The 114,052-nt window shown below is 48.4% G+C and carries 128 protein-coding genes, 3 tRNA genes and 1 pseudogene (2 of these 132 only partly in view); 49 read left to right on the top strand and 83 right to left on the bottom strand.

Annotated features, from left to right (window positions below; translation table 11 throughout):
- Window positions 1-948, bottom strand: partial view of a flippase gene (locus FGU46_RS09710; RefSeq protein WP_286474629.1) — the 5' portion only. 501 nt of this gene lie to the left of the window's left edge; only the first 948 of its 1,449 coding nucleotides appear in the window; the start codon lies at window positions 946-948; the stop codon falls past the left edge of the window.
- A gap of 224 nt (window positions 949-1,172) precedes the next feature.
- Here FGU46_RS09710 and FGU46_RS09705 point away from each other — a divergent pair, with 224 nt between their 5' ends.
- The 9 genes from FGU46_RS09705 (at window position 1,173) to FGU46_RS09665 (ending at window position 10,532) form a co-directional block, all read left to right on the top strand.
- Window positions 1,173-1,847: a (Fe-S)-binding protein gene (locus tag FGU46_RS09705; protein WP_286474626.1), complete on the top strand. Its 675-nt coding sequence runs from the start codon at window positions 1,173-1,175 to the stop codon at window positions 1,845-1,847.
- A 25-nt stretch (window positions 1,848-1,872) separates the two neighbouring features.
- Window positions 1,873-3,081 (top strand): LUD domain-containing protein, encoded by a 1,209-nt coding sequence (locus tag FGU46_RS09700; RefSeq protein WP_286474625.1) that lies wholly within the window; start codon window positions 1,873-1,875, stop codon window positions 3,079-3,081.
- Between the two features lie 130 nt (window positions 3,082-3,211).
- Window positions 3,212-4,228 (top strand): heparan-alpha-glucosaminide N-acetyltransferase domain-containing protein, encoded by a 1,017-nt coding sequence (locus FGU46_RS09695; RefSeq protein WP_286474621.1) that lies wholly within the window; start codon window positions 3,212-3,214, stop codon window positions 4,226-4,228.
- A gap of 111 nt (window positions 4,229-4,339) precedes the next feature.
- Complete coding sequence (locus FGU46_RS09690; protein ID WP_286474620.1) at window positions 4,340-6,592, top strand: Ig-like domain-containing protein; 2,253 nt, start codon at window positions 4,340-4,342, stop codon at window positions 6,590-6,592.
- 130 nt (window positions 6,593-6,722) lie between these two features.
- Window positions 6,723-6,794, top strand: a tRNA-Gln gene (locus tag FGU46_RS09685).
- A gap of 134 nt (window positions 6,795-6,928) precedes the next feature.
- Complete coding sequence (locus FGU46_RS09680) at window positions 6,929-9,076, top strand: Ig-like domain-containing protein (RefSeq protein ID WP_286474618.1); 2,148 nt, start codon at window positions 6,929-6,931, stop codon at window positions 9,074-9,076.
- A gap of 97 nt (window positions 9,077-9,173) precedes the next feature.
- Window positions 9,174-9,335, top strand: a complete 162-nt coding sequence (locus tag FGU46_RS09675) for a hypothetical protein (protein ID WP_286474615.1) — start codon at window positions 9,174-9,176, stop codon at window positions 9,333-9,335.
- Window positions 9,336-9,448: 113 nt separating this feature from the next.
- Window positions 9,449-9,727, top strand: a complete 279-nt coding sequence (locus tag FGU46_RS09670) for an antibiotic biosynthesis monooxygenase (RefSeq protein ID WP_286474613.1) — start codon at window positions 9,449-9,451, stop codon at window positions 9,725-9,727.
- Between the two features lie 178 nt (window positions 9,728-9,905).
- Window positions 9,906-10,532, top strand: a complete 627-nt coding sequence (locus FGU46_RS09665) for a hypothetical protein (RefSeq protein WP_286474611.1) — start codon at window positions 9,906-9,908, stop codon at window positions 10,530-10,532.
- Window positions 10,533-10,576: 44 nt separating this feature from the next.
- Here the strand turns inward: FGU46_RS09665 and FGU46_RS09660 are convergent, their stop codons facing one another.
- Window positions 10,577-11,191, bottom strand: a complete 615-nt coding sequence (locus FGU46_RS09660) for a class I SAM-dependent methyltransferase (protein ID WP_286474608.1) — start codon at window positions 11,189-11,191, stop codon at window positions 10,577-10,579.
- Window positions 11,192-11,309: 118 nt separating this feature from the next.
- Here FGU46_RS09660 and FGU46_RS09655 point away from each other — a divergent pair, with 118 nt between their 5' ends.
- The gene (locus FGU46_RS09655; protein WP_286474605.1) at window positions 11,310-11,765 is read left to right on the top strand and encodes a hypothetical protein; all 456 of its coding nucleotides are present in this window, start codon (window positions 11,310-11,312) and stop codon (window positions 11,763-11,765) included.
- Between the two features lie 3 nt (window positions 11,766-11,768).
- Window positions 11,769-12,242, top strand: coding sequence for a metal-dependent hydrolase (locus FGU46_RS09650; protein WP_286474602.1), 474 nt, complete (start codon window positions 11,769-11,771; stop codon window positions 12,240-12,242).
- 481 nt (window positions 12,243-12,723) lie between these two features.
- Here FGU46_RS09650 and FGU46_RS09645 read toward each other — a convergent pair whose 3' ends face one another.
- Entirely contained in the window at window positions 12,724-13,215 is a 492-nt protein-coding gene (locus tag FGU46_RS09645) for a hypothetical protein (protein WP_286474601.1), read from the bottom strand.
- A gap of 17 nt (window positions 13,216-13,232) precedes the next feature.
- Window positions 13,233-13,856 (bottom strand): energy-coupling factor ABC transporter permease, encoded by a 624-nt coding sequence (locus FGU46_RS09640; RefSeq protein WP_286474599.1) that lies wholly within the window; start codon window positions 13,854-13,856, stop codon window positions 13,233-13,235.
- Between the two features lie 365 nt (window positions 13,857-14,221).
- Here FGU46_RS09640 and FGU46_RS09635 point away from each other — a divergent pair, with 365 nt between their 5' ends.
- From FGU46_RS09635 to FGU46_RS09565, 15 genes are all read left to right on the top strand, one after another.
- Window positions 14,222-16,903: an FmdE family protein gene (locus FGU46_RS09635; protein ID WP_286474598.1), complete on the top strand. Its 2,682-nt coding sequence runs from the start codon at window positions 14,222-14,224 to the stop codon at window positions 16,901-16,903.
- A 56-nt stretch (window positions 16,904-16,959) separates the two neighbouring features.
- On the top strand, window positions 16,960-17,367 hold the full coding sequence (locus tag FGU46_RS09630) for a hypothetical protein (protein ID WP_286474596.1): 408 nt from the start codon (window positions 16,960-16,962) through the stop codon (window positions 17,365-17,367).
- A gap of 46 nt (window positions 17,368-17,413) precedes the next feature.
- Window positions 17,414-18,220: a nicotianamine synthase family protein gene (locus FGU46_RS09625; protein WP_286474594.1), complete on the top strand. Its 807-nt coding sequence runs from the start codon at window positions 17,414-17,416 to the stop codon at window positions 18,218-18,220.
- 161 nt (window positions 18,221-18,381) lie between these two features.
- Entirely contained in the window at window positions 18,382-19,020 is a 639-nt protein-coding gene (locus FGU46_RS09620) for a DUF2162 family putative transporter (RefSeq protein ID WP_286474591.1), read from the top strand.
- 40 nt (window positions 19,021-19,060) lie between these two features.
- Window positions 19,061-19,732, top strand: a complete 672-nt coding sequence (locus tag FGU46_RS09615; protein ID WP_286474589.1) for a MotA/TolQ/ExbB proton channel family protein — start codon at window positions 19,061-19,063, stop codon at window positions 19,730-19,732.
- A complete protein-coding gene (locus FGU46_RS09610) occupies window positions 19,701-20,033 on the top strand; it encodes a DUF2149 domain-containing protein (RefSeq protein WP_286474586.1) in 333 nt (110 codons plus the stop codon). Before FGU46_RS09615 ends, FGU46_RS09610 begins: the two co-directional genes overlap by 32 nt.
- 299 nt (window positions 20,034-20,332) lie before the next feature.
- On the top strand, window positions 20,333-20,743 hold the full coding sequence (locus FGU46_RS09605; RefSeq protein ID WP_286474581.1) for an HVO_A0114 family putative DNA-binding protein: 411 nt from the start codon (window positions 20,333-20,335) through the stop codon (window positions 20,741-20,743).
- Window positions 20,744-21,405: 662 nt separating this feature from the next.
- Window positions 21,406-23,985, top strand: a complete 2,580-nt coding sequence (locus tag FGU46_RS09600) for a DUF1616 domain-containing protein (RefSeq protein WP_286474579.1) — start codon at window positions 21,406-21,408, stop codon at window positions 23,983-23,985.
- Window positions 23,986-24,115: 130 nt separating this feature from the next.
- On the top strand, window positions 24,116-24,649 hold the full coding sequence (locus FGU46_RS09595) for a hypothetical protein (RefSeq protein ID WP_286474577.1): 534 nt from the start codon (window positions 24,116-24,118) through the stop codon (window positions 24,647-24,649).
- Between the two features lie 267 nt (window positions 24,650-24,916).
- On the top strand, window positions 24,917-25,405 hold the full coding sequence (locus FGU46_RS09590; RefSeq protein ID WP_286474576.1) for a hypothetical protein: 489 nt from the start codon (window positions 24,917-24,919) through the stop codon (window positions 25,403-25,405).
- A 131-nt stretch (window positions 25,406-25,536) separates the two neighbouring features.
- Window positions 25,537-26,454, top strand: a complete 918-nt coding sequence (locus FGU46_RS09585; protein WP_286474574.1) for a hypothetical protein — start codon at window positions 25,537-25,539, stop codon at window positions 26,452-26,454.
- A 503-nt stretch (window positions 26,455-26,957) separates the two neighbouring features.
- Entirely contained in the window at window positions 26,958-28,241 is a 1,284-nt protein-coding gene (locus FGU46_RS09580) for a flippase (RefSeq protein WP_286474571.1), read from the top strand.
- 6 nt (window positions 28,242-28,247) lie between these two features.
- Window positions 28,248-29,402, top strand: coding sequence for a UDP-galactopyranose mutase (gene glf / locus FGU46_RS09575; RefSeq protein WP_286474570.1), 1,155 nt, complete (start codon window positions 28,248-28,250; stop codon window positions 29,400-29,402).
- A complete protein-coding gene (locus FGU46_RS09570; protein ID WP_286474568.1) occupies window positions 29,395-30,399 on the top strand; it encodes a glycosyltransferase family 2 protein in 1,005 nt (334 codons plus the stop codon). Before glf ends, FGU46_RS09570 begins: the two co-directional genes overlap by 8 nt.
- Window positions 30,400-30,578: 179 nt before the next feature.
- The gene (locus tag FGU46_RS09565; RefSeq protein WP_286474566.1) at window positions 30,579-30,767 is read left to right on the top strand and encodes a hypothetical protein; all 189 of its coding nucleotides are present in this window, start codon (window positions 30,579-30,581) and stop codon (window positions 30,765-30,767) included.
- 57 nt (window positions 30,768-30,824) lie between these two features.
- On the opposite strand, the gene FGU46_RS09560 is transcribed toward FGU46_RS09565, so the two are convergent.
- The gene (locus FGU46_RS09560; protein WP_286474565.1) at window positions 30,825-33,059 is read right to left on the bottom strand and encodes a DUF2206 domain-containing protein; all 2,235 of its coding nucleotides are present in this window, start codon (window positions 33,057-33,059) and stop codon (window positions 30,825-30,827) included.
- Window positions 33,060-33,241: 182 nt separating this feature from the next.
- On the opposite strand from FGU46_RS09560, the gene FGU46_RS09555 reads away from it, so the two are divergent.
- Window positions 33,242-34,600, top strand: a complete 1,359-nt coding sequence (locus FGU46_RS09555) for a condensation domain-containing protein (protein WP_286474562.1) — start codon at window positions 33,242-33,244, stop codon at window positions 34,598-34,600.
- A gap of 96 nt (window positions 34,601-34,696) precedes the next feature.
- Window positions 34,697-36,082, top strand: coding sequence for a DUF1616 domain-containing protein (locus FGU46_RS09550; protein ID WP_286474560.1), 1,386 nt, complete (start codon window positions 34,697-34,699; stop codon window positions 36,080-36,082).
- A gap of 425 nt (window positions 36,083-36,507) precedes the next feature.
- Here the strand turns inward: FGU46_RS09550 and FGU46_RS09545 are convergent, their stop codons facing one another.
- The 6 genes from FGU46_RS09545 to FGU46_RS09520 form a co-directional block, all read right to left on the bottom strand.
- Window positions 36,508-38,889 carry a DUF7507 domain-containing protein gene (locus tag FGU46_RS09545; RefSeq protein WP_286474558.1) on the bottom strand — a complete coding sequence of 794 codons (2,382 nt, stop codon included), beginning with the start codon at window positions 38,887-38,889 and terminating at the stop codon, window positions 36,508-36,510.
- A gap of 207 nt (window positions 38,890-39,096) precedes the next feature.
- Window positions 39,097-40,212, bottom strand: coding sequence for a response regulator (locus FGU46_RS09540; protein WP_286474556.1), 1,116 nt, complete (start codon window positions 40,210-40,212; stop codon window positions 39,097-39,099).
- Window positions 40,213-40,335: 123 nt separating this feature from the next.
- A complete protein-coding gene (gene cobM, locus FGU46_RS09535) occupies window positions 40,336-41,145 on the bottom strand; it encodes a precorrin-4 C(11)-methyltransferase (RefSeq protein WP_286474553.1) in 810 nt (269 codons plus the stop codon).
- Window positions 41,146-41,149: 4 nt separating this feature from the next.
- Complete coding sequence (locus FGU46_RS09530) at window positions 41,150-42,028, bottom strand: DUF166 domain-containing protein (RefSeq protein WP_286478454.1); 879 nt, start codon at window positions 42,026-42,028, stop codon at window positions 41,150-41,152.
- 13 nt (window positions 42,029-42,041) lie between these two features.
- On the bottom strand, window positions 42,042-42,344 hold the full coding sequence (locus FGU46_RS09525; protein ID WP_286474551.1) for a TIGR04076 family protein: 303 nt from the start codon (window positions 42,342-42,344) through the stop codon (window positions 42,042-42,044).
- 12 nt (window positions 42,345-42,356) lie between these two features.
- Window positions 42,357-43,379 carry an adenylosuccinate synthetase gene (locus tag FGU46_RS09520; RefSeq protein ID WP_286474549.1) on the bottom strand — a complete coding sequence of 341 codons (1,023 nt, stop codon included), beginning with the start codon at window positions 43,377-43,379 and terminating at the stop codon, window positions 42,357-42,359.
- 1,038 nt (window positions 43,380-44,417) lie between these two features.
- Here FGU46_RS09520 and FGU46_RS09515 point away from each other — a divergent pair.
- Window positions 44,418-45,179: a peptidoglycan-binding protein gene (locus FGU46_RS09515; RefSeq protein ID WP_286474547.1), complete on the top strand. Its 762-nt coding sequence runs from the start codon at window positions 44,418-44,420 to the stop codon at window positions 45,177-45,179.
- A 385-nt stretch (window positions 45,180-45,564) separates the two neighbouring features.
- On the opposite strand, the gene FGU46_RS09510 is transcribed toward FGU46_RS09515, so the two are convergent.
- From FGU46_RS09510 to FGU46_RS09235, 56 genes and pseudogenes are all read right to left on the bottom strand, one after another.
- Window positions 45,565-45,756: a hypothetical protein gene (locus FGU46_RS09510; protein WP_286474544.1), complete on the bottom strand. Its 192-nt coding sequence runs from the start codon at window positions 45,754-45,756 to the stop codon at window positions 45,565-45,567.
- 195 nt (window positions 45,757-45,951) lie between these two features.
- Window positions 45,952-47,181 carry an LL-diaminopimelate aminotransferase gene (locus FGU46_RS09505; RefSeq protein ID WP_286474537.1) on the bottom strand — a complete coding sequence of 410 codons (1,230 nt, stop codon included), beginning with the start codon at window positions 47,179-47,181 and terminating at the stop codon, window positions 45,952-45,954.
- Window positions 47,182-47,228: 47 nt separating this feature from the next.
- Window positions 47,229-48,911 carry a glutamate--tRNA ligase gene (locus FGU46_RS09500; protein WP_286474535.1) on the bottom strand — a complete coding sequence of 561 codons (1,683 nt, stop codon included), beginning with the start codon at window positions 48,909-48,911 and terminating at the stop codon, window positions 47,229-47,231.
- Between the two features lie 119 nt (window positions 48,912-49,030).
- Complete coding sequence (gene idsA, locus FGU46_RS09495) at window positions 49,031-50,017, bottom strand: short chain isoprenyl diphosphate synthase IdsA (RefSeq protein ID WP_286474532.1); 987 nt, start codon at window positions 50,015-50,017, stop codon at window positions 49,031-49,033.
- Window positions 50,017-51,366, bottom strand: a complete 1,350-nt coding sequence (locus FGU46_RS09490) for an RNase J family beta-CASP ribonuclease (protein ID WP_286474529.1) — start codon at window positions 51,364-51,366, stop codon at window positions 50,017-50,019. The genes idsA and FGU46_RS09490 overlap by 1 nt, the downstream gene beginning before the upstream one ends.
- A complete protein-coding gene (gene fni, locus FGU46_RS09485; protein ID WP_286474526.1) occupies window positions 51,363-52,418 on the bottom strand; it encodes a type 2 isopentenyl-diphosphate Delta-isomerase in 1,056 nt (351 codons plus the stop codon). The genes FGU46_RS09490 and fni overlap by 4 nt, the downstream gene beginning before the upstream one ends.
- 12 nt (window positions 52,419-52,430) lie before the next feature.
- Window positions 52,431-53,231 carry an isopentenyl phosphate kinase gene (locus FGU46_RS09480; protein WP_286474523.1) on the bottom strand — a complete coding sequence of 267 codons (801 nt, stop codon included), beginning with the start codon at window positions 53,229-53,231 and terminating at the stop codon, window positions 52,431-52,433.
- 6 nt (window positions 53,232-53,237) lie between these two features.
- Window positions 53,238-54,191 carry a mevalonate kinase gene (mvk, locus tag FGU46_RS09475; protein WP_286474521.1) on the bottom strand — a complete coding sequence of 318 codons (954 nt, stop codon included), beginning with the start codon at window positions 54,189-54,191 and terminating at the stop codon, window positions 53,238-53,240.
- A gap of 15 nt (window positions 54,192-54,206) precedes the next feature.
- Window positions 54,207-55,052: an AmmeMemoRadiSam system protein B gene (amrB, locus tag FGU46_RS09470; protein ID WP_286474518.1), complete on the bottom strand. Its 846-nt coding sequence runs from the start codon at window positions 55,050-55,052 to the stop codon at window positions 54,207-54,209.
- A gap of 29 nt (window positions 55,053-55,081) precedes the next feature.
- Window positions 55,082-55,678, bottom strand: coding sequence for a 30S ribosomal protein S2 (rpsB, locus tag FGU46_RS09465; RefSeq protein ID WP_286474515.1), 597 nt, complete (start codon window positions 55,676-55,678; stop codon window positions 55,082-55,084).
- Between the two features lie 36 nt (window positions 55,679-55,714).
- Entirely contained in the window at window positions 55,715-55,903 is a 189-nt protein-coding gene (locus tag FGU46_RS09460) for a 4Fe-4S dicluster domain-containing protein (RefSeq protein ID WP_286474512.1), read from the bottom strand.
- A 34-nt stretch (window positions 55,904-55,937) separates the two neighbouring features.
- Entirely contained in the window at window positions 55,938-57,194 is a 1,257-nt protein-coding gene (gene eno / locus FGU46_RS09455) for a phosphopyruvate hydratase (RefSeq protein WP_286474510.1), read from the bottom strand.
- Between the two features lie 62 nt (window positions 57,195-57,256).
- A complete protein-coding gene (locus FGU46_RS09450; RefSeq protein ID WP_286478452.1) occupies window positions 57,257-57,439 on the bottom strand; it encodes a DNA-directed RNA polymerase subunit K in 183 nt (60 codons plus the stop codon).
- Window positions 57,440-57,499: 60 nt separating this feature from the next.
- Window positions 57,500-57,623: transfer RNA gene (locus FGU46_RS09445), tRNA-Pro, on the bottom strand.
- Window positions 57,623-57,790, bottom strand: a complete 168-nt coding sequence (locus FGU46_RS09440; protein ID WP_286474507.1) for a DNA-directed RNA polymerase subunit N — start codon at window positions 57,788-57,790, stop codon at window positions 57,623-57,625. The genes FGU46_RS09445 and FGU46_RS09440 overlap by 1 nt, the downstream gene beginning before the upstream one ends.
- 41 nt (window positions 57,791-57,831) lie before the next feature.
- Window positions 57,832-58,233 (bottom strand): 30S ribosomal protein S9, encoded by a 402-nt coding sequence (locus tag FGU46_RS09435; protein ID WP_286474504.1) that lies wholly within the window; start codon window positions 58,231-58,233, stop codon window positions 57,832-57,834.
- Window positions 58,234-58,251: 18 nt separating this feature from the next.
- Window positions 58,252-58,674: a 50S ribosomal protein L13 gene (locus FGU46_RS09430; protein ID WP_286474503.1), complete on the bottom strand. Its 423-nt coding sequence runs from the start codon at window positions 58,672-58,674 to the stop codon at window positions 58,252-58,254.
- Between the two features lie 15 nt (window positions 58,675-58,689).
- Complete coding sequence (locus FGU46_RS09425) at window positions 58,690-59,043, bottom strand: 50S ribosomal protein L18e (RefSeq protein ID WP_286474502.1); 354 nt, start codon at window positions 59,041-59,043, stop codon at window positions 58,690-58,692.
- A gap of 18 nt (window positions 59,044-59,061) precedes the next feature.
- Window positions 59,062-59,847, bottom strand: coding sequence for a DNA-directed RNA polymerase subunit D (locus tag FGU46_RS09420; RefSeq protein WP_286474499.1), 786 nt, complete (start codon window positions 59,845-59,847; stop codon window positions 59,062-59,064).
- A gap of 23 nt (window positions 59,848-59,870) precedes the next feature.
- Window positions 59,871-60,275, bottom strand: a complete 405-nt coding sequence (locus FGU46_RS09415) for a 30S ribosomal protein S11 (protein ID WP_286474496.1) — start codon at window positions 60,273-60,275, stop codon at window positions 59,871-59,873.
- 13 nt (window positions 60,276-60,288) lie between these two features.
- Window positions 60,289-60,819, bottom strand: a complete 531-nt coding sequence (locus tag FGU46_RS09410) for a 30S ribosomal protein S4 (RefSeq protein WP_286474492.1) — start codon at window positions 60,817-60,819, stop codon at window positions 60,289-60,291.
- A gap of 15 nt (window positions 60,820-60,834) precedes the next feature.
- Window positions 60,835-61,290, bottom strand: coding sequence for a 30S ribosomal protein S13 (locus FGU46_RS09405; protein WP_286474490.1), 456 nt, complete (start codon window positions 61,288-61,290; stop codon window positions 60,835-60,837).
- 171 nt (window positions 61,291-61,461) lie between these two features.
- Window positions 61,462-61,547 (bottom strand) — tRNA-Ser (locus FGU46_RS09400).
- A gap of 65 nt (window positions 61,548-61,612) precedes the next feature.
- On the bottom strand, window positions 61,613-62,572 hold the full coding sequence (locus tag FGU46_RS09395; RefSeq protein WP_286474488.1) for an RNA-guided pseudouridylation complex pseudouridine synthase subunit Cbf5: 960 nt from the start codon (window positions 62,570-62,572) through the stop codon (window positions 61,613-61,615).
- 30 nt (window positions 62,573-62,602) lie between these two features.
- Window positions 62,603-62,830, bottom strand: a complete 228-nt coding sequence (locus FGU46_RS09390; protein WP_286478450.1) for a 50S ribosomal protein L14e — start codon at window positions 62,828-62,830, stop codon at window positions 62,603-62,605.
- Window positions 62,830-63,348, bottom strand: a complete 519-nt coding sequence (gene cmk, locus FGU46_RS09385) for a (d)CMP kinase (RefSeq protein WP_286474486.1) — start codon at window positions 63,346-63,348, stop codon at window positions 62,830-62,832. The genes FGU46_RS09390 and cmk overlap by 1 nt, the downstream gene beginning before the upstream one ends.
- Window positions 63,345-63,620 (bottom strand): 50S ribosomal protein L34e, encoded by a 276-nt coding sequence (locus FGU46_RS09380; RefSeq protein WP_286474484.1) that lies wholly within the window; start codon window positions 63,618-63,620, stop codon window positions 63,345-63,347. Before FGU46_RS09380 ends, cmk begins: the two co-directional genes overlap by 4 nt.
- 126 nt (window positions 63,621-63,746) lie before the next feature.
- Window positions 63,747-64,319, bottom strand: a complete 573-nt coding sequence (locus FGU46_RS09375) for a DUF106 domain-containing protein (protein WP_286474481.1) — start codon at window positions 64,317-64,319, stop codon at window positions 63,747-63,749.
- 47 nt (window positions 64,320-64,366) lie between these two features.
- Complete coding sequence (locus FGU46_RS09370) at window positions 64,367-64,927, bottom strand: adenylate kinase (protein ID WP_286474479.1); 561 nt, start codon at window positions 64,925-64,927, stop codon at window positions 64,367-64,369.
- Window positions 64,928-64,930: 3 nt separating this feature from the next.
- A complete protein-coding gene (secY, locus tag FGU46_RS09365; protein ID WP_415926576.1) occupies window positions 64,931-66,283 on the bottom strand; it encodes a preprotein translocase subunit SecY in 1,353 nt (450 codons plus the stop codon).
- Window positions 66,284-66,309: 26 nt separating this feature from the next.
- Window positions 66,310-66,750, bottom strand: a complete 441-nt coding sequence (locus tag FGU46_RS09360) for an uL15m family ribosomal protein (RefSeq protein WP_286474474.1) — start codon at window positions 66,748-66,750, stop codon at window positions 66,310-66,312.
- A gap of 34 nt (window positions 66,751-66,784) precedes the next feature.
- Window positions 66,785-67,240, bottom strand: a complete 456-nt coding sequence (locus FGU46_RS09355) for a 50S ribosomal protein L30 (protein WP_286474471.1) — start codon at window positions 67,238-67,240, stop codon at window positions 66,785-66,787.
- Between the two features lies 1 nt (window position 67,241).
- Window positions 67,242-67,994, bottom strand: a complete 753-nt coding sequence (rpsE, locus tag FGU46_RS09350; protein WP_286474468.1) for a 30S ribosomal protein S5 — start codon at window positions 67,992-67,994, stop codon at window positions 67,242-67,244.
- A complete protein-coding gene (locus tag FGU46_RS09345; RefSeq protein WP_286474465.1) occupies window positions 67,991-68,575 on the bottom strand; it encodes a 50S ribosomal protein L18 in 585 nt (194 codons plus the stop codon). Before FGU46_RS09345 ends, rpsE begins: the two co-directional genes overlap by 4 nt.
- 13 nt (window positions 68,576-68,588) lie before the next feature.
- Window positions 68,589-69,035: a 50S ribosomal protein L19e gene (locus FGU46_RS09340; RefSeq protein WP_286474463.1), complete on the bottom strand. Its 447-nt coding sequence runs from the start codon at window positions 69,033-69,035 to the stop codon at window positions 68,589-68,591.
- 203 nt (window positions 69,036-69,238) lie between these two features.
- Window positions 69,239-69,565 carry a 50S ribosomal protein L32e gene (locus FGU46_RS09335; RefSeq protein WP_286474461.1) on the bottom strand — a complete coding sequence of 109 codons (327 nt, stop codon included), beginning with the start codon at window positions 69,563-69,565 and terminating at the stop codon, window positions 69,239-69,241.
- Between the two features lie 6 nt (window positions 69,566-69,571).
- Window positions 69,572-70,105 carry a 50S ribosomal protein L6 gene (locus FGU46_RS09330; protein WP_286474459.1) on the bottom strand — a complete coding sequence of 178 codons (534 nt, stop codon included), beginning with the start codon at window positions 70,103-70,105 and terminating at the stop codon, window positions 69,572-69,574.
- A gap of 9 nt (window positions 70,106-70,114) precedes the next feature.
- On the bottom strand, window positions 70,115-70,507 hold the full coding sequence (locus FGU46_RS09325; RefSeq protein WP_286474457.1) for a 30S ribosomal protein S8: 393 nt from the start codon (window positions 70,505-70,507) through the stop codon (window positions 70,115-70,117).
- 9 nt (window positions 70,508-70,516) lie between these two features.
- Window positions 70,517-70,660: a 30S ribosomal protein S14 gene (locus FGU46_RS09320; RefSeq protein WP_081701977.1), complete on the bottom strand. Its 144-nt coding sequence runs from the start codon at window positions 70,658-70,660 to the stop codon at window positions 70,517-70,519.
- Window positions 70,661-70,669: 9 nt separating this feature from the next.
- Entirely contained in the window at window positions 70,670-71,176 is a 507-nt protein-coding gene (locus FGU46_RS09315) for a 50S ribosomal protein L5 (protein ID WP_286474446.1), read from the bottom strand.
- A complete protein-coding gene (locus tag FGU46_RS09310; protein WP_286474444.1) occupies window positions 71,177-71,905 on the bottom strand; it encodes a 30S ribosomal protein S4e in 729 nt (242 codons plus the stop codon). It lies immediately after the preceding gene.
- A 2-nt stretch (window positions 71,906-71,907) separates the two neighbouring features.
- Window positions 71,908-72,261 (bottom strand): 50S ribosomal protein L24, encoded by a 354-nt coding sequence (gene rplX / locus FGU46_RS09305; protein WP_286474442.1) that lies wholly within the window; start codon window positions 72,259-72,261, stop codon window positions 71,908-71,910.
- 11 nt (window positions 72,262-72,272) lie between these two features.
- On the bottom strand, window positions 72,273-72,671 hold the full coding sequence (locus FGU46_RS09300; protein ID WP_286474440.1) for a 50S ribosomal protein L14: 399 nt from the start codon (window positions 72,669-72,671) through the stop codon (window positions 72,273-72,275).
- The gene (locus tag FGU46_RS09295) at window positions 72,671-72,991 is read right to left on the bottom strand and encodes a 30S ribosomal protein S17 (RefSeq protein WP_286474438.1); all 321 of its coding nucleotides are present in this window, start codon (window positions 72,989-72,991) and stop codon (window positions 72,671-72,673) included. The genes FGU46_RS09300 and FGU46_RS09295 overlap by 1 nt, the downstream gene beginning before the upstream one ends.
- A gap of 5 nt (window positions 72,992-72,996) precedes the next feature.
- Window positions 72,997-73,281 (bottom strand): ribonuclease P protein component 1, encoded by a 285-nt coding sequence (gene rnp1, locus FGU46_RS09290; RefSeq protein ID WP_286474436.1) that lies wholly within the window; start codon window positions 73,279-73,281, stop codon window positions 72,997-72,999.
- Between the two features lie 66 nt (window positions 73,282-73,347).
- Complete coding sequence (yciH, locus tag FGU46_RS09285; protein WP_286474434.1) at window positions 73,348-73,653, bottom strand: stress response translation initiation inhibitor YciH; 306 nt, start codon at window positions 73,651-73,653, stop codon at window positions 73,348-73,350.
- Window positions 73,654-73,860: a 50S ribosomal protein L29 gene (gene rpmC / locus FGU46_RS09280; RefSeq protein WP_286474431.1), complete on the bottom strand. Its 207-nt coding sequence runs from the start codon at window positions 73,858-73,860 to the stop codon at window positions 73,654-73,656. It abuts the gene before it with no gap.
- 449 nt (window positions 73,861-74,309) lie between these two features.
- Window positions 74,310-75,077: pseudogene (locus tag FGU46_RS09275) on the bottom strand (30S ribosomal protein S3); the annotation flags it as partial.
- Complete coding sequence (locus FGU46_RS09270) at window positions 75,074-75,550, bottom strand: 50S ribosomal protein L22 (protein WP_286474428.1); 477 nt, start codon at window positions 75,548-75,550, stop codon at window positions 75,074-75,076. The pseudogene FGU46_RS09275 and the gene FGU46_RS09270, both read right to left, overlap by 4 nt.
- Window positions 75,551-75,562: 12 nt before the next feature.
- Complete coding sequence (gene rpsS / locus FGU46_RS09265; protein WP_286474427.1) at window positions 75,563-75,973, bottom strand: 30S ribosomal protein S19; 411 nt, start codon at window positions 75,971-75,973, stop codon at window positions 75,563-75,565.
- Between the two features lie 63 nt (window positions 75,974-76,036).
- Window positions 76,037-76,762, bottom strand: coding sequence for a 50S ribosomal protein L2 (locus tag FGU46_RS09260; protein ID WP_286474425.1), 726 nt, complete (start codon window positions 76,760-76,762; stop codon window positions 76,037-76,039).
- 13 nt (window positions 76,763-76,775) lie between these two features.
- Window positions 76,776-77,036, bottom strand: a complete 261-nt coding sequence (locus FGU46_RS09255; protein ID WP_286474423.1) for a 50S ribosomal protein L23 — start codon at window positions 77,034-77,036, stop codon at window positions 76,776-76,778.
- An 8-nt stretch (window positions 77,037-77,044) separates the two neighbouring features.
- Window positions 77,045-77,833, bottom strand: a complete 789-nt coding sequence (gene rpl4p, locus FGU46_RS09250; protein WP_286474421.1) for a 50S ribosomal protein L4 — start codon at window positions 77,831-77,833, stop codon at window positions 77,045-77,047.
- Between the two features lie 29 nt (window positions 77,834-77,862).
- Window positions 77,863-78,873: a 50S ribosomal protein L3 gene (gene rpl3p, locus FGU46_RS09245; RefSeq protein ID WP_286474420.1), complete on the bottom strand. Its 1,011-nt coding sequence runs from the start codon at window positions 78,871-78,873 to the stop codon at window positions 77,863-77,865.
- Between the two features lie 127 nt (window positions 78,874-79,000).
- Complete coding sequence (locus FGU46_RS09240) at window positions 79,001-79,816, bottom strand: putative RNA uridine N3 methyltransferase (protein WP_286474417.1); 816 nt, start codon at window positions 79,814-79,816, stop codon at window positions 79,001-79,003.
- A gap of 132 nt (window positions 79,817-79,948) precedes the next feature.
- Window positions 79,949-80,563 carry an METTL5 family protein gene (locus FGU46_RS09235; protein ID WP_286474415.1) on the bottom strand — a complete coding sequence of 205 codons (615 nt, stop codon included), beginning with the start codon at window positions 80,561-80,563 and terminating at the stop codon, window positions 79,949-79,951.
- Window positions 80,564-80,722: 159 nt separating this feature from the next.
- Here FGU46_RS09235 and FGU46_RS09230 point away from each other — a divergent pair, with 159 nt between their 5' ends.
- Entirely contained in the window at window positions 80,723-82,207 is a 1,485-nt protein-coding gene (locus tag FGU46_RS09230) for an acetyl-CoA carboxylase biotin carboxylase subunit (RefSeq protein ID WP_286474413.1), read from the top strand.
- Window positions 82,208-82,225: 18 nt separating this feature from the next.
- The gene (locus FGU46_RS09225) at window positions 82,226-83,197 is read left to right on the top strand and encodes a biotin--[acetyl-CoA-carboxylase] ligase (RefSeq protein ID WP_286474410.1); all 972 of its coding nucleotides are present in this window, start codon (window positions 82,226-82,228) and stop codon (window positions 83,195-83,197) included.
- A gap of 55 nt (window positions 83,198-83,252) precedes the next feature.
- On the opposite strand, the gene FGU46_RS09220 is transcribed toward FGU46_RS09225, so the two are convergent.
- The 5 genes from FGU46_RS09220 to FGU46_RS09200 form a co-directional block, all read right to left on the bottom strand.
- On the bottom strand, window positions 83,253-83,816 hold the full coding sequence (locus FGU46_RS09220; protein WP_286474409.1) for a PadR family transcriptional regulator: 564 nt from the start codon (window positions 83,814-83,816) through the stop codon (window positions 83,253-83,255).
- A 210-nt stretch (window positions 83,817-84,026) separates the two neighbouring features.
- The gene (gene rtcA, locus FGU46_RS09215; RefSeq protein ID WP_286474407.1) at window positions 84,027-85,028 is read right to left on the bottom strand and encodes an RNA 3'-terminal phosphate cyclase; all 1,002 of its coding nucleotides are present in this window, start codon (window positions 85,026-85,028) and stop codon (window positions 84,027-84,029) included.
- 47 nt (window positions 85,029-85,075) lie between these two features.
- Entirely contained in the window at window positions 85,076-86,227 is a 1,152-nt protein-coding gene (locus FGU46_RS09210; RefSeq protein WP_286474405.1) for a TIGR03576 family pyridoxal phosphate-dependent enzyme, read from the bottom strand.
- A 23-nt stretch (window positions 86,228-86,250) separates the two neighbouring features.
- On the bottom strand, window positions 86,251-86,757 hold the full coding sequence (locus tag FGU46_RS09205) for a TIGR00288 family NYN domain-containing protein (protein ID WP_286474403.1): 507 nt from the start codon (window positions 86,755-86,757) through the stop codon (window positions 86,251-86,253).
- Window positions 86,758-87,098: 341 nt separating this feature from the next.
- Window positions 87,099-87,431 carry a hypothetical protein gene (locus tag FGU46_RS09200; RefSeq protein ID WP_286474400.1) on the bottom strand — a complete coding sequence of 111 codons (333 nt, stop codon included), beginning with the start codon at window positions 87,429-87,431 and terminating at the stop codon, window positions 87,099-87,101.
- 167 nt (window positions 87,432-87,598) lie between these two features.
- On the opposite strand from FGU46_RS09200, the gene FGU46_RS09195 reads away from it, so the two are divergent.
- Window positions 87,599-88,267 (top strand): cyclase family protein, encoded by a 669-nt coding sequence (locus tag FGU46_RS09195; protein ID WP_286474398.1) that lies wholly within the window; start codon window positions 87,599-87,601, stop codon window positions 88,265-88,267.
- A 1-nt stretch (window position 88,268) separates the two neighbouring features.
- Here the strand turns inward: FGU46_RS09195 and FGU46_RS09190 are convergent, their stop codons facing one another.
- From FGU46_RS09190 to FGU46_RS09180, 3 genes are all read right to left on the bottom strand, one after another.
- Complete coding sequence (locus FGU46_RS09190) at window positions 88,269-89,027, bottom strand: hypothetical protein (RefSeq protein ID WP_286474396.1); 759 nt, start codon at window positions 89,025-89,027, stop codon at window positions 88,269-88,271.
- 106 nt (window positions 89,028-89,133) lie between these two features.
- On the bottom strand, window positions 89,134-89,262 hold the full coding sequence (locus tag FGU46_RS09185) for a hypothetical protein (RefSeq protein ID WP_286474394.1): 129 nt from the start codon (window positions 89,260-89,262) through the stop codon (window positions 89,134-89,136).
- Between the two features lie 176 nt (window positions 89,263-89,438).
- Complete coding sequence (locus tag FGU46_RS09180; RefSeq protein ID WP_286474391.1) at window positions 89,439-90,872, bottom strand: DUF11 domain-containing protein; 1,434 nt, start codon at window positions 90,870-90,872, stop codon at window positions 89,439-89,441.
- A gap of 1,096 nt (window positions 90,873-91,968) precedes the next feature.
- Here FGU46_RS09180 and FGU46_RS09175 point away from each other — a divergent pair.
- The gene (locus FGU46_RS09175; protein ID WP_286474389.1) at window positions 91,969-92,355 is read left to right on the top strand and encodes a hypothetical protein; all 387 of its coding nucleotides are present in this window, start codon (window positions 91,969-91,971) and stop codon (window positions 92,353-92,355) included.
- 157 nt (window positions 92,356-92,512) lie between these two features.
- On the opposite strand, the gene FGU46_RS09170 is transcribed toward FGU46_RS09175, so the two are convergent.
- Complete coding sequence (locus FGU46_RS09170) at window positions 92,513-93,043, bottom strand: hypothetical protein (protein ID WP_286474388.1); 531 nt, start codon at window positions 93,041-93,043, stop codon at window positions 92,513-92,515.
- Window positions 93,044-93,560: 517 nt separating this feature from the next.
- Between FGU46_RS09170 and FGU46_RS09165 the strand changes: the two genes are divergently transcribed.
- On the top strand, window positions 93,561-94,184 hold the full coding sequence (locus tag FGU46_RS09165; RefSeq protein ID WP_286474385.1) for a TetR/AcrR family transcriptional regulator: 624 nt from the start codon (window positions 93,561-93,563) through the stop codon (window positions 94,182-94,184).
- A gap of 24 nt (window positions 94,185-94,208) precedes the next feature.
- On the top strand, window positions 94,209-95,024 hold the full coding sequence (locus FGU46_RS09160; protein ID WP_286474383.1) for a CPBP family intramembrane glutamic endopeptidase: 816 nt from the start codon (window positions 94,209-94,211) through the stop codon (window positions 95,022-95,024).
- A 337-nt stretch (window positions 95,025-95,361) separates the two neighbouring features.
- On the opposite strand, the gene FGU46_RS09155 is transcribed toward FGU46_RS09160, so the two are convergent.
- The 4 genes from FGU46_RS09155 to FGU46_RS09140 form a co-directional block, all read right to left on the bottom strand.
- Window positions 95,362-95,574, bottom strand: coding sequence for a hypothetical protein (locus FGU46_RS09155; protein ID WP_286474382.1), 213 nt, complete (start codon window positions 95,572-95,574; stop codon window positions 95,362-95,364).
- A gap of 325 nt (window positions 95,575-95,899) precedes the next feature.
- Window positions 95,900-96,127: a hypothetical protein gene (locus tag FGU46_RS09150; protein ID WP_286474380.1), complete on the bottom strand. Its 228-nt coding sequence runs from the start codon at window positions 96,125-96,127 to the stop codon at window positions 95,900-95,902.
- 47 nt (window positions 96,128-96,174) lie between these two features.
- Window positions 96,175-96,801 carry a class I SAM-dependent methyltransferase gene (locus tag FGU46_RS09145; protein ID WP_286474378.1) on the bottom strand — a complete coding sequence of 209 codons (627 nt, stop codon included), beginning with the start codon at window positions 96,799-96,801 and terminating at the stop codon, window positions 96,175-96,177.
- Between the two features lie 170 nt (window positions 96,802-96,971).
- Window positions 96,972-97,676, bottom strand: a complete 705-nt coding sequence (locus FGU46_RS09140) for a DUF169 domain-containing protein (protein ID WP_286474376.1) — start codon at window positions 97,674-97,676, stop codon at window positions 96,972-96,974.
- 276 nt (window positions 97,677-97,952) lie between these two features.
- Here FGU46_RS09140 and FGU46_RS09135 point away from each other — a divergent pair, with 276 nt between their 5' ends.
- The 12 genes from FGU46_RS09135 to FGU46_RS09080 all read left to right on the top strand — a co-directional run bounded on the left by FGU46_RS09135 (window position 97,953) and on the right by FGU46_RS09080 (window position 110,287).
- On the top strand, window positions 97,953-98,303 hold the full coding sequence (locus tag FGU46_RS09135) for a VOC family protein (RefSeq protein ID WP_286474374.1): 351 nt from the start codon (window positions 97,953-97,955) through the stop codon (window positions 98,301-98,303).
- Window positions 98,304-98,519: 216 nt separating this feature from the next.
- Window positions 98,520-99,005, top strand: a complete 486-nt coding sequence (locus tag FGU46_RS09130) for a serine protease family protein (RefSeq protein ID WP_286474372.1) — start codon at window positions 98,520-98,522, stop codon at window positions 99,003-99,005.
- Between the two features lie 15 nt (window positions 99,006-99,020).
- Complete coding sequence (locus FGU46_RS09125) at window positions 99,021-99,728, top strand: phosphoribosyltransferase (protein ID WP_286474370.1); 708 nt, start codon at window positions 99,021-99,023, stop codon at window positions 99,726-99,728.
- Window positions 99,729-99,976: 248 nt separating this feature from the next.
- A complete protein-coding gene (locus tag FGU46_RS09120) occupies window positions 99,977-100,234 on the top strand; it encodes a hypothetical protein (RefSeq protein ID WP_286474368.1) in 258 nt (85 codons plus the stop codon).
- Between the two features lie 129 nt (window positions 100,235-100,363).
- Window positions 100,364-102,295 carry a cation:proton antiporter gene (locus FGU46_RS09115; RefSeq protein WP_286474366.1) on the top strand — a complete coding sequence of 644 codons (1,932 nt, stop codon included), beginning with the start codon at window positions 100,364-100,366 and terminating at the stop codon, window positions 102,293-102,295.
- A 165-nt stretch (window positions 102,296-102,460) separates the two neighbouring features.
- Window positions 102,461-103,591, top strand: a complete 1,131-nt coding sequence (locus FGU46_RS09110) for a hypothetical protein (RefSeq protein WP_286474363.1) — start codon at window positions 102,461-102,463, stop codon at window positions 103,589-103,591.
- Window positions 103,592-103,603: 12 nt separating this feature from the next.
- Window positions 103,604-104,407 carry a trehalose-phosphatase gene (gene otsB / locus FGU46_RS09105; RefSeq protein ID WP_286474361.1) on the top strand — a complete coding sequence of 268 codons (804 nt, stop codon included), beginning with the start codon at window positions 103,604-103,606 and terminating at the stop codon, window positions 104,405-104,407.
- A gap of 101 nt (window positions 104,408-104,508) precedes the next feature.
- Window positions 104,509-105,660 (top strand): NDP-sugar synthase, encoded by a 1,152-nt coding sequence (locus FGU46_RS09100; RefSeq protein ID WP_286474358.1) that lies wholly within the window; start codon window positions 104,509-104,511, stop codon window positions 105,658-105,660.
- A 192-nt stretch (window positions 105,661-105,852) separates the two neighbouring features.
- A complete protein-coding gene (locus FGU46_RS09095; RefSeq protein ID WP_286474354.1) occupies window positions 105,853-107,169 on the top strand; it encodes a phosphomannomutase in 1,317 nt (438 codons plus the stop codon).
- Between the two features lie 36 nt (window positions 107,170-107,205).
- A complete protein-coding gene (locus FGU46_RS09090; protein ID WP_286478448.1) occupies window positions 107,206-108,702 on the top strand; it encodes an alpha,alpha-trehalose-phosphate synthase (UDP-forming) in 1,497 nt (498 codons plus the stop codon).
- A gap of 91 nt (window positions 108,703-108,793) precedes the next feature.
- A complete protein-coding gene (locus tag FGU46_RS09085) occupies window positions 108,794-109,093 on the top strand; it encodes a carboxymuconolactone decarboxylase family protein (RefSeq protein ID WP_286474351.1) in 300 nt (99 codons plus the stop codon).
- Window positions 109,094-109,267: 174 nt separating this feature from the next.
- Window positions 109,268-110,287, top strand: a complete 1,020-nt coding sequence (locus FGU46_RS09080; protein WP_286474349.1) for a UPF0104 family protein — start codon at window positions 109,268-109,270, stop codon at window positions 110,285-110,287.
- Window positions 110,288-110,292: 5 nt separating this feature from the next.
- On the opposite strand, the gene FGU46_RS09075 is transcribed toward FGU46_RS09080, so the two are convergent.
- Together FGU46_RS09075 and FGU46_RS09070 are read right to left on the bottom strand one after the other, a co-directional pair.
- A complete protein-coding gene (locus FGU46_RS09075) occupies window positions 110,293-111,054 on the bottom strand; it encodes a DUF6282 family protein (protein WP_286474348.1) in 762 nt (253 codons plus the stop codon).
- Between the two features lie 4 nt (window positions 111,055-111,058).
- The gene (locus FGU46_RS09070) at window positions 111,059-111,604 is read right to left on the bottom strand and encodes a FumA C-terminus/TtdB family hydratase beta subunit (RefSeq protein ID WP_286474345.1); all 546 of its coding nucleotides are present in this window, start codon (window positions 111,602-111,604) and stop codon (window positions 111,059-111,061) included.
- Between the two features lie 123 nt (window positions 111,605-111,727).
- Between FGU46_RS09070 and FGU46_RS09065 the strand changes: the two genes are divergently transcribed.
- Complete coding sequence (locus FGU46_RS09065) at window positions 111,728-113,548, top strand: DUF2070 family protein (protein ID WP_286474341.1); 1,821 nt, start codon at window positions 111,728-111,730, stop codon at window positions 113,546-113,548.
- A 62-nt stretch (window positions 113,549-113,610) separates the two neighbouring features.
- Here the strand turns inward: FGU46_RS09065 and FGU46_RS09060 are convergent, their stop codons facing one another.
- The gene (locus FGU46_RS09060; protein WP_286474338.1) at window positions 113,611-113,892 is read right to left on the bottom strand and encodes an EMC6-like membrane protein; all 282 of its coding nucleotides are present in this window, start codon (window positions 113,890-113,892) and stop codon (window positions 113,611-113,613) included.
- Window positions 113,893-113,955: 63 nt separating this feature from the next.
- On the opposite strand from FGU46_RS09060, the gene rqcH reads away from it, so the two are divergent.
- A protein-coding gene (gene rqcH / locus FGU46_RS09055) for a ribosome rescue protein RqcH (RefSeq protein WP_286474335.1) crosses the window boundary here: on the top strand, window positions 113,956-114,052 show its start. Its footprint extends 1,868 nt past the window's final position; the window shows 97 of its 1,965 coding nt (coding positions 1-97); the start codon lies at window positions 113,956-113,958; its stop codon lies beyond the right edge, outside the window.

Here is a 114,052-nt window from a genome sequence, read left to right as displayed (position 1 = left end):
CAGTGAAATTATTTGTTTAGCAAGAAGGGTGGTACCAAAGCCCAGTGGAATTCCCAGGATAAGCATGTACTTGAAGTATCTCTCATAAATCAGCATCAGTGAATCATGGGAGGACTCATAAAGACGGGACATCACAGGGAATATGGACATATTAACCGCGTTGGGAATGAATAAAGTTATCAAAATGAGACGATAAGCCGCACTGTACCAACCAACCACCAGGTTTCCCTGAATCAAGGAGAGAATAATGGAATCCACGTAGGTATACAATGAGCCACTGAGTCCTGTGAATCCAAAGGGCCATGCTTCTTTTAGGGTTGGCTTCCAGAAGCTGAAATCCACTTCTATTTTGGGAATGTTAAACTTCCAAAGATAAACCAGAAATAGGTAGAGGAAGTTCAGGCTGTTGGCGATAATATACAATGCTGCAAAGTAAAGGATATCCAGAGCATAATATATCCCCACTAATGTTCCGGATAACATTACCACACTGGTAAGTATGGAAGATAGGGATACATACTCCATTTTTTCTTCAGCCTGCATAAGCGCGCTGAATATTAGGCTGAAGGAGTTTACGATGACGGATAAATAAACCAAATACACTACGTTTTTCACCAGTTCCGGATATCCCGCCAGGTTAACAAATATGGATAACAGTCCCCATACCAGGAAAGTTAAGATTATTTTCATCAGGACGGTGTTAGATATGAATTTACTGGTCCTGGACCTATCCCGGGCAAGCTCTCTGATCATCAAGGTGCTGAGACCCATATCCACTAAAATTCCAAAAATTCCAGTCAGGGAAATGGCCAGGGAAAGTATTCCAAAACCTTCAGCTCCCAGATACCGGGCCATGTACAGGATGTAGAAAAATACTAAAATGTAGGACAATATCTGTGAAACAAACAGCGCTGTACTATTCTTGGCTATCGTCTGTAATTGACCCATATAAACCTCGTCTAATCAGAAATTTATTGATATTAATGATTTATCAGTATTCGTTTATAAACCAACCCTCCATTGGCAAGTCTCCAGGGAGTACAGATGAATAGGGAGTAATTGCGGTGTAATTGAAGGCCATCCAATCACCATAAAAAATCAGTTTTATTTTTGGTTATTAAGGAGTTCCTCCCTACTTAAGATTATAAAAACTAATCAGGTGAACCACAATCATGATCTACTTCCAGGGCTGCACTGCCCGAGAAAAGCTTACAAGAATTTCAAAATCCACCCAGGAATTGCTGGACCAGGCCGGAGTGGAATACACGGTACTGGATGATGAGGAGTGCTGTGGCTCGGTGCTCTTAAGGACCGGCTTCACCGAGGATGCCCGGGAGGCCATGCAGAAAACCTATGACAAGCTGCAGGGAGAGAGGGTGGTGGTCAGCTGCGCCGGCTGCTACCGCACCTTCCGGGAGGACTACCCCCTAATGGTGGGAAAGGTGGATGTGATACACATCTCCCAACTCCTGGAGGAGTTACTATCCGAGGGTAAGCTCCAACTGGACCGGGAAGAAGTGAAGGTCACCTACCATGACCCCTGCCATCTGGGCCGGCATCTGGAAGAGTATGAAAGCCCCCGCCGGGTCCTGGAAAGGAGGGGAGAATTGGTGGAGATGGATAAGAACCGGGAGGAAGCCCGGTGCTGCGGCTCCGGAGGGGGAGTTAAATCCGCCTACCCCGAGTTATCTCAGAGTATGGCGGAGCGCCGGGTGGAGGAGGCCCGGAAGACCGGGGCGGAGTTACTGGTCACCTGCTGCCCCTTCTGTGTCCTGAACCTGGAGTCGGTGGGGAAGATCAAGGTCCGGGATCTAGTCGAGTTCCTGTTAGGGGAGGAAGGGTCATGAAAAAGTCCATAGAAGAGGGGGATTCATGAAGAAATCCCACCTCAACATCATGAACCGGTCCTTCACCGTGCTAGACGAGAGGAGGGCTAGGCTGCTAAAGGACCCGGAGACCCTGAAGCTGAAAAAAAGGGTGCAGGACATCCGGGAGTACGCAGTGGACCACTTGGAGGAACTCCTGGAGGAGGCGGCCTCTAACCTGGAGGAGAACGGGGTAGAAGTGATCATGGCCCCTGCTGGTCTGCAGGCACGGGAGGCTATCCAGGACCAGCTGGAGGGAGAAGTGGTAGTGGCCAAGTCCAAATCCAACACCGCCGGGGAGATCCTCCTCACCGAGTACCTGGAGGAGGAGGGAGTGGAGGTCCTGGAGACTGACCTGGGGGATCGTATCGTGCAGATGCACCAGGAAAGCCGGCCCTCCCATCCCATCGGACCCGCCGCCCACCTGGACCTGGAGATGATCGCCGAGATCGTGTCCAGTTACCTCGGAAAAGAGGTGGAAAGCCAGCCCCGCAGCATCCTGGAGGCGGTGAAGGAGGACATCCTGACTAGGCTACCGGATATCCGGGTGGGCATCACCGGGGCTAACTCGGTGGCTGCCCAGGACGGGGCCCTACTCATGGTGCACAATGAGGGTAACATCAGTATGCTGTCCCTCTTGGATGTGCACATCATCTTGGTGGGGATCGATAAGGTGGTGGCCACCCTGGAGGATGCGGTGTCGGTGGTGAAGCTGGAGACCATCTACGCCACTGGTAAGAAGACCCCCGCCTATATGAACGTGGTATCCTCCCCCTCCAAGACCGCTGATATCGAGCAGGAATTGTTGAAGGATATGTATGGGGCTAGAAGAGTGGTGGTGGTCTTTCTGGACAACGGCCGCCGGAAGGTCCTGGAGGAAGGGGGGGAGAGTTTGACGTGCATTGGTTGCGGTAGTTGCATCGTTAACTGTCCCGTGTACAGGGTCTCCGGCCCGGATTTCGGTTACCGCCGGCATCTGGGCGGCCGGGGGGTGGTGCTGAGCCGCTACCTCGAAGATGACCAGACCTGCACTGACTCGGGCCTTTTCAAATGCACCCTCTGCGGTAACTGCACCCGGGAGTGTCCCCTGGAGATACCCACCAACCAGATCCTGGAGTTACTGCGCCGGGAGTGCGTGGAAGGCGGTCTCCAGAAGGAGGAGCACCAGGTGATCCGGGACAATATAAAGAAGAGGGGATCAGCCTACCGGGATTAATAAATTTTTTTTTTAATAGGGATTTATCAACCCCAGCCCGCCATATAATAAATAGTGGAGTTATCCATGATACTTTAATAGAAATTGCAGGGGGCCAATCATCAAGCTGAGAACCCGGGGTAAAATGGTGTTGAATAGAAAATCCACCACCACTAGACTGTCCTCTGTGGACATTCTCCGGGGACTGGCGGTTCTTTTTATGGTGGAGGCCCACATCGCCATCATCATACCCTTCTTCTCGGACCTGGCCGTTACCTTTGCTGCTCCTGCTTTTTTGTTGGTGGCGGGGTTGAGCTTCCAGCTCTTTTTAAGGAACCGGGAGAGCCGGGGCTCCAGCACCCGGGATATCTTCCGGGAGGTTTTCTGGAGGGCCATGACCCTGTTTTTTTTAACCAGCCTCATCACCTGGACCGCTAACCTGGTGGGATGGGGTGGCAGTGTGTTTTCCAACATCTTCTTCATCATCAGCACCGGCTTCCTGGTGGGGTTCCTCTTGCGCCGGAGCTTCCGGGGGCAGATCCTGGCCGTTATCCTGATCCTGGTCCTGGATCTGGTGATCCGTGCCTACCAGGTACAGGCCCTGGCCTTTTTGGCCGGGGATGTTCAGGGCTTGCAGGTGAGTATCCTGCCCTACCTGTGCTTTTTCTTCTTCGGCCAGATCGCCAGTAAGGCCTATAAACAGGACAATTTCAACCGGTACGATAACCAGGTTCTCCTGTTCTATGGGCTGCTGTTTTTCATGCTGAACCTGGCGGTGTACCTGGCCTTCCCCTACCCCCTGGTGGGCGAGTTACGGGGTTACACTCCCCTGCTCTTGATGGTGGCCAGTCTACTCCTCCTCTTGGCGCTGGTGCTGGTGCGGGTGGTGGAACTGGATGGTGGACTGCGAAGGTGGCTGCGGCCCCTGGAGAATTTGGGCAGAATATCCTTCACCAGCTACTATTTAACCTACATCAGCTTCCTGGTCCTGGGCAGCTTCCAGTTCTCTTCGGCGGTAGCTGTCAATCTGCTCCTTTTTATGGGAACCAGCCTGGGACTGGTGGTGCTGGAGAGGCTGTGGAGACCCTACTACCGCTATGGCTTGGAATGGGCTTACCGTAAGATATCTGCCACTGCCCTGGCTTACACCCGGAACCGGTGGCCATGATGGCTGTTTTTGATGTTATAATAATAAATTGACTGGCAGTGGGAATATTGAAATTTAAATAGAAATTTATTTTTATGGGTAAATACCATGTAAATAGTGGGGGGAATTTGTTTGATTTTCATAAATAAGAAGCACGTAATATTAGGATTAGTTATTCTCTTGGCTCTCATCTTCTGTGGATCAGCCACCGCCGCTACGATAAACGTCAGTCCCGGGACAGACACCATAAAAACTGCCCTGGCCAGTGCCCAGAATGGGGATACCCTGAATCTATCCGCAGGGACCTATAATGATTACAACCTGGTGGTGAATAAGAACCTGGTCATCCAAGGACCAGAAGTAAGTGGTGATCCCACCGCAATTATCGACGGCCAGGACAAGGGCAGGGTATTCCAGATCATGGCTGGAACTACGGTGACCCTGAAAAATTTACAGATCATTAATGGCCAAGCACCCAGTGGCACCTACGGTGGAGCAGTGCATACCAAAGGCGAAACCACCATCCAGAAGTGCAAATTCACTGGCAACAAAGCCCTGTGGGGTGGAGCCATCTATAATGACTTCGGTGGTGTGCTCGGCATCACTGACTGCATCTTCACCAATAACCAGGCCACCACCTACGGTGGGGCTATAAAAAATGAGGGCACGTACTGTACCATCACCGGTTCCACCTTTAGCGGCAACAAAGGAACCGAAGGCGGAGCCCTTAATGACCTAAATTATTGGGAGATCATTAACTGCATCTTCACTGGCAACATAGGAACCAGGGGAGGAGCAATAGCTAACTATGGAACCACAATCTTCACCGATTGCACCTTTACTGGCAACACCGCCAGTGAGTATGGTGGAGTGCTGTGTAACTATGGTAGCACCACATTCAATCGATGCACCATGACCAGTAACACGGCCACTGTGAATGGAGGGGTTGTTTACAACTGGGGTGGTTCGGTAAGTGTCAACAAATGCACCGTCTCCAACAACAACGCTCAGTTTGGCGAATTCATCTACAGCGGAAGCAGTAATGGCGTGACGGCCAACTTTAACCGCATCCTAAATTATGGTAACCAAGTCATCTACAGTGAATCAGGTACGGTAGATGCCACTAAAAACTGGTGGGGTAACAACAATCCCAGTCTATCCAGTATAATCGGAGGTAGCGTGACATACAATCCCTGGATAGTTTTAAAGATCAGCTCCCCATCGACAGTGGCCCCCGGGGAAACAGCCACCATCACCGCCGACTTGAATCATGATAACAATGGGAATCTCCTCAGCGGAGGATATCTGCCAGACAACCTGGGAGTGACCTTTACTGGAACCGTCAGCCCCCTCAGCGACACCACCCAAAATGGGGTAGCAACCACCACCTTCACCGCTGGCTCGGCTGGTACCAGCAGCGTCAGTGCCACCGTGGATGGGCAAACGGTATCTGCCACCATCAACATCGGGACCCTGCCCCTGGCGGTCAGCAGTGTGGATCCTGCTAACAATACCGTGAACGTGGCTCTTAATAAGGTTATACAGGTCACCTTCAACCAGGACATAAAATCCGGGAACAACCAGATCGAGCTAAAAAACACCAAAACCGGGATAATGGAGCCGTTCAGCACCAGCATCAATGGTGCCACCCTCTCCATAATCCCCACCAACCTTCTAGCCTCCGGCACCCTCTACCAGGTGCTCCTCCACTCCGGGACCGTCACCGATCTTTCCGGGAATCCGGTGAGTGCCTACGTAAGCCAGTTCACCACCATGCCCCCATTAACGGTGTCCAGCACTGACCCGGCCCACAAGGCCACCAACGTAGCCTTGAACAAGATTATACAGGTCACCTTCAACCAGGATATTCAGGCTGGTAGTAACTGGATCGAGTTACTCAACACCAAAACCGGGAAGGGTGAGGCCATCACCACCAGCATTAGTGGTAAAGTACTGACCCTGACTCCCACCAAGCTCCTGTCCAACGCAGTCCCCTACCTGGTGGTTATCCATACCGGGGCGGTGAAGGATCTGTCCGGGAATCTGGTCAGCGCCTACCTCAGCCAGTTCACCACCATGCCGGTACTGGCGGTTAGTTCCTCGGACCCGGCCAACAAGGCGGTGAACGTACCCCTGAACAAAGTGATACAGATCACCTTCAACCAGGACCTACAAGCCGGAACCGACTGGATCGAACTACTCAACACCAAAACCAACCAATTCGAAGCCATCACCACCAGCATCAACGGAAAAACATTAACCATAACCCCCACCAGCACCCTGAACACCGCCACCACCTACTACATCCTCATCCACACCGGAGCGGTGAAGGACCTCTACGGTAACCCGGTAAGTGCCACTGTACTCAGATTCACCACGGTTTAATGGTTTTTACATCCTGGGGGAGATGCTAAAATGCTGGGGATGAAAAGGGGGTCTTAAGACCCCTACCCACTCTCTTTTTTTCTTGGATACCGAAAAGCTATAATACCATGAATTAGTGATACAATTTTTTAGTCCCTTGGGGTAGTGGTAATCCTGTAAGGCTCTGGACCTTTCGACGGCGGTTCGACTCCGCCAGGGACTATTTGGATTTATGATTTTTCCGAAGAATTTTCCTATTATAGCTTGATATTATTATTTTTCGATTGAGTAATAGAAATATTGATATTAATTACTAACAATATTTTCTATTAACAATTTTATAGGGGAGTTTAGAAAATGTACAAGAAATTACTTTTGGGATTATTTTTTTGTCTAGCCATACTGGGAACCGCGTCGGCGACGGACTGGGATGTTTATCCGGGTGACTCCATACAGGATACCATAGACTCCGCATCCGCCAATGACAAAATAATCGTCCACGATTCTGGGGGGGTGCCCTACACTTACCAGGGGAGTATTAATATCTATAAAAAGGTTAACTTAACCTCCTCCGGTAATGTGACCATCAACGCCACCTCCACCCTGAACCCTGCCGTGAAGGTACTCTCCAGTGGCGGTGGGTCCACCCTCCAGGGATTCAGAATCACCGGTGCCACCAATAACTACGGCATCGAACTGGACCTGTACCACGCAGCCGGTGGAACCACCTACATCCTGAACAACTTCCTCTTCAACAACAAAGGCGGGATCAACCTCATCGATGCCGACGGCACCGTGATCATGGATAACACCATCAGTTACCGAAGCGGAGACGGGTATGGAATTAGAATGACGAACTCCAGCTCCAACAAGATCTACGCCAACACCATCTACGGGAATGATACCGATGGTGGTATTCTGCTGCAGAGTGGTCAGAATAACCTCCTTGAAAATAACCAGCTGGTGGGAATCTCCAGTGATAGAGGTTCCGGTATATCTATCCAGGACCAGTGGAACACCATGCTGCAGAACAACATCACCAACTTCTACAATGGTATCAGCTTTGAAGCCATTGCATCTGATGGTAATCCCAACCTGATTGATGGATCAGCCCTCAATAACTACATTTCAAACTGTAATTTTGGGATTCGTGTCACTGATGCTTTCAATATCATAATCATGGGTAACCGAGTAACTGGATGCGAAAACAACGCCATTTACATTCCCTGGTCAACCAATACCACCATTGCCTACAACATTTTAACCTACAGTGGTAGTAGTGCCCTCAACATCCAGAGCGACAACATCACCATCCTGGGCAACACCATCGCCAACAACCAGCGGGGCCTAGCTATAGACGGTCACAACTGCAACGTCTACAACAACAACTTCCTGTACAACCTGGATCAGGCTTTAGTGGTGTACAATGACAGTAACTTCAACCAGCCCCAGCCCACGGGAGGAAACTACTGGAGCAACTACCTGGGAGTGGATGCTAATAATGACGGATTCGGAGACACCCCCTACACCTTCACCGGGGATTATGCTACTGATTCAGATTACCTGCCCCTCATGAAACCCTTCTGGTTAGTTTACAGAGTGGAACCCATTAACCAGGCCACCAACGTGGTCCTCAACCAAATAATTCAAATCACCTACAACCAGGAAATAAGCCCGGGAACCAACTGGATCGAACTGGTCAACACCAAAACCGGGAAAACAGAAACAGTGAACATTAAAATCAGCGGTAACACCCTCAACCTAACCCCCACCAAACTACTATCACCCTCCACCCTCTACCTGGTGCTCATCCACACCGGGGCCGTCAATGGTCAGGCTGGAACCCCCTGCCCATCCCTGGTCAGTAAATTCACCACCGTAGCCCCACTATCGGTATCCACCCTGGACCCGGCCAACAACGCCGTTAACGTAGCCCTCAACAAGAAGATCACCCTCACCTTCAACCGGGAGATAAAAGCCGGCTCCATGTGGATCGAACTAATCAACACCAAAACCGGGAAAACGGAAGGCTTCACCAGCAGCATCAGTGGTAAAGTACTGACCCTGACACCCACCAAGCTCCTGGCCACCTCCACCATCTACCAGGTACTCCTCCACACCGGAGCAGTCACCGACCTGGCCGGCAGCCCCACTGCCTCCAAGGTCACTAAATTCACCACCGTACCGCCACTGGCGGTATCCACCATCGACCCTGCCAACAACGCGGTAAGGGTGGCCCTCAACAAGAAGATCACCCTCACCTTCAACCGGTCCATTAAAGCCGGCTCCATGTGGATCGAACTAATCAACACCAAAACCGGGAAACCAGTAGCCTTCACCACCAGCATCTACCGGAACACCCTCACCCTAACCCCCACCATCACCCTGAACACCGCCACCACCTACCAGGTGCTCCTCCACACCGGAGCAGTCACCGACCTGGCCGGCAGCCCCAACCAGGCCTACGTTTCCAAATTCACCACGATGTCCCTGATCCTCCTTTAATACCTCCCCCCTTTTTCCTTTTTTTGGGGAATATATAAGTTAAAGAGTGTTAAAGGTACCTACTTTTTTTGGAATACTACTCGATAAGGGGTGGAAAATGGGAAACACTATCTTCCTCCAGGACGCGTCAATAGACCCTGTGGGATCTGAAAGTAGTGGAGGTAATCAGAAAAATGAGAAACCCACCAGCCTAAGGAACCTGTCCTCTACTCCTGATCCAGAGACCATCCCACACCAGGTGCACCGATTAGCCCATTAGGACTGTTGAAACTGGAAACCAGGCCAGATCAGAGTAAAATACCGGTAGTTAATTTTTGCGAAAATGTATAGGATACAAATAACATAATATGAAGCATATGGGGGGTGTGAATAATGGTTTATGTGCTTGGACGGTTAAAACTCGAGAGTTATGATAAGTGGAAGCCTCTTTTTGATGAAAGATCAGCTATACGCAAAGAAAGTGGCTCTAAAGAGGCCCATCTTTTCCGTAACTCCGATGACCAGAATGAAGCTGTGATTGTATTTGAATGGGATAGTAGGGAAAACGCACAGAACTATATGGAATCTGATGAGATGTTAAAAAGTCTACACGACATCGGAGCCGAAATAATAAGTATAACCTACCTTGATGAACAAGAAAAATCAATTTAAAAGAAGATCCATAACATTCCTACTAAAATCTGGGTTCTCCTATCCACCAAATAAATAAATGGTGGCCCACCCTATCCTCCCCTAATTTCTTACAGTCTCTTCCTAAATAATATGCTAGAAAAAGAATTTTTTTTGTCTTCAGTTTTAGAGGAATAATAACAAAAATATGTGAGTTAAATTGAAGAAACTGTCCCTGGGATTGATTGCCGTATTAGTTTTAGTAGTTGGTACATCAGGATGCCTTTTTGATGGTTCTGATGATGAGATATCGGCCAGTGTGGTTTATGAGGAAAGCTATCCGGTTATAATCAACTACGATACTTCAAAACAGGAGGATACTCCCATAATTCCCATTAAGGGGAAAGTTCTGGTGCTTGATCTAGAATATTTATTGGAGTCAGATCCATCAGATAATATAACTGCAGTTGATCCGGAAAAAGTAGATCCCAGCTCTTTTTCGAGTTCAGAAAGTTTGTTTTATAGTTCTACCGGTACTTCGCTTAAAGACGAATATCCCAGTACCTTCCTGGACCCTAATAAATTCCCCTGTAACATCACTATCACCTTCTTCGTTCCAGTTAAAGTTCAAAAAGTGTATATGGGTAACTGGGGAGAAAATATCAGAGGCTATCGGCTGATCACTGATGTAGTAGTTTTATACTGGCCTGAAAAAGAGATAGCAGGTTGGCATAGAGTTCATGGTTTAGCTCCCAGAAACTTGGAACTCTTTATCAGTATACCTCCCACCGAGATTTACGGTGATAGTCAGGTAGATGAATGGATCCTATCCCTCCCCGTAACATGATTAAGGTATGGGGGTTTTTTGCTCTAAACCGAAGTTAATCCTACTTACCTTTGGAATACTACCAGATAATGAGATTTAACTCCACCTTCCAGGTCTTCCCCCACCTCGGTATCCAGCTGGACCATCTTAAAGCCGTGCCTGGTGAACATCTCCTGCAGTTCTTCCGGACTCCGCTTGTACTTCAGGGGAGGGCCATAACCGGTGTCCATCTTTTTGTAGTCCATCACCGCTACTCTACCACCAGGTTTTATGATCCTTTTAAGCTCCGATATGGCTTCGTCGGTGTTTTCTTGGGCTACGAAATGGTGGAAAACATTGATCAAAAGGCACACATCCACCATGTCATCTGTTAGGGGGATATCTCCGGCTATATCCCCCTGGATGGGTATGATGTTGGTTATCCCCTTGGCTTTTACATGGTTTTCCAGGTCCTCAATGGAAGGCTCGAAACTATCCAGGGCATAGATGACGGCATCATCATCCAGCAACTCATGGGCCAGGAGGGCCACATGCCCATCACCACAACCGGCATCCATGAACACTTCATCTCCCTTGAGGTTTAGCCTTGAAAGTACCTCAAGAGCGTCTATAAAAGATTCCGATGATCGGCCCCGGATGCGGTGGCCATTAGAGGGAACTGATCCAGTCTTATCTGACATTTTTCTTACTCCTAAAGTAATCGTTTATTCTGTCGATATGGTATATTTTAATCATTTGCACCGAATAAAAGAATAGCATCCGCAGCAGACTTTAAACTTTTCAAAGGCCAAGATAGCCATGAACCTCACAACCAGAATACTCATCGGAATACTAATCCTAACCCTAATAGTAACCCTGTGCACCTACTACGCCTCTGAGTATGAGAACCACCTGGAGCATCCCAGCTACCGGGCCATCTTAAGTGACTATCCCCAGGGTGAGGTGGTCCGGGTCTACGGCACCGTGGTTAGAAACTATCCGGGTGGATATGAGATCCAGCAGATCTACCAGGACCAGCTGGTGAGTGTGCAGATCGTTACCGGGTCTCCGGTGGCTCTGGGGGATAGGGTGGACCTGTTGGGGGTGCTGGGGCCGGATAATACGGTGAGTAATATCCAGAAGATCTACGTCAACCAGATGTGGAAGTACTACTTCCTGATCCTGCGTTCCTTCCTGGTTTTACTCTTTCTGATCTTCATCTTCCACCGCTACTGGTCCTTCGATTCTAAAAGATTCGTGTTCAGGAGGCGCTAGAGTATGCCGGACTGGGTGGTGCACGTGGCCGTGGCCTGGACCCTGTGCCGGTTGTTGAGGTTCAAGTACCCCCAGTTTGACACATCCAATACGATCCTGGTGATGGTGGGGGCGTTGATGCCGGATGTGGTTAAGGTGGTGATGTTGTTCAACCTCTTGGGCCATGACTGGTGGAACTACATCTACGCATTGCACCAGCCCCTGGGTTCCTTCCTGGTGGCGGGTTTGGCCTCGTTATTTTTCGAAAACGAGAAAAAGACTTTTCTGTTTTTCGGTCTGGGAATCTTAACCCACTTTGCACTGGATCTGCTCCTCTTGCAAGTGAGTGGGGGTATCTACCTGCTGTATCCCTTGAGCTGGATGGCCTTCCACCTGGATGTGGTGGCCAACGATGACTACCTGATCACCCTGGTGGCGTTGATTACGGCCCTGGTGGTTTATATGGTGGGTCGGTGGCTTGAGGGGAAGGATACTTGAGTTGATTATATTCTAAGGGTACCAGCAGCTGGTGATGATTATTAAATAGCCCATTTTTTTAGGGGGATCATCGGTCTAAGACAAATCAGGTCCCCATTCCCGGTTCAGTAATAAAAATTTGAATATATTTAAGAAAAAAGTAATACTAAATTAGAAAAAAGTATTTATAGGGGTAGTTACAAGTTCTAGATGTCAACCACGTGACATAAATCCCCGTAGGGAAACTCCTCCAGGAGTCGATCCCCACTATCTAAGTACAGGGCATCTAAAAGATAATTAAAGTTACAGCTCAAACTTGTGCCTCTAGAAAGGTGCCCTGTCTACTGGTTATCCATTAACCCTCCTTTCTGGAAGTAGGGCTCAACGCCATTTTAAAACCCTACTTCCAGGTTAGGCCCATGTTGATTTCTGTAAAATAGGGAAAATGTCTCTTTCTTTTAAAATAGTATGTTTAAAAAAAAATTTATAAAAAAATAGTTTTTTAGCTTAGTTTTCTTTTCATGAGGTAAGCTCCCAGACCCAGTCCAGTTAAGGCCCCCATGAGAATGCCCATGAGGAAGGGGGTTAAAAAACCGTAGCTGGTTTCGGTGCTGGTGGAGTTCAAACGATTCAGGCCCTTCCGGATGGTCTCTGAATCCGGGTTACATATGATGATCCGGTCTGAAACCTCGGGATGGCAAGCCAGAAACTGGTTAACGGTTTCCAGGTAGGCTACGGCTAATACTTTTTTTTGAGGATTGGTGAGCAGGTGTTCCAGTTCGTGCTGCACATCCTCAGTGGATTGGAAGCTGTACACGGTCACGTTCATACCCATAGCATCAACCACCCCTTTAGCAGTTGATCCTGTGGAGTTATCGGCGATGACAATTGAAGTGGCCGAATCCGGGGTGACATGTATTCCATGTGCACTGACCGGGGCCATCAACCCCAGTATAACCAGCAAGAGCAGGGTGGTGGATTTATTCTTCATCATGTTCTTTTTCTCTCCGTCTAGATTTTATGCAGGGTTAACAGTTCGGGTTTGACTTTGCCCAGGAAAGAGATGATCAGCACGTTGGCCAGTCCTTCCAGGATGGCTACCAACAGATAGAAGGGTACCATGGTGGCCAGGAGCACATCCAGGGTGGCGATTCTGGCCAGATACAGCATGAGGACCTGGACCAGGGTGGCCATCATTATGCCCAGGAAGGTTCCGGTGAAAATGCTAAACCGCAAGTTCAGGTCCCGGGTTATCCGGTAGAAGAGGTAGGTGGACAGACTGATGACAACTCCCATGGCCAGGGTGTTGGCACCCAGGGTGGTTAGTCCTCCCATTCCCATTAAGAAGTACTGGATGACCAGGCACAGGAGGGCCACTATGATACCACTCAGGGGGCCTAATAGAATGGCCACCAGGGGTATCAGGAAGAAGTGAATGGGAACTCCCAGGGGTGAGGGTATGGAGATGGAGGAGGTGGCCACCGTGGCCGCGGCGAAGATGGAGGTGTACACCACATTTTTTTCCCGGTGTTCTATCCGGGAAAGTTTGAACAGGTACAGGGCTATGAAGATAAGGGTGATGATCCAGTAGATAAGGGCGTGGGAGAGTGGTATTAATCCGTCTGGTAAATGCAAGATAATGACCTCTTTTATTAGTATTTAAGTTCTTAAGTAGCCATAATTTATTCTATATTCTTCAACTAGTCATAACCGGCTTCTTCAACTATCCATACCGGCCAGGTTATTACTCCGGGTTGTGGGGTAGGTTTCCAATCTAACTAGAAATCGAGTTTTCCAGATATAACCTTTACTATTTTATCCCCAAAGAGTATTACTCAATTGTGGGGAATCCCGGCCCAGGGTATTAATTTTCCAGTTAGTATTACGCGACGGCCTGGATACCACCTCCCCTGTAATAACACAAATGTTATATATAGTATTACTACACAGTGGGGTTCGACTTCTAAAAAGTCACAAAAATTTAAAGGAGGTGAAAAAGGATGAAAAAACAAGGAATAATACTAGTTCTAGTCGCGGTGATGGCGGTCCTGCTCTGTGGAGCAGTATCCGCCGCGGATTCATCTACCACAGAGGTGGATGTACTAGGTGAAGGTAATGCTTCTGAACCAGCTGTGGATCCCACCCTGTGGGTAACGGTTAACTACGAATACCCGGATGATGTTATTAATCCCGGCATTGAGATCAAAGACTCTAACAATGCCAGTATGGACTTTGATAAGGTAGCATATTCCAACACCCTCTACAAGTTGAACTTCACCTATCCTGGCGTTACCAACGGTATGCTCTTTAAGGTGACCGTCAGCGCCCCCGGCTACACCACCCAGTCTCAGAACGTGGCGGTTAATCAGGCCGGCTCTGATCCAGAGTTTTATGGAAACGCAGCCTTTAACATGAAGGCCACCAGCAACTACCAGCTGGGCCGGGAAGTCACCAAGAAGGCAGACCAAATCTTGAACTTCGCCACCGCCGACGATGTGCTGTGCATCACCACGGCGGGATTGGCTTACCGGAATGGTACCACCACCGAAGATTGTTTAGAAGGGATATTGAATGGATCCCATGGTGAGATCAGCTATGGGCAGGGTAACCTGTTAACCTTCCAATCCATACGAACCGACCCGGTGGATTTTGCCTTCATAACCAGACGAGGAAGTGTGTTAACGTCAGTGTTCTTTAAGAACGGTTCACTGACCCCCGCTTATCAGGGCACCTTCTCGGCCATCGACCAGACCCTGTGGGATAAGACCATCAAACCCACCTTTGGTGATAAGGCCTTCGGCTATGTGAGTCTGGCCAATGCCTGGAAGGAAGGATTATCCACCGACATACTCCGACAGGCCGCCTACCATGGGCACGTGTGTCTGGGAACCATCAGTGGACAGGCCATGGTAAGTCTGCTTTTGAAATACTACCCACCAGGGGTGTATGGCAATACCGGAGAACTGGAAGCCACCAGCTACCGGGCCATCGGTGTCCCCGGAAACTCAGATGACGATGCCTACGTCTATTCACTGGATTTAACCACCGGGAAACGTTCCTACGTGGGATACTCCACCGCTGAGGACAACATGGTGGGCTTCATCCGCTGGAGTGACACCAGTAAGCAGGGCACCCTCATCATCATGAGGTTCAACGAAGACGCCGTGCTCCAGTTGTACAAAAAGGAAACCGGCCTAGCCGCCTATACCGGTATCGCCGGGGAGCTGCGCTTCAACTCCTGGTTAATAGACAAACTGGAAAACGACCCCGACTCTTTAGTGGAGATACTGTACGTATTCGACAATATAACCGCAGAGGTGCACAACAACCTCACCGGAGGAGTGGAATCCAAGGTAGTGGTTACCGATGCCCGGGGACTGGACATGGATTACATACTGGGCCTGGGACTTCCTAACGTTGCCAGCCAGAGAGTGGCCACCAACTACGAATCTGGAAACCTAACCGCGGACCAGATCAAACAGATCGGAATAGACGCCGCCAACCTGGCCATTGCCCTGTTTGCAGCCGAGGGTGTTAATCTGGAGAAGGATGACCCTATCCTCACCGTCTTCACCACGGCTGGTTACGTACGGGTCCAGGGACAGGTAATGGACATGACCATGGATGGAATATATGAAATCCTGGGATCCCGACTCTCCAGAGCCACTCTACTACCAGTGCACAATGCCCGCTACAATCCCCTGTACTTCCAGTTCAGCTACGAAAATCCCAACGGAACCGTGACCAGTAAAACCATCTACTACGATCCAGAAACCGGAGCATTAACTAGTAAAAATCAATCGGCCTGTATCATAGACCAGGTGATACTCTACGATCCACCCTATGATGCACTGATGGCCTGGTTATGGCACAACCACGTCTGTGGAGGCAGCTCACCAGGATACCTGATTACCAACTACATCTACCAGAACTTCCCCCTCGGAGAAGACGAAAGTTACGCCTTAATCGGTAATTCCATCAGCTGCCGAGACGACATCTACTCCTATCTATTGGGGATTTCCCCCGGAGCAGGAACCTACTTCAGCCAGAGAATGACCAGTGCTACCACCGGCAGCGATATCCTAATCTTGAGTGTCTACGACAGCAAAACCAACACCAGAAGAGTAACCATCATAAACTGGAAAAACCCCACCTTCCAGGGGACTTACAACTCTTATGAAGAATACATAAAGTTGTACTGGGGTGACTATTCCTCACCCAACCTGAAATCTGCACCAGTAATTTCCATAACTGCAGATACCTGGGTAACCGAGGAAGAGTGGGCTAAGATCATAGCCGGTGGAGATGGATCACTTAACGCCCTGGAATACATTAAGGGCCTACCAGTACGTACCCAGCAGGACCTATTAAAAATCCAGGGAGGTTCCCAGACAGGTGGTTCAAGCAACCAGGGAACTGAATCCAACGGATCTGCTAATGGATCTTCTGATGGATCCGGTAGCCTCTCCAGTGGATCAGTAGGTGATTCTGGAGTAGCAGTCAGTGCTGCTATCACCGTAGGCGAAGCCGGTGAAACGGGAAAAGCCTACGAGGTAACCCAACCCGGCTCTGACGCTTCTGGTGACTCACCCTGGGGCACCGCTGCTGCGGTGGGAGTAATGGCTGTTCTAGCATTAGGTGCCTTTGGATTCCTCTTCAAAAGCGGATTCCTGGGAAGATAAAACAATTTCCCCCTTTTTTCTTTTTTTAAGGATATAAAAATTGAGGCGTATAGAACATGAACAGAAAAATAATCATTCTAATACTGGCCCTAGTATCGGTTCTAATCTCTGCCGGTGGGGTAAGTGCCCATCCGGGGCATGGTGAACCTATAGAGGTTCCATCCGAACCAGCAGAACCAACTGAACCAGACACGGGAACCACTGACACCTCCACCTCGGACACCACTACCTCCAGTACTACCACCTCGACGGGTAGCGGATCTACCGGGACAGCTTCAGCTCCCACTGAGACCGCTACATCCTCCAGTGCTGATACTGGAACTGAGAATTCTGGTGAAGTGGACATATATCCTGGAGATTCTGAAGATATCAATTCCTCCTGGCCCATGGCGGCCCTGTTTGGTGTGGCTGCAGTTCTAGGTGCGGTGGGCGTGTACTACAGGGGGGACCGGTTCGGTCTTTAAATAAAATTTTTGCCTAGTGGGTTATCCCCCTTGGGTGATGAATACAATGCAATGGATAAAGGAGGCCCTGAATAAGATGAGTAAACTACACCTGGAAAAGATATTGGAACTGGCCCAGTCGCTGCAGGACTACTCCGCCGAAAAAATTACAGATACGCCCCTAGAAGAGCTTCTACCATTTCTCCAGATCCTGGAAGAGACAGCCCGGGATGAAAAGATGGATGCTGAACCAGCTGTTTCTAAGAAGAGCCCCGGCGCATCACCGGTTATCCGTGATTTTCACCGTCAATTAACAGTTAAGATGGAAATGGAGCAGGCCCAGAAGATCCTTGCTGCCAGCAAACCCTGGCCCTGGTTACGAAACTATTACTTCTACAAAGACTACCACAGTCTCATAACCAGGGAGCAGGAAATGGCCGGATTCGCCCCCTATGAGCGCCTGGCCTATATAGGGGGAGGTGCCCTGCCCCTGTCGTTGATACTCTACCAGCAGCTTTTTGGGATCCGGGGAGTTAGTATCGAGAAGGACCCGGAACTGGCGGCCATATCCCGGAAGGTTCTGCAAAAGTTGGATCTTAGTTCCCATATCCATGTCATCCCGGGGGATGAAACCCTCCTGGCGGAGATTGAATTTGAGGGCTTCATAGTGGATGCTCAGGCCCAGCCTAGAAAGCGGGTCTTCACCCACCTGCACGCCTCTGCCCCGGCCGAGGCCAAAATAGTCTGCCGCGCCTACGCGGGCCTTCTAAACTCGCAGTTAAGCCCGGAGGATGTCTCCGGCTTCCAAGCCATGGACCAGTGCCTCTTCTCGGGGAAGGTTAATCTAAGCTCGGTTCTGGTGCGGAAGGTGTGAGCTGGGAAAGTTTTGTTGGTTATTACCGGTTTTAAAATAATCCGGATGAATAGTATTAAATTTCTATAAGGTATTACAAAATCCTTTATTTTCACCCCAGAAGTAATAATACAAATTAAATAGAAAGTATTATAAAGTGACTGGTTGAAATTGTGTATTACATGACGGAATTACTGTGGATGCTCCCGGTGCTACTGATATTGGGAGTCCAAATCGGCCTGATGATGGGATTCACCGGCCTGTCCCGGAAAAAAGCCGCAGCAGTGATCCTGGGCCTGGGAGGCGGATTACTCCCAGTAACCTACCTGGCCAGTGGTGTGGTAGACCAACTTTCGGGATTCATCCAGGATTACAGCTCGGCTCTGGGGATCATCCTGGCCACCATCCTCCTGTACACCGGATTCCGCACCCTGAGGGACAGGAAAACCAGCACCACCAGCCTGTGCAGTGTGGCGGCCATCCTCCTGGCCTCACCCCTCCTGGTGACATCGGCCCTGGTGATGGGTGGGTACGGGGTCCTGTTTCTCATGGTGGTCCTGACCACCTGTTACCTCGGCAGCTCCCGCCTGAACCAGCACCCCCCGGTTCTGCTGGGTAACTTCACGTTGGTGGCTGGTTTCTACTTTCTAGCCTCGGCCCTGGTAATTCCCAATATCAACACCCTTTCCAGCCAGCAAATGAGTCCCCTGGTCATCCCTGATTTCTGGATGTTGGTATATGCCCTCTTAACCCTGGTCATACTGTTGGCAGCCGGATTTTACTTAACCCGTCGTTATAGTCCCCTGTTGAGGGTGAATTGAAATTTCTAGATGTGAATGATTCTTATTAGGTGATACTATTATGGTAGCGATTCCAGGCAGTGAAATGTTAGGTTCGGCTCTGCACGTCATAGCCCAGAGCCTATTGATACCGGTGATTGTGGGCCTCTTGGCCTTTATGTTCTACGCCATTGTAAGCTTGGGGGGACTGATCTCCGAATACACCGGCCGCATAAGAGTCCCCACCGACCAGATCGAGGAAATAATCAGTGCAATCTCCAACCCCGGTACTCCCGAAAAAATAGTGGAAGTCATGGAAAACAACCAGAACCTTCCCCCCCGTTACCGGGAGATCATCACCAGGATCGCCAGCCACCCGGAACTGGGCCGCAAATCCCGGGAGGCCCTGGCCCGGAAACTAATCGAAGAGGAAGAAGCCCGGGCCGCTAAGAGCCTGGAGAAAACGGATATGGTCACCCGTCTGGGCCCCACCCTGGGGTTGATGGGGACGTTGATACCCATGGGGCCGGGTCTGGCTGCCCTGGGATCCGGGGATATTGGCTCCCTGGCCCAGGCCATCATCATCGCCTTCGACACCACGGTGGTGGGACTGGCCGCCGGTGGGGTGGCCTACTTCATATCCAAAATCCGGAGAAGATGGTACGAGGAGTACCTGTCCAACCTGGATGCCCTCTGCGAATCAGTACTGGAGGTGATGGATCATGGTCAGACGCAGACGCCCTATGCTTTCTAGAGAGGAGGAGGATCCCATGGCTGGATCGGCCAACCTGGTGGATGCCATGCTGGTCCTGTCGGTGGGCTTTCTCATCTTCCTGGTCATGTCCTGGAACATGCAAAACGTGATCTTCGCCGACATGACCCCTGAGGAACGGCAAGAGACCATGAAGGCCATGAAACAGGTGGCCGAAGTGGAGATGGGTAAACAATTGAATGATACTCCCCAGACGGAGTCCGGATCCGGGGAGGGCTTCGTGGAGAAGGGAACGGTTTATCAGGACCCCACCACCGGGAAGCTGATCATGGTGGAGGGATGACTAGTAGTAATAAAAAATAGAAGATTTTAACCACCCCGGTAATAATACGAATCAAATAGAAAGTATTATATAGGGAGGAGGACCCCAAATAAAATCTGGACGAGGAAAAACATACCCAACTTCTTCCTTTGCCATCATTGTTCCCCCTTCCCATCCCCTGGGGAAACAGTGGATAAAAAAAAGAGGAACATAGCACACCTCTTCCATTTCTTACGGAGCATCCAGGTGTTGCTCCGTGAGAAATCTGATTCTGGAATAATACTTGACTTGATCTTGAAACCCATTATAGGAGTATTTATATGAGGCTGAGACTGGTCCGCCACCTGACCACCAGCGAAGTTCTCCATAACCTGGAGAAGCGCTACGGCTCCCTGGATGATCTTAAAAACCGCCTAAGGAAGGACCCCGAAAACTTCCTGTACCAGATGGACCTGGAAACCTGGCAACAACACCTCAAACATCCCCCCCGAGTGGTGGAGGAAAAAGAAACCATCCACCTCCAGGACCTCCAACTTTGGGACCTGAAACTACTGCAGATCATCAAAAAAGAAAACCCCCACTCCATAGGTGAACTATCCACATTAGTGGGCCAGGACACTGAAAGCCAGGTACACCGATTAGCAAAGGAAGGCCTACTAAAACTAGTAGCAGGACCAGAAGGTACCCAAAAACCAGTGGTAGCTTTCAACATAATAGAGATAGAAATTTAAAACCACTAAGGAATCCGGTACTCCCCTACGGATTCATTATATGGGGGGGGGAAGTTAAATTTATTTTTTTTAATTCGTTGAATTGGAGTTAAATATGTCTCATATACTTCCTAAATCACCTAAGTAAACCAAATAGTTCTATTATAATACTAAAAGATTATAGTAACTAATAGTTTAATTATATCATCCTAAAAAAATATTAATCTAAAATCTCCTATCGATAACGTCCAAATACATGCATAAGTGCAGATAAATCGTCAAATTAAGCCGAAAATCTCTGTTTCGTGAAAACCAGTAAACTGTCTCTTTTTAAACAATTTTAGAATTAATTCATCTAGTCCAATTGGTTCATAGGTTCCAAGTATCTTTAGGGCATTCTTCCTTCGTCATCGCTTTCTTCCAATTTAAACGACTTCCTCGAGAACTGCTGGTTTTTATCAATTCAATATTAGCCCTGACCGGGTCTAATCCATAGTGAACTCGTATTAAAATTGAGGATAGCAGCTTCCGGCCAGATCGCAGGAGACCACCTCCGATGCTACCGGTACTATTGTTGATAGGGTGAGTTTTACCTTTTCCTTTTAAGAAACTCTCTGAGTAAAGATATACTTACTGTCTTTTGCCCTCTAATCTTATATATCATATAAAGCCTAAAATTGTTTATGGATTTATCTCAGAAGGACCTACTGTTAGTACTGGTTCTATGTCTGGTGGGGTTGGCTTTTATCTGGGTACCCCTCCAGGGTGGTATTCCTCTATTCCTGTTATCATACCTTTTACTGTTGGTACTGCCTGGTTATACTTTGATTTTGTTTTTAAAACCAGGTATGAGTTTACCGTCCCGGCTGATTTGTGGTTTTTTTCTGAGTCTGGCACTTCTGGTTGGTATTTTCTTTATCATAATTTTACTGGAACTGTACATTATTATAGATTACCTACCCAGTTTCCTTCTGGTTTTCAGCATTTTAGTGGCTTCGGCCCATTATCTCCGCAGTAGATCCGTACCAGAAAAGGATAAGGGACAGCTCACCCTCTACGAGTCCATTGAACGGGCCCAGCGGGTGCGAAACATTGTTAATGAGGATAATAAGGTCCCTGAGGAGCCACTTGAATTGGAACCCGCTGAAAAGGAGCCTGCCATCACTGAAGTCTACCAAAAGTTGGACTATATTTCTCCAAAAGAAGTGGAAGATCATCCACCAGAACCTGCCCGAGAAGCCCCGAAGATGGTCCGGGAGGATGTGAAGCCCCTCCGAGATGAGCATCTCCAGAATGGTTTTGAGGATAAAAAGCCTAAACCCGAGGTTTCCCATCCCCTATGGAGGCAAGATGTACCAGCGGAGGAGGGTTTCTGCTGCTGGGATTTGTTCGTGGTGATACTGTTAACGGCCCTGACACTAGCCTTCCTTAATATGGATTTGTTCATTAACCCACTACACACTTCCCTCTTAGCTTATCTTTCCATGCTCTTCCTGTTTGGATACGTTTTGGTTGTTGTTATCTATCCTGTTCCTAAGAGGATAAGGATTGGTAGTCGGTTGGTAGCCAGTATAATCATTGGTATTTTAATATTCGCTGCGACCTTCCTGTTATATACATTAAACTTGTTAAGTTTCATCCCAGCACCATTTTTCTATGCAATTGCGATTTTAATAGTCTTGGTAGTATTTGTGGCCATATTCAGACGCAAAACCGCTGTGAAGGAGTTGGAAAAAGAAGAAGAACCTCCTTATGAAGACATCCTCATCGATCATGACCAGGAAGCTATAAAGGCCCGGGAAGAAGCAGAAGCATTACCAGAGGAAGAACCAGTTATCATCCCGGAACACGTCATCCTCCAGGAAGAAGAACCAGATGAAGACATAGAAACCATCATACCCGAAATAGTCGCCCTAAAACAGGTGTTAGAAGAAGATGAAGTGCTCAGCCAGGACCAAACCCCGCACCGGGAGGAGGAAGTAAATCCGCCCCTCAAAGATGAAGATGTGGAAGCCATCATACCTGAAATTGTTGATCTTAAACACGTTTTACAGGAAGATGAAAATCTTCCCATGGAAGAACCACTTGCCGAGGATGAGGTGGAAGTCATCATCCCAGAACACACAGCTTCTCAAGCAGAAGAAGAAATATCCCAAAAGAAGGAATCCACCCTAAAAACCGATAAAACAGAATCCAAAATCATGCCAGAAGAACCATATGAACCCGAAAAACAATCAATAACTCCAGAAACAAAAGCTGAGACACTAGAAGTGACTAAGGAAGCACCTATGAAATCTGAAGAAACTCCCCAGAACCTAGAAACCCCGTCTGAAGAAAAACCGGGCATGGTATTCCCCTGGATTGAAAGACAAAAAGAAAAGTCCTCTCCCCACGTCTATGAAGATAAGCCCCATCCCATCATCCCTAAGAGGATTAGAAGCACCCGACCCACAGATCTCATCCTAGTGGTGATCTTAACACTTTTAACGGCATCCTTCGTACTTATCCCTACACTAAATGAGACTCCTATCAAATATGTTTTGGGGACCCTATTAGTGATTTTCGTATCTGGCTATTCATTAATTGCTGTTATTTTTCCCCACAGAGATGATCTGGATAATATTGAAAGGGTGGCTTTATCTTTTGGTCTATCCATTGCTATAACTCCCCTAATTGCTTTAACGCTTTACTATACACCTTGGGGTATAAACTTGGATCCTATTTTAATCTCTTTGACAGGATTCACCCTATCCTTGTGCCTAATTGCCTTCATAAGAAGACATCGTCTATCAAATAATGAAAAATTTGGATTAACATTTGGACAATTCTTTCAAGAGGGGCCAAGGAAAAATAGGATCCTGAAGTTTATCCTCATCCTCGTCATTTTACTGGCCATTAGTTTGGTGGCATTCTTAGTAATGCAATCTATAGATAATAATAAATTCACCGAATTCTACTTGTTAGGGCCTGATGGCAAGGCCAGTAATTACCCCACCAACCTTACATTGGAACAGAACGCCACTGTGATAGTGGGAGTTGTTAATCGTGAGTCTGCTACCACTAGTTATAAGTTAATAATCCGGGTAAATGATACAATCATTAAAATGCAAGATTTTACTCTCCAGGATAAGGAGGAAAAGAAAATCACCGTTAACTTTATTGACAACATGACGGGACGGAAAAAAATGGATTTTTTGCTTTTCAAAGCTCCGGATTATAATAATTTCTATCGCGACCTTCAATTGTGGTATCAAGTGTCCTAATGATTCTATTTCAGACCTTAATGAATATTGGTGGCAAATTCTTCTATAGAGATCTTGTATCGAATTAGTATGATAAATTTATACTCCACAGAATTTAAATAATCTAAATTAGAATATTACGAGGATTAATATGGAAAAATTCGAAAAACTGGTATTATGCTTATTGATAATTGTAATTAGTCTGTTTAATGTTTTTGCGGTTGATAATACTACGCTTAATAACACTAATGATAGCACTGATTTAAAAGATAGTTCTAAAAATGCAGCAGTTAAACCTATGTCAATCATAATTTGGAGTTTTTCCGCATCTCCAAATTCGGTGAATTTAGGAACATTATATCCTGATAACAGTGAAAATAGTTTTCCCAGTGTGACAACTATTTCAATTACTGCTTGGGGTTCTACAGATCTATATGTCAGAGCCAGTGGAAATCTAATTAGCACTACAAATTCTGCTAATAATATTGCATTAAGCAATTTACAGTATGATGGCTTTAAGAATAGTGGTTTAACTAAACGTTCATTTACGACTAGCGATGTTTTAGTTAAGTCATGGAATGGCTTTTTTATAAGTGATACCGTTCCTGTAAATTATTATTTACGTGTTCCTAGTGGTACAGAACCAGGAACTTACACAGTGACTATTTATTATACTGCAGTTTGATTGAAAATATTAATAGCAATTTTATTCTAAAAAATCTTTTAAATAGCTCGTTCTACATATTTTTAGACGTTATTTTTCCGTTGAAAGTTTAAAGCTCGATTTTAAATACGCTGAACCCCAAACAGATTTGATCATATAATTACAATATTGCTCACAGAAAACAATTATGTCTTGATAGAAACATTTATATGTCATTAAATACAATTCTGTATTAACCAATATTGCTCACAGCGAACAATATTATCATGTTAAACAGGAGTAAAAAATATGATAAGTAAAAAACTTGGAATGATGGCAGTAGCATTTATGATCTTATTTGCTACAACTCCAGCATTCGCCGCTACAACTGCCAGCCAAAGTGTAAGTGTAACCGTTGCACCAACTATTGCTATTACAGTCGATAGCAACGCTCTAACATACAATATAGATGCCAATGGCCTTGGATCTACTCAAAATTTCAATGTAAGGTCACTTTCTAATGTTAAAACGGATATGGCTATTACTGCATCAGCACTAAGCACACCAGCAGGTTCAGATCCATTAGGATTAAGCGACTTTACTTGGGTTGCAACCGGAGGTAATTCTGGTTCTTTATCCACAGGTAGTCAAACATTAATTTCTAATGTGGCTAAAGCTCCAAAAAACGGTTTTACCGCAGTTCCAGTGGCTTTAACCATAACTGCCCCAGTTGGAACAGACCCGGGAGCATATAGCACCACCATCACTTACACTATAACTCAACACACTGGACCATAACCTCAATCGAAACTCAAATTAATTTTTTTTAATTTTTTTTCAATTCTTTTTCGCGTCTTTTTTTAAATAAGGTTATATAGATCATCTTGCATACATTCCTCATCTTTTAATATCCTAAATGGTGTAACACAATGTTCCATAGAATATTTAGAAATATTAGCGTTTTAATTATTATCCTCAGTTTAATTGTGTGTTTTTCAGGAGCAAGTTTTGCTGCAGGACTTTTAGCATCACCCGGCGGATTTAAAATCTCTATGGAAGCTCCACAAACATATCAAAGTAGTTTGGTTGTGGAAAACATTGGAAACGAACAGCTTGAAGTTAAGATTGAACCTAAAAGGATACAAAAGGATAACATTCATATATTGTTCTCTGATGAAGGAATTGCTGCTTGGATAACTGTAGACCCGGCTAATTTCACATTATCCCCTGGAGAAAAAAAGAATGTCAAATTCACTGTTAGAATTCCTACCAATATTAATTACTATGACGCAGCGGGGGCCTTATTAATTTCTGGCTACCCTCAAAAAACCGAACAGAACGTACAAAACAATGGTCAAGCAAATTTACAAGTTCAACAAGTGCCACAAATTGCAGTCCCCATAGATGTTGGCCTTCCCGGTACAATCATAGAATCTTTAGTTTTAGAAAAAAAGGATGTTCCCAACATTCTTTTAACTTTCATACCCGGCTCTTTCAGCTACTTGCTAAAGAATAACGGGACTGTTTATGCTAACATAACCGGAAATGTGCAACTAGATGGCTGGTTCACAGATGACAATTTAAAAATGGAAGGAGAAGTGTATCCTGGGGACCAATATTATCTAATGACCGACTGGACCCCTGGATTGGAAGATTTTGGAGTATACCAAGCCAAAACTACTATTAAATATGGAAGATTCGACCAAAATCAAACATTACAAACGAATAACACCCTAATTGTAATTCCAGTATGGCTCATTTTCATAATTTTAATTATCTTAGTGTGGTGGGGCATCCGAAAAAAAGGAGTCAAATCTCCTCTAAAAATAAAAATCGAACGAAAATAAAACCTATTAAATATTAGAGCCAGATATTAAAGATCATAATTTCTTTTGTCAACATTCTCCACATCTAGGAAGAATGTATAAAATTTTTTGATAAAAAAAATAGGAAAAAATGGGAATCTCCCCAGTTGGATGCCAATCTTTGGGTTATTCGCGTCGTGGTAGTACCATTTCCGCCATTAAACATTTACCATGAGCTAATAACCTTGGCTACTTATTTAGATCATGAATTCCTTGTGCTTTAACAAGTTTAGAATCGTATCTATACAGTTCAGACCTGGCATTCTATCCAAGCCTGGATAGTACTAATGAAAGTCAAAAAATAGAGCCGAAGAAACGGGGCCGCTGGAGATACAAGTGGTATGCTGTTAATATACCCCACCCTGCACCCATTACTAGTAACTACCAATTACCTCAAATAATTTAAACTATCAAGGTGAATACACCTACAAGTAACAGATCAACATATAATTAGTTTTAGAACCTGGGGGGGTGATGATTCTAAAATGAAACTACATAAAATTCTACACATCCTGAGGAAAAAGGAATACCGGAGGGTGCTGGAGAATATTATCTCCCTTTCCAGTCTGCAGATTGCCGGCTACCTACTCCCCCTCATAACTCTACCCTACCTGGTACGGGTTTTAGGGCCGGAAAGGTATGGTTTAATAGCCTTTGCCACTGCCTTGGTTTTTTACTTTGTTATTTTAACCAACTATGGTTTTAATTTATCAGCCACCCGGGAGATCTCCATCTGTCGGGAGGATCCAGGCAAGGTATCGGAAATATTCAGTTCCGTGCTTTTTATCAAGTTCATGCTGATGCTTCTGAGTTTTCTCATCTTGACGGTGGTGGTGCTGGGCGTGGAACAGTTCCGAGCCGAGTGGTTGGTGTACTTTTTCAGCTTTGGGATGGTGGTAGGCAACGTCCTATTCCCGGTATGGTTTTTCCAGGGGATAGAGAAGATGAAATACATCACCGTCTTGAATGTTCTGGCCCAGGCCATCTTCACGGTGTCGGTCTTTATCTTCATCAGGACTACGGCGGATTATCTCTACGTGCCCCTCATAAACTCGGTGGGGTTCCTGGTGGCTGGACTTCTGGGTTTAAGGATCGCCCTTAAAGACTACCATATCCAACTGAAAATCCCGGATGGGGAGCTTTTTAAACATCATCTCCAGGAGGGCTGGCATATCTTCCTGTCATCCGCGGCGGTGACCCTGTACACTACCTCCAACATCTTTATACTGGGTGTTCTGACTAACAACGTTGTAGTCAGTTACTACGCCGTGGCGGAGAAAGTAGTCTTAGCTGTTCTGGGTCTTTTAAACCCCCTCAGCCAGGCCCTGTTTCCCCATATCAGTCGGGTGGTGGACGAGTCTCATAAGAAAGGAGTACAGTTCCTCCGGCAGATCACTAAGATCATGATTGGGATTGGACTCAGCCTCTCCCTACTGCTCTTTGTATTCTCGCCTTTAATAGTGAACATCCTCTTCGGAGACCAGTACACACCAGCCATCATGGTTTTAAGGATTCTGGCCTTTTTACCATTAATTGTGGGTTTAAGTAACGTGTTCGGCATCCAGACCATGATCCCCCTCAACTACGAAAGGGCACTTTCCAGGATAGTTCTGGCTGCGGGAGGCATCAACATCCTCCTGGCCCTGGTCCTGGTCCCCCTCTTCCAAGAGGTGGGTACGGCCCTATCCTTTTTAACGGCAGAGACCTTCCTCACCTTGACCATGTTCCTATTTCTACAACGTAAGGGCATAAAGATGATAGGAGCCTGATAAAATATGTTTGACTATCTCGTGGTAGGCGCAGGATTGGCAGGTTCGGTTATGTCCGAGAGGATAGCCAATGTCCTCTCTAAGAGTGTTCTTTTAATCGAAAAAAGGGGCCATGTAGGTGGGAACTGCCATGACTTCTTTAACCAGGAGGGTATCCTGGTGCATAAGTACGGCCCCCACATCTTCCACACTGATTCTGAGGAAGTTTGGGATTATTTCTCCCAATTCACATCCTGGCATGACTACCAGCACCGGGTGCTGGGTTCGGTGCAGGGTGAAAAGGTTCCCATTCCCTTCAATCTCCAGTCTCTACATCAACTCTTCCCAACCGAGACCGCGAATAGGTTGGAGTCCCGGCTGGTGGAGAAATTTGGGTACGGAGCTAGAATCCCCATCCTGGAGTTGAAGGAGATGGAGGATGAGGAGTTATCATCCCTGGCTGATTTCATATATGAACAGGTATTTTTAAACTACACCATCAAGCAGTGGGGTTTCCTACCTGAAGAACTGGATCCCTCCGTTACCGGGAGGGTGCCAGTGTATATATCCCTTGATGACCGTTACTTCCAGGATTCCCATCAGAAGATGCCCAGGGAGGGTTATACACCGATTTTTAGTAAAATGCTGGCCAACCCACTTATAGAACTACGGTTGAATACTGATTATAAGGATCTGGTAGAAATAGATTTTGATTCTAAGAAGATCCGCCTGGAGGGGGAACAGTTTACGGGTATGATGATCTACACCGGGAGGATCGATGAACTTTTCAATTACCAGTACGGGGAGCTTCCCTACCGATCCCTGCGATTCAAGTTTGAAACCCTGGATCAGGAGTTCTACCAGGAAGCGGGGACAGTTAACTACCCCAATAATCATCTTTACACCCGGATCACCGAATTCAAACACCTCACTGGACAAAAGCATCCCCGGACCACCATCGTCAGGGAGTACCCCCAGGCCTATCAACGGGACCGGAACCTACCATACTATCCCATCCCCCAAAAAAGGAATCATCAGCTTTACCAGAGGTACCAGGCACGGGCGGATGAATTCGGAAACCTCATCTGCCTGGGACGTCTGGGGGAGTACCGGTACTACAACATGAGTGATGTGACCAGCAAGGCACTGCAGGTCTTCCAGGAGAAAATAGCCCATGAATGATAGGGTTTGTGCGGTGGTGGTAACCTACAACCGCCGGGAACTATTAATAGAATGTTTAGAGGCCCTGAAAAACCAGACCCGGCCATTGAATTGTATCTATATCGTGGATAACAACTCCCAGGACGGCACAGGCCAGCTCCTACATGAAAAGGGTTACTTGGAGGAAGTACCGGAAACTGGGGAGATGGTCGCTGAGGTTACCCACCGCCATCAGCAGATTGGAATAAATTATATTAGATTGCCCGAAAATTTGGGGGGGGCGGGAGGCTACTATGAAGGGCTTAAAAAGGCCCACCAGAGTGGCTGCCAGTGGATGTGGCTCATGGATGATGATGCTTTCCCTGACAGGAAGGCCCTGGAGGAGTTGAGCAAATATTTTCACCAGGATGATAGGGCGGCCCTGGCCAGTGTGGTGCAAGATGTGGACCATCACATCCTGGAAGATACCAGGGGCGACTTTGATTTTAACCATATTTTCCCCGATATCCCGAAACCATTAACCCCCCGAGACTACCAAGAATCAGAGGTTGTTGAAATAGATTTTGCATCATTTGTAGGGATCTTATTAAATAAAAAAGCCATAGACAGTGCCGGTTTTCCCAAAAAAGAATTTTTCATGATCCATGATGATGTGGAATACTGCATCCGTATTAGAAGAGCTTGCCGTATATTGCTGGTTACATCCAGCATCATTTACCATCCCCTGCTCACGAGGGGGGGATCTACCATAAATTTTCTGGGAAGGTCCATCGAGAAAATTCCGTCAGATGAGTTTTGGATGGAGTACTACGCTACCCGGAATTTTATATGGATTGGAAAAACCTACCACACCAGCAAAAAATTTTATGGAGAATTGTTAGTAAATTACCTCAAAACCCTATTCTTGATACTTTTCTTTTATGATTATAAATACAAAAAGGCCATGGTCATAACCCATGCTTATTTGGATGGTTTGAATGGTAATTTCGACAATGACAAGGCAAAAAGGTACATTTAGGGGTGTTTTTAAGAAATGAAGCCTGTGGTGATCCTTAACTGGAATGGTTGGGAGGATGCCCTGGAATGTTTTAGAATCATCATATCAAATACTACCCCCAGTTTGACGTTTTATTGGTATATAACGGCTCCCAGGATGATTCCATCCCAAAAATTGAAGAATACTGTCATGGGGAGCTGGTGGTTGAGTCTGATTTTTTCGAATACCAATATGAAAATAAACCCCTCACACTCTTTAAATACCAGCTTAAAGGGGAAACTCCCAGAGTAACTGGTGGAGAAAAATTATTCCAAGTAGAGAATGACCATAACTCTGGTTATGCCGAGGGAAACAACTATAGGTATACGTTTAGCCTTGGAAAGATTTAACCCCGATTATATTCTACTTTTAAAAATAACGATACGGTGGTGGATAATCATTTTCTTTTAATCTCCAATACCTTTTAGTATCCAAGAACCACCGTTATCATAGAGTTTAATAAGTTGGCTGGTAAATTCCTGATATGGAACGTACAGGACGTCGTTATCTCCACGCGCCAGTAATTTCTTGTTTTTCAGGTCATAGGTTCCCAAAAAGAAATAGGAGTTACCATAGATACTGTTAGGATCCTCGATCTGAACCGCTGTTGCTTCGATAACCTGGCTATCAGTGGAGGAATATGCAGTGGTCAGGAATACGAAATCGGGAGGAGTACTGTTTAAGTAGACCATGTTCTCCAGGGACACGCTCTTATAACTATCGGCGTAGATCTTCAGCTGAGGATCACTATTTTCTTTATACCACTCCGTAGCACCGATTTCCTGATTGTTTACCACATAAAAATCCTGGCCATTATCCAAGGCAAACCTACCCAATTTGGGTTGGTCAAAGACCTGGTAGATGAAGGCAGTGTTGAAAAGAGAAAATACCATCAGAAAAACGGCGATGAGATAGAATGAATTTTTTAAACTCAAAGACCAAGTCCGGGAGCCTGATATTTTTTTCAAAAGCCAGTTCAAGCCTTTGATGGAGTATAAAAAGCCGGTGACGAAAAAAACTGCCAGGAAAAACAGGTTAATATGGAACAGACGATCTATGTTCAGAGCCGCTGAAAAGTAGGGCATAACAATTCCCAAAACCAGAACCAAGAAGCTGGCCATGGAGAGTGCTTTGTATTCACTGTTTAACTTCAGATCATGATCCCATATTAGCCGCAGTATACCTACCGTGATGAGCACATCACACAACAAGTACATGTATCTTTCTAGGGATTGGAAGTAGGGTAGATTACTCTGTAGATAGTATAAGCCCTGAGAAGTGTCCTGGGTAATGATATCGGTTATGGAGGTAATGATACTAATTACCATAGAAGAAATATTTATGAATATGGATGAATCAGTAACTAAAATGTACCAGGTTAAGGCTATAAACAGTAAAAATAGGGGAAACACCAAATTTACGATTCTGAAGTTTTTAAATCCTTGATGTTTGATTCTGAACCGGGCGGGTAAATAGTTTAAGATGAGCAGGATGGGAATGGAGAGGCCGATTATAAGCAGGAAGATCCAAGTCACCCCATAATGGGATACCACCAATGAAAATCCAAATATCAAAAGCAACAATAGATAAGTTTGGGAGTTTTTGATCCTATCTTCCAACACCATCATCAGGATCAACACCAGAAATATTTCTGCTATCTCCTGCCGGGCAGTGGCCGCCAAGGTGTTGAAGAAGGCGTTAATGGTTATGAAGAATATGCAAGCCACAAAGGCTACTCTCTGCTGGCCAGTGAATTTATGGTACACTACATACAATCCCACCGGGACCAAGGAGAATAGGACGGGATATATTATTTTAAAAATCCAGACCAGACTCAGCTGGGATAGTATGGAATAAATAGGGGCCAGGAGCACCACACTCAGCATGGCATTATAATCCCCGAATATTGAGAAATTCCACAGGGAGGTTTTCACTACAAAGTTGGCCACGATTAACTCCGCGTTAAGATCCGGACCCCACACATAGGAACTGACCAGACTGGTGTGTAACAGGACCGAAAGGGATAAGACGAAAATCACCAGGGGATAAAATTTCCCCTCCACCCACTTCAGGGTGAGAAGGGGGAATATGGCCAGAACCAGGAGAAGCAGCATCTGCAGGGTGTTGTTCCCGTAGAGATTCAAAAGATAGGTGCCCAAAATGGCCATAATGGGCAACAGGAACAAAAACAGCAGGACCGGGGATGTTAGTTCCTCCAAGTGGAGGAACTCCGGTGCCTGGAAGTCCCTATCCCGCAGGTAGGCCAGAAGAGCCAGAAATAAGATAAACAGGTTAAAAGTCACCGTTAAGGGGACCAGTGAGATGGGGGTGCTGATGCCGAACAGGGGACTTATCACACTGAGAAATAAACCGATGAACATTAAACTGGCTATGCTCAGGCCAGTAGCATAAAGTAGTGAGGTGGCGCTGCCCAGCTGGTGCAACCGTAGGATGCGCAGAAATAAATAACCCGGGAGGAAGCTCAGAACTATAAAACTAAACAGGGGCCGGAGGAGAGGCAAGTGGAAGTCCAGGACATCCAATCCCACCAAGAGGAGCCAGACTAGTTGAAAATAGAATACGAGTAAGAGAAATTGTTTTATGGGCCAATCATTCATTTGGAGAGGATTTTTCAGTGTCATATGATGTTCACCTCCCACATGGCCTTACAGGTACTAAACGGTGCTTGCACTCGGCATAGCTGATGATCAGGATTTCCACTACACCCCCCCAGAGTATAGATTAGTAATTGATATTTGTTTAATTGTACATATTTTTTTTGTTATTAGTAAACAACCTACCACTAATGGAAGGGGTTCAGAGGATGGAGGGATTTAAAAGTAAAATGGGAGTCACCCGGGAGTACTTCCGGATCCCGGAGAAGATGGTCTTAAAGGCAACCATCCAGGGATACCTCCCAGTAGAAGATTTAAAGGAAGCTATCCATAAGGCTACCATGATACATCCCCTTCTGGGAGTGCGGGTGGATGTGGATGAAAACCAGGAGGCCTGGTTCACCACCCAGGACTGCGCCGACCCCATCCTGAAGGTACTGGCCAGGAATGGCAACGAGCAATGGATGGGGGTGGTGGAGGAGGAATACCAGGAGCCCTTCAACTTCCAAGAAGGCCCCCTCATTAGGTACATCCTGCTCCAATCCCCGGAGGTCTCGGATCTCATCATCATCTGCCAGCACTCCATCGGGGATGGAATATCCCTCCTCAACCTCCTCCAGGACCTCCTGCAACTATTGGAAGAGCAGGAACTGGAAAAAGTGCCGCCGGTGCTCTTTCAGTCCAGGAACTTCCCAGCCCCACCTTTGGCTTTGAAATTACGGCTCCGGGTGGATAAGTTCTTCATAGACCGGATCAACCGCCGGTGGAATAAAAACCAGTTTCTGTTCACTAATCAGGACTACCTGGACCTGCATAAAAGCTACAACCAGAGGTACCAGGGCCGGATCCTATCCGCGGTACTGGGCCCGGAGGATACATCATCCCTCCTATCTGCCTGCCGCCGGGAGGGGGTTAGCGTTAACTCCGCCTTATCCGTGGCTTTCCTATCCGCCCGACAACGGGTGGAGGGGGAAGATCGGACCAGTGTTAACATCCCCCTGGAACTCCGGAGCCAGCTGAGAAAGCCGAGGTATGACTTTTTCGGGTTCATGGTCGGATCCCTGAATCTGGAATTTGACTATCAGTCTGGGGAAGGATTCTGGGATAATGTGCAGCGCTTCCACCAGGAAGTGCTAATAGAAAAAAAAGAGGACCCAATACAGCACCTTAAACTGGCCGAGTACACCAGCCCTACCCTCAACGAGGCCATAAACTTTGCCATCTACGGGATGACATCGGACAGTAACCTGAAGATATCCAGCTTCCTGGAGAGCCAGAACCTGGCCCTGGAAATGGCCCGGGAACGGATGAACCATATGTCGAACGTGTTGATGTCTAACATGGGCTGGTTAAAACCCCGTCAGGAGTACGAGAAGTTCAAACTAAAAAGGCTGCACTTGGCAATTCTCACCTATCCCTTCCTGGACTTTGGGGTGGCAGTGGTGACCCTGGAGGGGAGGTTAAGCCTAACCCTGAATTACACCGAAAGTCGTGAGGGGCCAGGGAGAAGTTCAACTATGAAGAGGATACTCGATGAATCCCTTGAGATCTTAAATCGAGCTGTTTAGACCTCCATTTCATGTTATTATACCCGGGATAAGCTTATTATCCCTATGGTGAGACTCTAAACTTTTATATCCCATAAACACGAAATATAGATAGGTATGAACTCAGCACCGGATAGAACCCAGGCCAGAAAACCTGGGAAGAAAAAAGGGATAAGCTACTGGGACCTAGTACTGGCCCTGATACTCACCGGACTATCCCTATCCATCCTCCTTTTCATACCCAACCTTGTTTTAGCATCCTACTTCGTACTCCTGGTCCTTTTGATCTACACCCTCCTCCTATTCATCCTCCCCCAACAGAAGGTATCTACCACCCTGTTAACAGCCATCCTAGCAGGCCTCATCTTATTCCTATGCACCCTATTGTTATGGCTATCCAACCTCATCATCTTCCCACCCCTCACCCTATTGTACCTGATGGGCATCACCACCCTAGGACTGCTCATTCTAGATATCCTCAGCCGCAAAATAACACCACCAGAGAAGGAATGGCGAGGAGAACCTCCGGTGAAAAAAAGGGAACCAGCAGAGGAACTGGAGGTGGAAATGGGAAAACCACCTGAAGAGGAACCATCCCTGGAAAAGGATCCAGCCATAAAAGAGGGTGAAATTCTGGTGGAACACGATGCCAAGACTCTGCGAGCAGCCGAACAGGAAGCCACAACACCAGAAGAACCTCCTGAGGAGGAAGAGAAAACCCCTGAGATTATCATTGTGGACCATGAAGCTGAGGAAGAAGAAAAGGATGAAGCCCTCCTAAAACACCCTCCCGAGATGGAGGAGATCATCGTGGATCATACTCCGGAAGAAGAGGTGAAGGGACCCCTCATACCCCGTGATGAGGAAGTGGAAGTCATCATCCCGGAACACTCCGAGCCCCCGGCGGATGTTAAAGAAGAAAAGAGAGTGGCCCCCCCTGAAAAATATCCGGAGAGAAAAGAACCTGAAAAAGCTCCTGAGGAAAAGATAAAGTCAATGACCCTGGTAACCAGAGAAAAAGAAGTGAAGGTAATTCCACCGCTGAAACCCGACTTGACGTTGCCCTGGATTCAACGACAGGAAGAACTAGATAGCAGAAAGAATTACCTGCCCCTGGACCTCCTACTGGCTGGGATCCTATCCTTCTTAGGCATGTGGCTGGTCCTCACCGCCCAATTAGAACTGGATCTATTTAAAACCATCCTAGGCATAGTCTTGGTCCTATTTTTACCCGGCTTCTCCCTAGTAGCCACCATCTTCACCCATAAAGACCAGCTGGCCAGTCTGGAGAGAATGGCCTTATCCGTGGGCCTGTCCATCGGCATCACACCCCTGGTGGCCCTGAGCCTGAACTACACTCCCTACGGATTAAACCTGGACCCACTCCTATTGATATTATCAGGCCAGACCCTGATCTTCTGCCTGGTGGCCTACCAGCGCCGGAGCAGCCTACATCTATACCAGAGATACACCATACTCCAGAGGGGTAAAAGATCATTCTAGGGTAAGATCCTCTAAATATTGCAGGTTTTACCTCCAAGATAAGGAAAAAAGGAAATCACCGTTAACTATTGACGACACCACGGGACAGGTAAAATGGAATTTTTTTTTCAAAACTCCGGATAATAATAATTTTTATCGCAACCTTAAATTGTGGTATCAAGTACTAATGATCCCTTTGACTTTAAACGGATATAAAAAGAGAATTCTCCTCATCAGATATCTCCATCGAAATTTGATTGTTTCTACCATTACTCCCACAAAGAGTTTTAAATATCCAAATTAGATAAAAAAGAAGGAGTTATTGGTGAAAATTCAAAAAAAATGGTCTTAACGGTAGAATTGATGAAAATATTTGTTTTGTTATTTTAAAAAAAATAGAGAAAATGGGAATCTCCCAGGGAGATCCCCCAAATTTGGGTTTTTAGTTATTTGCGTCGTGGTAGTACCATTCCTGCTACGAGCATGAAGAATGCAACCAGTAGAGCAAAGATTGGTGCTCCGGTTTTCTCCATGTCCACCGTCTTACCATTTACCGGTACTGGTTCTGGTCCTGGTTGTTCCTGGACATTCATGGCAGCAGAGGCTGCGTTATCATCCAGGTTAGGGTCCCAGGTTAAGGCGGTGACGTTGGCCTGGTTGACGATCTGTCCGGACTGTTCCACCACGGCAGTGATGGTCAGGACGGCAGATGCACCGTTAGGTAAGCTGGCGATGGTCCACAGACCAGTAGCGGGGTCGTAGGTTCCGAAGTTAGCCACATGGGACACGTAGGTCAGACCGGCGGGTAACTTGTCGTTGACAGTTACATCCACGGCGGTGTCGGGTCCGTTGTTGTTCACAATTAAGGTGAATATAACGGTGTCCTTCACCGTCGGTGTGGTCTTATCCACCGTTTTAGTAAGTACTAAGTCGGCAGATGGCACGTAGACCGTGGCCTGAGCAGTTACTGGATCAGTTAGGGATTCATCGTGGAATGCGGAGGCAGTGTTAGTTACATTTTTACCGGCAGCGGCGGGTAGAACCCTCACGGTGACGGTACGGGTAACTTCACCTCCAGCGGCCAGGTTGCCTGCGTTCCAGGTAACCACACCGGCACTGTATGATCCTCCATCACTGGATCCCACGTATTCCATACCAGCAGGGATGGTGTCGGTTATCACCAGGTTGGTGGCGGTACTGGGACCAGCGTTACTGACGGTGATGGTGTAGGTTACTTCATCACCAACGTTGGGCTGGGCTTTATCTGCGGTTTTGGTGATGGTCAGTGGTGCCTGGTTGGTAACTATGGTTTCAGCGGTGGCCTGTCCTCCCGAGGTTGCTCCTTTAAACACGTTCACGGTGTTCAAGATATCTCCCGGCATAGTGGCAGGGTCAATGATTCCCCTGATCCAGAAGTTAACTGTTACTGCCCGGTCTATGTCTCCCAGGAGTACGTTCTGTCCAGAGGTGTATGGATTCCAGACTAAATTGTCCAGGGAATACTCCGCACCAGTTAAGGCGGCGGGTAACACATCCTCAAAGCTCACCGCATAGGCCACTGAGGGGCCGTTGTTGGTGATGGACATGGCATATACCAGTTGAGTACCGGCAGTCACTGGATCTGGAGAGTCCGATTTAGTTACCACTAAATTGGCTTCATTGTTCACTGTAGTGGTGGCTGTGGCGGTGTTGTTGGCAGGGTATGGATCAGTAACCCCAGTGGGCGGAGTTACCGTTACCGTGTTGGTCAAGGTACCGGTGGCCCACTGACTTACATCACCATCAATGGTTAAGGTCACACTCTGACCCGGAGCCAGAGTCACACCAGTCCAGGCACCAGTAGTACTGTCGTATGTACCGGCACTGGGCGTGTAAAACATGGCCAGGAAGTTAGCTGGTAGGGTGTCAATTACGTAGAAGGTGTCACTGGATTGGATGGTGGAAGGACCACTGTTGGTCACGGTAATGGTATAGGTCAACTCATTACCTGCAATCACTGGATCCACACTATCAACCTTGGTAATACCCAGATCAGCCTGCCTAACCACAGTGGTGGTTTCAGTGTCCTGAGCTCTTAGAGTATTACAAGTGTAGACTCGTGCGGTGTTGGTGAGGGTACCTGCTGCGCTTGGGCTTACGGTTCCTCTAACATAGAAGGTTCTAGATTGGTAGCCGTTAATGTTTCCCAGGCTAATCAGAGTTCCGGAAGTGTAGGATGACCATCCGCCGCCGGTAGAGTACTGGACGTTAGTCAGTCCGCTAGGTACGATGTCGGCGATGTTCACATTGTAAGCCCTACTAGAACCGGTGTTGGTAACGACCATGGTGTAGGTCAGGGTATTACCTACCGTGACTGGGTCAGGACTATCACTTTTGGACACAGTTAAGCTTGGCGGGGATCTGACCTCCAGATCTTCCTGATCATAGCTGGACTGGTATCCATATGGTGGATCCACTGCGGGATTGGGATCAGAACGCCCTGCATAGTATGCCCCGTATTCTTTGTCTCCACTAGTTGAAGGTGTGACAATGAAACTGGCATCACCATTGGCATCGGTTACACTGCTACCCAAGTAAGTCGGGCTGGATGTGGTATCGTAAAAGGCTATGTTAACCCCCGAAACGTCGAAGTTGTTATTGGGTCCGGTTGGATTGGCTTCCAGATGCGCGGTTAGCGTAACGGAGTCCCCCACATGAACTGGGTCTGAAGCGACATCAAGATCCATTTCGGTTGGAATAGTTGCCGCGCTGGCCGCCCCCATAATGGTGAAGACAAACGCTGCAGTCACTAAGAGAAGTATTAACTTTTTTTGTAGGTTTTTTTGCACTTTTTCACCTCCTTTTACAATGGGTAAATTTCATAATAAACACGATCGTGAACAAAGACAAATTGTTCACACTCGACAATGTTGTTGTGTCATCTATAGTATAAGTATTTTTCCTATTCTCATACAAATTCTTCATATTAATTATGGCCGGTATAGGGACACTATAGGAAAAAAATCGATGATATAAAAAAGAATATATGGATAGTATCACTTCTCAGGAGTCCGGATAACCGCCTCGATGGCCACCGGGTTGCCTTCATCATCCTTGACCACCAGGTGGTTCTGTTCGATCCAGCGGGTCTGGCCGTCCTTGGTGATGATGGGGTACTTGTAGGTCTTCTCTTCCTTACCCTCTAGGACGTCTTTCATCTTCTGGTCCATCTCCTGCTGCCAGTCCGGATGTATTATCTCCTGTAAAAGCAGGGGTAGTTGCAGGATCTCCTCCACGGTGTATCCGGAGAGCTGTTCCATGTGGGGGGACATGTACTCCAGTTGGCCGTCCGGGATGGATATCCGGTAGAACACCCACCCGGCATTCTCCATCAAGCGGCGGAAGTTGAGCTGGGACTCCCTTCGCAGTTCTTCACATCTTTTCATGCGAGTGATGTCGGTGAAGTGCACCGTTAATTCCTTCTTGCCAGTGGAGAGTACCATGACATCGTAGTAGCGTTTAAGTCCCTCAGAATAGTATTCCAGTTGTTCGGATTTGCGCAGCAGGGCCGCGGAGGCCATGGTCTCCAGGAGAATGTCTTCTTCTTCTATGGGGAAGACCTGTGAGTATCTTTCTCCCTGCAGGGACTCCCGGTTCAGGCGGATCATGGCCTGGAAGGCGGGGTTGGCGTCCTCGATGGTGAAGTCTATGACGTGTCCCTCAGGGCCGGTTATAACCTCTAAAAGCAGTATACCGTTGGCTGATTTTTCAAAAAGTACCCAGCACTGGTTGTTGGTTTTTTTAAGACTTTTAATCCTGGCCCCTTTCTGCAGGGCCATGTTGATGAATCCCTTCATCTTCTTGAAGTCGTAGGGCTTGATGATGTAGGCCTCGGGCTGGGTGTCCCGGGCCCGTTCCATGGTACTGGCATCGGCGTAGGCGGTGGTGTATATCACCGGCACATCCACGTGTTTTTTGATGTTCTCCACTGCTTCGATGCCGTCTTTTTCTCCCCGCAGCACGATGTCCATTAAAATCAGATCCGGACGTAGCAGCAGGGCCTTTTTCACGGCCTCTTCACTGGAGTCCACCACGGCCAGGGCCTCGTAACCCCAGGATTCCAGTCTCCTCTGGATATCCAGGGCTATCAGTCCATCATCCTCTACAATCAATATTCTGGGACTTTCGGTAATCCTTTAAACCCCCTTTACCTCAACTTCTATTATATTGTGACTTCTTCTACTTAAAATAATATTGTTACTTTTTCACAATATAGTCCTACTAAAAGATTGATGCTACTGGTCCCGGTACTCGTGGCTGAAGCCGGCCTGGTACAGTTTACTGGGCACCACCGGGTCATCGCTGAGGGCCTCTCCCACCAGGATCAGCGCCGTCTTCTTGATACCCGCTGCTTCCACCTTAGCGGTTATATCCTTCAGGGTGCCCCGTAGCACTTCCTGGTCAGGCCAGCTGGCCCGTTTCACCACCGCCACCGGAGTATCCTCCGGGTAGTGCTCCTTTAACTCCAGAACCACGTTTTCGATCATGTTCACCCCCAGGAAGATGCACATGGTGGCCTGGTGCTGGGCCAGGTACTTTATACTCTCCCGTTCCGGTTTGGGGGTCCGACCCGCTGGCCGGGTGATAATCACCGTCTGGGAAACCTCTGGCCTGGTTAGCTCAGCCTCCACCGCCGCAGCCGCAGCGAAAAGAGAAGACACACCAGGCACGATCTCATAAAGAATATTCCGGTTACGCAGGGCCTGTATCTGTTCGGCCAGAGCCCCGTAGATGGATGGGTCGCCGGTGTGCACCCGGGCCACCAGCAGTCCCTGTTGGGTGGCTTTTTCCATGACCTCCACCATCTCCTCCAGATTCATATGGGCACTGTTGAAGATTTCAGCATCCCTTTTATGTTCAGCCAGGACCTCGGGGTTGACTAAACTCCCGGCGTAGATGATGACGTCGGCTTCCTTGATGATACGGTAGCCCTTGCGGGTTACTAGTTCCGGGTCGCCGGGTCCGGCGCCTATGAACACCACCCGGCCCTTTTTACTGTTGTCCCTGATGTATTGACGGTCCCGGAGGGCTTTGCTGTTGATCATAAGATTACCACTTGATGGGTCCTTCTTCTATTTCTATGGCCCCGTAGGGACATTTCTGCAGGCAGATCTCGCACAATCCACAGCTGGCCGGGTCGATAACTGCCTTACCATCAGCATCCAGGGTGATGGTGGCTATTCCACTGCGCACCTGGGGGCAGTGCTCCAGGCAGGCATGTTCACAGTCATCTCCCTCACAGTCCTCGGGGTCCACCACGGCTGATTTGATGGCGTATCCCAGGGACCGTTTAATGGCCTCTTTGGCCTGGTAGCCGGCGATGTGCATCAGGGTGTCTCCGGATATGGTGTCATCCTTCATACTGGCCAGGCAGGGATAGTTGTGGAACTTGTTACCCGCCTCCAGTTCGGCCTCCTCCAGGGGGAAGCCTTCCAGTTCCCGGGCGATGTAATCGGTGCAGCCACAGGGCGCACCTCGAAGGACGATGATCTTCTTAACGTAATCATCACCCTCCACCTTCACTTCTGGTTTACCGAACCTTTCGGCGAATTCGTCAATGTAGGGGTCACCCACCGGTAGCAGGGTGCAGAAGGGACGGGGAAATACCATCTTAATATCCGGGGCGGATTCCTCCACCTCCCGTAAGAGGCCCGGGGGCAGCTGGGCCGGGTCGTGGATGGGTATCATCACCGACTGGGCCCCGGTCTTCTGGGCGATGAGGGGCACCAGCAGGTTAATATCACCATAGAGTCCCACCGCCAGTACCAGATCCGATTCGGGCAGATGGGCGGGCAGGTACTCCTCCACCTCATCAATAAATTCCGGTAAATCCTCGGGGATTTCCTCCAGGGCCACTATACTCTGGGCCAGGCCCTGGTCCGCCAGGTAGTTAACCACCCGGCTGCCGTAGTTTCCACTGGTTAAAATGAATACCCTAATTTTAATCGCCTCCTTTTACTTGGCGGCAGCAGAAGATCACCGTACCACCCTCGGTGTAGGGCTGGCCGGGATCAGCGCACTGCAGGTAGGCGTGTTCCTCATCACCCTCCCGGGTCAGTCCCAGCTCCAGGGGGATCCAGTGCTCATCCAGGATGGTGGTGTAGTGCAGGATGGTGGACAGGGCATGGGTGCACAGGGCATCGGTATCTTCTAAAACGATCTCGGGACCGTCGAATACCATCCGATCTCCCTTACGGTAGACCGGGCAACGGCCCTTGATGGCCTCCACAGTGATCTCCAGCATACTATACCCCCACTAGAGCAGTTCATCCCGGAGGTCGATGGTGTCCTCCATGTCCGGTCCGGTGCCGATGATGGTAACCGGCACCCCGGTGGCGTCCTGGATATCCTCCACGAAGCGTTTAACTTCACCGGAGAGATCTGCGTAATCTTTAACCCGTTCACAGGCCGGGTAGATACGGTCCACGCAGGTCAGGGCGATCTGGGTGGCCCCGTTGATCATGCAGCTTTCCCGGGCGAACTCCATATCGAATTCACCCACCCGGCGTCTTCGGCCGGTGACGGTTCCGTATTCCTCCAAGCCCCTGCTCTCGGCTTCTTCCTGTTTGATCTCGGTGGGGAAGGGTCCCTCTCCCACCCGGGTGGTGTAGGATTTGAAGACCACCATCACCTCATCGATGCGGGTGGGTCCCACCCCGATGTCCGCGGCGGCGGTGGAGGCGGTGGTGTCCTTGCTGGTGACGAAGGGATAGGTACCGTAGTACAGGGATAAACCATAGCCCTGACTGCCTTCAATGAAAACATCCTTACCCTCATCCAGGGCGGTGTTAACCTCCAGGGGCACGTCGGCGGTGAAGCCCTCCATACTCTCCCAGTCCCGGGCCTGCTTGGCCACCCGCATGACCCGGTCCCGGTTACCCGGTCCGCAGCCAGTGCCGGTGCTGCCAATCTTCTTGGCCAGGTACTCGTTGGCCTTGTCCTGCTCTTTGTGCTTGGGCTCGATGATACTGCACCTTAGATCGGCGAAGGTACGTCCCTTCACCTGGTACTTGTTCAGGTAGTCCAGTTCGTAGTGGAACACCTCGGGGTCCACCAGAACCCCGGCACCTATCAGTAAGCGTGCTCCGGTGTAGACGAAACCGGAGGGTATCATGCGCAGGCCATACTTATCCCCATGAAATTCAACAGAATGGCCGGCGTTAGGGCCCACACCGGCTCGGGCGATGATGTCTGGTTGGTCTTTATAGCACAGGTAGGTGATGCATTTTCCTTTGCCTTCATCTCCCCAGCTACCACCAACTAATATGTTACAGGTCATGGTATCACTCAATTTTTACTAGAAACTAAAACCGCTCATATACTTCTCAATTTTTACAAGAAACTTAAACCTCTCATATATTGGAACCCCCCTCATAAAAGATTTTCCATTAAAAATCCCTGATCATTATCAGCCGGTTTTAAAGAGTTAGGTACCTTAAAATTAGTCATCACATCCTGGTGTCGGGGGGATTAGTATGGGGATAAGTTGGGCATGTGTTCCCAACTTATAATATGCGAATGGGTAGGTTTTACCCTACTTCGCCCCCATGCTGGCCTCTAACACGGGAGAGGTGAAATTGATACACAGGTAAACGGTGGAAGGGTTGCCCTGGCCGGGGATGCCAGTGACCAACGGGTATCACAGGAGGATTTAATCTCATCCACGTAGGATGATAATATTGGTTTGTAATAACCCCGGTTTTCCACTCCTACCTCATAATTAGATTAATACGCCCCTATATAAATCATTTGGTGTTTGGTGAATTATAGAAAATTTTATATGCTGATTTTAGGATGCTGATCCAGATTTAAGGAGTTATTATCAAATATTCAATTTTATAATAAGGGAGCCCCACCGGCTATCTTAAAAAAATTAAGAACAGATCGAAAAAAGGACGGTTAAGGTTTCTAGCACCATAAAAGACTGTTTACCACCTAGATTCTTTAAAACTGGGCACTATCCCCTCCCAGTAACCAGAAAAGATGGAGATGCCCCTTATATCCCACATGATCCCAACACCCCGGCCCGAATGTGGTATATTTTCAGTCAATTTAAGAAATCGGGAATTGATGGATGGAGTTAGAGTCAAATTGAACACGGATAGAAGGTATCCGGCTAACCCCCCATCGAAAGGCTCAGATAAGGCTTATTTTTGTAAAATAAGTTCTAGTTGCTTCCCTTTTCGGGAATGAAACCGAAGCCTTTATAAGGGAAGATCAAGTGAAAGAGGTAAGTCAAGTCCCAGGTTAATTTTAAGATTTGGGACACGGAGGCGGTAGAATTAATCGAAAGCCCTTACTTACAATGCTATTTGCATTGTCCTTAGTCTTGACAGCCATTCCCCTATCGGGTGCTGTTCAGGACCAGAATATTCAAAACACAAACGCAAACAACGCAAATGAAATAATTAACCCGGATATAACCGGGACAGAAACCAACCAAGTGAAAGTCTTACTCCAGGAAAACAAACCCTTCGGTGCCAGCACCGAGGAGATCCTGGGAAACAACAGTACCCCACAGGAACTGAAACTGGGAGCCACCGGTGACCAGGTAAAAGAAGTTCAGCAGTGGTTGTACGACTTCGGATACTACAATGGATCCGTGGACGGAAACTTCGGTAACGACACAGATAAAGCAGTGCGAATCTTCCAGGAAGAAGCAGGAATACAAGTCGACGGTGTAGTTGGAGACGAAACCAAGAAGGCCATGGAAAAATGGGACCAGTACCTGGCCCAGGTCCAGGCCTACAGTGAAAGCCAAGGTGTATCATCAGAATCCAGTGTATCCAATAAAAGATCCTACGCCAAATCCTTCCGAACCGCTTACCGCAGTTACAGTGGCGGTAAAGGAACCGGAGACTGCTGGGATAACAGTGCCTACCTCTACAGTAAACTGACCTCATCCGGAAGCAAAGCCCGGATCATCCAGTACGCCACCAGTCAGTCCAGCCGACACCGATCGGTACAGGTATACAGTGACGGTGAATGGGTGAACTACGACTACAAAGCCAACGGATACGCCCAGACCTACTACGCTACCTCCAACTCCGTGAACGGAGTGGTGGTGCAGAGTTCCTAAGTTAAGCGTTTAAAAGGGATTTTCTATAATCCCGCCACTATTTTTTTTTAAGAATTATTAAAATAAGGAAGTACTTTTTTTAATCAATTATTATCAGTCGTAATTAGTTATCAGTCGTAATTAGAGTTTGAATGATGACCATGAATTCTCTGTCCATCCTCAATTTTAACTTGCAGATATCCCTTTAAGACTCCTTTTCCACAGGGCACCATTCATCAAGGTTAACCGTGGCCCAAAATGGTTATGAAGATGCGACTCTCATGTGCCTCCAACCATCTGAATTTGCAATCCCTGGAGTAGAGGGACCGCCAACCGGGCCAGATTTACTCCACTGATCCGAACCTAAAGACGCATTGGTAGCTGGTGCACCCCCCGGATCAGAACTTCAAAGATTCACCCCTTGGGAACCAACCGGCTTCAGGACCTCCACCGTTTTAGTGACCGGAATTAAAACATCCGCAGCCTGAGCACCACCAGAACCAAAACTCCAATTAGGGGATGATGTGCTGGCTGAAACTGCCACCAATAAACTCAAAACTAGTAATAATCCAATGACTAACTTTCCCACTATTTTCATGGGTAATCCCCCCCTATTACCCGGAATATTATTGTATTATATTTTAATTTTTTACTGCCAAAATTTACCGCACTATATCGACCCCGAGTTTTATCCACTCTGACACTGGCATGATCAAAAAATGTGGTAAGAAGTGAAAAAATAGAACTGTGTAGATCTTGTAAAAAATAAAAAAAGATTTTTAAGAAAAAAATATTAAAATTCCAGCCTTCCAATCCGGGCCACAGCCTCTCTGGTGTTCTCCAGGGTGTTGAAGGCGGTTATGCGGAAGTAGCCCTCTCCGCTGGGTCCGAAGCCCACCCCCGGGGTCCCCACCACTTGGACCTCATTCAGGAGCAGGTCGAAGAATTCCCAGCTGGTCATGCCGGGGGTTTTGATCCAGATGTAGGGGCTGTTCACTCCACCGTAGACCTCCAGACCAATCGCCTTGAGACCTTCCCGGATGATGCCGGCGTTGGTCATGTAGTAGTTGATGTTGGCCTGGATCTCCTTTTGTCCCTGGGGGGTGTAGATGGCTTGGGCTGCCTTCTGGATGGGGTAGGATACTCCGTTGAACTTGGTGGTCTGTCTGCGGTTCCAGAGGCTGTTAAGGTCATGCTTCCCTCCCTGGGCATCGTAGGCCACCAGTTCCCGGGGTACCACGGTGTAGGCGCAGCGGGTTCCCGTGAATCCCGCATTTTTGGAGAAGCTCCGGAATTCGATGGCGCATTCCTTGGCCCCCTCTATCTCATATATACTGCGGGGTATGTCCTCCTGGGTGATGTAGGCCTCGTAGGCCGCGTCGAAGAGTATAACCGCCTGGTTCTGCCGGGCGTAGTCCACCCACCTTTTTAGTTGGTCCCGGGTGAGGGTGGTGCCGGTGGGGTTGTTGGGGTAGCACAGGTAGATAAGATCCACATCTTCCGTGGGAAGTTCGGGGATGAAATCGTTCTCGGCGGTACAGGGCAGGTACACCAGTTTCCCGTAGCGTCCGTCCTCTCCCATGGGGCCGGTGCGGCCTGCCATGACGTTGCTCTCCACGTACACAGGATAGACGGGGTCTGTGACGGCTACGGTGTTGTCTAGGCCGAAGATCTCCTGGATGTTGCCGGTGTCGCATTTGGCTCCGTCACTGACGAACACCTCCTCCGGGGTTAGTTCGATTCCCAGGGGCTGGTATTCGTGTTGGATGATGTCCTCGATCAAAAAGGAGTAACCCTGCTCAGGACCATAGCCCCTGAAGCTTTCCTTATCGGCCATTTCATCCACAGCATCTTTGAAGCTATCCACCACAGCCTGGGGCAGGGGTAGGGTCACGTCTCCAATACCCATCCTGATTACATCGGCTTCCGGGTTTTCTATTTCGAATTTATTAACCCTTTGGGCTATTTCCGAAAAGATGTAACTGCTTTTTAAAAGCAGGTAGTTCTCGTTTATTACCGCCATTACAAATTTCTCCTCTAATTTTTCTAGTTTTTAATAATGAATAATGGTTATTTATGGGCGAAGTAGAAGGTCATCTTGCCCAGGTACTTCTCATCCAGGCGGGCGAATCCCAGCCGTTCGAACTGGACCACATCCCCCACTTCCTCTTGGTAGGTGTCGGCCTCGGCGTATCCGGTCTGGATGGTGCCGTCGGGCATCACTAGTTCCACCAGTTTTTTATCCCGCATGGGAACCCACTGGATGGCCGGGGCTCCGATCTCCCGGGCTTCCTGGTGGCTGGTGCTGTGGTAGTGGGCCTCTCCATCCTGGATGGTGATGTTCACCGCATCGATGAGTCTGATTACCTTCTCCGGATCATGGGGCAGGTCCGCTGAGGGGATGTAGAGTCTTTCTTCAAAGTTCAGGGTTCTCATGCCCCGTTCAGGGTGGTCCGGGTGCAGTGGCCTTTCCACTGGTCTTTTCAGATCATCGGGGAGTCCTTCTATTCTGATGCGCTGGCCAGGGATGGCCAGGAAGTAGCGGTTAACCTCCTCTAACAAGCCACGATTCAAGCCGTAGATCTTCTTCCAGGTCACGGTGGAATCGGCGATCTTAACTCCGATCTCGTTCATCAACTCCCGGATACTTTCGGGTTGTATACCCCGACGAGCTATGGCCCGCAGGGTGCCCAGGCGGGGATCATCCCAGCCGGTGTAGTCCCCCTCCTCAATGCCCTCTTTGGCCCTGGAGGTGGAGAGGGCCACGTCATCCATCTTCAGTCTTCCGTAGTGGGTGTAGTGGGGTTCCTCCCAGCCCAGGTGCCGGTAGAGGTAGCCCTGTTTCTCGGTGTTGGCCAGGTGGTCCTTGCCCCGCAGGACGTGGGTCACCCCCAGGAGATGATCATCCACCGCCACCGAGAAGTTCATCATGGGGTACACCCGGTACTTCTCCCCCTGTAGGGGGTGGGGGTAATCCACGATGCGCATGGCCACCCAGTCCCGGATGGCCGGGTTCTTATGTTTAAGGTCAGTTTTAACCCGTAACACCACTTCACCCTCCGCCAGGGTGGGCATCTTCTCCCACAGGGATAAATTCTCCTCCACGGTCATCTCCCGGTGGGGGCAGGCCTCCCCGGCATCTTTGAGTTTCTTGAACTGGTCACCAGGGCAGGTGCACATGTAGGCTGCGCCCTTCCCGATGGCCTCCTCCGCCATCTGGTAATATATTTCCAGGCGCTGGCTCTGCACCACCTCTTCCTGCCACTTGACTCCCAGCCAGGTGAGGTCCTCCCGGATCATATCGTAGGCCGGGGGGTACACCCGGCGGGGGTCGGTGTCCTCCACCCGCAGGATCAGTTTACCACCGTAGCGTTCCTGGTACTCCTGGTTAAGGACCGCGGCCCGGGCGTGGCCGATGTGCAGGGGCCCTGAGGGGTTGGGTGCGAATCTAAGAACCACCCCCTTATCCGTATTGGGGAGTTCAGGCAATCCCTTGGTCTCCTCTTTTCTCTCCGGGGCCTGGTATCCTCCCAGTTCTTCCAGTTTCTGTTGTTGGGCTTCCAGGGTCATCTTATTCACCTGGGCTACCACCTGGCCGGTGAGGGGGCCGATCTCCTTTCCCCGGCTGCGCAGCTCAGGGTGGTTGGCCATGATCATGCCCATCACCGCCCCGTTCTGGGCCTGTCCAGAGTGCCCGGTGGCATTCACCAGGGCGTACTTACAGACCAGTTGCCGTAAATTAACGCTATCCATCTTGATCACCTAGGTTGGATTTGTAACTATCAAAATAAATGGGAATCCTTTTAAGTATAATAGGGGTGTTTTCTCCCCCTGGTATCATTAATTTGTTAAGTGGACTTCTTGCGAAGTTTTCAGTGACTCCTCTCCAGGACGAAGTCGGCCAGCATCATCAGGGCCTGCCGGGCGGGGGTGTCCTCCAGGGTCAGCAGTAATTCCTTGGCCTGTTTCACGTTGTCCCGGGCGATATCATGGGCGTAGTCTATACTCCCGTACTCTTCAAAGATCTCAATGGCCCGGGGCACGTTCTGGTCACTTTCCTCCCTTAGGATGCGGATCAGTTCCTCCCGGTCCTCTGGGTTGGCGGCTTCCAGGGTGTGCACCACCAGGAGGGTTCGTTTTCCCTCGGCGATGTCACTGCCCACTGGTTTTCCCAGGTTGTCCTCGTCGCTTATCACATCCAGGTAATCATCCTGGATCTGGAAGGCCAGTCCAATGAGTTTCCCGTACTCGGTCAGGGCCTCCACCTGTTCTTTACTCCCCCCACCCAGTATGGCACCGGAGCGGGTGGCCGCCGCAATTAAAGCAGCGGTTTTTTTGTAGATCATATGGAGATACTCCTCCTCAGAAACGGCCAGACGGTCAGCGAAGCCCATGTCCAGGGCCTGTCCCTCGCAGATCTTAACACAGCTATCCACCACGGTCTGCAGGGCCCCCACCACCAGTTGGGAGTCCACTCCATCGGTTTCCGTCCACAATACGGTTTCAAAGGCCTTGGAGAACAGGGTGTCCCCGGCCAGGATGGCCATGGACTCCCCCCAGATCATGTGCACCGAGGGCTGGCCCCGGCGCTTCTCATCCTGGTCCATGATATCGTCGTGGATGAGGCTGAAGGTGTGTATCAGTTCCACCGCCGCAGCGACCTTAAGGGCATGCTGGGCCTGGCCACCCACAGCTTCGGCGGATAAGATGGCTAGGCTAGGTCGGATCATCTTCCCCCCGGCTTTAACCAGGTGCAGGGATGATTCCTGCAGTTCTTCCGGTTCCACAGTGGACAGGGCCGTGTTTATTTCCTGTTGCACCTTTTCTGAGTACTTTTCCAGTATCTCCGTTACTTCCATTATATTCCCCCGTTGAATACCTGTGCCTGCCCGTTTCGCAGGATGTGAATATCGTTACCCAGCTTGTAACCCTCCTCCTCGGCCAGTTCCGTGTATTTGGAGATCATCTCCAGGTGGCCGTGGGCAGGTATGATGTGCTGGGGGCTGAGCATGCGTATGAAGTCCCGGTGATCCTCGGGACCGGCGTGTCCGGAAACGTGGGCGTTGGTATAAATCCTGGCTCCACTGCCTTTAAGTCGGCGTTCCATGAAGCTGCGGTTAGCCACGTTCAGGGGGTTGGGTATGATGGGTGCCGAGACCACCACGTTGTCATCGGGCTGGATATTGAACTGGGTCTTGCCACTGGCGATCCGGGGCAGAAGGGCGTCAGGTTCTCCCTGGTGGCCGGTGGCCACTATTATGAAGTTTTCCCGTTTGTCCTCCACCCGGGCCAGGGCCCGGTTCACGGCCTTGGGACTGCCGTAGACATGAGCATTGTCCGGCAACTTCAGGAGACCCATCTTCTCGGCGATACTGCCGAAACGTTCCATGCTCCTTCCCAGGAGGAGTATTTCCCGTTCACTTTCCTGGGCTATGTTGCAGATGGCCTGTATACGTTCAATGTGACTGGAAAAGGTGGTGACGATGAGTCCATTCTTCTCCCGCATGGGCTGCTTCATGATATCCCGCAGGGCCACCCGGGCGATCTTCTCGGAGTAGGTTTTCTCCTCCTTGTTATCGGTCATCCGGGTGGTTTCCACAATAAGGGCCAGCACTCCCTGGCGTCCCAGCTCCCGGAGACGCTGGTAATCTGGGGGTGGGGAGATCATCTGGTGATCGTCGAATTTGAAGTCCATGGCGTAGACGATGATACCCTCCGAGGTGTGGAGGACCGGGGTGACGGTCTGGGGTATACTGTGGGTGGTGCGCACAAATTCCAGGGTGATATCCGGTGATATCTGGCACTTCTCCCCGGGATTCAGGACCTGACGGGGATTGGTGACCTTGAACTTCTTCTCCCCCTTGATCTGTTGTTCCACCAGGCCCAGGGTGTAGGGGGTTCCGATGAGGGGTGCCTCGTAGCGGTGGGCCAGTTTGGCCACGGCTCCGATGTGGTCCAGGTGGCCGTGGCTGAAGACTATGGCCCGGACCTTTCCATCCACTTCCTTCATCAGGGTGTCATCCGGGATCACACCCCGTTCTATCAAATCCAGGCTGTGCATCCGGTCGATGACCGTGTCCTCGTGGACGTGGATGCGGTCCAGGTTGATGCCCATGTCGAAGATGATGACATCCTCACCCACCTTCACTGCTGACATGTTCTTTCCCACTTCTTCGTATCCACCTACTGCTATTACTTCCACACTCATAACCATGACCTCCTTGCGTAGTGCTGGGTTTCATATCCCCGCTGGCTGAGCCATTCCCGGGTGTATCCCCGGATTACCAGGTCTGCCTTCCTTAAATCCTCCAAGTTACTGGCTCCCACCAGGAACATGGCCACCTTCAGTTCCTGGAGGAAACGTTCCAGGTAGCTGTCCAGGGTCTCTTCACCCTGGTAGCAGGCCTTAAGTGCTGGTAGGGCTATTCCCACGGCACTGGCACCTAATGCCAGGGCCTTGGCAGCGTCTAATCCGCTGCGTATCCCTCCGGATGATATTACCGGTATCGTGACGGTGTTCACCACCTCCACGGTGCAGGCGGCGGTGGGTATTCCCCAGTCCCAGAAGAGTTCTCCCATCCCCTTTTCCTGGGAACGGTAGGCCTCCACTGCGGCCCAGCTGGTTCCACCCGCTCCCGCCACATCCAGGGCGGCTACTCCGGCCTGTTCTAGGAGGTGGGCTTCCTCGCTGCGTATCCCGGCTCCGGTTTCCTTAACCATCAGGGGCACCTCCAGGGACTGTGCGGTTTCTCGGATACGGTCCAGGTATCCCCGGGCATCCAGGTCCCCTTCGGGTTGGATGGCCTCCTGTAAGGGGTTGAGGTGCACGGCCAGGGCATCTAAGGCCATCATATCCATGGCGGCCGGGGCCAGGTCCAGCTGGGCGGTGCCGATGTTACCCAGAAGCAGGGCTTCCGGGGCTTCCTCCCGGGCCACGGTGTAGGTGGCGGCCAGCTCCGGGTTTTCGATGCCGGCCCGTTGACTGCCCAGTCCCATGCCGATGCCATGATGGGCGGCGGCCCGGGCCAGTTTCCGGTTCACATCCTGTGATTCAGGGTGTCCCCCGGTGATGGCGGTGATGATGAGTGGTGCGTCCATTTCCTTGCCCAGCAGACTGCAGGAGAGATCAATATCTCCCAAATCTACCTCGGGCAGGGCCCGGTGGACCAGTTCCACATCCTCTAGTCCGGTTTTTTTGTGGTATTCCACATCGGAGTGCAAGCATAAGCGCAAGTGCTCCAGTTTTCTGTCTGAAATCATATTCTCTTATTCCTATCTTCTTTTTTTTATCCAGGTCCCCGGTACCTTGTCCCCCATAAGCGCCCTTTCCAGGAGTCCCTCCTTATAGAGGTTGATTATCTGGGACTCCACCTTCTCCTCGGCTAATTGCAGGAGTTCTTTCACTTTTCCACCCATACCTCCAGTGACATCCACGGTGTGGGCGCCCTCCAGGAAGTTCAAGTCATCCTGGCTGGTTACCAGGGGTATGAGCTGGGCGTTGGGGTGGGTTTTAGGGTTCCTGTTGTAAATTCCGTCAACGTCAGTGCCCAGGATCACCCGCTCCGCCCCTAGCCGCTGGGCCAGGTGCTGGAGTATCTGGTCTCCCGAGAGCACTGCCATTTTAATCTTCAAATCCTGGTCCAGGACCACGTCCCCGTAGAGTACGGGTACCAGTCCCAGATCCAGGTACTGGGTTATTAAGTCGGTATTAAATTCTGTGATTCTCTTATGATGAGTGTGAATGAATGATGATGGTGATAAGGGTACTGCGGGTATGCCCGCCTGTAGTAGGGCCCGGCACACTTCCAGGTTAAGCTCCTGCACCGACTGGTGGGTTACACAGAAGCCCTCCCTCTTTCGGAGTAGATCCTCCTCATCCCTGATGGGGGCTCCGATCTGGTAGTGGTGGGCGTGGGGGTGTCCGTAGGACCCGGCGCCGTGGATGATCAGTAACTCCTTCACTCCGGAGTGGGCTATCTCCCGGCTGATCCGTTCCAGGTTCTCCTGGTGGAGGGTGGGATGATCCTCCTCTTTACGGGTGATGACGCTGCCCCCCAGTTTGAGTATGATCATACCCATCTACTCCACTTCCACTCCCGAATGGGACAGTCCCACCCGGAAGGCTTCCTCCTCTTGTTGCAGTTTCTCCAACACCGGTTCCATCCTTCCCGGGGCGTAGGCTATGATTGAGCCTCCTCCTCCGGCACCGGTGATCTTGGAGCCCAGGGCCCCGGCGAGTCGGGCCTGGTACACCATTCGGGATAGTTCCGGGGTGTTAACTCCCAGGGCATCCAGGAGTCCGTGGTTGATGTTCATCAGATCCCCCAGGGCCCTTTCCTCCCCGTCCAGGAGGGCCTGGCGGGCTTGGTGGGTGACCATTTCCATGGCGTCCAGGATGGGATCCACCACTTCTGGGTAGTGTTCCCGGCGCTGCCGGACCCCGGCCACCAGTTCTCCGGTGTTTCCCCGGTAACTGGTGTAAGCCACCACCAGGGGCAGCTGGCCCGGTACTTCCAGGTTCTCCACCTTCCCCTCGGGGTGGAGGTGCACCATTCCCCCGTGGGTGGAGACTGCAGTGTCCAGGGGGCTGGCTGCTCCCTGTACTCTAAGTTCTACTTGGTGGGCCTGACGGGCCAGAGCCTTTTTATCCAGTTCTTGTCCCTGTAGTTGGGTGAGGGCGGCCAGGGTGGCCACGGTGATGGCCGCCGAGGATCCCATCCCGGCTCCGATGGGTATCTCCAGCTTTACCTGGACCTCCAATCCACCCGGCACCTCCCGGAGTTTAATGGCCTCGGTGATGTAGCGTAGTATGCCTACCTTTCCAGTTCCAGAGCTTTCCAGCCCCCCATGGGGTTGTAGCACACCTTCCACATCCAGATCGGGGATGGTGATGGATATGTGATCCTCACTGACTTTTCTAATCTCCACCCGTGCCCGGCGGTTCACGGCCATGGCCAGGGCTGGTTTACCGAAGACTACGGCGTGTTCTCCAAAAAGAATGATCTTGCCTGGTGCAGATGCCACGGCTCTCATGGTTTAACCATCCCCTTAACGTATCACCGCCGCGGCGTATCCCACCACTTCCTGGTAGTTGCCGCTGGTCTCCCCACTGGTGGCGTACTTAAGCACCTCCGCCTGGGTGGCTCCCATTAACTTGGTGGCGGTTAGGGTGGCGGCTACTGGTCCGTAGCCACACATGTTCACGTTGTGTCTTTCCACCACCTTCAGCATGGCCTCCTCATCCAGGGTCTCCAGGGCCTTCAGGACCTGCTGGTCCTCCTGGGATGCCACCTCCTGGGCCTTGTAGTGGGTGAGATCGGTGCTGGCTATTACCACCACATCCCGGCCAGTGGCCTTTATGGCCTGGTGTATGGCCTCCCCCACTTCCCGGGAGGTTTCCAAATCCTGCATCATCATGGTGATGGGCACCAGTTGGAAGTCCTGCTCCAGGTACTGGAGGAAGGGTAGCTGCACCTCGATGCTGTGCTCCTGCAGGTGGGCGGTGGGGTCATCATCGATGATGCTGGTGCGGGTTAGTTCCCGGGCCAGTGGGGTGTCGATTTCCACCAGTCCCAGAGGTGTTTCCCAGGCCCCGGTGGTCATGGTTGACACCAAACTACCGTAGCCAGTGTGGTTGGGGCTTAGGATGATGATGGTTTCCGGGAATCCGTCCCGGGCCAGTTCCAGGTAGCTGTGGGCGGCCACCGGTCCGGAGTACATGTAACCGGCGTGGGGAGCCACCAGTCCCTTGATGGTCCGGGTCTTTCCCCGGGTTTCGGGTAGCTGGCCCGGGCCCAGCTGGTGCTGGTAGGACCAGCGGATCCTCCGCTTCAGGTCACGGGGATTGGCCTCGTAGAAGGCCCCGGCCCATGCTGCTTTGCGGGTTTGGGACAAATATAAAACCCCCTATATTTTTTGGTTATTTAGATCTTGAGTTCGAATTCGGTGGGTGGTAAGTCCAGTTCCTCATCCTCGGCCAGGGTTCCCTTGCTCCGTAACATTTGCAGAGCCAGTAGCCAGTATACCAGGGCTATGGCCTTTCTTCCCTTGTTGTTTACGGGTATCACAATATCCACGTTGCCAAGTAAGTTTTCGGTGTCGCACAGGGCCACCACTGGGATTCCAACCTGTTTGGCCTCGATTATGGCCTGGTTGTCGCTGCGGGGGTCGGTTACCACCAGTACCTTGGGTTCCAGGAACTTGGCGTACTGGGGGTTGGTGAGGGTTCCGGGTATGAAACGGCCGGGTATGGCGGTTACTCCGGTTACTTCTGCGAATTTACGGACCGGGGCCTGTCCGTACTGTCGGGTGGATACCACCAGGATGTCGGATGGTTCGTATTTAGCCAGGAATTTAGCGGCAGATATGATACGGTCGTTAGTTCCACGCACATCCAAAACGTAGAGTCCGTCGGTCCGGACCCGGTAGATGTAGCGTTCCATGTCCTTGGTTTTCTGTTGGGTTCCAATGTGCAGTCCTGCTGCAAGGTACTTATCAAGTGGGATTAGTAGTTCTGACAAATTAACACCTCAAATAAATATAAATGGGAAGATTTTCTATTCTTCCACGTTCACTGCTTCGTTGGGACACACATCCATGCACACTTCGCACAGACTGCAGTCCTCCACGTTCTGGATTACGATTTTATCGCCTTCCAGGATTAACACTTCCATGGGGCACACATCCACACACTCGGCGCAGTCCGCCCCTTCACATTTTTCTTCGTCAATGGTGATTTTAACCATAATATCCTTAACTCCTTTAATTTACCTTCCTTTGTTATCTTAAAAACTCCAGGTCGGCCATCTGGGCGCTGGAAAGTTCCTCTTCGATGCGTATGAGTTCGTTCAGTTTGGCGATGCGCTCCCCTCCCAGGGCCCCGGTCTTGATGATGGGGCAGGCGAAGGCCACGGCCAGGTGGGCGATGGTCTCGTCGGTGGTTTCACCGGAACGGTGGCTTACCACTGGGGTGTAGCCATGGGTGCGGGCCAGTTCCACCGTCTGGTAAGTGTCGGTGAGGGTTCCGATCTGGTTGGGTTTGATGATGATGGCGTTACCAGCACCGGCCTCTATCCCTTCCTCCAGGATGGCGGCGTTGGTCACGAAGATGTCATCTCCACATATGATGCACTGATCCCCGGATTTTCTGGTCAGACTCGCAAATCCCTGCATGTCTCCTTCTCGGATGGGGTCCTCCACGAAGAACATGCCGTAGGTGTCTATGATCTCGGCCACGTAGTCCACCTGTTCTCCGGTGTCCCGTTCCACACCTTCCTTGGTGTAGATGTACTTCTCCTTTTCAGGGTCCCAGAATTCGCTGGCTGCCATGTCCAGGCAGGGCTTCACCAGTACTCCGGTCTCGTCACTCACCTCGGCACAGGAGGTGGCCTGTATCTCCAGGGCTTCCTGGTTAGTTAAATTCGGAGCCCATCCACCTTCATCTCCCTTTCCACCAGTGAAGAGTGGGTCCTTGGCCTGTATCTTCTCCCGGATACGGCGGTGGACTGCGGTGTTGGTGAACACTGCTTCAGTGATGTCCATGGCTCCTACTGGTAGTACCAGGAATTCCTGGATGTCAGGGGCGTTTTTCCCGGCGTGGGCTCCTCCGTTGATCATGTTACCCAGGGGGTAGGGGATGCTGGTGGGCAGGTTTCCGCCCAGGAACCGGTAGAGGGGTAGGTTGTAGCTGGATGCCGCGGCCTTGGCAGTGGCCATGGACACGGCCACGGTGGTGTTTCCTCCCAGGGAGGATAGGTCCTCGGTGCCGTCGATTTCCTTCAAAACCAGGTCGATCTCCCGGAGGTCCTCGGCATCCATGCCAATGAGCTCCGTGGATATGACGTCCTCTAATTCGCCTAGTATCTTATCAACCCCTCCTTCAGGGAAGGCCACCACTTCACGGGATCCGGTGCTGGCGCCACTAGGTGCGGCGGCCCTTCCAAATCCGTTCCAGGTGATGACGTCCACTTCCAGGGTGGGGTTTCCTCTGCTGTCTAAAATTTTTCTAACCCGGATGTCTTCAATAATGCTGTCCACAAAAACACCTCTTTTCATAAAAATAATTGGTTTGTTTGGGGTTTTTCGGCTAAATAAGGGGCTTAATCAGGGGTATGTCGGACTTCCAGGGGTAACACATTCTCTTTAAGCTCCCGGATGGCGATGTCAATGGGGTCCAGTGAACCAGTCACTTCTACCATTGGCCTGGCTCCCATGGAAAGCTGTAAAGCCCTGGCACCAATAATCCTTGCCCTCTCAAAGCGGGTGAGTTTATTGCTGGTCATTTTTCTTTTCATTCTCCTAAGGGTAGGTGAATTTCTTTTTATCATCTGATGAATATTAAGTGGGGCCGCCGAGATTTGAACTCGGGTCTCCAGCGTTCCGGTGTTGACCATCCCCGTTCCAGTCGAAGAAACTAGAAACTTTCTTCAATGGCTGGGAGGATGGACCAAGCTACCCTACGGCCCCTACCACACTTCTACATGAGATATGAGCATTCGACGGCAACAGTAACGTTTAAGGCCCAGATCGTCCAGGACTTTTTTGGAATCCTCTCCATCCTGGACCCGTTTCTGGTACTCGTCGAAGTAGGCGGAGACCACCTTACCACAGCTCAAGCATCTTATAGGAATCATTATTTCCTCTTATTTTGTATAAAATAATGGGGTTATTTAATCTATCGGTAACTCTTCTGTTTACGTGCCCGGGCACCCCTTCCACCGTACTTTTTGGATTCAGTCCGGCGGGGATCTCCCACCAGCATGGTCCGGTCGTACTGGCTGAACTTCTCCTTGAGGTCCATGTCCCCGGTCCACTGCACCAGGCCCTTGGCAATTACCATGCGGGCTGCTTCGGCCTGTCCCATTACTCCGCCACCCACCACATGGACGTCGATGTCCACCTGGTCCACCAGGTCACCGGCTAGGGTGAGGGGTTCTTTGATCTTGAGTCGGGCCAGTTCGGGGTCGTAGAACTCCACGGGGCGCTTGTTGACACGCACCCGGCCTTTTCCTTCCCGGACTTTGCCCCGGGCAATGGCTGTTTTCCTTTTTCCACTGGTATGGATTACCTTCTTCATGGTTAACACCTTTTAAATTTAAAATTTGGCTCCCAGTAGTTGGGATAGTTTTCCCAGTTCCACCGATTTGGTGATGTTGCGGGGTACTGCTTCTTCCACCGGCACCAGTTCCTGTCCCTCGAACTCCTGGGGAACGCCCAGGTAGACCTTTAGAGACTTGTAGGCATCCCGGCCCTTAGGCTGTTTGTAGGGTAACATGCCCCGGACCGTCCGACGGAATATGTCATCTGGTCGGCGGGGGTATTTAGGCCCCATACGGCGGGGGTTGGAGATGCTGGCCCGGTCTATTCGTTGTTTGTACTTGGCGTAGGCCCAGTCCTTGGTACCGGAGATGATGATCTTCTCCGCGTTGAGGATGGTTATTTCCTCTCCATCCAGGAGTTTCTTGCTGACGATACTGGCCAGTCGGCCCAGTATCAGTCCTTCTCCATCGATAATCATTTAAATACACCTTCTTTATTCAATTATCCTTACCCCATTTCCCTGGGGGTTTTCTTCCAAGAGTTGTTTGATGTCCAGGCATTCGCCTCCGGCTCCAATTATTTTTTGGGCTGCCGATTGGGAGAAGTCCAGGGCCGCCACCCGGACCTTGTGGTCCAGGGAGCCGCTTCCCAGCACCTTACCAGGTACCAGCACCGTCTCCTCCAGGGAGCTGTGCCGGTTTATCCGGCTGATGTTGACTTCCGCACTCTGGCGGGTGGGCTTCTCCAGGCGTCGGGCCACTTCCTTCCACAGGGGGGCCTCTTCCTGGTATGATTTTTCCTTGAGGATCTGTATGATTTGCGTGATCTGAGGGTTAGTTTTGTTCATTTTAAACTTCCTCCTTGGTTATAAAAAGTCTAGGATCATGTCTGCCTTTTGGGATAGTAAATCACAGGCGGTGGTGAGGATCTGTTTGGGTGGGATGGATCCGTCACTTTCGATACGGAATATGAATTTATCCCGGACTCCCTCCACGGTTATGGCCTGGTTAGGACAGTCTTTGGAGCAGGTGTTGCACATGGAACAGTTTTCCAGGTCCACCACCTTTATCTGGTTTTCCTTCTCATCTAAGAGGTACACGGAGCGGGGGCACTGGTCGGCGCACAGTCCACAGGCCTCACACTTTTCCACATCAATGGTGATCTGGGGGTAGTGCTTGTAGGCGCAGCTGGTGGTGGGTTGCCATTTGGCGTGTTCGGATCCAATTCCCAGTTGGGCTATGGCTTCCAGTTCCAACTCTTCTCCTTCCTGGAGTTTCACCAGGGGTATGGTATCTAAGACTGGTTTGATCTTGGGATCAGAGGATTTCAGGTCCCCTGAGTACAATATTTTAGGTCCTTTACCCTTCAGGGTCAGGGATACACTGCAACGGGAACAGTAGTCTTCACAGTCGCATTCATCCCGGGATAGCACTACATCCAGGTCGGTGATGAGGGGTACCATTCCCAGCCGATGGGCCAGGGCTTCATCGAATATGCGTGCATCATTTCTGACAAACAGCACGGTTTCGATGGCCAGGGTGGGTACCTCCACCGTAGCGATCCTCCTGAGGGCATTGACCAGGGACACATCTATCCCTTCAATCGTGAACACCAGTTCCTGGTCGTCCTGGTTTTTGATTTCTATCTGCATTCTAGACACATCATCCCGATTATTTAGACCCTTCTACCCCGCTTACCACCGGGTCGTCCCGTTCCATCGTGGGGTACTGGGGTCACGTCCTCAATTTTTCCTATCCTCATTCCAGCCCGTGCCAGGGCCCTGATGGTTGCCTGGGCTCCGGGTCCTGGGGTACGTGGTCCGTTACCACCAGGGGCTCGGACTTTTATGTGTAAGCCTGTGAATCCTTTTTCTTTAGCGTCATCGGCAGCGCGACTGGCTGCTTCCATGGCAGCGAATGGTGATGATTCCTGTCGGTCGGCACGTACCACCTTACCACCGGACCACTGGGTTATGGTTTCGGCTCCGGTGAGGTCGGTTATGGTGATGATGGTGTTGTTGAAGGATGAGTACACGTTGGCTACTCCCCATTTCTCTTTTCTCTCTTTTCTTTCAGCCATTTATATCACCGATTTATTCCTTTGCACCCGTTTCCTCTTTGGCGGGTTTTTTTATCTGCTGTTCCATGGGGGAGCCAGGGTAAAATCCGATGAGCTCCTCTTCACCACGCTTCACCAGGTAGCCCGGGGAGTTTATTTTCCTTCCCTGCAGGGCTATGTGTCCGTGGACCACCATGAGACGGGCCTGTTTCACGGTGTGGGCCAGTCCCTGTTTGTGGACCATGGTCTGTAATCTGCGGCGCAGTACATCCTCCACCGTCAGGTCCAGCACGTCTTCCAGTTTAGAGGATTCTCCCATAATTCCGGATCGTATCAGGCTGCCCAGGAGCTGTTCCCGCTCCTTATGGCTCTGTTCGCTTTCGGTACCCAGGAGTACCCGGGCGTCACGCCGGTAACGGCGGATTTTGGTTTCGGCCTTCCAGATTTCTTTCTTGTTTCTAAGTCCGTATCTGGTTACCAGTCGGTTTTCATCTCTTATCCGGTCCGCATTCCAGGGGTGGGAGGGTGTGTCGTAGTTTTTCCTTGATTTTCTTGGATGTCCCATATGATCATCTCCAGTCTATCCTCTTCTTCTCCTTCTAACTCCCACTGAGGAGCCTTTACGGAAGGTGGATTTGGTGCGCTGGCCACGTACTGGCAGTCCCACTTCGTGTCTTCTTCCTTTGTAGCTTCTGATCTTCCTCATCCGGTTCAGATCATCCCGGAGACACATCACCAGGTCAGATTCGATGAGGTGAAAGTCATCTCCAGATGCGTAGTCGTTTCTGCGGTTGAGCATCCAGCGGGGTAGTTTTTCCAGTTTCTGTGGGTTGAGGATCACTTCCTCCAGCTGTAGAACTTCTTCGTCGGACAGGTACCCGATTTTCTGTTCGGGATCGTATTCCATGATGGAGCATAAAGCACCGGATAATGCTTTTCCAACTCCCTTTATACCTGTTATTGCGTTTACTATGGTTTTGTTCCCGTCTACGTCTTTACGGGCGATCCGGACCATATGTTTGAAATCTTCTTCCATTGAATTTTCCTCCAAATATGGTTCAGGGGTCAGTGGGCGGATCATCAGTACCTCCACCATCCGGGGTGGGGGTCTGAAACTTTTATACCCAAACCTCTGATTCTTTTATATTTCCAAATCGTACAATTTTCCTGCTAATTTAATTTATTAAGGGTTTTGTAGTTTTAGAAACGCCGGGACTGGGATTTGAACCCAGGCGGAGCCAATGCTCCACAAGATTTCCAGTCTTGCGCCTTACCAGGCTAGACTATCCCGGCATGGTGAATAGAATACCCTTAGATTGCTTACATGTATCTTTAGTTATGGTAGAAATAGCAGGTTTTCACTTCCACATAGGTGGGTATGTTCCAGGTTCCATAAAAACCTTTTTTATATCTACCATGATTCCCTGGGAGTCGCGGTATATCTCCCCTGAGGAATGTAAAGTATGACCCGCTGCCACCAGTTCTCCCTTCAAAGTCTCCACCCGCACCAGGTCCCCCTGCTTCAGATCCGATGAAAGGGACAGGATACCCCCGGCGGCCAGGTCTGCACCGTGGCACAGGGCATCCACCGCCGAATCACGGACCACCATGAGTGGCAGGTGCCCGGCGGCGGCCTCCATGGGCAGAAGGCACTCCCGGAGAAGTGTTTCATCTCCCTCCTGCCAGGCCACGTAGGCATCGGTCACATCCTGCAGGGTGTGCAGGGTGTCATCCTCCTGGAAGGGTCCCACCTGGGTGCGGCGCAGTTCCGCCATGTGGGCTCCCACGCCCAGGGCCTCCCCCACATCGTGACAGTACTTACGTATGTAGGTACCGGCTTCACAGCCGATGCGGAAGAGAACCTCCTGTTTTTCTATTTCCAGGATGTGCACGTAGTAAATGTTACGTACCCGCAGTTCTCTTTTGACTGCCGAGCGGAGGGGTGGGGTCTGGAATATTTTCCCGGTGAACTCCTCTAAGGCTTTACGCACCCGGGCCTCGGAAAGTGGCTGGTGGATGCGCATGAGACACACGTACTCCTTGGGCGCTGCTAAGAGTAGCTGGATGACCCGGGTGGCATCATCCACCCCCACCGGAAGTACTCCGGTAACCCGGGGGTCCAGGGTGCCGCCGTGTCCAGTTTTCTCCACGTGGAGTATGTTCTTGACCCAGCTGTCCACCTGGTGACTGGTGGGCCCCATGGGCTTGTCCAGGTTGATAACCGACTTGTGCAGGTGTTCCTCCATAGGCCGCTCTGCCGGGATGCACCCGTAGCTGGGGTTGGTTTCGGCGGAGGCCTTATGGAGAAGCTCAGTCATGAATTGTCCTCAAAATATTGGCTTAAAAAATTAAGCCTCGGCTTCCAGTTGCTTGGCTATCTCTTCGGCATCATCAGATTTGAGTTCCAGGGACTGGGTGGTGGGCTCCAGGTGCTTGATGTTGCACCGGCGGTTCTTGATGGAACCTCCCACTACTTCCACGAATTTTTCATCGATGATCTCCACTATCACACATTTCTGGCCGGCTTCTCTACCGGCGGTTTTGATGCATACTCTTCCTACTTCTATTGCTGGCATCATATCACCTCTACTGCTTTTTCTATGATCTGGGCCACGCCCGGGGCATCGAACCTTTCGGTGTTGATGATGAGGTGGTAAACCTCCATATCCCCAATGTCCAGGTTATGTATCTCCTGGTAGCGTTTGGCCTCGCTTTTTTCTCTGGTTAATATTTCTTCTCGGACCAGTTCCACTGGCTTGTCCTCCCGGTGGCTGATGCGCACACTGCGGACATCCAGGGGGGCAGTGAGCCATGTTTTGAGGGGGGCTTCCACGAAGTAGGCGGATAAACGTCCCTCCACAATGAGGTCTTCACTTTCCCGGGCCGCTTGGGCCTGGCGCTGGTCTATTTCACGGTCAATATCAGTGTTGCCCTCGGCGAATTTGCTAAAATCCAGTACATCCATTCCCTTCTCGGCGGCCATCTGACGGAATATGTCTCCGGCGGAGAGGTAGGGGATCCCCATGTTCTGGGACAGGATGCTGGCCACGGTGCTGGTTCCAGTTCCAGCCAATCCTCCGATGGTGATTATCATTTCTCCTGGGACCGGGCCGCTTCTTTGAAGACCTTGCGGGTGCACTCCGTGCAGAGGTTTCCTCCGTAGGGGCGGTTGGGCCTTCTCTTGGATTTGGCTAATTTTCTGATCTGGTATGGTCTTCCCCGTGGCACTCCATGGAGCAGTTCACCGCACTCGGCACAAACGTGCTTGGAGGGCTTCTTCTTCTTGTAGTGGAGGACAGTTTTTCCTCCCGGGGTTTTCTTAAAGGTTCTCTTATATGATCTGGACCTGTGTCTTAACTGTGGCATTTTATATCTTTCCTAATTTTTTTTTATTGTTCGTCATAATTGGTGAGTGTAATAATTAATAGGGGGTTTATCTTCCCCCTTAAATCATTTTTGGGTTTTATATTCCACCTTAAATCCGTTTGGGACCTACATTCCCCCTTTAAGTCCCATGTACTTCCTCCAGACCAGTGAAAAGGCAAAGGAACAGAGGATGTACCATCCCAGCCATTCAATGGCCATCACCCCGGCGGGTACGAAGGCGGAGGGTTTGTAGAACATGTGGAAGAGGGGCACCAGCAGGGTGTAGTAGGTTATGGTGGGGATTTCCATGTAGAAGTTGGTTATGGCTGGTACCGTGGCCATCCACCAGAATACCAGGAGGATGGGGACCATGGTCACCAGCATGGGCTTGAAACTGTTACCCATCATTTCCTGCTGCAGTTTCATGAATTCTTTCTGTTTTTTCTGCATCTTCTCCATGGCGGCCTGGTCACCTGATTTCTGGGCGGCCACCATCTCGGCCTGGTAGCTCTTCATCTCCTTCTGCATAGCTTCCAGACGGTCCTGGTCCACCAGTAGCTTGTTGGCCAGGGTGATGAAGAAGGCCACCACCGCGGCTATTAGAAATATGGTTAAAATGGGTCCCAATACATTTATCACCGGCATTAAAGCCGCGTTGAGGGCCCCGAAGATGGGGTCGGTTATGAATTCCAATACCATTTTTTTCTTCCTCTCAAACCAGTTATAATTCGGTTTTTTTATAATTCTCAATAACTTAAAGTTTCCCGCATCATCTCCACCGCCTCATCCAGGCGCTGGTTGTGATTGGGTATGATCTTGACGGTGGCCCCGGTGAATACGGCGTAGGCCATGGCCGTGGCCCGGTTCATCTCCTGGTGCAGGTTGATGGCCTCCAGGCGTTCGGTGTCCCGGCTGCGGGTTACGTCACTAACCCGGCGCATTAGTATCTCGTCACCATCGGCCTCGATGAGTATGAACTGGTCGGGCTGCAGGTCCTCCAGGACCCAGCGGGGTAATCCGGGCAGGAATCCGTTGGGAGTTTTTATGGTGCAGTGGGTGTCCACGATGATGTTATTTTCCCGGGAACGTTTCCGTATCTCCTGGGCAGCTTCCATCTGCACCTGTTTCTGCACGTCGGGGTCTAATTTACGCATACTGTCCCGGTGCTTCACCAGGCCTTTGCCCTGGGCTATTTCCAGCATGACATCCCCGTAGTTCACCTGGACGTAGTCCAGGTCTTCCAGGGCGTTTTCCAATACGGTTGTACTTCCTGATCCAGGTATTCCTGCTACTACCACGACTTTCATCTTTTAATCACCACCTAAGAAGTTTCGGAGCATGGGGTGCATGTCCATTAACTGTTCCTGGGCTATTTCCTCGTAGAGTTTATAAACGATACCCACGGTTAAGAGTACCCCGGTACCTCCACCTAATGCTCCGGTGAGGTCTGCTCCGAAGGCCAGTAAACCGACGAAGGCCCCTCCCATCACCGTGATCACCGGGATGTACTTTTTGAGTATGCGCTCGAACTGGGCCCGGCTACTACGGAATCCGGGTATCTGCATTCCCATACCATGTAACTGTTTGGCCACCTGTTTGGGGCCGATACCAGATAGTTCCACCCACAGCCAGGAGAATACCACACAGAGCAATATGAAAACCACCCCGTACACCAGCACCTTCAGGGGGTCGGTGAACAGCACTCCCAGGCCACTGGGGACGGTGAGGTAGTAGGCTAGACCACTGATGGCCTGGCCATTGGACACCTCTCCCAGGATGGGGAAGCCCAGCTTCTGAAAGAGGGCTGCGAATAATTGCACGTTTAATAACAGTGCACTGGCTAGAATAACCGGCATGTTACTGGCGTATATGAATTTAAGAGGATATTTACCCCGGGCTCCCTTGACTCCCCCGTAGGAAAGGGGTATCTCCACCCGCATACTCTCGGCGTAGACCACTATTAGGAACACCACGATTACAGCCAGAACTGGCAGTAACAGGGAGAAATCCGGTTGACTGGTGGTCAGGGAGTAGAAGAATTGGGGTATGGCCCCGGAGGGCACTCCCGGTTGGCCGGGTGCCGATAGGAAGTTGAAGGATCCTACTATGATCTGCTGGGCCACTCCCGCGGCGATGAACAGTCCCACCCCACTTCCGAATCCCCACTTGGAGACCACCTCGTCCAGGAAGATGATGAGTATTCCTCCGATGAAGATCTGGAGGATCACCAGCCAGGTCAGAGATGGTGAGGAGGCAGCCAGGGTGCCGGTGAATACCAGTACCGCGGCTTCGAATAAAGTGAACACAATGGCCAGGGTCTTCTGCAGTCCCTGGAAGAAGGCCTTATCCTCGTGGGTGGACAGATCCAGCTTCAGTATTCCACCACCCACCAGTAGCTGCAGGATAATGGAGGCGGATACTATGGGTCCAATACCCAGGGTGATGATGGATCCGAATTCACCGGCTAGTACTGCTCTTAACTGGGCGAACTGGTCCACTGCTGTGGCGCTAAGCCCGAAAAGGGCTATCTGTCCCAGTATGAAGTAGAGGATTAGTATGACACCCGTCCATTTAAGCTTCTCCTTGAAGGGCACCCGGTAGGTGGGAGACCTTACCTGGGGCAGGAGGGAGAAGATGGGCTGGAAGATTTCCTTCATGTTCACTCCTATCTCTTATAAAATGGTACGTTTTAAGAGAGGTTTACGACTTCTCCGCCTGCTTCTTCGATTTTGCGCCGGGCGCTTTCGGAGAACAGGGGAGATTTGATTACCAAAGACTGGGATAGTTTCCCTCGGCCCAGTACCTTGTTGTAACCCATCTCGGTTACATCGATTACTATTTTACCGCCTTCTTCAGTGGCCTGTCCATTTTTAACGAGTTCCTGGGCTTTTTCATCTAAAAAGTCCAGGTTCACGGTCTGGAATTTGAACACTGTTTTCTGGGGTCTTTTGAATCCGTACTTACCAAAGTGCTGGGGATCGTATTTCACCACCCAGGACCACATGTGTTTATGCAGTCCCGCGTTTCCTCTTCCACCACGGTGACCGGCTCCCCTTCTCATCTTGGAGCAGCCCCCACCGTTGGTTCGGGATCCTCGCAATTTGTTTATTTTACGACTTTTTCTTATCATAAGCTTCACCCTTTTAGAAATTTAAAAGATAGCTCTATGCCATCCGTTTCAGTAAGAGGTTTATTTCTTCTCCCCGGTATCCCAGGGTTCCACCCTCATTAAAGGCCTTTTTAGTGTCCTTATATCCCTTGCGGGGTGGGTGTAGTCGGAAGACTGGTTTTATACCCACCTCTTCCAGCTGGGTTTTTTCATCCAGGAGGGCCTGGGCCAGTTTCTGGAAGGATTTGTACTCGGTTCCTTTCAGATATTCCAGGGTGACCTTCTCCCGGCCGGGTAACATGGCCCTTTTCTCCAGGAGTTCTTCCAGGGTTTCCTGGTCGATCTTTCCCCAGGTGATGTAATCCTTAGCTTTCCGGAGCATTCCACTGTAGCTGGGTGTTTCCGGTACCAGGACGGCGTGATTGATACGGGTCAGGCGGAGCATGTCCAGGGTGTCACTGATGCCCCCCTTGATTCCGGTCCGGCCCCTTACTCGTACTGCTGCCAGCATATTACACACATACTCCTAGGTTTTTAAGGTCCTTGGAGGCGGCCTTAACTTTGCTCAACTCTTTTAAAGCGGTGAATACAGCGTTGGCGAAGTTGATGGTGGTCTGGGTTTGTCCACTGGTCTGGCTCCATACATCGTCTATTCCAGCCAGGCCCAGGATGGTTTTACCCACATCTCCGATGGCCAGTCCCACTCCTCCTGGGGCGGGTATGAGGGTTACGCGTACACTGCCGGCTTTACCTTCCACCTTGAAGGGCACGGTGTGTTCCCTTCCGCAGACGCATCCCCAGTCACCGCAGCCCCTTCGGACTTTGATGATGTTAAATTTAGCGTTATCCACTGCTTTTCTGATGGCAGGGCCTACTTCTTTGGCTTTTCCCTGTCCTAATCCCACGTAACCGTTCTTGTTTCCCACCGCCACGATTACTCGGAAGTTAACCTTTCTTCCTGATTTGTGCATACGCTGCACCAGGTTAACATCCATGACCTCTTCTTCCAGGTCGGGCAGGAGGTGGTTTATGATTTCCAGTTCCATGATGGGTAGTCCGCGGTCGAAGATCTCATCAATGGATGTGATGCTGCCTTCCTTTACCTTGCGGCCCAGGTTGGTTTTGGGTTCCCATTCTGGTTTTTCATAAGTTTGTTTACGGCCACCGCGACCTCCACGGCCTCCGCGACCTCCACGGTTTTGTCCGCTTCCGCCACGGTTACCACTGCCTCCACCACGGTTACCTCTGTTGCCTCCGTTTGTCATAATTTTACCTCGGCTTCTATTTTTTGTTTTATGGATTCAAAGTGATCCGGTAACTCTTCCGGTGCTAAACCCTTTTTCAGGTACTGGGAGAATCTTTTCTCCATCTCCTCTTTTTCCAGGGATTGGGCGTAGGCTGCCACGTGTTCTCCCCTTATCCTCTCCTCAGGGGGTAGGATGGACTCATTGTGGGGTATGTTCATCCCGGCATCCACTGCTCCTTTAAGGGCGGCGTATATTTTAGAACCGTTCAGGGAAGTCTTAAGTCCCAAATCCAGAACGGCCTCATCTATACCCTCCTTTAGAGCTTTTTTACCACACAGGTATCCGGTTAGGTAGGCGGCGGAGGTGTTTTTTCCGCTGCCCAGCCAGCCCAGGCCCTTGATTTCCTGGGAGTGGGCGGCCACCAGGGTGTGGTCTCCTTCCGGAGCTACCTTGATGATCTGGACCAGGGTATGTTGGCTGCTGGTTCGAACCACCAGTCGGTACTGGTCTAGGCTGATGAGCTTTAACCTGGCCCCGTAATTAGTTTTTCCTTCTCTTCGTCTTTTGAATGCTACTTTATATCTTGATCCGTGTGCCACTTGTATTCCCCCATTATCTTAGTAGGTCGTGGTCCCGGGCGTAGGTTTTCATGTAGGACTTACTGCGGAATGCCCCACCCTTGGCCATCTTGTACAGCTTACGGTAGGTGGTCCGGTTTATCTCCCGGTTATCCCTCATATCCTTCAAATCAGTTCTCAGCGCCCTGATAGTGGTCATCCAGGCTTTTTTCTTGGGGTTTCTGGCCCCTTTAGCACCTTTGATGCTTCCTCGGCCTTTCCTTCTTCCTTTGCTTTTCTGTTCTGCTATTTTCTTGGAGCGGTAACTGCTGATCCCCTTCTTGGGCCGGGCTTTGATGGTGCCGTCGGCTATGAGTTTCTTAACTCCTTCACGGGTGATGGCCTGGGACACCTCTTCTGAGTGGTCCGGGTCGATCCATACCCTGTTAACTCCTATTTTTAGGATATCTGCAGCTAGCCTCTTTTGAGTTGTAAGATTCATAAAGAAACCTCCCCTTCAACCTCGCATTGGGGGTTGAGTTAAAATTTCTAGATCCACCCTGATATTATCAGGGGGGATGGGATGCTATTATCGAATGTTATGGTCCCTTGCATCCGCTTTTTTTTTCATTTCTTGGTTTTTACTTAGTTGGCCCGTTTTTGTAAATAGAGGCCCCCTACCGGGGTGTCTGTTTACAACTGGTTCTAGTTCAGGATTTTCAATCCCAGCTCTTTGGCCTTGCTGAGTATTAATTCCCTTTTCCGGTCCCCGACTGTAGAACTGATGCGAGCAGCCTCTTTCTCCGGGTCCAGTCCTTCCAGTTCCTTTAGGTTGGACACCAGTACGTCCTGGTATCCGGAAGGATGAAGTCCCCGGGTTTCTAGAGGGGTTCGGTATCCTACCGTGGGCATGGCCGGTTTTCTGCCTTCGTATCGGCGGGTTTTGCTGGTTTTTCCCCTGGCTTTTCTCCATTTGGTTCCCAGTTTCTTGTAGCGGAACCATTCCTGTCTCCTGAATTTTGGTTTGTTCATTAAGGATCACTCCTTAGCCACCAGGTAGATTCCATCCTGGAATACCCGGGGGTCTCTTCCCTTGATTTTAGTGGCCTGTTCAATGTTGGCCATGGTCTGTCCCACGTCTTCTTTGTTTACTCCAGAGACGGTTACCTCATCGCCCTGTATATTTACCTGGGCACTTCCCACCACCTTGGCAGTACGGGGGTAACGTTCCCCCAGGAAGTTTTCAATAACCACCTTGCCGCCAGTTAGTTTGACGGTCATGGGAAAGTGAGCGTAAACGATTTTCATCCGGTAGGTAAAGCCCTGGGTCAGGCCTTCGATCATATTTGTAATATGGGCTTTGATGGTTCCCAGCATGGCTTTATCTTTCTTCTTGGGGAAACGGACTTCTAACACCACTAAACCGTCTTCTTGACTGATCTTTACGTTGTGGTGTTTGAACTTCCGCTTTAGCTCCCCCTGGGATCCTTTCACGGTCACCATGTCATCCACGGTGACTTCTATGCCCTCAGGGATGGGTATTTCCTCCCTCATAACCACTGCTAAAGCCATTATTATCACCTAATAGACATATACCAGTAACCTGCCGCCGATACCATGTTCCTTAGCCTCATTGTGGGTCATTATACCCTGGGAGGTGGTCATGATCATGATACCGAAGTTCTTGGATGGCAGGTACCTTTTTTCGAATTTCTCGAATTCATCTTTTTTAACGGCATGTCGGGGCTTTATAACCCCACACTTGTTTATATTTCCTTCTAGTTCAACCATGAACTGTCCGGCCTTGCCGTCGTCCACGTATTCAAATTCACCGATGTATCCTTCCTTTTGCATGGTCCTTAACACATGGCCAATCATTTTAGAGGCAGGTCGGATGGTACACCGATTGTTTCCCTGCATTTCATTGTTACGCATGTTGGTAAGGGCGTTTGCTAGAGGATCCATAAGAGTCATAGGTACACCTCAATTGTACTTCTTAAATCCTATTTTAGGTGCGAGTTCCCGGAAGCACTGGCGGCAGAGCATTAATCCGTATCTGCGTACCAGGGCAGAGTGATCCCCACATCTTCTACATTTTCTGGATGCCTTTCCGTATTTCCTTGGCATGTTTTCACCTTATTTAATCTTCACCTGGAATTTATCCCGCATGTACTCCTGGGTCTCCTCGGCGGTGACCTGGTGTTTAGGGGGGATCTGTTTCCGTTGAATTTTCCGTCTTTTAATCCGGTAACCCGGTTTTTCAAAGGTTATGGAAACGTTCATTCCGAATATTCCAATATCCGGGTCGTAACGCATGCCAGGGATGTCAATGTGTTCTTCAATTCCGAAGGAGACATTTCCATTCCGGTCAAACTGGCTGGCGCGGAGCTTGTTACCCACACCATCCAACACCATCTTCACGGCATCATGGGCCTTCTGGTCACGGAGGGTGACCTTACAGGCCACGGGTTGTCCCTTTCTGATTCCAAACTCAGGGTTGGTGATTTTGGAGAAGGTCCTCACCGGTTTCTGGTGGGTGATGGTCTCCAGGAGCTTTTCAGCCCGGACCAGTTGTTCACCGGCCTCACCAACACCGATGTTGATGGTGGCTTTGGCTATTTTCACTTCCTGCATGGGGTTCATCTACTTACCCCCTGGTAGGGCGATGATGGGTTGGTCCTTACCCAGAACGAACACGTAGTCCTGCAGGGTTTGGAAGCTTTTCCCATCCTTGGTTTCCATTAAAACCGTGTTTGGCATGGATGATTTGGTGATGTTGATTTCTTTGATGGTTCCCAGCTCTCCGATGTGTTTTCCACCGGTGATGAGTCCCAGGGTACCGTCTTCCATTTTCAGGTGATCGGTTATTTCCTGTTTAGGAACCTGCAGTACCACCACGTCTCCGGCTTTGTATTCACCTTCCACCAGACAGTTACGGCCATCGTGGAGGTTCAGTTGTTGTTTCCCTCCCCGGATGGTGGTTTTGTTTTGCACCCGGCACAGTTTGAACTCTTGGTTCTCTTCACTGATGGGGTGTAAGATCAGTCGTCCCTTCTCATCAGGGAGCACCCGGTAAGTGTTGCCGGTTTTGGGTATCTGGATTACGTCCATGAATCCCACCGGGAACTTGTAGTCCTTACGCACCGTACCATCCACCATTATATCTCCCTGGTTGATGATCATCTTGGCTTCCCGGGCGGTGTCGGCCAGTTCCAGGATGTCCCGGACCACCAGTAGGAGTGGTAGTGAATCTTCGATGGCGTGAGGTCCTGGGCTTGGTTTTACTGTCCAAGTGTCCTCTTTGGGGTGAATTGGCCAGTGAACTGGTGCTTTGTATCTTTTCAAGTGTTTTCTTGATCCCATTTTGGCCATATTTATCCCTTCCTCTCTATTATCTTGTTCCGTTCCTCATCATCCAGACTGAGCTCCATTATCATGGTGTTGGAGGGATGCACTGGGTGGTACACCTGGTTTCCATCTGGTTTCTGTACGGATGCTCCTTCTACCAGGAGCCGGTAATTTTTAAGGTCCACCTTTTCCACCTTTCCCTCGTGGTCCTTGAAGTCTCCCCTTAAGACCTTCACGGTGTCTCCCTTACGAACAGGGAGGGCGCGTCGGTCATGTTCTTCCCGGAGTTCCGGGCTGAGGGTGACGCTCATGGACTTATGGCGCTGGTGTAGTGGTGCCCCGTAGAATGATTTTCTCTGTTTTCTTGGCTGTTTAGACATTAATATCACCCTTAGACGATAATGCTGGCGGCACTTCCCACCGATGGCCATCGGTCAGCGGCTTCCTTAGCCACTGGCCCCCGGATCTCGGAACCCTTTAAGACTCCTTCCGGACTGATAATGACCGCAGCGTTGTCCTCGAATTTAACCCGTAGGCCATCCGCCCGGCGGTATTCCTTTTTCTGTCTTACGATAACTGCAGTGGTAACTTCCCGGCGCATGTCTACGGTTCCCTTCTTCACCGAGATGACCACCATGTCTCCCACTCCAGCGCTACCCAGCCTTCGACGGACGCCCTTGTATCCTTTTACGGCTACAATTTCCACTTCTCGGGCTCCGGTGTTATCCACACAGCTGAGTCTGGCACCGATGGGGAGTGATCTAGTAACTTTAGATGTAATGGCCTTCATTATTTCTCCTCTTTAACCTCCACCACCACGAAGTGCTTGGTCTTACTTAAAGGGCGGCACTCCGCGATTTTCACTGCATCTCCGACTTTCACCTGAATGCAGTCCGGTTTGTGAACGGTGATCTTAGACTTTCTTTTCTCGTATCTTTCGTATTTTCTTATGAACTTGTAGAAACTTCGCTCTACAGTGATGCTTTTTTCTGCCTTGTCACTGGCAACCAGTCCTTCCAGTATTTGGCCCCTTATCTTAAGGTTACCATGGAAGGGGCAGTTGGGATCATCACATTTTTCCTTTGGTTCGGTTACTTCAATGCCAACCATTAATATCACCCATACTTTTTGAATCTCTTTTTAATCCTGTCTTCCGGGCGTGAAACTATTATTCTGCCCTCTATTTCGACTGTACCACCGTCAGGTAGTTTAAAATGGAAGGTTGACGTTTTTTTCGGGATCATCTTCTCCCTACCCTCACCATCTTCCAGGGTGAGGGTGTTTCTGGTCTCGTTTACAACCTTTCCTTCCAGTCCGGTGAATCCCTGATGGGTGCTCCGGGCCACTCGTACCCAGAGTCCCACCAGTTCGTGTCTCATGATGTTTTGTGGAGTGATCATGCCTACCAACCCGTGCAGCCTGAGGGCTGCGGGTATAGGGTTTGCAGATTCCCTCGTTTTAAGCGCCTAACGGATCTCGATTTCATCCGTAGAGAAGCCCAGATCAGCGAGAACTTGCTTGACTCTCCGTTTATGATCGCCCTGCAGTTCTATTTGGCCTTTCTTTGCTGTTCCTCCGCAGGCACAGCGGTTTTTGAGTTCCTTGGTGAGTTCTCTGATGTCAATGTCGTGTTCATCAATTCCTTCGATGATGGTCATCAGTTTTCCGAATCTTCTCCTCACCGTAAAGACTTTAACCTTCTGTATCTCCCTGGCAATCTCTTCACAGACGCAGAGTTCTTCGGGAAGACCACAAACCTCACAGACTTTCATTTATGTCTCCTGTTCGATTTCATTCATGATGGTCATTACCCGGGCAATGGTTCTCTTGAGCTCCTTTATCTTCCCAGGATTCTCGTAGACACCTGCCGCGGCACTTTTGGATATGTTCCGGGCGTACTCTGCCCGCAGTTCATCCAGCTTTTTCTGGATGTCCTCTAGGTCCATATCCCGTATTTCCTTGCTCCTTAATATTACCATCTTGCTACAACCTTTTATAATTTATCCAGATTTAGGAAGGGATTAAATCTTATTTAAGATTTATCTGACTTTTTTGAAAGTTCAGCAGCTTTAGATTTAACTTTTTCAGTTTTCTCTTCTACAGCTTCCTTAACTTCAGCAGCCTTCTTTTTAACTTCAGCTACTTCTTCTTTTGCTTCAGTGGCTTTTTCTTCTACAGCCTCTTTAGCCTCAGTAGCTTTGGTTTTAACTTCCTCAGCTTTTCCTTCAGCAGCTTCCACCACTTCCTCAGCCTTCTTCTCAGCTGTCTCCTTAGCCTCAGTAGCTTTAGACTTAGCCTTAGTGGCCTTCTCCTTCACTTCTTCGACTTTATCCTCAACAGCATCGGTAAGCTCCGTGGCTTTTTCTTCTACAGCCTCTTTAACCGCTTCTACTTTCTCTTCTAAAGATTCAGTTTCAGTGGCTTCTTCAGCTTCCTCTGGGGCAGCTTCTTCGGCTGGTTCCTCAACTAATTCCGCTTCAGTAGGAACTTCCTCGGCTTCTTCCGGAGCTTCCTCGATGATTTCCTCCAGGATCTCAGCAGATTCTTCGGTGACTTCCTCTTCTACTGTTTCTACCGCTTCAACAGCTGGAGCTTCCTCTACGGTGGGTTTGATGATGTCCACCTTGTCGGGCAGGACCACACCGGGAGGCATGATACGTACGAATATACCCAGTACTCCTGGTTTGAGCTGTACCGTGGCAAATCCTTCTTTCACGTATTTGGTGGCTGGTTCTCCACATTTTTTGATGTAGCCGTCAGAGAACTTGGCGGTGGCTGAACGGGATCCCCGGATCTTACCGGAGATGGTTACTTCCACACCCTGAGCTCCGGATCCCATGATCCTGCGCAGGGTGGAGTAGGCAACTCTTCGGAAGTGCATTCCCCTCTGCAGCATGGCCGCGATCTTGTGGGCCATGATTTTGGGGTTGAGTTCAGGAATATCCACCTCTTTAACTTCTACCTGGGGATTTTCCAGTTCGTAGTTATCTTTGAGGCTTTTGGTTATGGCCCGTACGGTTTTACCGCCTCGGCCAATTACCATTCCTGGTCTTTCCGCGTAGACGACGACCATGGTACCCAGGGGTGTTACCTGGATTTCCATTCCACCGTATCCTGCTCGTTCTAGTTCACTTTCCAGGAATTCGTCGATCCTGGTTCTTTTGAGTCCCTCGGTTACAAAGTCCTTCTCGATCATGTGCTCTCCTCTGCCTCGGCTAGTACAACTTGCAGGTGGGTGGTGGGGGTGTTGAAGGGGGTGGCCCTTCCAAATGCCCGGGGGATGTAACCCCGGATGATGTAACCCCGGTGGCTGGATATGTGGATGATTTTCAGGTTTTCGGAATCCATGCCCCGGTATTCTGCGTTGGCCTCGGCGTTTTCTAAGACATGTAGTACTTCGCCGGCGGCTTTAACTGGATACCGGCCGGATGGCCATCCGGTGAGTCCACGACGGTGCCCAACCTTTTTGTTGTGACGCCGGAAGGGGACTGCTCTTTTTTTCTGGATAACTTCTTCCAGATATTCCTTGGCATCGTCCAGGTACATTCCCCTGATTTCACGGCAGATCTCCACCGCGTGTTTGGGTGATATCTGCAGGGACCGGCCAGCAGCCCGGGCAGTTTTTTCAGTACCCTCCGAACCTTGGTAAGCGTATTTATTCTTAGCCATCTTAATTTCTCCTTATTTAAGGGGTACAAACATGGATGAACGGGTTGCTCCCATACCAGGGTCCCCGTGGGTTACCCTCTGTCTGGTGACTGCGAACTCTCCGAAGTAGCAGCCGATCATCTCGGGCTGTATCTGCACATCCACAAATGATTTTCCATTGTAGATCCCGAAGGTCATACCCACCATCTCTGGCAGGACGATCATGTCCCGACAGTGGGTCCGGATTATTTTGGGCCTTCCTCCAGTGTCTCCCTCTTTTTTCAGCTTCCTAATCTTTTCTAGTACCTTTTTCTGCCGGGGTAGGAATCCCTTCTGCAGGGATCTTCTTTGCCGGGATGGGAAGAGCTGGATAACGTTATCCAGCGGCATTTCTTGCAGTTCTTCCAGGGTGTAACCACGATATTTGAATTCTTTCCTCGCCAATTGGCCTCCTCCTTCTAACTTTTATGTTCCCTTGTTTTTTTATTTTAAGTAATCTAAGGTCGTTTATCTCCTTTTACCAGTCCTACGAGCGGCGATGGAACCCACCTTTCTACCTGGTGGGGCGTGTCTGGATACAGTGGTAGGTCGTCCCGGATGCTGGCGGTTTCCACCACCGTGGGGGTGGTCCACTGCGTTCATTGCTACACCACGCACGCTAACATTCTTCTTACCCTTGGCCTTGGTGGCGTGATACTTATTACCGGCCTTGAGGAATGGTTTCTCCCTACGTCCTCCCCCAGCTACCACTCCAATGGTGGCTCTACACTGGGGGTTGAAGGCCTTCAGCTCGCCGGATGGCAGCTCAACTACGGCCTTACCCACGTCATGGGTGATAAGAGAAGCATGAGTACCTGAGGATCGCACGAATTTACCCCCGTCACCGGGGTATCTTTCCAGGTTGTACACCGGGGTTCCTTCTGGAATCTGTGCCAGGGGCAGTGAGTTTCCAGGGCTTATGGGTGCGGATATTCCACAGGAAATTTCATCATGAATTTGTATACTTTCTGGTGCTAAAATGAGTTGTTTTTCGCCGTTTTCAAATTTAACCAGGGCCACCGGAGCGCTTCTTCCCGGGTCGTGCATGATATCAGCCACTTTTCCTACGAGGCAGCCTTCTTTTTCCACGTCATCGTAGGAACGGTAGGCGATTTTGCCCTTGAAACGGTGGGATGCACTGCGGTAGGTGGGAGTTCCTCTCCCCCTTCTTTGAATGATCAATCTTTTTCCCATTGTTTATTCCTCCTTAGAATACGCCCATCTTCATGGCGATGTCCTCGGCGCTGTCTTCCTCGGATAGTTTTACGTAGGCCAGTTTGACACCGCGGGAGGTTATCTGGGTGTTAACCCGTTCCACCTTCACTTCGTACATTTGCTCGATGGCACTTTTGACCTGGCCTTTTTCTGCGGTTCGCCGAATCACGAAGGTTAGTTCGTTTTTCTGGTCAATGGCGTTCATACTTTTTTCAGTTAAATGTGGTTTGATAATGATACTGTAAGGATCCATGGGGCCACCTACCTGTTTTTAAATAGTTCTCCTAATTTTTCTACGGCGGAGCGGGTGTACAGGGTCAGTCTTCCGGGGTGGGTTCCTGGTGCCAGGAGTTCGGCGTTGAGGTTGTCCACCACCACCACTTCAACTCCCGGGTGGTTTCTGGCGGCTTTGCTTATTCCTTTGTCTTCACCCACCACCAGTAAAGGTCCTCGTGGGGTTTTGTACTTTCTTCCCCGGGTTTTTCCCCTTCCGGATCGTATGTTTTTTCCGTTCTTGGCCCGTACCACATCGTCCATGAGTCCCAGTTTTTTGAAGATCTCCCGGGTCTCCTTGGTCTTGCGGATGTTACAGATATCATCATCCACCACCAGGGGTACCTGGGGCACGTTTTCTATCTGGTGTCCCCGGGCTTCCACAATGTCCTGGTCAGCGGTGGCTGCCACTGCCGAGCGGATGGCCAGTCTTCGTTCTTTCTTGTTGATTTTCTCGTTTATGGTCCTGGCCACTCGTGGAGGGTGGGCTCTTCTACCACCGGTGGCCTGGGGCACGAAGGCCGCCTTGGAACCGGCAGGGTGTCGGGAACCCTTTACCCTGGGAACCATGGCCACTCCCCGGCCGGCACCGTAGGACTGGGCTGTGGTCCTCTTTCCGGCCATGGGATCGGTTCCCCAGGGCTGGATGCGTGCGGCTTGGGCAGATAAAACTGCCCTCTTTATGAGGTCGGGCCTGTATTCTTCAGTGAAAATCTCGGGTAGCTCCATCTCGTCTACCACATCACCTTCTAATGAGTATACCTTAACTTTCTTCATCCCAATCACTTTAATCCTTATTTACTAAATTAGGCCCCCTGTTGGGATGCCGTGCTGATGAATGATATTTCAGGAGCATCGTCATGTTTACCATGAGGACGTACTGCCTTTCTTAACATGACCAGTCGTTTGGATGGTCCAGGTAATGAACCTTTAACCATTATAAAATCGTTTTTCACCAGTCCGTACTTGACAAAGCCACCGGCGGGGTTGATGTCCCCTGCATCCTTGGCGTCTCCGATGCGGAGTATCTTCTTGTTGTACTCGGTTCTCTGGTGGTAACCCATCTGTCCCGCCATGGGCACCGTCCACATGGTCCGTTCCGGACTCCAGGGACCTATGGAACCTACGTGTCGTCCTTTACTACTTCGAGCTGCTTTTCCGTACTGGATCCGTACTCCCCATCTTTTAATAACACCCTGAAATCCTTTCCCCTTAGTAACAGCCACTGCATCGGCGTGTTCCCCGTCAGAGAAGGCGTTTTCGGGTTTAACTTCTTTACCCAGCACACTTTCGGCGTATTCCAGTTTGGATTCTACACTGGTTCCACCCACACCACATTCCAGGAGTTCTGGTTTCTTCTTGGGCACACTGGCACTTTTAGGGGTGGTGTGTATTAGAACCCGGATATCAACTACCTGATCCAGTTTTTCTTTGAGTTCTGCCAGGCGTGCTTCGCCGTTGCTTTCTTTGGGTATGGTTATTGTACGGGAAAGCTCCACGTCCAGTTCCGGGGCCATAATATCGGTCATGGCCTTAATTCCACGGTCAGTTTTACGGTAGGCGCGGATGCCCATTACCACTACCGGTGGTGCTTCCAGGATGGTCACCGGGGCGGAGATCTCCATACCTTCTGTGGGGGAGTTCTTGGCCGTGTCGGTCATGGTGACGTGGGTCATGCCCACCTTATAGGCGGGGAAACCCAACAGTCCCGGCTCTTCTCTTTCTGGCCAGGAATGTACACGGGGTGATTCCCTGACCGCTCTTTTTCTAGGACTGAATGCAACTGATCCTTTTCGGGGTTGATGATGTCTAGCCATTTAAATTTACCTCCTTACAAATTCCAATTTCCAATAATATACTTTTCCAATTAGAGTAATATCTCACTTAAAGAGAGTCCAACCTACGTTTATAGTCAGTTGACTCTTTTAACCGGACTAAAGCGCTTCACAGGTCTAAGAGCAAGTTAAACACGGATAAAGTCGCTAAAACCGCTTCTTCAGTTCTTACTGTCTTGGTTCCCTGATGGGGGATGGTATTTAACTCCAGGTCAGCAAGTTTCCTGGTTTCCCCATTTAGATCATGTAAGCCTGAATAAGGACCACCAAACAAAATAGCTAAGTGTTTGGAGCCCTTTAAATCCCCTATTACTTCGTTGAAAACAGAAGTGATGGGCTGACCAAGGCGTGAGGTGCCCACTACCAAGTCTGGTTTGGGCTTAAGCGCCTTTAAACTGTCCTGCAGATTCCGATAAGTAGCCAGGGTTTGGTAACCCCAGTAAATATCCGGCTCATCGGGAGTTATCAGGATCTCCTTCGCCAGCTTCTCTACCTTAAAGTTTAAGACCCGGTTTACACTGAGCTTTTCCTTACACAGTGCCAGCCGGTCGGCACCAATATCGACTATAGTGCCTTTTTTTGTCCTCTTTACCGTTAATCCCTGCCTGTAATCACCCTGGTGAAGTTCTCCTGTGGGGTGATGGGGAGTTCGTAGTGGTGGGAGTATGCCCACGTTCCTCAACTCCCGAGTTATGGGAAATACCTGTTTACGCAGGTATTGGGGTGTATTCATATAATTGAGGACATCACTAATAAACTTTGTCCCTTTGCGGTCCTGGTCATCGCTGTATATTACGATGCGATTCACGCGGAATAGGGCTGCTGATCTGCTAATCAGCCCTACTTTGTAGGTTCTTACTTTTAAATCTTTTGATTCTCCCAAGAATGAGGAAGGTATAAAGATGGAAATCTCACGTCGTTCCATCTTTTAAGGTCTATATATATTAGGTAATATAGTTATGTGGAAGTGAAAAAAAATTGCATTATAATATATAAATACCCGGAATTTTCTAAAAAAACGGGAACTCTTTAACCACATTTAACACTCGTACTATGATTAATTCCGCTCCACCCGCAGCACCACCACCTCCACGGCACGCTTCTCCTCCTGGTGGAAGTGGTAGATCCGGGGCAGGGTGAAGGAGTAATGGAAGCGGTGGGTGATGGTGGCATCCAGGGCCTTCACCAGTTTCTCCAGGAATTCTTCGGTCTTTTTTAGGTGGAAGGAGTACACCACCGGTGCCACCTCCAGGGCCTTCTCCAGGAAGCGACGATCCGCCTCCCGGCGCTGGGCCTTCTGGGCACCGAAGGGCGGATTCATGATAACCGTGTCCCCCCTCTCTTTAAATTCATTCACATCCATGGCCTGGAAACGGGCCGGGACCTGGAGCTGTTCTGCCTGTTTTATGGCTAATTTTATGGCCTTTTCATCCACATCCACCCCCACCACTTCCTGGGCTCCCATCAGGGCGGCGGCCAGGGCCAGGATTCCAGTTCCACAACCCAGGTCCACCACTTTAAGTCCGGACACATCTCCCTGGGTGGTGGCGTTCCAGACCAGATCCGCAGCGATGGGAGCCGGGGTCAGGTACTGCTCCCGATCCGGATCAGGATCAGGATGGGCGGGTATGTCCTGTAAAGCCATCTCCAGGTGACGTTTTTTAGTGATCATCTATGAAAATCCTTATTTTTTTATTTTAACCTTTTTTATGAGTTTAAAGAACTGGGGGGTTAGGTATAAATCCATAATCAAATATAGTTAGAACCATATTATATTTAATTGATTGACTGGTGGATTTTAAAACCCGCCAAAGCTAGAAAGGAAGATATCATGTTTAACAAGGTCTTGGTTGCCAATCGTGGCGAAATCGCCATCAGGGTTATGCGCGCCTGCAAGGAACTGGACGTCAAGAGTGTGGCCGTCTACTCTGAAGCCGATAAGAACTCGCTCTTTGCTAAATACGCCGACGAAGCCTACTATATCGGGGGGCCCTCCCCGGCCGAGAGTTATCTGAACATTCCCCACATAATGGATGCTGCTCTGGAGTCTGGAGCTGAAGCCATACATCCCGGTTACGGTTTCCTGGCTGAGAACCCCCAGTTTGGGGAGGAATGTGAGAAGAATGGCCTGAAACTCATCGGTCCTAAAGGCTCGGTTATCAGGGACATGGGCAGCAAGATCATCTCCCGGAAGCTCATGGAAAAAGCCGGGGTACCAGTAGTCCCCGGGACCAGCCGGGGGGTTAACGACCCGGATGAAGCCCAGGAAATAGCCGGTGCCATTGGCTACCCGGTGATTGTTAAGGCCTCGGCGGGTGGAGGCGGAATAGGAATGCGCACCGTCTACGAGGAGGATGAACTCCTGAGGGCCCTGGAATCCACACAATCAGTGGCTGGATCGGCCTTCGGAGATTCCACGGTGTTCATCGAGAAGTACATCGAGGAACCCCGCCACATAGAATTCCAGATCCTGGCCGATGAACAGGGCCAGACCATACACGTGGCCGACCGGGAGTGCTCCATCCAGAGGCGGCATCAGAAGTTAATCGAGGAATCACCCTCACCCATCATGACCCCGGAGTTACGGGACCAGATGGGTTCTGCTGCAGTTAAGGCCGCTGCATCCATTGGGTACAGCAACGCCGGTACGGTGGAATTCCTGTACTCAGAGGGGGAGTTTTATTTCCTGGAGATGAACACCCGGATCCAAGTGGAGCATCCCATCACCGAGATGGTCACCGGGGTGGATCTGGTCAAGGAACAGCTTAAAATCGCGGCGGGCCAGGAGCTAAACTGGCGGCAGGAGGATATCGTGGTACGGGGACATGCCATCGAGTGCCGTATCAACGCCGAGGACCCCCTGACTGACTTCGCTCCCAATCCCGGGAAGATAACGGGGTATCGCTCCCCAGGTGGCCTGGGTGTCCGGGTGGATAGTGGGGTGTACATGAACTACACCATACCCCCCTACTACGACTCCATGATCTCTAAACTCATTGCCTGGGGTAACAGCCGTCCAGAGGCCATAAACCGGATGCGCAGGGCTCTTTCGGAGTACGTTATCCTGGGGGTGAAGACCACCATACCCTTCCACCAGTCCATGATGCTCAGCCCCCACTTCCAGGAAGCCAAGCTGCACACCCACTTCGTGGATGAGTACAAAAAGGAGATCATGGCCAACATGGAGAAGGTGATAGCTGAGGACCGGGCCCGGGTGGAACGCTTGAAATCAACCTTCCGCCCCTCAAAGAAGGTGGCCGCGGTTTCAGCCGCAGTGAACAGTTACCTGGCCCATAGTGTGGCCCCTAAAAAATGATAATGGCAAGTGATTAGAATGGTTAAAAAGAAGATTCTCAGAAGCCTCAACCAGGTTCGGGGTGAATACCGGGAAGAAGAAGAACTAGCCTCCCAGGCAGGAATAACCGCAGATGAACTTCGGGAGGAAATTCAGGACCTGATAGGTGATGGTTTCGTTATTGAATCTTCTAATGAGGGATACCGGCTGGTTAAGATCCCCAATCGTCTTTTACCCTACCAGATCCAGGAAGATCTCCATACCAGTTACATTGGCCATGATATTCGCTACTTCTCCGAGGTGGATTCCACCAACGAGGTGGCTAAAAAACTGGCCGAGGAGGGCGCTTCCCAGGGAACCATAGTTATTGCCGAGGTGCAAAGGCGGGGTAAGGGTCGTCTGGGGAAAAGATGGCTTTCTCCCGAGGGAGGGGTGTGGATGACCATCATCCTCCGCCCGGATATAGCCCTGGTCAAAGCTCCCCTGTTAACCCTGGTCACCGGAGTGGCCGTGGCGGAGACCCTGCAAAGCAGATGTGGCCTGGACGTGGGTATCAAATGGCCCAACGACATACTGATCGGTGAAAAGAAGGTTTGTGGCATACTCACCGAAGTTTCTGAAAATAAAGGTGCCCTGGACTACGTGGTCCTGGGTATTGGTATTGACCTCAACGTGGATGTGGAGGACTTCCCCCGGGATTTGAAAGAAGGAGCCACCTCCCTGAAAAACGAGCTGGATCAGGAGATCTATGGTGTGGAAGTGGTGCAGAGGTTCCTGGAAAACTTCGAAGCGATCTATGAAGAATTTGAAAAGGGACAATTCCCAGCCATACTGGCCCAGTGGCGCCGACTCTCCAAGACCATTGGCCGGCAGGTGGAGGTGCATAAAAAGGGCCATATGGTGGTGGGAGAAGCAGTGGGCATTAACCGGGACGGAGCCCTGATACTGGAAGAGGAAGACGGCACCCTGATAAAAGTCATATCCGGAGAGTGTGTGCACCGTCCATTGTAACCAAAATAAAAAAAAAGTAAAAAAGGAATTAAAAACCAGGAAGATCTTACTTTGACTATTTTTTAACTTGATTTTCCTGGAGCGTGTTTATCACTTTCTGGAACCTTTCACCCAGATCTTTCATCTGTTCCTCATGAGATGCCAGCTTCTCGATCTTGATGTCCTCCAGGTATGAAACGTAGCTATCCATCTGGGTCAAGGCGTCTTCCACGGTGAACACCCGGGGACCCTTACGTTTACGATGCACTCCCTGGAAGTGTCCAAAGATCTTCTGGGCCGTGTCCTGTCCATTGGCAGTCAACTCATAACGTCCATCTTCACCTTTACTGACCAGGTCTTCATCCACCATCTTTTTCAGCATGGGATATATTGAGCCCGGTGAGGGCCGTTTAGATCCTGGCACCCTCATTCGATGGTGATGGTGATGTTTGTGACTTTTCTGCCTCATTTTATATCGTTCTTCGCGGTGTTTCTGGATGGCGTCCATAACTTCCACACCATTTTTAGGGCCATCCTCGAGTACGTGGAGGATCATGATCCTTAAACCACCGAATTTCTGCATTTTAGATACCATCTCTATTCTGTGTTGTAGTTCTTCTGGAATATTTTCATCATTCATCTTAACCTAACCTCCCTTCTATCGATAATTCGATACTAAAAATAGGCTGTAAATTTTTTTATATTCATTTATCCACCCATTCCAAGATTTATCAAGTTACCGATATCGACTATTTGATATTAGGGGGGAGGTGGTATAAATAGTTTGTGCCATCCCCGGGGGGGGCTAAAAAACAACCTTGCTAAACTGAAAATAAATAATTTATTTATTTCAATCCACCCGTATGACCCCATCGTTGATGTGGAACCGGGCTCCGGTTAAAAGCTGGGCGATGTGGATGTTGGTAAGGGTGTGGGGTGTTATCTGGGCAACCTTCACCTGGGAATCACCAGCCAGAGCAAGATATGGTATGATCTGGTCGGATAAATAGCGATCCAGGGGCGCTGCCTGATCCAGGTGGAACAACAGCTCCTGGGCCGCCTCTTCTCCCACCTTTTCTGCTCTCTTGCCCCGTTCTCCCAGGGCACTACCCCCCACCCGACCTTCACCTTCACTCCATAAAACGATGCCGGAGCCGGGTCCCAGGGCATCCTGGCTGACCTCTATTCTTATATCCACATCATAACCCATTTTGGTGAGTATTTGCCTGGCGCGGTGTGCCTGCCGCTGGGCCACGTGCCGGGGGAGGCAGGTGGCATGGGAAACTCCCCGGATACGTTTCACCCTTAGATGGGTGAGTTTCAGACCCTGCAGATGGGGAGTAGGAGTTATTTCCAGGTGTACCAGTCCCCCTCCCCGGGGATAGTATCCTCTCCTTTCCAACTCCAGATGGGCCTGGTATCCCATAAGACCCAGGAGGGGTAGGGTGACATTTTTCAGATAGTCCCAGAGGGGGGACCAGCGCACATCGGTTCCTCCCCTCACCGTGACTTTGAAGGGTTTTTCGGCCCTCATAGCCGGGATCATAACCGCCTGCAACACCAGGCTGATGCTGCCTGCGGTTTTCACATCCACGGTGAGGTCCTGTCCCTCCAGTTTCTGGGGATGAAATTCTATATCCTCCGAGCCAATTTCCAGCCCTTTAACTCGTGCCTGGGAGAGCTGGCTGACGGCCTTAACCGCGTGCAGGTGCTGGGGCATGAGACCGGGTTTTGGCCGGTTGGCCCTAATATGATCTATGTGAATCGATTTGCCAGTAACTGCGGCCAGGGCAGTGGCCACCCGGAGCAGGGCTCCTCCTCCTTCACCATAGGATCCGTCAATCTCCATCATCTTTAATCCCCCTAAAATAATTGAAATAAAATGAACCAGGAACCTCTCTAAGGGTACAACAGGCGACGGCAGGCATCCATATCATCAGCCATGGTAAGGAGAATCTGCCGGGCATTATGTAAGCTTTGTCCAATAGCCTCATCACTCAGGCGGTTGGCATCGGCTGAGGCCAGATCCAGGCGTATGGTGGCTGATGCTCCAGGCATCCCCACAGCCGGGATGGTTAAAATGTTCTCCTCTTTTAAAAGCAACATGGCCAGTAGCATGGCCATGTCCCGGGGGGTCAGGGCGGTTTCCACATTTATATCTTCCCTTAAAGCGTTGGGGGTGAGCATCACCCCGGTGGGTGTTTTCTCCAGACCGGGATAGTAGGGGGCTAGAGCAGAGTGAAGATGGTCCTTCCTTTCCATGGCCCGTTTGATACGTTGGGGGTTGAATTTCTCCAGGGCCCGGGCCATGGCTGCCATGAGGGGTGGCTGAGCTTCCAGGCCAAACTGGTGGGCCTTAATCTTAATAAGGTCAATTAAAGAAGTTTTTCCAGCCATCAAACCTCCCCGGGGGCCTTCCATTAGTTTGTCCGTGCTGGTGATGACCAGATCAGCACCCAGGTCAGTGGCCCGGGGCTGGCCATAGATCACAGTGCGCAGTCGGGCTCCGGAGGCATCATCCACCAGAACCGGCACCTCCCGGTGGTGGGCAGCGTGGATGGCCATTTCAAATTCTTCCTGGCTAAGGACCTGGTGGTCCATGGTAGAACCAGTGATGACCAGTAGGGAAGTTCCATCCCCTATTTCCAGGTCCTCCCCCACGGCAAACTCCCGGTAAGATGCTCCTACCAGCTGGCAACTGAGAGGTATGGAGGGATGGGATGGTTTCTCCGGCAGGTAATGAACCACTTTCTGGCCGGGTGTAACCAGGGCCAGTATCGAGGCCAGTATTCCACTGCTGGTGCGGTTAAGGGCCAGTAACTTTTCTCCGCCCAGGTGTTTCTTGCCCCAGATATCCAGATCCTCCTGAAACAGGGCTGGACCAGCGTAGGTCTCCAGGAGGGCAATATCATCCCGATTCAGGGGGAAGCCCCCAGCCAGGCCAGTGAGGTCAAAGAGGTTTTCCCGACCCTTTTCTTTAACCAGGTCGACGATGTAATGCAGGGCTGTCTCCCGTCTTTTAACTTCATCCAGGGAGGAGTTAACCAGCATGTAGGGTTTCTCCTAAAATAAGTCTAGTTTCCCCTGTGACTTTTCCGACCATTTTCAGGGGTTAAAACTATGGCACTGTCTGCTGAGTTCTGCAGGGCGGCGCTGAAACCTGGCTCGGCACCAATTACTATGGTCTCCTTGCCGTTTTCCTTGGCCTTGTTAATTATGGGTAAAAAATCAGCATCACGGGTCATGAGAGCGATGACATCTATATTGGGATTATAAATAAGTTCCATGGCCTCCACAGCCATGTAGACGTCGGTGTCTCCCGCAACCACGATGGGGGTGAAACCCTGGTTAACTATGGCTTCTATGAGTTTGTCGGAGGCGTACTGGTTTAAAAGGACCTTGCCCACCCGCATGTTTCCATATTCAGCAATGATATCCCGCACCAAGTCCAGGTTAAGACTGAATTCCTTGCGGAGCATGTTTGGACCGTCCACCAGGAGGCCGATATTTTTGCCCCCGGACTCGCTCCTTTTTAAGGGTATGTAATCTTTTAGAGAGCTTAATCTCTCAAAACTGCGCATTTTTATCACTCCAATCGTTGTAATTGTTATAAAAACCAGGGCTTGAAAAAAATCGGTGTAACTTCCACTCCTCTTTCGGGTTGTTCAAGAAGTACCTCTCAATTAAACCCAAGAAGGTTAAAGGTGGTGGAATCTGCTTGGTATGGATAATTTAATTTTTCAATTCCTGACCATTTTATATATTTTTATTTATGATTCTTCTGGACTATATTAATTTTCACAAAAAGTTTCAATTTCAAAGCCCCCACCGTTTGTGATCTAAAAGATGTCAATGGCCTTCTTTTAGAAAAGATGGCAGTAGGGTAGCTTATAGATTGAGTATTAAGAAATTAAAAGACCGATCACTCGATTTCCAGGGCGAAGTCATCTTTAAAGAGTTCTTTAACTACTTCTAGCTCTTCGTCAGACAAAGAACAGAGTTCAACTTCGGCCATATCCCGGAAGTAGTACTCTGCGTTGACTATTCCCCCGGTATCACCCATGTACAGGAATAAACCGTCCACAAACTCTTCAGGGTTAGGGGATGGTAAAAATACTTCCACACGAATCATGATTTCTGAACCTGGTATGTTATCGTGCAATTCCTGTTTTTTGGCCTCGTTTTTAAGGGCGGCTTTGAACTCTTTCATACGTTTCTGAAGTTCTTTATTTATCTTGGAATCATCGTTACTCATAAATTCACCCTACAACACAATATTAAATGTAAACTTACTTTTATGGTCCCCTGTTAAAGATAGTTTCTAACAAGATGGAATCCATCTAAGAGTTATAATAAATTTACATTTAATATTTTCCCCATCAATGGAGAGTAGCGGAATTTTGGTTCACCGGGAGATTAGTTATGAAATATCAGACCATTTCTTATCCATTGGCACCCCAGTCCCCTGTGCATAAAGGACTTTTAAAACCGTCCATTCAGCCTAATAGCCAAATAAAGGATGGTAAAAACTATAACAGTTACTTGATACACGTGGAAAACCATAGTGGGACCCATGTAGACGCCCCAGCTCACTTCCTCCCGGAGGGTAAGAAGATTGGAGATTACCCTCCTGAGGAACTCATCTTCACCCATCCCCTTATTCTGGACTGTCCCAAGGAGAATAATGAATTAATCACTGGGGACGACCTCAGAAGAGTTAATTTAGAGGGTTTGGACTGTATTTTCTTCCGCACTGGCTTTGGAAAATATCGGGAACAGGATACTGAGCGATATTTAACCCAGAATCCGGGGGTGAGCCCGGAGCTGGTGACTTTCATTCGTGAGAATTTTCCCGCCATCCGCTGCCTGGGCACCGACACCATATCCATTTCCTGCTACCAAAAAGAGAATCTGGGTATCGAGGCCCATCTCAACGCTTTTTCAGAGGGGCTAAGTGAACCTTTACTTCTGGTGGAGGATCTGAACCTGGGGGTCATAAAGGATTTAGAACAAGTGGAAGAGGTGCTGGTGATACCCTGGCAGATAGTGGGAGTGGACAGCGCCCCCTGCACGGTGCTGGCCCGTTTATGATCTATAAGGAAAATGGGGGTTCGGTGGAGACTTCCTTTAGAACTTTTTCTGCCTCAGCTTCGCGGTGATCAATGGCCAGCCACAGGACTCCTTCGGCACCGGCCACCCCTCCAGCCGCTACCAAGTGCGCCTTGGCACCGGTGAGGAGTTTAATGGCCTCCAGTTCGGTGAAAACCTCACCCGGCACTGGAAGAATGCGGGGCCCGGTAAGGCCGGGCTGGTTTAATTCAACCGCCAGCTGGTTGAGATCACTGTTAACCCGTTTTTCTAAACCCACCGGGAGAATAAGCCTCACCCGGCGGCCCACTACCCCCGGTAGGGAGGCGCCGATGGTACCGGCCTGGGGATGGCCAATGTAGATGGCGGCCTGTTTAAGTTCCAGGTTAATGGCGTTGGCCCCCTTCAGGATGATGTCTCCCTCCTTTAAGGTGTCAGCCACATCGAAGATTCTCTTCCCCCTCTCCCAGACTCCATCGCTAATTATCACATCCCCGGGGAAGCCAGTTTCATCGGCGTAACGTCCATCGGGATTAACAGGAGCTCCTGGCGGTAACACGATCCCCCGGAAGAATCTTTTTCTCGAGAATTCCCCCTCCTGACCAATGGTCTTTAATATCTCCTCCGCCACGTAGCCGTTGGTAGTGCCGGCGATGATGGCCAGGGTGCCAGATTGTAGTGTCTTTTCTATTTCAGGATGTTTAGCCAGGGCTTTGGCTATGAGTCTTTTACCTGCTGCCGGGGTGAGTGGAAACTGTTTCATGTATATATAATGTTTTTTGAGATTTCTATAAGTAGTTAACACTCTCTATAAGTTAGTTAACACTCTTTTAAAGTGGGATACATCCCTGGTAAATCTTATTAATGGCTTATTTTTTGTTGGATTCATCCATACTTTTGGCCTTAGCCAGCAAGTAGACCATGACTCCAATGCTCATCAAGAAAAACCCCACACCTATAGGCCCGGTCCAGTACAGTACCAACCATAAATCGTCCATTCTTATCCCCTCTCGTATTCAAAAAATCCCATTAAATTCGTTTATATACTATGTTGAAATTAATACATAAAATTTCATCTTAATAAGTTATTTCGGCAGGAACCTTGCCGAGCATCAAAAATTAGCATCTTTCTAGAGAAAAATTAAGAGAAAAAAAAGAAAAAAAAATGGAAAGATTATTTCCGGTTAGACACGAATAGTCCGCTGAGAACCATTAAAATGGCTAAAACCATCAATGGCAGGGGAATTCCTGTTTTTTGCATTCCTACTGTGCTCTTGGCTGTCACTGTTTTACTGGCTGCATTTATGGTTAGGGCGTCAACGTTATCGGCGGGATCAACTTCAAAGGTCGACGAACTTACTGAGGATACAAGTTCCATTGCTCCACTTTTTGTAACTTCGGCGAGTACGTAAAGGTAAGGATCTCCTACCGGTACATCCCCCATATTCCAGGTGATAAGCCTTGATACTTCATTGTAGGTTGCTGTTCCTTGATCCGCATTGGCACTTATGAATTTCAGTCCATCAGGTAAAACAAAAGTCAGGATTGTATCTTCGGCTGTGCTTGGCCCGGTGTTTCCCACTTTGAAAGTGATCTTAACAGTATCTCCCACATTAGGATTTGTTTTATCTACGGATGTTTCAGTGTATAAATTGGCTGCTGCTGGAACATTGATTAGGGAACTGGCCATGTTATTGGTGGTGTCGTAATCATAGGCATCGGAGGTTATGGTTGAATTGTTTGTCATTTCCCCTACAGCGTTTACTAGAGCTACTATTTTAAGGAGAACACTTTCTCCAGCCCCCAGGGTACCTATTGTCCACTTTCCAGTGTTACTGTCGTAGGCGCCATCGGCGGATACGAATTGTAGTCCTGCCGGTAATAAGTCGGTCACGGAAACATTTTCAGCATCTTGTGGCCCGTTATTTGTAGCGTTTAACACGTATTCAATGGTGCTTTTGTATAATGGGGCGGTGTTGTTCACAATTTTTGTGATGGCCAGATCAGCTGCTGGACCAATATGCAAATTGTCAATAAACAGGGCACTATTCACAACGGTGTCTCCAACATCGGATACTGAAAATTCCAGTATAATACTGCTACCGGTGTACGCTGAAACATCAAAAATTACTGTTTGCATGGGAGTTGCCCAACCGTAGCCAATACTGGATCCGGAAACAACTGGAGCAGTGGTATCCGCGTATAGAATGTTCTGGTAGGTACTTCCATCGAATATTTCTCCTGAGGCCCAATCATTAAAGTAGGAATTTTGACCCTCATTGGTAGCGTACATCCAGTTGAAACTCAGGGTCTGTGCACCCTCAGGGATGGTTAAATTAAGAGTTAACCTAGCTAAACTCTCCCATCCGCTACTTCCCGTATTAATGTTGGCATAGGAACTGCCGTTGGTGGGGAAGCCTTGAGCTGGAGTGTCGCTGACCACAAATTGATCATCACCCCCTAAAGTGGTATTTGAATTCACTAGATCCTGGGTTGTGGGTGTTACAATGGCATTGGTTACCTCGTCTCCAGTGGCTGCTGCGCATGGTGACAAGGCAAAGAACAATATGAGTGACATTATCATCAATTTTTGTATCTTTTTTCGCACTTTTTCACCTCCTTTATGATGGATAAGTTAGGATGAATTCGAGATGATTATTTGCTGAAATTATAATCACTTAGCTACAATTTCAACGGGATATATGTCTATCATCCTTTTACAAATTAATTTAATAACGTACTACCATATAAACATTTTGTTACAAAGTACGAAAATTGTTGAAGTCGAACAACTAGTTGATGTTGATAGTAATCATGATTGAAAAAGTTGACTCGGATAAAAAAAAAATTAGGTGCTGATTAATAGGGATAAAAGTATTACTGAGATTAAGTAATGGGGCATCTGTAATACGTTTGTGAGGATGATGATCGATGCCCCATTACCGTCACATTACATTACCCGTGAGTTATTTTTAGAAAACGTCATATTAAGACACGGGACTATAGTAATACACAGATAAATTGATAATAATCTTTATGATTAATCATTATATATATAGTTAGTTATTAACCACTCATTCTATCTGGATTTAAAAATGCGAAAAAAAGAGAAATTGTTTATTTCCAGGGGGCACTATTTAACCCCCCGCATTAACCAGACTACTGGACCCGGTATCCAGCAGTTATCCCAGTATTCTGCTGGGCAACAGTTTTAATTGCACATAATTAGAAGTAAGATTCTATTGATGAAATTAAAAGAAGGTAACCATGAAAATTATCAAAAACCATAAAAAAATACCTTTTATTAACCTTTTTTAATGAGGGTGCTTTGAAAAAGGTGACAGGCCCGAATTATCAATATTTGAGAGGGATAGAAACTGAAAAGTGAAAGATATATTAATTACTAAAACCATACTAAATATTGTCCTGGAAACAGATTATTGTTATCACAGGAAAATGGGGGGGAAAATATTGTTCTTATCAGTGATCCCAATCATGGATTTGGGGTTAATCAGCCAGTGCATACTGGAACGGGTATTTAAAATTAAAGGCTATTTTTCCACCTATTCAATCCCTAATCTATTTTATATAAGTATTTTCTCATCTTTCCAGGCCAATTTTATGCATTTAACTTCTCATAGTTCGAAAAATCTTCGCAATTATGCTCTAAAAGGAAAACTGACAACAATGGTGAGGTGAAAAAAATGGATAAAGAACTCTACGTCAAAGAAGCAATTCAGAATAGGATTGATTTTGTGGAACCCCTGAAGAAAACTGGATATAATATGGGAGAATTACACGCCTTAAAATGGGTTTTGAAACTTATAAATGACAAGATACTGGTATACGATGAGGAAACTTATTGGAAATTGATGAAATCCGAAAAGAACTGCCATATCTGTAATGCCATACTACTGCGCCTGGTAGAAAAATACAACGGAACCTACGAATCCTACGCTCCCAGTCCCGAGTACGGACAATGCTTAAAAGAACATTTACAAAAGTTAAAAGAAACCGATGGATGCCTGACAGATAACTGTGGTAAAAAGGGTGAAGAAAAAATAGTGATGATTTCCACCGAAAATAAGTGATCCTATAAATCGGGATCTAAAAAAAATCAGATTCAAGAGTAGAGAACTTATTATTTTGCTTAGTGAAATTATAGATTCGTACTTACGCCAGTAAATGAATTTTTTTATGGGGCAACCGAGATTTGGATCGTTTTTATATGATAGAGAATAGGTATTTTTATGTGAATTGCAGGCTACTGAGTATCAGGTCAAAGTTCTTTTTCTGACTTTCATATGTGCTGCCAGCGCTTATTAGTATTAATGCGTAGACGTTCTCATTTCTCTCAAAGGCAATGACTTTACCTTCTGAAGTTACTCCTTCACCAGTTCTAGTCAAGGAAGTTTCATTGGCGACTATACCTGAAACATTGGTGGTGGTGACCTTGGTAATTTTAGCTCCTTTCTGTGTCAGTTTTTGCAGTGCTTCGTTAACCGTAGAATTGAGATTGGCATCCAGATTTTTAGGGATCTTAACGTACATAAAAAGCGCGCCATTGGTAATATTTAAAGATTCTAACTCTTCTCGTGTACTAGACTCGTTTATATACTTACTTGCAGTTGGATCAGTAACTATTACCACTTCTGCACCAGCAACTTCAATACTCCTGGCAACATCCCATGTATCTGGATAATTAAAGAATACTGAACTTGAATTATAATAATTAAGTACTTGTTTGTTCTCTTTCTGATCTGTGCAACCAGATGCCAAAACCACCATAATTAAAAGTACAACCAAAGCAAAGGATATTTTCTTCATGCCCAATTACACCCCATATGAAACCCTGTTGAAGAATGCTTAGCTTGAAGCCAAATATAATACTAGCCATCAGCAACCAAACCGCAACGAACTAAAGCCATAAATTAATAAATATCGCAATTATCTTATGATAATTTCCTATTTTAATTTGTTAAAGGATTGTATTTTCGCTATAGAGCGAACATATGACATTTAATAGCGATTTTATAGATAAATTGTTATCCAGTAGATGTATAGCGTGTAAAAACCAACTATATAGTTATATCAAGTTCTATATCCCATTTTTTTAAGAATGATCTACTACTGTTTTCTGATATTTGCTAGTTCCTGTAGGGTATTAATTCCTGTAGGGAAAAACTTTAAATAGTTCTTCGGACATCTTACCATATAATGTCATCATATGACATTAAATAAAATTATGTTATTTAATGACAATTAAAAAGGAAATGTCATTTAAGAAGTGGTGGGGATGACCGTATCAGATAGAAAGGAAAGAGAAAAAGAAATGCGGCGAAAGGATATCATCGACACTGCCGAGAAATTATTCTTTGAAAAAGGGTATGAAAACATTACCATGGCCGATATAGCGAAAGGAACTGAACTAGCAAGAAGTACACTATATCTCTATTTCAAAAATAAAAAAGAGATATACTTGGCTATATCCATTAGAGCTACCGAGATTCTAAACAATATGTTCAGAAAATATTATCAGAAAGGCAAAACAGGAAGGGAGAAGGTTGAAATGCTTATGACAGCATTTTATAGATTCTATAAAGAATATCCTGATTATTATGATGTGAACTGGTTCTCATACAAGGTTCTAATCGATCATGATCTACCGAGAATGGAAGAAATAAAGAAAATGAGGATGGAAGGCTTTTCATTATTTGGAAAAGCACTACAAGAGGGGATAGAAGATAAATCCATTAGATCTGATATTGATCCAGTTAAAGCAAACCTTGTTTTAGCTTTGTCTATACAAAATGCATTCAATCTTCCCCCCACAATCAAAATGCATATGAAAAATAGTAATCTGACCCATAAGGAACTAATTGATTACACCATGGACCTGATGTTGCATTCATTAAAATAATGATTTTTAAAAAAGGAGATTAAAATGCAAATTAAACGCAGAAAAACTGGGAGAAAAAATAACATTTTAAAAACTTTCAACTGGAAATTGTACATCATTCTACTTATTGCATCTATCTTTGGAACCATAGCGGTACTGCCCTATACCCTTACCCTTCAAGGAGGTTTACTTCAAAATTTACCTATTCCTTTGCCAGTCCTCCTGGCTGCTCAGCTTATCCAGAGTATAGTCATGTTCATTGTGGTTATATTTATTGGCCTGTATCTTGCCAGAAAAGTGGGGCTTGGACTTCCAATCCTGGAAGGATGGCTTGAAGGCCGGGAGGTTAAAAGCTATTTAAAATCCATACTGGGAGTATCAATTGGGCTTGGAATACTGGCCGGTGTCCTTATAATCGGACTGGATTATGTGTTTTCCCTTGCCAGCCCCACAAGTAGTGTAGTTCTGGCTCAAGTAACTCCGCCAGCGTGGCAGGGCTTCCTTTCATCATTTTATGGTGGAATAAATGAAGAGATCCTGTTAAGGTTATTCTTAATGACTCTCATTGCATGGATAATCTTTAAATTCAAAAAAACAGAAGAAGGAAAGCCCACCAACACTGGCATGTGGTTAGCCATCATTTTTGCAGCTGTTATTTTTGGCATCGGCCATTTACCAACGGCCATGGCCATAACTACACCCACACCGCTACTAATTATCAAAGTGATAATTTTAAATGCAGTTGGTGGAATTATTTTCGGATGGCTTTACTGGAGAAAAGGTTTAGAATCTGCCATGATATCACATTTCTCTGCGGATATAGTATTGCATGTGATTTTACCATTAATAGCAGTGATTTGAAGCCTAAAAAAAAACATTCATCTTTTCTTTTTTTAATTTTCATCCACCTTAACCATGTATAGTGTGAGCATCCTAGAAACTAATTCTCTGAAGAAACTATCAATCTGAAGTCACACAACGTAGGATACTATTTTCATGTGAGACAGAAAAGTCTTATATTTAATTTTAATGGAGCTATAGGTCCAGTTCAATTGATGTAGAATTTAGGACTAATATGCGGAGGTTTGGGGGAAACTAAGCTCTGAAAACTAATATATTAACCCCATATAAAGTCTATTTTTTAGTTTCCCCACATCTCCAACTAAATAGGTAGGTAGATATGTCCAATAGAACATGCTTACTTGGCGATATGAGTATATAAACATATCGATATTCCTGATAAAACGAAACCTATCTCTGTAAAGATTCGTGAATCATTACCACTTTTACTTTTCTTGTTGAATTCCGGGTTTATACCATCATCACTCAACTTAGACCATTCCCATTGATGATGGTCACCTTTTTCGCTGGCCTTACAAAACATTTTCTTAGCTTCCTGAATGATTTCCATTTGATCCCTCCAACAATCCGGCCATCCAAATTATCCTTACTGGGCAGAGGATGATGTTAATGGTAGCCATGATTTGGGTTTGTAGTGATGTGGGTGGGGAGTACTAGGAAATCTTTAGAATTAAATTTGATCTTGCATTATTGGAGTCAAAATTTTCTTCATTTAAACTATCCTGACCTGTATCAGGGGGAGGGCAATATTTAGAATCAATCCGGGATGAATAGATAAAAGCTAAACAATTCTATGATAGATTAAAACTGAACAATTCTATGATAGATTAAAACTGAACAATTCTATGATAGATTAAAACTGAACAATTCTAAGGTTATTTTTTTTCACATTTAAAACATAATTTTGTCTTACGGTTAGTTTTAAAAACCTTTCCACATTTTTCACAGGTTACTTCTTTTATTAATGGTTTTCTTATTCTAAAAAGCTTGGCCCATCTAACGGAGCAATTATAAACATTAGATTGGATGGTTGCTTTTGCATTCCGGTCCAGAGCCTCTTCGGCATATTCCTTTTCGATCTGTTCACCATAATCTCTGGCCATAAGAACCTCCCCTATCCTATTCATTGATGCCATCCAAATATCTTAATTTACTGTTTTATACCTCTGACTACTATGAAAGAACCTTCACCATAGCCGCTCTTAACAGGCTCAGGGTGTTCTGATCGGTTTTGGTGGAAGAGGGTTTGTCTGAAATCTAAATCTCCGAAATGAACTTTTTTAAGTTGAGAAGTAACTTGTTTTACTGAAAAAAATGTTGCTTGGGCGTAAAACTTGCTTTCTGCTTTACGTTGTTCATAATATTTTCCCATTGGACTTTCAGCATCGATAAATCCTATTAAAATGTGGCCATTAGGCTTTAAAACCCTATAGGCTTCTTGGAGTGCCTTTTGAACATCATCTATAAAACAAATGGTAGTTACCATTAAAATAAAATCAAAACATGAATCCGGGAAGGGTAAGGATTCTGCAACTCCTTCGATAAATTTAATACCTCTCTTTTGAGCTATTTTTCCCATTTCCCGGGAGGGATCTATTCCCACTTTAATCTTTAGGGGTGCGGCGAAACGACCACTCCCTACACCAACTTCTAAGCCGTTTTCACTCTCTGGCAGTAGTTCTTTTATTGCTTGGAGTTCTGATTCATAGATAAACCTATTTTTATCAAACCATTCATCGTATCTTTGGGCGTATCTGTCAAAGGGCTTAAATGGCATTTTTTTCCACCTTCACTATGAGATGAACTGGAAGTATGAAAGGCACTCCCATCCTGGCCAGTCCAGACGACTGAGTTATATTGCTTCGTTAAACGATCCTATTCTTTACCATGGGGTGGGAATATTAGTAATTCCATCAGATTACTAATAAAGGTCCGGTAATGATAATTTTAATCTGCTTGGAATTCTTCGGGTATGTAGACTTCAGCATCTCCGGCAGAACAATATGGTATAGCTTCTAATAAATTACGTATCCGTTCGTAGGGTATTGATAAAAAGATAACATCTGGTTTAAAGGCTTGATGACTTCTTGCCGTCCAGTCCCCCACCGTCATATTCGTATTTCCACTCATTATGGTGTACACTATTGCCGTATAACATAATGCGCCTATTATTTGCTGTTTTGGAGATATTCCATCCCAATAGGTGTCTAATGCTATTAGTCGACAAGCCTGTTCACCATTACATAAAAATAAAATCATATCCGGACGTATTTCCGCTTTATCCAGGGGACATATCACAACTCTATCCGCCAAATCAGTTGCGGGGGGTATTGCTAATTTTTGCATCCTCTCAAAGGTAACAATGGAACTGGTAAGTTTCTCACCCTTAGTAAGAAATTTCTGCAATCTTCTTTTCTTTTCACCAGCATGAATCTCACTAAAACCACAGAATTGACTACCACCCGGGCAGATAGAAACATCTTTATCAATTATAAAGCTCTCTCCCTCACTGGCGAGTTTCAATGCTTTACATATGGATGTTTTTTCATATCTACCACTTGAAATTTCATCATTTGTAAATGAAATAGCCATAGGCTCATATTTTAATCCAAAGGTCTTTTTAAAAACATCGGCCTGTTCTTTATAGTTCATTAAACCAACCTCCCCTAGAAAATAAAATTATTAATGGTTCTGTTTATTGTATGTGCCCTTTAACCATAAATTTTTATAAATAATTAAAAAAAATTAAACAACCCGAATATACTTCGTTAAACGTTAATATTACGAAGTTAAACTGATCTAATACTAAACAACCTGGAAGTAATACTAGGCTTTGCGTAGTTCTCAAAAATTAATAATCCCTAGTTTATAAAAAATGTTCAAGAGACCTGAAATTAATTATAAACATTATTCATGAGGTGATAAAATATGAAGGTTAAATACGCCACCATCATAGTTGAGGATATGGAGGAGTCCATTAAATTCTACACAGAAGTTATGGGATTGGAAATTGATAGTCAATACGATCTAGGCCCCGCAGGAACCATCACCCTACTCAAGGGTGAAGGAGAAACCATGGTAGAAATCATTAAAAATCCCGTAGACGAACCTGGACTATTTTCAATAGGAATGGATGTGGATGACATAAACACCACCGTGGAAGAACTCAAATCTAAAGGTGCCAAAATAACCATGGACCCGATACCCATAACCGTGGGGACCCTGGCCTTCTTAGAAGACCCAAACGGAGTCAGGATAGCGCTAATTCAACATCACTAATCCTTTTTTTTATTCATAACGGTTTTTTGCCCTGTGACCTGAGGAATTCCCTTAGATGGCATCCTATTCACCTATCTTATTCTATTAAGGGGGGGCTAGGTTCCCTATTCCGCCTTGTTACACTGCGCTTGACTAGTTTGTTTATGCTACCAGATACATATTAAATATAATAATAGACTCATGGGGACCCCCGTTTTTTTGGAGGGGGGTGATGGTATGATCAAAGCCGGCCAGGACATATTCTGTCATGAAAAACCAGGAGTAATTGGTGCCGTAATCAGGTATCAGAATAAAAATTGTGTTCTCACCGTTCAGCATCTTTTAAAGGTGGGTGGTTGTACTATCGGAGATAAGGTCCTATTGAATGGTCGGCCCGGTATGGTGCTGGAGATCTGGATGGACTACGACCTGGCAGTGATTGAAGTTAGGGCCCACTCCTCCCAGATGGAGTTCTCTTTACTGGGAGAACCAGAGATCGGGCCGGCTTACACCCTGCACGGGGAAGAGAAAAACCACTGCCAGATCATGACCCTGGGCAAGACCTATCATTACCTGGCCTTTGCCCATACTGCCCTTCCCCTCCCTGGAGACAGTGGATCACCGGTGATCCAGGAAGGGAAAGTAGTGGGCATATTACTTTCGGTTTTCTATAACAACGCAGCTGGCCTGGCTGCATCACTACAAGATCTACCACTAAATTAGTAATGGGGGATATAAATGAAGATAGATACATCCATCCCTGGCCTGGTGGAACTGCCCGATCTGAAGGATCGTATAAGGGTGTTCCAGGACCGGGAGGAAGCAGGAAGAGTATTGTCTGGAATGTTAACCGAATTCAGGGACTCTGATTCTGTAGTACTAGCCATACCCTCCGGTGGTGTTCCAGTAGGGCTGGTGCTGGCCCATGAACTTCACCTAAAGTTGGATGTGGCGGTGACCAGCAAGGTAACCCTTCCCTGGAACCCTGAAGCGGGGTACGGGGCGGTGGCCTTCGATGGGACTGTGGCTCTTAACCAGGACCTGATTACCAGGTTGGGATTGGATGAAGCCACCATCAACCAGGGCCTGGCCCAGACTCAGGAAAAGGTGAAAAGGCGTATACTGAAATTCAGAGAACAGTATGGGGAGCTGGATATCCAGGATAAAACCGTGATCCTCACCGATGATGGGGTGGCCTCAGGTTACACCTTACTGGCCGCCCTCCGGGCCCTTAAAAATCAGGAAGTTAAACAGAGGATTGTGGCCACGCCCACCGCCCATTTGGAAGCTTTGGAGATGCTTAAAGAAGATTTTGATGCTATATACTGCCCCAATGTCCGTGGGGGGTGGAGTTTTGCCGTGGCGGAGGCCTACCACCACTGGTACGATGTGGGGGAGGATGAGGCAGTGCAGCTCTTGAAAAGTTACTGGAGAGGCCATCTTTAAAAAAAATTATCTGCCGATGGATGATTAACCATCCCATTATCACCAAAAATCAGTCCCCAGGAATTGTTCCCCAGAGCCCCCACAACTAAGATCAGCAAAGGTGACGTATTTTCACTGCGGAGTATACATGTCCCGGCTAATTTAGGGGCAATTCTAGAAAAATCGATCCTCCCTAGAATAATATGCCAATTCATCCCTGGAAAAATAATAAATTTAAAAAGGAATAGAATACTACTGAGGTGAAAAATATGCCCGTCACTTCGGATCCACTGGTCGCCGTTAACTTCATATTTTGTATGATAATTTTAATAATGGGCTACTGGGGTTTTCGAAAATTTGAAGAACCCCTGCTATTTTACATTGGTATGGCCTTCGGACTTTTCGGGGTTTCTCACCTGGCCCTGATCAGCGGTTATCCCAGCAATGAATGGATCCTTATACTGATCCGTACCCTGGCATACTTACTGGTTATCTTTGCCCTGTACCGCACCATTAGGCGACAGTGAAAATGTTTTATTCTAAAATTTTTCCATAAATTTCGGCCGGGACCTCAGCTTAACATTCTTTAACTTAAGTTGTAACCAATGCAGTTTAATCCAGTGCTGACCAACTAAATTTTAAGGAAGTTTGGAAAAATGGAAATACCCCTGTTAAAAGATGTGGTGATCATACTGGGCCTGGCGGTGGTGGTGCTTCTACTTTTCAGCCGGATTAAGGTACCAGCTATCCTGGCCTTCTTCGTGAGCGGAATAATAGCCGGACCCCAGGGACTGGGACTTATCAGTTCCCTGACCGAAGTGCAACTTCTAGCCGAGTTAGGGGTTATATTTCTCCTTTTCACCATTGGACTGGAGTTTTCCCTGGAAAAATTCTCCCAGATTAAAAGATACGCTCTAATAGGGGGTTCTCTGCAGTTAGGGTTGACTCTGGTTCTGGTATTTCTCATGGGCTTAGCTGCCGGCCTATCTGTGTCTGAATCTATTTTCATTGGAATTCTGGTTTCTTTCAGTAGCACCGCCATAGTCTTAAGGCTGCTGCAGGATAAAAATCAGCTGGACAGTGTGCAGGGACGAACTGCCCTGGGCATTCTCATCTTTCAGGACCTGGCCGTGGTTATAGTTATTTTCTTAACTCCCCTCCTGGCTGGTTCTAGCTCCGATAGTCTGCAGGACTGGCCCCTGTTTTTGGGTCTGGGCCTGGGGCTTATTGCCCTCACCATCATCAGCACCCGGTGGTTGGTGCCGGAACTGTTACACTACATCGCCCGCTACAAACGTCGGGACCTATTTCTGTTGACCATCATCGTGATCTGCTTCGGGATCACCTGGGCCACCTCCCAGCTGGGCTTATCCCCCGCATTAGGCGCCTTCCTGGCGGGTCTTATCATATCCAACACCGAATACAGTCACCAGGCCCTGGGCAATGTACTGCCCTTCCAGGATATATTCATGAGTTTCTTCTTCATCTCCATCGGCATGCTGCTCAACGTGACCTTCCTCCTGGACAACTTATTTTTAATAATCCTGTTAACCTTGGGGGTGATACTGTTGAAGACTTTAATTACCGGATTTGCCACCGCTCTTTTAGGACTCTCCTTCCGGGTCATGGTGCTGGTGGGTTTGATGTTAAGCCAGGTAGGGGAGTTCTCATTTATTCTGGCTGCAACCGGACAGCAGTACGGCATAATCAGCAATCCCTTCTTCCAATTATTCCTGGCAGTGTCCATCATCACCATGTCCCTGACTCCTTTTCTCAAAGAAAACGCCCCAAAAGCCGCTGATCGTCTGGAACGCTTACCATTACCGCCCCGTATACTGAGTGGTTTTTATCCCCTGCCTATCCCGGAGGAAAACCCACCAGAAGACCATTTAGTCATAGTGGGGTTCGGAATAAACGGTAAAAACATGGCCCGGGCGGCTTCCCAGGCCCAGATACCCTACCTGGTGGTGGAACTTAATCCACAGATTGTGAGGAAAGAAAAATCCAGGGGACAACCTATCTACTATGGAGATGCATCCCAGGAGACTGTTCTAAACCAGGTGAACCTCCAGGAAGCCCGGATCATGGTGGTGGCCATCTCTGATCCAGCAGAAAGTCGTAAAATAGTGGACACCGCCAAGAAGTTAAACCCCAACCTGTATCTCATCGTCCGGACCCGGTACATCAACGAAATGGAGGAATTATACTCCTTAGGAGCAGATGAGGTCATACCCGAGGAATTTGAGACCTCCGTGGAAATTTTCAGCCGGGTCCTGGATCAGTACCATCTTTCCCCGGAGGATATCAACCAGTTCATCAATGAGATCCGTTCCGACCGGTACGAGATGTTCAGAACCCTTTCGGGTGAAGAACCCATAACCTGCAGCCTTAACAATGGTTTAACTGAACTCCAGGTTTCTTCCCTTAACCTGGAAGAAGATAAGAAACTGGGTGATCTGGACCTGGAACAACGGGGTCTAACTCCCATCGCCGTGGCCAGGAAAAATAAGACCATGAAGGACTTAGATAAAGACTTCCAGCTTAAAAAAGGGGACGTGGTGATCTACACCAAGAAGATAGATGAATAGTATCCTCCAGAAAGGGGATGAATAAGGTTCTTTTAAATCTTCACCCACCACCTCTAACGTCGCTTTCTCATCTAAACTGCTTATAGCTTTTCTAATTTTATTAAGAAAAAATCAAATAAGGCCCCATATAAAAATATAACAAACAATCAGTAGGGGGAGATTTTGTTGGCAAGTATCTTGCAGCTGGAAGAAAAGATCCAACAATTAAAAAATGAAGATCCAGATGCATTTAAGATTTTCAGTGCAATTTTTCAAGCCCATTCCAGTGAAGGTCATATGAAATTTCCAGAGAGCTTCCAGGAAAAGGCCTGGCAATATTTTGGAATAAAAGAACAGGGCCACATAATTGAATCCAAAGATCAAGTGTTAAATCGCCTTGAAAGGCAGCGGATAATCAATATCCACAACCACTGGACTGGGGAGGGAGCTTTGTTTAATTCCTTGAGGGCAGAAAGGCCAGGTATGGGTGCGGCTGAACGGGAAAAAGAACAGAGCACTATCCATAAGTTAATTAGAGACAGCTCCCGGGATTGTGACTTCTGCCAACCCGAAAAATACACCCCCGAGGATGTTTTTGGCCGCTTGAAGGGTAAACACTGCATAACCGGGGCTAACATTGCTAAATACGATACCTGGAGCAGTATCATCTTTTTTGATAGACACCACCCCCTGGAGTTCGCCCCAGAAGAAGTGGCTGACTATCTGGAAACCGGGTGGGCCTGGTTTTTGAAGGTCCAAAAGCAGGACCCGGACTATACCTACCCCACCTTTTTATGGAACTGCCTGCCCCGGGCAGGAGCATCACAGATACATGGCCATGCCCAGATACTAATGAGTAGAAGGCCTTATGGGAAGTTTAGAGCTCTTAAAAAAGCAGCAGCACGATACCGGCACCAGAATAATGGGGACTATTTCCAGGATCTGTATGAAGCTCACCAGGCGGTGGGACTGGCCACTGGCGATGGGGAGTTGGGACTGGTGGCTAGTTTAACTCCGGTCAAAGAAAAAGAACTCATCATCCTGAGCAGAAAGTCTCCTTATAAATCTGAAAAAGTGAAAAAAACTATATACTCTGCTTTAAGAATCTTCTTAGATGTTCTGGGAGTTACCAGTTTTAATCTATCGATTATGGGTCCCCCCATGAATCAAGAAGATGATACTCCTTATCTGGTGAGGCTGGTTGATCGGGGGAGTATGTTGAAAAGCACTGCAGATATGGGGGCCATGGAGCTTTATGGCAGCAGCGTTATAGCAGACGACCCTTACCGAGTTATTGAACCTTTTAAAGAAGTTTGAGGTAAAACATCAATGGCTAACTATCTTTTCCAACACCTGGATGAACTTGAAAAGTTTAAAAATGACCTCCAGACAGTACTGATCACCGATATTGATGGTACCCTGAGTAAAATAGCCCCCACCCCGGATAAGGCGGTGGTTGACCCGGATATGAGGGATGAGCTGGTAAAAATAAGGGAGAAATATAAGCTGGTGGCGGTCCTCAGTGGCAGGTCCGCGGCAAATGCCCGGGAACTGGTGGGGGTGGAGGGGATTCTGTACATCGGAAATCATGGCCTGGAATTTTTGAAAAATGGGGATAGTTACCTGGATCCGGAAGTGGAACAGTACCTTTCCCAGGTTAAAGAAGCGGCCCATACCATTAAGCAACATCCCTCCTGCCCAGTTGAGGGTGTTTTGTGGGAGGACAAGGGTGTTTGCTATTCCATTCATTACCGTCTCTGCCCCCGCCCAGAAGAAGCTCATGAAAAGATTTTGAAAATTCTAGAAGACTTAGATTGTGCTAAGAGTCTGAAAGTGACTGAGGGCAGGAAAATTATTGAAATCCGGCCCCCAGTGGGCTTTGATAAGGGCCAGATAATGGAGAAACTAGTAGATGAGAATAATCTAGAGAAGATTATCTACCTGGGGGATGATATCACCGATGCCGATGCCTTCTCTAAGTTAAGGGAATTAAGTAATAAAGGAAAGATTGAGGGGCGGGGGGTTCTGGTAATTTCCGATGAAATCCCCCAGGGCCTGAAGGATGCTGTAGACTTTTATGTACACAGTGTGGATGACGTTCTAAAATTTTTTAAATGGATCAACAGCCCATAATATCATTTTAATCCATCCATTAGTCTTTTAAGATTTAAATTAAAGGTTAATAATTTTTTCTAGATAATTATTTAAGAATTTGGGGACAAATATTACTCCATATGATAAAAGCGGTTATAATGGCCGGGGGCAGTGGGACTAGACTTCAACCCCTCACTTTTGTAAGACCTAAACCAATGATTCCCCTCATTAATAAACCTATTTTGCAATATTCCCTTGATAAACTTAAAGAGGATGGTTTTAAGGAAGTTATAATTACCCTTGGCTACATGTGGGACCATGTGAAGCAATACTATAAAAGGAACCCTCCCGGTGTAGAATTAAAATATACCGTAGAAAAATGGCCCCTGGGAACAGCAGGGGGTGTGAAGAAGGCTAAAAAGTACGTGGATGATACCTTTGTGGTTTTAAGTGGTGATGTCATTATTGATGCAGATCTTAAGGACATTATCCGCTATCATCAGGAGAAGGGCGCCCTGGCCACTGTGGTCTTAACTGCTGTGGATGATCCCTCCCATTACGGGATTGCCAACCTGGATGGTGATGGTAGAATTGTGGACTATCTGGAGAAGCCTGACCCAAAAGATGTTTTTAGCAACCTGGCCAATGCCGGGACCTACGTTTTTGAGCCAGAAATATTTGATTACATGGAAAATCACAAGAGAATGATTGACTTTTCCAGGGACATTTTCCCCCAACTCATCAAGGAAGATCAAGCTATCTACGGTTACCCTTCTGATGGTTACTGGAATGATTTGGGGCGTCCGGAAACGTATATGCAGGCTACTAGGGATTTGTTGGCTTCCAGATATAAAATTCCTGGGCACAAAATAAAAGAAGAGATTGGAAGGTTAGGTAATATCTGGTTGGGCAAGAATGTGCAGATTGGGGACAGGGTCCGTATTGAAGGTCCAGTAGTCATTGGCGATGGGGTGGTGGTGAGTTCGGGTTCTAAGATTTCTTCGGGCACCGTTCTCGGCGAGAATGTAGTTATTGGCCAAAATGTAAATATCCATGGATCAGTGATATTTTCCAACACCGAAGTTAATGATAACGTTTTTATAGAAAATTCCATAATAGACCGGTTCTGTTTTATTGATAAGGATTCTGTTATTGAAAACGGTGCAGTTATTGGCAGTGCAGTAGAAATTGGAAAAAATTCCATTATAAAATCTTCCAGAAGAATAACCCGGGCCGTTAATATATTTCCAGGTTCAATTATTGATTCAGATTATCTTATAGCTGCAGAATGAGGTTAATTTACCTTTAAAGTCACATATTAACGTGTTTTTGGATTTACATTCCACCCGAGGACAATTTTAAATAACTAAAACTACAAAAAGAATATTTGATATAAAGTGCAATAAGCACCTATAAAGCGTATTAGGCTTCCGAAGGTTTCCCACTTTTAATGATGATTTTAATTTTCTTGGAGGTGTATTTTCATGTCATTGCATGTTAAAGAGATAAGAGGAGTTGTAAATTCAGAAATCGTGAATGAGTTTGCTTCTAATTTAGGAACCTTTATTGGTAATTTCTTAGGTGTAGGTACTAAAGTGGTGGTAGGTAGGGATATGGGAGCTCCCTCTCAGATGATAAAACGATCCATCACCTCAGGATTACTGGCAGCCGGGGTAAACGTCATTGACTTTGGAAAAGCCCCCATACCTGCCATAGTGTATGGCAGTCAGAATCTGTACGCGGCCCAGGCCACCATAACCATCACCGCGTCCCATTTAAGGCCAGAAGACATCACCATAAAAATATTCAGTGAATATGACATCCCCTTAGAACAGAGACACGTTGAAAGGGTCCGCTGGAACGAGATAGGAAATTTATCATATGTGCATGATTACAAAGCCATCTACACCCGAGATTTACTGGCAAATATAGATCAAGAAGTGATTAGATCCCACGTTCCCAAACTAGTGGTAGAGTGTGCCCATGGCATAATGACACCCTTCACCCCGGTCATACTGGAAGCATTGGGTTGTGAAACTATTATGACCGGATGTCAGAGTTCAGAAGAAGCCAGAAAATTCCCAGAGCCAAGCCCAGAAAGCCTTTCCATGATTTCTAAACTGGTGAAAGTCAGCGGATCTGACCTGGGGGTCGCAATAGATAATGATCGAGACAGGGTAGTATTCATTGATGAGCAGGGAAATATTTTAAGAGACCAAACCGCCCTGGCCATTTTCTCCAAAAACGCTTTAAAGGAAACCCCGGGAGGGAAAATAGTTACTTCCGTGGTGGCGTCCATGTCGCTAGATAAGATCGTTGCAGAAAATGGGGGGGTTCTAATAAAAACCCCGGTGGATCTGGTTTTAAATGGCGTTCTAGAGGAAGAAGCTGTTTTTGGAGGAGATGAACCCGGTCTGTATATTTTCCCTGGTTTCAATTCATCCTTCGACGCCATATATGCTTCCCTTAAAATGTTGGAAATCATCTGTAAAAGCGGTAAACCCCTCTCTAGACTGGTTGAGGAGGTGCCGGAGTACGAACGACATATTTTCTCAGTTGGCTGTGAACACGCCCAAAAAATCGGTTTAATAGATGGTTTATGTAAATTCTACAAGAATAAAGGCCAATTAAATATGGCCGACGGTTTTAGAGCAGATATGGAGGATTCTGTGGTCTTAGTAAGGCCTTCCCGATTCGAACCACTAGTAAGAGTTTATTTAGAGGCCAGGTCACCCGAAAAATTAATTGAACTGCAAGATGAAATTAATGATCTAATCCAAAAATATTCAGGCCTGGAGTAATGGTTTGGGACTCAAAAAAAAGAGGGGGTTTTAGTTATTAAAGAAGATGATCCTAGGGTTAAAGTTGGGAAATTCCTGGAGGATAAGCACCTAATAATAGCATCCAACCGTGGTCCGGTGGAATTTAAAAAAGATAATAAAGGCAATATCCAACTTAAAAGAGGTGCTGGGGGATTAGTTTCAACATTACAACCCCTAATGGAAGCTGTTAACGGTACCTGGGTGGCTAGTGCCATGTCTCTGGTTGATGCTGAGGTGGCAGACCAGTACCCGGAAAACCGAGTCCCTATAACCCCTGACGATCCCAAATTCACGGTTCCCTTCGTAGTGGTGGATCGAAAGAGATACGAGTATTTCTACAGTGTTATCAGCAATCCCCTCTTATGGTTTGTGCAGCATTATATGTGGAATCCACCCTACACTCCAGAAATAGACCAGCATATTCACCTTGCCTGGAAGGAAGGCTACTCTTATGTGAACAAACTTTTTTCAGAAAAAATATTAGAGGAAGTGGAAAGGACCAATAAAGAGCCGGTGATAATTCTCCAGGATTACCATCTGTACCTGTGCCCCGCATTAATCCGCCAAGAATTGGAGGATATCTTTCTAAGCCAGTTTATTCACATTCCCTGGCCCCAGCCAGACTATTTCAGCATGCTCCCCTCCTACATGGAGGAGGCTATAATCAGGGGATTACTATCCAACGACATTGTTGGGTTCCACATACCTCGCTATGCCTGTAACTTCCTCATGACCTGCGAAAAGTACGCGGACCTGGTTGATTATTACCAGCAGAAGGTGATATTTGAGGGTCGAGTGATACAGGTAAAGAGTTATCCCATCTCGGTGGATGATGAGGGGATAAAAAATTTTGCAGCCTCACAGGAAGTGAAGGAAAAGGAAAAATTGATAAAAGAGCTAAAAGGCGATAATATTCTTATTTACCGCACCGACCGAGCGGATCTGAGTAAAAATATCATAAGAGGATTCCGGGCTTATGATCTTTTTCTTGAAAAGCACCCGGAGTACCGGGGGAAAGTTAAATTTCTGACTACAGGAAAACCAACCCGGCAGCAGATAAAGGAGTACCGGGATTATCACACGGAGATCCAACGAACCATTGGGGAAATAAACTCCAAACACCTTAAAGACGGATGGAAACCCATTGAACACATATTCAAAGCGGATTATGCCCTGGTATTGGCTGCCTTTAAAAACTACGACTGCCTGATCGTCAACCCCATCTCAGACGGTATGAACATCGTGCCCAAAGAAGCCTCGGTGGTTAATGAACAAAATGGAGTGCTCATCCTATCTGACAAGGCAGGGTGCTATGATGAGTTAAAAGAATATTCACTGAATGTGAACCCCTTCGATGTATCCGAAACAGCACAAGCCTTCCACACCGCCCTCACCATGGATGAAAAAGAGAAAAAAGAACGCATGGATGGCCTGAAAGATAAAATCAGGGAGAGGAACATTTTCCACTGGATAACTGACCAATTTGAGGATATTGAGCGATTATTTGGGTAGATACCATCCCCATGGGCCTGCTTTTATTAAGTTAGATTAAGCAAAGGTTTATCACTCCTATTTCTATAAAGGAGGATACGGAGTAGTTACCATGGATAAACCAACCCCCGCCGAGACTTTTCTAGAAGCATTAGCCCCCGAAGTGCAGGAAGCCTTTAAGGAATTGGCCCAGGCCATCCATAAAGAGGGAGCCCTATCTATCCGGGATAAAACAGTTATAGCCCTGGCCTGTGCCGTGGCCATTCGCTGTCAGGACTGTGCGGAGAGACATGCCAAGCTGGCGTACCAGGCCGGTGCCAGCCAGGAAGAACTTTCCGAAGCCGCTGCCATAGCCAGCCTGGTGAGGATGGGTTCTGGTTTAAACACTGCTTCTACAATCCTGAAAGATTAACAGTAAGTTTATTACCCCCTTACCTGCTATATAATATCCATACTGTATTACAATATTACAATCGATAATTTTTAAGATCCTTTTTTCTATTACAAATTGATTTCACCGGATTGGTAAATTATGTTTAGCCTACTGTAAATGTTTTTTTGATATGAAGAAATCCAGGGATTGAAAATGAAATACAAAGCCTTAACTCTGATACTAGTGGGAATTGGAATCCTCGCAGCCCTGGTCCTCTTCATTGGACCGGCTAAAATAGAGGAGGCCATTAAAATGGCTGACCCCTGGTACCTGGTCCTGGCCTTTATACTGCAGCTTTTGACCTACGGCCTGTGGACCTGGCGGTGGTCCATTAACATCCAGGCGGTGGGACTGTCCGTTAAAAATCGGCACCTTTTCCCCATGCTCCTGGTGGGCCTGGCCGTTAACAACATCACCCCCAGTGCCCGGGGTGGGGGAGAACCGGTGCGGGGTTACATACTGAGCAAGTACACCGGTTCATCCTTTGAAAAATCATTTGCCACGGTCATCGCTGACCGGGCCCTGGATACCATCCCCTTCATTGTGCTGGCGGTGACGAGCATCGTGGCCGCAGCTTCCTATCTTAATCTGCCCCGCTATGGATTGTACTCCATCATCATGGCGGTGGTGGTGCTGGTGGCCGGGTTCCTGGTACTTTTGTACATGTCCTTCAACCTGGAATTCGGACGTCGGGTGTCAAGATGGATAACCCGGGTTATCAAAAGGTTTTCCAGGAAGGAACACAGTCAACTGGAAGAAAAGGCACAGAAAGCCATTCACGGTTTCCAGAACAGCATGCGTACCATGGGGAGGGATAAAAACGTCCTGATCTATGGATTGGGTCTTTCTTTTCTCATCTGGTTTCTGGAGATCCTCCGGGTTTACATCATATTTGCGGCCTTCCAGGTGGAGGTGCCTCTTCTGGTGATTGCCCTGGTCTTCATCATCTCCACCCTGATTGGATTCATACCCCTCCTCCCGGGAGGCCTAGGGGCTGTGGATGGGTTGATGATCATCCTATTCTCCGCAGCAGGCATCCCCGCCTCCATAAGCGCTGCGGCTACCATCGTAGAAAGGCTGATATCCTTCTGGATGACCACCATCATAGGCCTGGCCTTCCTACCCTACTTCGGGGCCAGTGTGGTGGAACGGGTATTCAGGAAAAATAAGTAAACATTTTAAAAAATAAGCTCAGCCGGATTATCCCGGCACATCCTTTGAATATCCTCCCAGGATATTCCCAGCTTCAACATTTCCCGCACATACATCTGGAAGCCCACCACCGGGGTGGGGTTATGGTATTGACCAAAATCAGTGGCCATGATACACCTATCCGGCCCCACTTCCTGGATGGCTTCGGCTATTTCTTCAGGATAGAGACCATCATGGAGGGGCATGCAGGCTACGTAGCAGTGCTCCAGGTAGGCCCTGCGGGACATCTCCTTCTGCTCCTCCAGAGAGGCCCCCACCACCCTGGTGAGGGGGTGGTTAACCACCAGACGATTCAACCGGAGGCTCTTAGCCAGATCCAGTACCTGGAATATCTCTCTGGGTGAAAGGTGCCCGGTTCCCAGGGCCAGGTCATAGTCCCGTACCATCAGGAGCACTTCTTCCAGTTTCTCTTCATCCAGTTTCACTTCCTGGTGGTGTATGGTGGGCAGCCACACCAATCGACCTCCATGCAGGGCCGATGCCTCCACGGCCTGGGCGTTCAGACCCCCCACATTAAGGTTAAGGGTGATTCCCCCTATTATTTTAAAATCAGCGATTTTTGAGGCCATCTGGGCCCGGCCAGCCGTGCTATCCAGGTGGGACTTGATGATGATAGCTTCCATGCCTGCCTCCCGGGCCTGGTGGCCAGCCTCCACATCAGAGACTATTCTGGGCCGGGGATCAGGGGAGGTGTGAAGGTGGGTGTCTATGAATCCAGTTAAATCCACTAATTCATCTCTCCCTTCGTTGACGTACCTCTTGGTAGAGGTCTCCACCGGTAGAATCCATGGTTACAATTAAGGGGCCGAAGTTTTCCACTTCCAGTTCCCACACTGCCTCGGGAACTCCCAGATCCAGCCAGAAGACCTGTTTAATCCTGCGCACACACTGCACGTAGAGGGCAGCACAACCCCCCACCGCCGCTAGGAATACTGCCCCGTTTCTTTTAAGGGCCAGAGATACAGCCTGGTCCATTCCCCCCTTACCAATAACCGCCCGAACACCCTCATCCAGGATTTGGGCTTCGTAGGGATTCATTCGGGTGCTGGTAGTGGGCCCCACCGCCACCATCCGGTACTGGCCATCTTCCTCCTGGATGATGGGACCGGCGTGGAAGATCACCGCCCCCTCCAGATCCATGGGAGCTCCCTCTTCCACCATCCTTTTATGGGCACTGTCCCGGGCGGTGTAGATGGTTCCGGAAATGTATACCGTGTCTTTCACACGTAACTTCTGGGTTTCCTCCAACGAGAGGGGTGTTTTGAGTTTAAGCTCCATATTTTATCTCCTGGTCTATCTTTTTATAGGGGAAAGGGTAATGGTTATATTGTTATCTTTACCATTCATGACCATTAATAGTTTAGAGATATTTTATGCTGTTTATTAGTTAAGAGGTATGTTATGGCTGCAGTTGATAATCTCATGGGATTAACCAAGTATCTAGTTGTTCTGCCGGAGAGCGAGATATCCATTTTGTGCATGATATTTTTAAGTTTCCTCACCGGGACACTGGCCTCCTACTTGAACCCCGGAGTTAACCTGTTCGATAGTGTGGTCTATGGGGGTTCGGCTGGTTTTCTCATCTTCGGTTTGATGTCCATCATGGCCGGGGCCCTGACCCAACCCTGGGTTAACACCCTGGAAGGCCGGCACATGAAGATGAAACAGTCCCTGTTCCTGGCACTGGTCACCATGCTGGTGGTTGCCCTGGTATACGTGATTGGGAGCCTGGTATCTACTTTCACCGTTAACAGTTACACCATTGACGCCCTGGTATATGGCTGTGCCCTGGCCTTCGCCCTCCGGACCCTGGTGATTTGGGGGACCAGCAACATCAGCTTTCTGCAGTCCCTGCCCATTGCCGCCACCCAGCCCCTGCTGATCCTGAGCATGGTCATGGTCCTGGTATCCTTAACCGGCCTGGAGACCAACTTCGGCCCCTTCAGTATACTGGCCCTGGTTTTTAAGGCCATTATAGCCTGTATAATTTTGGTACTGGCTATTTACTCCTTTGTACTGGTTATTGAATCACCCATAAAACGTAACCTGGGGGTGGGTGGTCTGGAACTTTTGAGTCTGTTCATCGCCCACATTACCGAGGGCTCCCATGCCCTGGAAAACATCTTTGAGGATATGGGGGAACCCATTGACACCCTGGTGGGAGTGGTTAGCTTCAGGGGAAAAGATGGGATAAAGGGCCTGTTAATATCCCCCTGCGTCCACCCGGGACCAGTGGGAAGTATTGGTGGGGGTAACATGCCCACTGTATTGGCCCAGAGTATGGAGTACTTCACCATGGTCTGCCACGGCCCATCCACCCATGATTTCAACCCGGTATCAGCCCAGGAGATAAAAAAAATAGAAAATACCGTGACCGAAGCCCTGGATAATATGGAATACTCCTCCCAGGCCAGCCAGTTCTTCCGGGTGCAATGTGAAGACGCCACGCTGGGGGCCCAGTACCTGGGAGGTAACTTGCTCCTTTTAGCCACCTTCGCACCCCATGGTTTTGATGATATCGAATTTGGAGTGGGATTATCACTGATTAAGACTGCTGAGGGCCAGGAAGGCGTGGAAAACGTGGTGCTGGTGGACTGTCATAACAGTTTCAAAGGAGAATCCGGCCGGGTTTTAGCAGGTAACAAGGAAGTATTCCAGCTTTTAGGGGCGGTGGAAAAACTTAAAACACCGGAAAAGAAAGTGGGAATACGCCTGGGAGTAGCTGAAAATCCCCTGCCGGATCTGGACCGCAAGGATGGTGTGGGCCAGAGTGGAGTTAAGAGCATGGTGGTGGAGGTGGGAGAGCAGAAAATGGCCTACATACTCCTGGACTCCAACAACATGATCCAGGGCTTCCGGGACGAAATAATCAGGGAAGTGAAGAAGTTGGGATTGGATGAAGTGGAGGTCATGACCACGGACACCCACTACGTTAACACCCTCTCTGGTGGCCATAATCCGTTGGGTGTTAAGAAGAAAGAGCAGATCACAGAAGGAATAATAGAATGCGTAGGAAGAGCTCTGGATGATCTGGAGCCAGTGCAAGTGGGTTGTAAGACCAGTCGCCTGTCAAACATAGTAACCTTCGGCCCCACCCAGGCCACGGAACTGGTAACCACCATCAGCTCCATTGTGGCGGTGAGCCGCATCTTCGCACCACTGGTATTAATTGTGGCACTGTTATTTGCATTTATATGGATATTCTATGGTGCTCTGAGCTGAGAAAAAAAGAAGAACAATTAGACTTCCCATTGAAAGTAAGAATAATAAAAAAAAAGGGATTTTTACAGTATGTTCACGAACATGGCCCAGAACATATACCACAACAGCAGGAAGGGGACGATACCACTCCACAGCCAGCCCTTGAAGCCTCCTACTGCTTCCTTTCCAAAGAGCCTTTCGGATAGCTGCCCGGCCAGGTAGAGGATCACCAGCCCCACCAGGGTAGCCAGGGCCTCGTTGGTACCCACACCCGGTATGGCTCCGCTTGATAATATGAATGACAGATAAGACGCCACCAGGGCGGCGATGATGTGTACGGTAATTACTTTAGCTTCTACTTCCATTTTTTACCTCCGATTTATAACTATTAGCTTGATCATATAATATAGATGAGGGTGTATTTGACCATGAAATCCATGTCCAATGTAGATGTTTACGCCATATGCCAGGAATTAAACGACATCCTGATGGATAGTCGCATGCAAAAAGCTTACCAGCCCAATA

Source organism: Methanobacterium sp. CWC-01 (genome assembly GCF_030323845.1).
In the GTDB taxonomy this organism is placed as follows: Archaea; Methanobacteriota; Methanobacteria; order Methanobacteriales; family Methanobacteriaceae; genus Methanobacterium; species Methanobacterium aridiramus.
The sequence above is the reverse complement of the archived record's forward strand: the minus strand, read 5'-3'. Positions and strand labels throughout refer to the sequence as shown.

Coding starts and splice junctions, on each gene's coding strand:
- FGU46_RS09705 (WP_286474626.1), top strand. CDS start 1,173: ATGATCTACTTCCAGGGCTGCACTGCCCGAGAAAAGCTTACAAGAATT.
- FGU46_RS09700 (WP_286474625.1), top strand. CDS start 1,873: ATGAAGAAATCCCACCTCAACATCATGAACCGGTCCTTCACCGTGCTA.
- FGU46_RS09680 (WP_286474618.1), top strand. CDS start 6,929: ATGTACAAGAAATTACTTTTGGGATTATTTTTTTGTCTAGCCATACTG.
- FGU46_RS09675 (WP_286474615.1), top strand. CDS start 9,174: ATGGGAAACACTATCTTCCTCCAGGACGCGTCAATAGACCCTGTGGGA.
- FGU46_RS09670 (WP_286474613.1), top strand. CDS start 9,449: ATGGTTTATGTGCTTGGACGGTTAAAACTCGAGAGTTATGATAAGTGG.
- FGU46_RS09660 (WP_286474608.1), bottom strand. CDS start 11,191: ATGTCAGATAAGACTGGATCAGTTCCCTCTAATGGCCACCGCATCCGG.
- FGU46_RS09655 (WP_286474605.1), top strand. CDS start 11,310: ATGAACCTCACAACCAGAATACTCATCGGAATACTAATCCTAACCCTA.
- FGU46_RS09650 (WP_286474602.1), top strand. CDS start 11,769: ATGCCGGACTGGGTGGTGCACGTGGCCGTGGCCTGGACCCTGTGCCGG.
- FGU46_RS09645 (WP_286474601.1), bottom strand. CDS start 13,215: ATGATGAAGAATAAATCCACCACCCTGCTCTTGCTGGTTATACTGGGG.
- FGU46_RS09635 (WP_286474598.1), top strand. CDS start 14,222: ATGAAAAAACAAGGAATAATACTAGTTCTAGTCGCGGTGATGGCGGTC.
- FGU46_RS09630 (WP_286474596.1), top strand. CDS start 16,960: ATGAACAGAAAAATAATCATTCTAATACTGGCCCTAGTATCGGTTCTA.
- FGU46_RS09625 (WP_286474594.1), top strand. CDS start 17,414: ATGCAATGGATAAAGGAGGCCCTGAATAAGATGAGTAAACTACACCTG.
- FGU46_RS09620 (WP_286474591.1), top strand. CDS start 18,382: ATGACGGAATTACTGTGGATGCTCCCGGTGCTACTGATATTGGGAGTC.
- FGU46_RS09615 (WP_286474589.1), top strand. CDS start 19,061: ATGGTAGCGATTCCAGGCAGTGAAATGTTAGGTTCGGCTCTGCACGTC.
- FGU46_RS09610 (WP_286474586.1), top strand. CDS start 19,701: ATGGTCAGACGCAGACGCCCTATGCTTTCTAGAGAGGAGGAGGATCCC.
- FGU46_RS09605 (WP_286474581.1), top strand. CDS start 20,333: ATGAGGCTGAGACTGGTCCGCCACCTGACCACCAGCGAAGTTCTCCAT.
- FGU46_RS09600 (WP_286474579.1), top strand. CDS start 21,406: ATGGATTTATCTCAGAAGGACCTACTGTTAGTACTGGTTCTATGTCTG.
- FGU46_RS09595 (WP_286474577.1), top strand. CDS start 24,116: ATGGAAAAATTCGAAAAACTGGTATTATGCTTATTGATAATTGTAATT.
- FGU46_RS09590 (WP_286474576.1), top strand. CDS start 24,917: ATGATAAGTAAAAAACTTGGAATGATGGCAGTAGCATTTATGATCTTA.
- FGU46_RS09585 (WP_286474574.1), top strand. CDS start 25,537: ATGTTCCATAGAATATTTAGAAATATTAGCGTTTTAATTATTATCCTC.
- FGU46_RS09580 (WP_286474571.1), top strand. CDS start 26,958: ATGAAACTACATAAAATTCTACACATCCTGAGGAAAAAGGAATACCGG.
- glf (WP_286474570.1), top strand. CDS start 28,248: ATGTTTGACTATCTCGTGGTAGGCGCAGGATTGGCAGGTTCGGTTATG.
- FGU46_RS09570 (WP_286474568.1), top strand. CDS start 29,395: ATGAATGATAGGGTTTGTGCGGTGGTGGTAACCTACAACCGCCGGGAA.
- FGU46_RS09560 (WP_286474565.1), bottom strand. CDS start 33,059: ATGACACTGAAAAATCCTCTCCAAATGAATGATTGGCCCATAAAACAA.
- FGU46_RS09555 (WP_286474562.1), top strand. CDS start 33,242: ATGGAGGGATTTAAAAGTAAAATGGGAGTCACCCGGGAGTACTTCCGG.
- FGU46_RS09550 (WP_286474560.1), top strand. CDS start 34,697: ATGAACTCAGCACCGGATAGAACCCAGGCCAGAAAACCTGGGAAGAAA.
- cobM (WP_286474553.1), bottom strand. CDS start 41,145: ATGATCAACAGCAAAGCCCTCCGGGACCGTCAATACATCAGGGACAAC.
- FGU46_RS09525 (WP_286474551.1), bottom strand. CDS start 42,344: ATGCTGGAGATCACTGTGGAGGCCATCAAGGGCCGTTGCCCGGTCTAC.
- FGU46_RS09520 (WP_286474549.1), bottom strand. CDS start 43,379: ATGACCTGTAACATATTAGTTGGTGGTAGCTGGGGAGATGAAGGCAAA.
- FGU46_RS09510 (WP_286474544.1), bottom strand. CDS start 45,756: ATGAAAATAGTGGGAAAGTTAGTCATTGGATTATTACTAGTTTTGAGT.
- FGU46_RS09505 (WP_286474537.1), bottom strand. CDS start 47,181: ATGGCGGTAATAAACGAGAACTACCTGCTTTTAAAAAGCAGTTACATC.
- FGU46_RS09500 (WP_286474535.1), bottom strand. CDS start 48,911: ATGGATAGCGTTAATTTACGGCAACTGGTCTGTAAGTACGCCCTGGTG.
- idsA (WP_286474532.1), bottom strand. CDS start 50,017: ATGGAAGTAACGGAGATACTGGAAAAGTACTCAGAAAAGGTGCAACAG.
- FGU46_RS09490 (WP_286474529.1), bottom strand. CDS start 51,366: ATGAGTGTGGAAGTAATAGCAGTAGGTGGATACGAAGAAGTGGGAAAG.
- fni (WP_286474526.1), bottom strand. CDS start 52,418: ATGATTTCAGACAGAAAACTGGAGCACTTGCGCTTATGCTTGCACTCC.
- FGU46_RS09480 (WP_286474523.1), bottom strand. CDS start 53,231: ATGATCATACTCAAACTGGGGGGCAGCGTCATCACCCGTAAAGAGGAG.
- mvk (WP_286474521.1), bottom strand. CDS start 54,191: ATGAGAGCCGTGGCATCTGCACCAGGCAAGATCATTCTTTTTGGAGAA.
- FGU46_RS09460 (WP_286474512.1), bottom strand. CDS start 55,903: ATGGTTAAAATCACCATTGACGAAGAAAAATGTGAAGGGGCGGACTGC.
- FGU46_RS09450 (WP_286478452.1), bottom strand. CDS start 57,439: ATGACCAGCAATAAACTCACCCGCTTTGAGAGGGCAAGGATTATTGGT.
- FGU46_RS09440 (WP_286474507.1), bottom strand. CDS start 57,790: ATGATTCCTATAAGATGCTTGAGCTGTGGTAAGGTGGTCTCCGCCTAC.
- FGU46_RS09435 (WP_286474504.1), bottom strand. CDS start 58,233: ATGAAGAAGGTAATCCATACCAGTGGAAAAAGGAAAACAGCCATTGCC.
- FGU46_RS09430 (WP_286474503.1), bottom strand. CDS start 58,674: ATGATTATCGATGGAGAAGGACTGATACTGGGCCGACTGGCCAGTATC.
- FGU46_RS09425 (WP_286474502.1), bottom strand. CDS start 59,043: ATGAACAAAACTAACCCTCAGATCACGCAAATCATACAGATCCTCAAG.
- FGU46_RS09420 (WP_286474499.1), bottom strand. CDS start 59,847: ATGCAGATAGAAATCAAAAACCAGGACGACCAGGAACTGGTGTTCACG.
- FGU46_RS09415 (WP_286474496.1), bottom strand. CDS start 60,275: ATGGCTGAAAGAAAAGAGAGAAAAGAGAAATGGGGAGTAGCCAACGTG.
- FGU46_RS09410 (WP_286474492.1), bottom strand. CDS start 60,819: ATGGGACATCCAAGAAAATCAAGGAAAAACTACGACACACCCTCCCAC.
- FGU46_RS09405 (WP_286474490.1), bottom strand. CDS start 61,290: ATGGAAGAAGATTTCAAACATATGGTCCGGATCGCCCGTAAAGACGTA.
- FGU46_RS09395 (WP_286474488.1), bottom strand. CDS start 62,572: ATGACTGAGCTTCTCCATAAGGCCTCCGCCGAAACCAACCCCAGCTAC.
- FGU46_RS09390 (WP_286478450.1), bottom strand. CDS start 62,830: ATGCCAGCAATAGAAGTAGGAAGAGTATGCATCAAAACCGCCGGTAGA.
- cmk (WP_286474486.1), bottom strand. CDS start 63,348: ATGATAATCACCATCGGAGGATTGGCTGGAACTGGAACCAGCACCGTG.
- FGU46_RS09380 (WP_286474484.1), bottom strand. CDS start 63,620: ATGCCACAGTTAAGACACAGGTCCAGATCATATAAGAGAACCTTTAAG.
- FGU46_RS09375 (WP_286474481.1), bottom strand. CDS start 64,319: ATGGTATTGGAATTCATAACCGACCCCATCTTCGGGGCCCTCAACGCG.
- FGU46_RS09370 (WP_286474479.1), bottom strand. CDS start 64,927: ATGAAAGTCGTGGTAGTAGCAGGAATACCTGGATCAGGAAGTACAACC.
- FGU46_RS09360 (WP_286474474.1), bottom strand. CDS start 66,750: ATGATAAGAAAAAGTCGTAAAATAAACAAATTGCGAGGATCCCGAACC.
- FGU46_RS09355 (WP_286474471.1), bottom strand. CDS start 67,240: ATGCTGGCAGCAGTACGAGTAAGGGGCCGGACCGGAATCAAGGGGGGC.
- rpsE (WP_286474468.1), bottom strand. CDS start 67,994: ATGACAAACGGAGGCAACAGAGGTAACCGTGGTGGAGGCAGTGGTAAC.
- FGU46_RS09340 (WP_286474463.1), bottom strand. CDS start 69,035: ATGAATCTTACAACTCAAAAGAGGCTAGCTGCAGATATCCTAAAAATA.
- FGU46_RS09335 (WP_286474461.1), bottom strand. CDS start 69,565: ATGAACAAACCAAAATTCAGGAGACAGGAATGGTTCCGCTACAAGAAA.
- FGU46_RS09330 (WP_286474459.1), bottom strand. CDS start 70,105: ATGGCTTTAGCAGTGGTTATGAGGGAGGAAATACCCATCCCTGAGGGC.
- FGU46_RS09325 (WP_286474457.1), bottom strand. CDS start 70,507: ATGACTCTTATGGATCCTCTAGCAAACGCCCTTACCAACATGCGTAAC.
- FGU46_RS09320 (WP_081701977.1), bottom strand. CDS start 70,660: ATGCCAAGGAAATACGGAAAGGCATCCAGAAAATGTAGAAGATGTGGG.
- FGU46_RS09315 (WP_286474446.1), bottom strand. CDS start 71,176: ATGAACCCCATGCAGGAAGTGAAAATAGCCAAAGCCACCATCAACATC.
- FGU46_RS09310 (WP_286474444.1), bottom strand. CDS start 71,905: ATGGCCAAAATGGGATCAAGAAAACACTTGAAAAGATACAAAGCACCA.
- rplX (WP_286474442.1), bottom strand. CDS start 72,261: ATGTCTAAACAGCCAAGAAAACAGAGAAAATCATTCTACGGGGCACCA.
- FGU46_RS09300 (WP_286474440.1), bottom strand. CDS start 72,671: ATGAAGGCCATTACATCTAAAGTTACTAGATCACTCCCCATCGGTGCC.
- FGU46_RS09295 (WP_286474438.1), bottom strand. CDS start 72,991: ATGGTTGGCATTGAAGTAACCGAACCAAAGGAAAAATGTGATGATCCC.
- rnp1 (WP_286474436.1), bottom strand. CDS start 73,281: ATGATCACTCCACAAAACATCATGAGACACGAACTGGTGGGACTCTGG.
- yciH (WP_286474434.1), bottom strand. CDS start 73,653: ATGAAAGTCTGTGAGGTTTGTGGTCTTCCCGAAGAACTCTGCGTCTGT.
- rpmC (WP_286474431.1), bottom strand. CDS start 73,860: ATGGTAATATTAAGGAGCAAGGAAATACGGGATATGGACCTAGAGGAC.
- FGU46_RS09270 (WP_286474428.1), bottom strand. CDS start 75,550: ATGGCTAAGAATAAATACGCTTACCAAGGTTCGGAGGGTACTGAAAAA.
- FGU46_RS09260 (WP_286474425.1), bottom strand. CDS start 76,762: ATGGGAAAAAGATTGATCATTCAAAGAAGGGGGAGAGGAACTCCCACC.
- FGU46_RS09255 (WP_286474423.1), bottom strand. CDS start 77,036: ATGGATCCTTACAGTATCATTATCAAACCACATTTAACTGAAAAAAGT.
- rpl4p (WP_286474421.1), bottom strand. CDS start 77,833: ATGAAGAAAGTTAAGGTATACTCATTAGAAGGTGATGTGGTAGACGAG.
- rpl3p (WP_286474420.1), bottom strand. CDS start 78,873: ATGGCTAGACATCATCAACCCCGAAAAGGATCAGTTGCATTCAGTCCT.
- FGU46_RS09240 (WP_286474417.1), bottom strand. CDS start 79,816: ATGGAACGACGTGAGATTTCCATCTTTATACCTTCCTCATTCTTGGGA.
- FGU46_RS09235 (WP_286474415.1), bottom strand. CDS start 80,563: ATGATCACTAAAAAACGTCACCTGGAGATGGCTTTACAGGACATACCC.
- FGU46_RS09230 (WP_286474413.1), top strand. CDS start 80,723: ATGTTTAACAAGGTCTTGGTTGCCAATCGTGGCGAAATCGCCATCAGG.
- FGU46_RS09225 (WP_286474410.1), top strand. CDS start 82,226: ATGGTTAAAAAGAAGATTCTCAGAAGCCTCAACCAGGTTCGGGGTGAA.
- FGU46_RS09220 (WP_286474409.1), bottom strand. CDS start 83,816: ATGAATGATGAAAATATTCCAGAAGAACTACAACACAGAATAGAGATG.
- rtcA (WP_286474407.1), bottom strand. CDS start 85,028: ATGATGGAGATTGACGGATCCTATGGTGAAGGAGGAGGAGCCCTGCTC.
- FGU46_RS09210 (WP_286474405.1), bottom strand. CDS start 86,227: ATGCTGGTTAACTCCTCCCTGGATGAAGTTAAAAGACGGGAGACAGCC.
- FGU46_RS09205 (WP_286474403.1), bottom strand. CDS start 86,757: ATGCGCAGTTTTGAGAGATTAAGCTCTCTAAAAGATTACATACCCTTA.
- FGU46_RS09200 (WP_286474400.1), bottom strand. CDS start 87,431: ATGAGTAACGATGATTCCAAGATAAATAAAGAACTTCAGAAACGTATG.
- FGU46_RS09195 (WP_286474398.1), top strand. CDS start 87,599: ATGAAATATCAGACCATTTCTTATCCATTGGCACCCCAGTCCCCTGTG.
- FGU46_RS09190 (WP_286474396.1), bottom strand. CDS start 89,027: ATGAAACAGTTTCCACTCACCCCGGCAGCAGGTAAAAGACTCATAGCC.
- FGU46_RS09185 (WP_286474394.1), bottom strand. CDS start 89,262: ATGGACGATTTATGGTTGGTACTGTACTGGACCGGGCCTATAGGTGTG.
- FGU46_RS09175 (WP_286474389.1), top strand. CDS start 91,969: ATGGATAAAGAACTCTACGTCAAAGAAGCAATTCAGAATAGGATTGAT.
- FGU46_RS09165 (WP_286474385.1), top strand. CDS start 93,561: ATGACCGTATCAGATAGAAAGGAAAGAGAAAAAGAAATGCGGCGAAAG.
- FGU46_RS09160 (WP_286474383.1), top strand. CDS start 94,209: ATGCAAATTAAACGCAGAAAAACTGGGAGAAAAAATAACATTTTAAAA.
- FGU46_RS09155 (WP_286474382.1), bottom strand. CDS start 95,574: ATGGAAATCATTCAGGAAGCTAAGAAAATGTTTTGTAAGGCCAGCGAA.
- FGU46_RS09150 (WP_286474380.1), bottom strand. CDS start 96,127: ATGGCCAGAGATTATGGTGAACAGATCGAAAAGGAATATGCCGAAGAG.
- FGU46_RS09145 (WP_286474378.1), bottom strand. CDS start 96,801: ATGCCATTTAAGCCCTTTGACAGATACGCCCAAAGATACGATGAATGG.
- FGU46_RS09140 (WP_286474376.1), bottom strand. CDS start 97,676: ATGAACTATAAAGAACAGGCCGATGTTTTTAAAAAGACCTTTGGATTA.
- FGU46_RS09135 (WP_286474374.1), top strand. CDS start 97,953: ATGAAGGTTAAATACGCCACCATCATAGTTGAGGATATGGAGGAGTCC.
- FGU46_RS09130 (WP_286474372.1), top strand. CDS start 98,520: ATGATCAAAGCCGGCCAGGACATATTCTGTCATGAAAAACCAGGAGTA.
- FGU46_RS09125 (WP_286474370.1), top strand. CDS start 99,021: ATGAAGATAGATACATCCATCCCTGGCCTGGTGGAACTGCCCGATCTG.
- FGU46_RS09120 (WP_286474368.1), top strand. CDS start 99,977: ATGCCCGTCACTTCGGATCCACTGGTCGCCGTTAACTTCATATTTTGT.
- FGU46_RS09115 (WP_286474366.1), top strand. CDS start 100,364: ATGGAAATACCCCTGTTAAAAGATGTGGTGATCATACTGGGCCTGGCG.
- otsB (WP_286474361.1), top strand. CDS start 103,604: ATGGCTAACTATCTTTTCCAACACCTGGATGAACTTGAAAAGTTTAAA.
- FGU46_RS09100 (WP_286474358.1), top strand. CDS start 104,509: ATGATAAAAGCGGTTATAATGGCCGGGGGCAGTGGGACTAGACTTCAA.
- FGU46_RS09095 (WP_286474354.1), top strand. CDS start 105,853: ATGTCATTGCATGTTAAAGAGATAAGAGGAGTTGTAAATTCAGAAATC.
- FGU46_RS09085 (WP_286474351.1), top strand. CDS start 108,794: ATGGATAAACCAACCCCCGCCGAGACTTTTCTAGAAGCATTAGCCCCC.
- FGU46_RS09080 (WP_286474349.1), top strand. CDS start 109,268: ATGAAATACAAAGCCTTAACTCTGATACTAGTGGGAATTGGAATCCTC.
- FGU46_RS09070 (WP_286474345.1), bottom strand. CDS start 111,604: ATGGAGCTTAAACTCAAAACACCCCTCTCGTTGGAGGAAACCCAGAAG.
- FGU46_RS09065 (WP_286474341.1), top strand. CDS start 111,728: ATGGCTGCAGTTGATAATCTCATGGGATTAACCAAGTATCTAGTTGTT.
- FGU46_RS09060 (WP_286474338.1), bottom strand. CDS start 113,892: ATGGAAGTAGAAGCTAAAGTAATTACCGTACACATCATCGCCGCCCTG.